Here is a 107,975-nt window from a genome sequence, read left to right as displayed (position 1 = left end):
GCGGCGCACGTCGAACGTCGTGCCCTCGGGCAGCTCCGCCGCGATGTCCTCGACGCGCGTGAGGCGGGCGAGCTGGCGCCGGGTCACCGAGAGCTGCTTGCGGACGTCGATCGCGGATGCCGTGGGCAGGTTGGAGAAGTCCTTGGGGCAGACGAGAAGGACGTGGTGGTGGATCTCCGGCGCCGGTTCGATCCGCGCGGCCACCTGTTCGAGAGCCAGCGCGTACACCGCGGACTGGCGGGCCGCCGCGCCCACCTTCGCCGCGTCCGCCGAGCCGTCGATCATCGGGAAGGACTTGATCTCCACGACCGTCCAGCCCCCGTCGGGGTGGACGACGACCGCGTCCGGCTCCAGGAAGGCGGGCGTCCCGGCCACGTCGAGGGCCAGCATGGGGTGGTCGAGGAGCGTCCAGCCGTCGGACGCCGTGGCCTCCCGCAGGGCGAGCGCCGTGCGCGCGGCGCGGCCCTCGGGGCCCGCCGCGGCCAGGTCGGGGACGGCGCTCCCGCCCGGCACGGGCTCGGGCCCGCCGCCCAGGAACCGGTGCGTCAGCCGGAGCAGCTCCGCGCCGCCGTCGGCCTTGACCCGCGCCTCGAAGGCATTGCCGCGCATGAACGCGAACTGGGACTGCCCGAAGCCGGAGGGCGCGCCGAGCGACTGGGCGAGGACCGTCTTGTCCACGCCCGCGCCGTCGAGCAGCGAGCGCCTGCTGCACCCGGGGTTGGCCGCCAGCGCGGCGAGTGCCCTGGCGTCCAGGGGCCGTGCGGGGACGTCGGGGCCGCGCAGCTCAGCGAGCCGCTGCCGGAGCGCCGTCCTCCGCCTCGGCGGGGCCGGCACTCGGCTCGGCGCCGAGGTCGACGCTCTGCTTGCGCTGTCGGGGAAGTCGCTCACCCACCGAAGTCTGGCACCCGGCACCGACAATCGAGGACTCGGTGGCGGACGGGACGCCGTCGGAGCGGATGAAGCGCGCCCGCAACGTGGCCATCACAGGGTCGCTGAGCCGCCGCACGGGCCGCACCAGGAGCAGTCCGACGCCCATCACGGCGGCGCCCGCGACCGCGTCGAGGAAGTAGTGGTTGGCGGTGCCCATCACGACGATCGTGGTGATCAGCGGGTAGGCCACGCCGGCGACCCGCGCCAGCGGTGTGCGGCCGTGCCGCCACAGCATCACGCCGCACCACAGCGCCCACCCCACGTGCAGGCTGGGCATCGCCGCGTACTGGTTGGTCATGCCGCCGAGCCCGCGCGGCGCGCTCGCCTCGCCGCCCCACCAGCCGTAGCCGCTGTACTGCGCCATGGTGTCGACGAAGCCGTGGCTCGCGTCCAGCAGCCGGGGCGGGCACGTCGGCAGGAGCGTGAAGCCGACGAGGCCGATCATCGTGGAGATCATCAGCCACGCGCGTGCGGCACGATAGTGGACCGCGCGGCTGCGGAAGAGCCAGACGAGGACGGCCGGCGTCACCAGGTAGTGCAGGGAGGCGTACCAGAAGTCGGCGGGGACGCCGATCCACGCCTGCGAGGTGAAGAGACGGTTCAGCGGGCTCTCGGCGTTCAGCCGCAGGAACTGCTCCGCCTCCAGGATGCCGATGCCGTGGTCGACGGCGGCGGCGACATCACCTCGGACGACCAGCCGTCCCGCCGAGTACGCGGCGTACACCAGCACGATCAGCGGCAGCTCCGTCCACCAGCGCAACCGCTGTCCGGACGGGCCGCCCGTGCCTGGCGCCTCGGTCTTCGGCAGCATCCGGTCGGTCCCCCATCATCTCTGTTCACTCGGCGCTCGCCGTTCGGGTCACCCGGCGTTGGGCGCCGCATCACCTTACGGGCTGCGCGGGGGACGCCGCGGCGTCCCCCGCTCGTCCAAGACGCAGAGATCGCCCGCCGGGTTGCCGACCCGGGCGTGGGTCCTGGCACGGGTGGGTGATGATGGAGAGAACGGGCGCCCACCTGTCCGTAAAAAGCTGTAAAAGTCCCTCGGAGTTCGCGCCCGAGGCCGCGTACGAGTTGGAGAGCCCCCATGGCACCGCGCATCCTGCTGGCCCGGCACGGACAGACGGAATGGTCGCTGTCCGGGAAGCACACCGGCAGGACGGACGTCCCGCTCCTCGACGAGGGCCGCCGGGGCGCGAAGCTCCTGGGCGAGCGGCTGCACCGGGCCCCCTACGACGGCCTGCCCGACGTCGAGGTGCGCACCAGCCCGCTGTCCCGGGCGCGGGAGACCTGCGAGATCGCCGGCTTCGGGGACCGCGCCCGCACCTGGGACGCGCTCATGGAGTTCGACTACGGCTCCTACGACGGCATGACCCCGGCCGACATCCAGGCCGTCCGCCCCGGCTGGTTCATCTGGCGCGACGGCGTCCCGAGGGGCGAGACGCTGGCCCAGGTCTCCGCGCGCGCGGACGAGGTGGTCGAGTGGGCCAGGAGCGCCGACCGCGACGTCCTGGTCTTCGCGCACGGCCACATCCTGCGGGTCATCGGCGCGCGCTGGCTCGGCGAGGACATCGCGTTCGCGTCCCGCATCCGCCTCAACCCCACGTCGCTCTCGGTCCTCGGCTGGGCCTACGGAGAGCCCGCCATCGAATCGTGGAACGAGACGGGCCACCTGGCGTAGCGGCGGACGGCACTCCGCGCGGAACGGACCTCCTACACGGCCCGCGGCAGCGCGGCGTGCCGTTCCAGGAAGCCGCCGACCCCCGAGGCCCTGCGGTGCGGCAGCAGCACCCGTGCCGTCGTGGCGAGCATCGACTGCACGCGCGAGGACTGCACCTCGTCGAGGAACGACAGCGCCCGCAGCCCCGCCGTCGCCGCCTCGTCCGGCCGCCCGGCGCGCGCCAGGTCGTCGGCCAGCTCGGCGGTGTACAGCGCGATGTTCCTGGTGAACTGCGGGGTCTCGGACGCCGCGGTGACCGCGGCGCGCCGCGCGTGCGTGGCGGCCCGCGACCAGTCGCCGAGAGCCGACCAGCACTGCGCTTCGAGGCCGTTCAGCTCGGCCTCGCCGTAGAAGCTCATCCACTCCGGGTCCTCGGGCGAGGCGCCGCGGTCGAAGAGGGCGTGCGCGCGGGTCAGCGAGTGCTCGCAGCCCGCGCGGTCGCCGAGCCCCGCCCAGCCCCCGGCCTCGCGCAGCGCGAGGAGCGACAGCAGCCGCGGGGAGCCGAGCCGCCGGGCGGCGCGGGTGGCCGCCTGGGCCGCCCTGACCGCCTCGCGGGGCCGTCCCGTGTCACGGGCGAGGAAGGCGGTGTTGCAGAAGGCGTGCGCCTCCAGGGCGGCGTCGTCGGCGACGCGGGCGGTCGCGAGGGCCTCGGAGTAGTACGAACGGGCGTCGTCGAAGCGGCCCGAGTCGTGCGCCAGCCATCCCACCGAGATGGCGAGCTCGCCCGCGCCCGCGTGCAGCCGGTCGGCCGTGGACTGCCGGGCGGCGCCCGCGTCGAGCAGGGCGTAGGCGGTCCGCAGCGGCGCGGCGGCCCTGCGGTACAGGCCGTCGGCGCCGTGCCGGTCGTCGAGCAGCCGGATGCGGCGCACGGCGTCCTCGACCGCGCTCGCCTCGGCGTCCCCCGCCCGGTGGCCGCGCCGGACGGAGGCCTCGGCCGATCCGCCGAGGACGAGCCCGGCGGAGCCGAGGGACGCGGCGGCCACGGCGGCCGTCGAGCCGGTCATGAATGCGCGACGTCGCACGTCGCTCTCCTCTGGAGTCTGGATCGCGTACGGATCGCAGGCGCTGGGGTCGGACCCGGACGGATGGGACTCGTACAAGTGGATCGGGGTGTGCGGGTGGTTCGTGAGGTTCGGTCGTGTGGTGCCGGTGGTGCTCGGGTGGCTCCTGGTGCGGGTCGGCGTGGGCTCGGGGGAGGAGCCGGCGGAGGGCGGCGGCGGGGGCGCGCCGGGGCCGGGGCGCGCGCCTCTGCCGCGCACCAGCGAGCGGGGCGCGAACCCCAGGTCGGTCAGGCTCCGGCCCGGGAACATGTGCAGGAACACGCGCTCGTAGGCGTAGTTGGGGCAGCGGATCTCACCGGCTTCCACCCGCCCGATGTAGCGCGCGTCGCAACTCACGCGCTCGCCGATCTCACGGGCGGCCCGTCGCACCGCCGCCGCGAACTCACCGGGCGAGCGCTGCCCGCGCAGCCGCCGGAAGACAAGGTTCGGACGCCGGGACTGAGTTGACGATGCCATCGGTGAGGTCGCCATGGCCGGACCCTCTCGTGCGGTCGTGCCGGACCGCGCACCTGCTCGCGCACAGCGGTCACACCCGCACGCGGGATCTCGCGGGGCGCCCCTGTTCCGGCGGAGCACGAACGTACCGGCTGTGCGGGCGCCGACACGCGGAGTTCGCCTACAAACCGGTCATCTCACCCACGATCTGCCATGAACTGCCATCCTTTGCGGCGGCGTGCCGCAGTGCCTGTTGACGCCGGCCGGCGTTGAACCATGTGGAGAGGGAGACCGCACAGCTCCCGCACTCGCGAGGAGGGTCCCCTTGTTGGAGATCGGCATGGAGAACAGCGACTCCCGTACGGAGAGCGGCGCGGCGCCGGCGTCACTGACGACGGCCCGGCACCGGCCCACGCACGACGGCAGCGCTCCGCCACCGGGCGGGGCCGTGTGCGACGACGCGTGCTGCGACCTGGTCACCGTCCCGGCGCGGCAAGGACTCGAAGCGGTGGACATCCTGCGCCGCGGGGCGGGCGACACCATCGGCCCCGTCCTGCACGACGGCGGCTGCGACACCCTCGGCTTCCTGGTCCCGCCCGGTACGGCCGACGGCTGGGACCTGCCCGGCAGTGCCTGCACGCAGACCTTCGGCCGCGGCACGGCCCCGGGCGCGGAGCCCGACCCCGGGCCCGCCGTCCCCGAGCCGCCGGTCGCGGGCACCGGCTGGCTCCTGCCGCCGGGCGAGGAGACCGACCCCGTCACGGACCCCGCCGTGCTGCGCGCCGCGCTCGGCCAGGCGGCCCGCACGATCGAGGCCGCCGACAACTGCCGCTGACACCGGCCCCCGGGCGGCCTCGCCCCCTCGCCGGGCCCGCGCGGCCCCGGGCGCCGATAATGGTCCGATGGCAAGGAACAGGCGGTCACGCGAAGAGTCCGACGCGGTCGTCGAGCAAGTGGACGGAGGGCTCGCCGAGCTGCTGCCGGACCGGGACAGGCCGCGCGCGTGGACGCTGCTCGTGGACGGCGCCCCGCAGTCCCACGTGGACCTCGACGACCCCGCGCACCTCGACTTCGAGTACCAGCGCAGGCTCGGCCACGTCGCGGACCTCGTCGCGCCCCCCGGCAAACCGATACAGGCCCTGCACCTGGGCGGTGGCGCCTTCACCCTCGCCCGCTACATAGCGGCGACCCGCCCCCGCTCCACCCAGCAGGTCGTCGAGCGCGACACCGCCCTCATCGCGCTCGTCCGCCGCGAGCTGCCGCTCGACCAGGGAGCCCGCATACGGGTGCGCGGCGCCGACGCCCGCGAAGGCCTCGCGAAGATCCCCGACGGCTGGGCGGACCTCGTCATCGCCGACGTCTTCAGCGGCGCCCGCACCCCCGCGCACCTCACCAGCACGGAATTCCTCACCGACGTGCGCAGGGTGCTGCGCCCCGGCGGGTTCTACGCCGCCAACCTCGCCGACGGGCCGCCCCTGACACATCTGCGCGGCCAGCTCGCCACCGCCGCCGCGCTCTTCTCCGAACTCGCGCTCGTCGCCGACCCCACCGTGCTGCGCGGCAAGCGGTTCGGCAACGCCGTGCTGCTCGCCGGGGACCAGGCGCTGCCCGTGGCGGAGCTGACCCGGCGCAGCGCGAGCGATCCGCACCCGGCCCGGGTCGAACACGGGCGCGCGCTACGGGACTTCAGCGGGGGAGCGGCCGCCGTGACGGACGCCCGCGCGGTCGCCTCGCCCGCGCCGCCACCCTCGGTCTTCCGCTGAGCCACGGCCGCCGTCAGGGCCCGACGGTCTCCACGCGCGGCGCGGAGTCGTGCCAGGTGCAGAACACCGAGACCGTGGCCGCGCCGTCAGTGAAGTCCACGCGGAGCCACTTCTGCTGCGTCCACGTCCGCACCGACCAGCCCGCCGCCGGGGTCGCCGAGACCAGCGTCGCGGACTCCTCGCCGAGGTCGAGGACGACCCGGCCGCCGTCGGTGCCGTAACTCCGCACGGAGCCCGTGCCACCGCCCGAGCCCTCGCCGGTACGGGTGGGGCGCGGCGCGGCGGCGGCCTTCGCGCGGGTCTTCGACGGAGCGGGCGGCCCTGCGGTCTTCTCCGCTCGCCCGGCCCCGTCCGGTCTCCCCGCCTCGTCCGGCTCGTCGACGGGACGGGGGTCGGCGCGGTGCGTCGAGGAGGACAGCGGCTCCGTCCCGCCGCCGTCCGCCAACGGCAGGGCGCGGGGCGGGTCGTAGACGGTCCCCGCGAGCACCGTGTGGACGCCCCACCAGGAGAGCGTGACCGCCGCGCCGGTGGCGAGCGACCACGCGACGGTGTGTACGAGTCCTCTGCGCATCGCGGGCCATACTGCACCACGTCACGGGCCCGCGTCCCGCGGGGCGGCCCGCTCCCGGGCCCGGGAGCGCGTGGCCGCCGGGAGAGGACCGCGTTCCTCCGTATGGCGTACGGTGCCGCCCATGTCCAGTGTGCTCGTCGTCGAGGACGACCAGTTCGTACGCTCCGCCCTGATCCGGCACCTGACCGAGGCGACGCACACCGTGCGCAGCGTCGGCACCGCCCTGGAGGCGCTGCGGGAAGTCGCCCACCACCGCTTCGACGTGGTGATCCTCGATCTCGGCCTGCCCGACCTCGACGGGGCGGAGGCGCTGAAGATGCTGCGCGGCATCACCGACGTGCCCGTGATCATCGCCACCGCCAGGGACGACGAGGCCGAGATCGTACGGCTCCTGAACGACGGCGCCGACGACTACCTCACCAAGCCGTTCTCCGTCGAACACCTGTCGGCGCGCATGACCGCCGTGCTGCGCCGCTCCCGCGCCACGGCGGGCGAGGCGCCCGCTGACAACGTTCTCCGGGTCGGCGGGCTCGCCATCGACCCGCTGCGCCGCCGGGCCGAACTGGACGGGGCGCGGCTCGACCTGACCCGGCGCGAGTTCGACCTGCTGGCCTTCCTCGCCGGGCGGCCCGGCGTCGTCGTACCGCGCAGGGAACTGCTCGCCGAGGTGTGGCAGCAGAGCTACGGCGACGACCAGACCATCGACGTCCACCTCTCCTGGCTGCGGCGGAAGCTGGGCGAGACGGCCGCCGCCCCGCGCTATCTGCACACCTTGCGCGGGGTCGGCGTGAAGCTGGAGCCGCCGCTGGCCGGGCCGCCGCGGTGAGGTGGGCGCTCGTCAAGGTGTGCCTGGCCGTCACCACGATGGTCGTGGTGGCCTTCGCGGTGCCGCTCGGCCTCGTCGTCGAGGAGATGGCCCGTGACCGTGCCCTGTCCAACGCCGAACGGCACGCGGCGGGCATGGCCCCCACGCTCTCCATCACCACCGACCGCGCGGAACTGAGCCGGGCCGTCGCCACGTCCGAGACGGGCGGCGACGGACGGATGGCCGTCCACGTGCCGGCCGTCGGCGACACCGGCGCCTTCGAGGTCGGCGACCCGAGGGCCGGGGCGCGCGCCGTCGAGGCCACCCGGAAGGACGGCCGAGCCAGGACCGCGGAGGTGCCCGGCGGCTTCGTGGTCCTCCAGCCGACCGCCCTCAGCTCCGGCACCGCGGTCGTGGAGATCTACGTGCCCGAGGCTGAGGTCAGCAATGGGGTGACCACGGCGTGGCTGGTGCTCGCGGGCGTCGGCGGCGCGCTCGTCATCGGTTCGGTGGCGGTCGCGGACCGGCTCGGCGTACGGATGGTCCAGCCCGCCAAGCGGCTCGTGGGCGCCGCGCGCGACCTCGGGGAGGGGGAGCTGGGGGCGCGGGTGCCCGAGGAGGGGCCCAAGGAACTGCGCCTCGCGGCGGTGGCCTTCAACTCCATGGCCGACCAGGTGGTGCGGCTCCTGGCCAACGAGCGGGAACTGGCGGCGGACCTCTCGCACCGGCTGCGCACGCCGCTCACCGTCCTGCGGCTGAACGCGGCCTCCCTCGGTGACGGGCCCGCGGCGGAGCAGACCCGCACGGCGGTCGAGACGCTGGAGCGCGAGGTCGACACGATCATCCGCACCGCGCGGGACGCGAAGCCGCAGACGGCGGTGGTCGGGGCCGGGGCGGGATGCGACGCCGCCGAGGTGATCAGGGACCGCATGGCGTTCTGGTCGGCGCTGGCGGAGGACGAGGGACGGGAGGCGCGGGTGGCCGGGGTGGAGCGGCCCGTGCGCATCCCGGTGCCCCGCGCCGAACTGGCCGCCGCGATGGACGCGTTGCTCGGCAACGTCTTCCGGCACACGGGCGAGGGCACGGGCTTCTCGGTGGACGTCCACAGCGCCGAGGACGCGGTGATCGTGCTGGTCTCCGACGCGGGGGAGGGCATCGCCGACCCCGAGGCCGCGCTGGCGCGGGGCGCCGGGTCGGGGGCGGACGGGTCCACGGGGCTCGGCCTCGACATCGTGCGGAGGCTCGCGGAGTCGACGGGCGGGGACGTGCGGGTGGGCCGCTCGGTGCTCGGCGGCGCGGAGGTCCGCCTCTGGCTGCAGAGGGGGTCTCCCCGGGGGGCGGGGAGCCGCCGGGGGCACCGGGGGGCGGTCCGGCGCCGGCTCTCCTCGCGGTGACGACTGCTCCCGGGGGCTGCCTTGCGCGGCCATGCGATGCCCCGCAAGAACCTTTCCCACCCACCCACCCACCCGCTCGCCCCGGCCACACCCTTCCGTGATTGGCTCGCCTGGTCACACTCTTCCGTGTTCGGCTCGGCCGGTCGCGCCCTTCCGTGATTGGCTCGCCTGGTCACACTCTTCCGTGTTCGGCTCGGCCGGTTACGCCCTCTCGTGATTGGCTCGCCTGGTCACACTCTTCCGTGTTCGGCTCGGCCGGTCGCGCCCTTCCGTGATTGGCTCGCCTGGTCACACTCTTCCGTGTTCGGCTCGGCCGGTCGCGCCCTTCCGTGATCGGCTCGCCTGGTCACGCCCTTTCCGTCCACCGGCTTCCCCAACTGCGTCTCTTCTCCCACCGGCTCACCCCAGCTGCATCCCTTCTCCCACCGGCTCATCCCGGGTACACCCTTCCCCCCGTCGGCTCATCCCGGCTACATGCGTTCCGCCTGCCGGCTCACCCGGGCGGTGTCCCTTCCCCTCCGTCGGTTCACACGGCTACCCCCTCCCACCCATCGGCCCGCCCGGCCACACCCCCCGCCCGCCCACTCGCCCGGCTGAGCTGCGCTCCCCACCCCCACCCATCCACGCGCAGCCGTGCAGAACGGGCGGGTGGGTGGGAGAGATCCGCGCGAAGCGCGGGACAGGCGAGGCGACGCGCCGTGCAGAGCGGGCGGGTGGGTGGGAGATGGCCGCGCGCAGCGCGGGACAGGGAACAGCCCCCCCCGCGCCGCAGCACGGGACAGGGAAAGCCCCCCGCGCCGCAGCGCGGGACAGGGAACAGCCCCCCCGCGCCGCAGCACGGGACAGGGAAAGCCCCCCGCGCCGCAGCACGGGACAGGGAAAGCCCCCCGCGCCGCAGCACGGGACAGGGAGAGCCCCCGCGCCGCAGCGCGGGACAGGGAAAGCTCCCCCGAGGCCCAAGGAGAGCGGCCCCCCGCAGGGTGGCTTAAGCCGTGCCGATGCGGCCCTTAAGCCACCCATAAAGATCAACCCCCGAGCCCCGTAGGCCCGTTATGTCGCGCCCCGCGAGGCTAGCGTGCGGATCACCCCCACCCCCGTACAACTAAGGCAGGCACGCCATGAGCAGCACGCGCCGGCGCACGCTGAGCACCCGGTCCAAGGTCGTCGGCGGGCTCGTCGCCGTCTCTCTCGTCGGCGGCGGCGCCTTCCTCCTCCCCGGCACGGCCCTCGCCACCAAGGCCCCCACCGAGAAGCCCGCCGAGAAGCCCGCGGGGAAGCCCACCGCCGAGGCCCCCGCCAGATTCGCCCCGTACGTGGACACCTCGCTCGCCCCCGCCTACGACCTCCTCGACACCGCCGAGAAGACCGGCGTCAAGGAGTTCACCCTCGCCTTCATCACCTCCGGCGGCGGCTGCGAGCCCCTGTGGGGCGGCGCCACCGGCCTCGGTGACGACAAGGTGGCCGCGCAGATCGAGGCCCTGCGTGCGAAGGGCGGCGACGTCCGCGTCTCCTTCGGCGGCGCGGCCGGCTCCGAGCTGGGCCTCACGTGCGACAGCGCCGACGCCCTCGCCGAGGCGTACGGCGAGGTCGTCGACGCGTACGAGCTGACCAAGGTCGACTTCGACGTCGAGGGCGCCGCCCTGCCGGACACCGCCGCCAACACCCGTCGCGCCCAGGCGATAGCCGCGCTGCAGAAGGCCCACCCCGGCCTGGACGTCTCGTTCACGCTGCCGGTCATGCCCGAGGGCCTCACCCGGCCCGGCGTCGGCCTCGTCACCGACGCGAAGAAGAACGGCGTCGACGTCTCCGCCGTGAACATCATGGCCATGGACTACGGGCCCGCCTACAGCGGTGACATGGGCGAGTACGCCATCCAGGCCGCCACCGCCACGCAGAAGCAGCTCAAGTCCGCCCTCGGCCTCTCGGACGAGGCCGCGTGGAAGGCCGTCGCGGTCACCCCGATGATCGGCGTCAACGACGTCGTCACCGAGGTCTTCCGGCCCGACGACGCCACCCGGCTCGTGGAGTTCGCCCGGTCGAAGGACATCGGCCGGCTGTCCATGTGGTCGTCGACCCGTGACAAGGCCTGTGCGGACGGCGAGTCGGACACCGTCCGCCCCACGTGCTCGTCCATCGCCCAGCAGCCGCTGGACTTCACCAAGGCTTTCGCGGCCTACCAATAGCCTCCGCCCCAGCAGCCACGACCACAACCACATCCACGACCACTGCCAGGGTCACAGCACATCCACGACCACTGCCACGCCCACCGCCACAGCCAGGTGCCCCGGCCGGAACTTCCCCCACGCGGCCGGGGCACCGCCCCCTTCCCCCTTCCCCCCGTCCCCCCTCGAAACGGCTCAGTCGAGCGCGAGCTCCGGCAGCGCGCCCGCGCGGGCGACCCTCGCGTACCACTGGGCGCTCGACTTCGGGATGCGGGCCTGCGTCTCGTAGTCGACGTAGACCGCGCCGAAGCGCTTGCTGTAGCCGTAGGACCACTCGAAGTTGTCCAGGAGCGACCAGAGGTAGTAGCCGCGGACGTCGGCCCCGTCCGTGATGGCCCGGCGGACCGCGGCCAGGTGGCCGTGCAGGTACGCGATGCGCTCGGGGTCGTGGACGCGGCCCTCCGGGTCGGGCTTGTCGTCGTAGGCCGCGCCGTTCTCGGTGATGTAGAGCGGCAGGCCCGGCGCCTCGCGGGTGTACCGCATGATCAGCTCGTGCAGCCCGGTCGGGTCGATGGTCCAGCCCATCGCGGTGCGCTCCCCGGGCGTCTGCTGGAAGACGACGTCCTCGGCGCCGGGCCACGGAGAGTGGTCGCTGGCGCCGTGCCCGTCGTTGCGCGCGGACCCCGCACCCGCCTCGGCGGCCGACACCAGGGACGGGGTGTAGTAGTTCAGGCCGAGCGCGTCCATCGGCTGGTGGATGACCGCCAGGTCGCCGTCCTGCACGCAGGACCAGTCGGTGATCCGTGCCGTGTCCGCGAACAGGTCCTCGGGGTAGGCGCCGTGCAGCATCGGCCCGTGGAAGACACCGTTGGCCAGGTTGTCGATGCGGCGCCGCGCGTCGAGGTCCCCCGGCGTCTCGGAGGCCGCCCTGACCACGGAGGAGTTGAGGCTCACCGCGACGCGGGCGCGGGCCGGCAGGGCGGCGCGCAGGGCCTGCGTGCCGAGGCCGTGCGCCAGGTTGAGGTGGTGGGCGGCGTGCAGGGTGGCCGCGGGCTCGGTGCGGCCGGGGGCGTGGACGCCGGAGCCGTAGCCGAGGAAGGCGCTGCACCACGGCTCGTTCAGCGTGATCCAGGATTCGACGCGGTCGCCGAGGGCCTCGCCGACGATCGTCGCGTACTCCGCGAACCGGTACGCGGTCTCCCGCACCGGCCAGCCCCCGGCGTCCTCGAGCTCCTGCGGCAGGTCCCAGTGGTAGAGGGTCACGGCGGGTTCGATGCCCTTGGCGAGCAGTTCGTCGACCAGGCGGCGGTAGAAGTCGAGGCCGCGCTGGACGGCGGGGCCGCGCCCGGTGGGCTGCACGCGTGACCAGGAGACGGAGAAGCGGTAGGCGCCGAGGCCCAGGTCGGCCATGAGCGCGACGTCGTCGCGGTAGCGGTGGTAATGGTCGACGGCGACGTCACCGGTGTCACCGCCGTCGGTGCGGCCCGGCGTGTGGCTGAAGGTGTCCCAGATGGACGGCGTACGGCCGTCCTCGCGCACGGCGCCCTCGATCTGGTACGCGGAGGTGGCGGAGCCCCAGAGGAAGCCGTTCGGAAAGGTAATGGGTTCAGGCATGGAAGCGCTCCCATGAAACGTAGGGGGAAGAGTGAGGAGAGAGGGAGGCAGAGGGCGGGGGAGGGAGCCTCCGGGAGCCCGGCGCGGGCTCCCGGAGGGTCAGCCCTTCACGGCGCCCTGCATGATCCCGCTCACGATCTGCTTGCCGAACAGGATGAACGCGAGCAGCAGCGGCAGCGTGCCCAGCAGGGCGCCCGCCATGATGACCGCCCGGTCGGGGATGTAGCCCGTGCCGAGGGAGTTGAGCGCCACCTGCACCGTCGGGTTCGACTGGTTGAGCGCGATGATCGGCCACAGGAAGTCGTTCCAGGCCATGACGAACGTCAGCAGTCCCAGCACGGCCATCGCGGGCCGCGCCGCGGGGAACACCACGTGCCAGATGATCCGCAGGCTGCTCGCCCCGTCCATCCGGGCCGCCTCGATCAGCTCGCCGGGCAGCGCCTGCAGCAGGTACTGCCGCATGAAGAACACCCCGAAGGCGCTCACGAACGTCGGCAGGATCACCGCCTGGAGCTGGTTGGTCCACTGCAGGTCCGCGACCCACAGGTACAGCGGCACGACGCTGAGCTGCGGCGGCACCATCATCGTGCCGATGGTCAGCAGGAGCAGCGCCCCGCTGAACCGGAACTTCAGCTTGGCGAAGGCGAAACCGGCGATCGTGGAGAACAGGACGGTGCCGATGGTGATGCTGCCCGCCACGATCGTGGTGTTCAGCATGGCGTCGCCCAGGCTCGCCTCGGTCCAGGCCCGCTCCAGGTTCTTGAAGAGGTTGCCGCCGAACCACAGGGGAGGCGGCGTCTGCGCGAGCCGCCCGCTGGTGCGCGAGGCCGCGATCGCCGTCCAGATCAGCGGCGCGAGCGAGACGGCCGTGAACACCGCCAGGATGAGATACGTCAGCGGGCCCGCGTGCATCGTCCGGCCGGCCTTCTGGCCGAGCGGGCGCACCGTGCTCCTGCCCTTCGGGGCCGGGGCGCGGTCGGTCGGCGGGGCCTCGGGGCGGTCCGCCTTCGGGTCCACCGTGCGGGCCTTCATCGGTCCTTCCTCATACGTCGGGCGATCAGCATGTTGACCGCGGCGATGATCAGCAGGATCGCGAGCATCAGCCAGGCGACCGCCGAGGCCCGCCCCAGGTGGCCGTTGATCCAGCCCTGGTCGTACAGATAGAGCCCCAGCGTCTGGAACTGGTGGTCGGCGCCGCCCTTGGACCCGGCCGTGCCGCCGAACAGGAGCGGCTCGCCGAACAGCTGGGTGGCCCCGATGGTGGAGACGACCACGGTGAACAGGATCGTCGGCCGCAGCATCGGGATCGTCACGTGCCGGAACTGCTGCCAGCGCGAGGCGCCGTCCAGCGAGGCCGACTCGTACAGGTCGTGCGGCACGGCCTGCATGGCCGCCAGGTAGATCAGCGCGTTGTAGCCGGTCCACCGCCAGATGACGATGGACGACACGGCGAACTGCGAACCCCAGGACGACTCGCGCCAGTTGACGGGGTCGAAGCCCACCGACCCGATCAGCCAGTTGACCATGCCGCCGTCCCACGCGAACAGCAGTGTGAAGACCAGCGAGGCGCTCGCCACCGACGTGGCGTACGGGGCGAGCATCGCCACGCGCCACAGCGTGGAGCCGCGCAGCTTGTAGTTGAGCAGGTGCGCGATGCCGAGCGCGACGGCGAGCTGGGGGACGGTGGAGATGACACCGATGGTGAAGGTGTTGCCGAGCGCGTTCCAGAAGTAGTCGCTCTGCAGCAGGTTGGTGTAGTTCTCCAGGCCCAGCCAGGTGCTGTCGTCGAGGTTGGTCAGCTCCAGGCGGTGCAGCGAGGCCCAGCCCGTGTAGAGCAGCGGGAAGAGGCCGAAGGCGCCGAAGAAGAGGAAGAACGGCGCGACGAAGACGTAGGGCGACGCCTTGATGTCCCAGCGGTACAGGCGACTGCGCCAGGGGGACGGCGTGCGGGAGGACGTGCTCCCGGTCGCGGCCGGGGCCGCGCCCCCCTTGTCGGGGGACGCGGTCTCGGCGTACTCAGCGGTCTCGGACATGGGGGTCACTGTCCCAGAACATCCTTGATCTCCTTCTGGGCCGCCTCCCAGCCCTCCTCGGGAGACTTGCCCTGCTGCTCCACCTGGAGCACACCGATGTCCGTGATGGACTGGCCGATCTGGGCGTCCTTGATGCCGTAGACGGCCGAGGGGGTGTTCTTCGCGATGCCGGCGAAGATCTCGGTGATCGGGGCGTCGCTGAAGTACGCCTTCGTGGCGGCCGACGGCTTCAGCGAGTCATACGCCGAAGGGGTCGAGGGGAAGCTGGCCTGCTTGGCGAAGACCTTCGCGAGCTGCTCGGGCTGGGTCAGCCAGACGGCGAGCTCGGTCGCCTCCTTCTTGTGCTTGCCCGCGCTCGGCACCCCGAGGAACGAGCCGCCCCAGTTGCCGTCCGTCGGGGCCTTGGCCATGTCCCACTGGCCCTTGCCCTCCGGGCCCGTCTTCTCCTGGATGTACCCGGCCATCCAGGCGGGGCAGGCCACGGTGGCGAACTTGGCGTTGGCGAAGCCCTGGTCCCACGTCGGGTCGAACTGCTTGAGCTTGGCGGACATGTCGCCCTGGGCGACCTTCATCGCAGCGTCCCAGGCGTCCTTGCGGCCCTGGCTGTCCTCGTAGATCTCCTTGCCGCTCTTGTCGTAGTACCGCTCCTTCGCACCGGCGAAGACGGCGTTGTAGACGCTGGAGGCGGAGTCCACGAACTTGGTGTCCTTGGGCGCCTTCTTCATGTACTTCTCGCCGAGCGCGACGTACTTGTCCCAGTCGCCGGCCCACTCCTTCGCGAGCTCCTCGCGGTCGGTGGGGAGCCCGGCCTTCTCGAAGAGGTCCTTGCGGTAGCAGAGCGCGGTCGGGCCGATGTCGACGCCGAGGCCGATCGTCTTGCCGTCCTCGGTCGTGGCCTGCTTCCACTTCCAGTCGAGGTACGTCGACTTCTCGACGCCCTCGGCCTTGCCCAGGTCCTCGAACTTGGCGCCCTGGGTCTTGACGACCTCGGTGATGTTGCTGACCTCGATGGCCGCCACGTCGTTGACGCCGGCGCCGGACTGGAGCTGGGTGAGCAGCTTCGGGTAATAGGCGTCGTTCCGCTCGATCACGTTCTCTTTGATCGTGATGTTCGGGTGCGACTTCTCGTACTCGTCGTAGAGCCCGGCCTGCTTCAGGCCCAGCACGCCGAACGTGCCCACGTTCAGCGTGATCTTGCCGTCGCTGCCCGCGGAACCGCCTTCGTCATCACTGGAACAAGCGGCCAGCAGGCTCGTGGCCAGCGCGGTCACGGCCGCGTAGGTCACCAGCCGCCGGGACCGGCGGAAATTGCTGCGCATTACGTCCTCCTGTTGCCTGACGTGCCGACCCCCCGGCCAACTGCTCTGCTGGGCCCGTTGGTTCACGCTGCGGCTCGGGCGGGGAACGTGCGGGTTGTGTACGTGTCAGGTAGTGTGGGAGCGCTCCCACAAGTGATGAGTTGAAGACTCGTGGCTCCGGACGGGGGTGTCAAGGGACCGGACGCAGAGATCTGCGTTCGGTTATCGGGCCGTTACCGGGAAGCGCGCGGTTCCGGCGCGGCGGCCCGGCGGAGGTCCGGCTGTTACATTCCTGGCCGGGGGAATGGTGACGGGAGGCGGACAATGGCAGCTCACCCAGCGCGCGGGCGCAGCGGCGGACGGCCCACCCTGGAAGAGGTCGCCGCGCGGGCCGGGGTCGGCCGGGGCACGGTCTCCCGCGTGATCAACGGCTCGCCGCGGGTCAGCGAGGCGACCCGTACCGCCGTGGAGGCCGCGGTGGCCGAGCTGGGGTACGTCCCGAACACCGCCGCCCGCGCCCTGGCCGCCAACCGCACGGACGCCATCGCCCTGGTCGTGCCCGAGCCCGAGACCCGCTTCTTCGCCGAGCCGTACTTCTCCGACGTCCTGCGCGGGGTCGGCGCCGAGCTCAGCGAGACCGAGATGCAGCTCCTGCTGATCTTCGCGGGCAGCGACCAGCGGCGCCAGCGCCTGGCCCAGTACCTGGCGGCCCACCGGGTCGACGGGGTGCTCCTGGTCTCCGTGCACGCCGACGACCCGCTGCCCGACCTGCTCTCCCAGCTGGAGATCCCCGCCGTGATCAGCGGCCGCAGGTCGGCCGACGAGCCGCTGCCCTCGGTCGACTCCGACAACTTCGCCGGGGCGTGCTCGGCCGTGGAGCACCTGCTCTCCCGCGGGCGCACGTCCATAGCCACGATCACCGGCCGCCTCGACGTGTACGGCGCCCAGCGCCGCCTCGACGGCTACCGCGCCGCGCTGCGGGACGCGGGCCGCCCGGTGGACGAGCGGATGATCGTGCCGGGCGACTTCACCGAGGAGGGCGGCCGGCGCGCCATGCGGGAGCTGCTCGAAACCCGCCCCGGCCTCGACGCGGTCTTCGCGGGCTCCGACGTGATGGCCGCGGGCGCCCGGCAGGCGCTGCGGGAGGCGGGCCGCCGCATACCCGACGACGTGGCACTTGTCGGCTTCGACGACTCGGCGATCGCCCGTCACATGGACCCGCCGCTGACCAGCGTGCGCCAGCCCATCGAGGAGATGGGCCGGGCCATGATCGACCTGCTGCTCGCCGAGATCGCGGACAGCCGTCCGTTCGCCGCCCGCCGCCTGGAGCGGCGTCAGCTCGTCCTCCCGACGCGGCTGGTGGAGCGGGCCTCTTCCTGATCGCTCCCGGACTCTCCCGGGGGCGCCGGACCCTCCCGGGGGCGTTCGCGCCCGCGAGGAAGCGCACAACGCGGAAAGGGCCCCGGTTCTCTCGAACCGGGGCCCTTTCCTTCAGGGTGAGTGACGGGACTTGAACCAGTTTTTTGACCCATCTGTGACCTGCGGTGATGCTGAAAACCGGGGCATATCGGTGCTGTTCGATGTCGCTCAGTGTCGATGGGCGGCCAGGAATGCGGCTCGGTGTGGCCACGGCCAAACGGCGAGAGGGCGAGCGAACCGGCCCTACCGCAGGTGAGTGCAGACCGCCCTTACCGACGTCCACAACGAACGGCGCCCCCGCCATAGGGCAGGGGCGCCGCTGACCTCTCCCCTCGCCTGGGGGGCTAAAGGGTCGAGGCCAGTCGTGCCGTCCGAACGCGCGCTGCCGGGGTCAGGGGCTCGGGTGTCCGACGGTGTCTCTCGTTAGATCGTAAGTAAATAACTGCTCTATGCAATGGAAAATCACTGCAATCACTCGAACGAGTGTTTGTATCAATCGGCTCTTGCGGTGCGGCGACTCAGATGATCCAAAAATGTACGGTCGACGATACAGACAGTCGATCATGATCGCGCGAGCGTTGAGCGGGTGCCGCCCGCTCCGCCCTCGCCCCGCGTCCTCGCCGCCCGCCGGGCTGTCGGCGAGCGCATCCGGGCCGCACGCCTCCACGCGAACTTCACGCAGGAGGTCCTCGGCGAACGGGCCGGCCTCGACCGTCAGGCGATCAACCGGATCGAGCAGGGGCACGCTTCGCCCCTGCTGGACACCCTCGTCCGTATCGCCGACGCCCTCGACGTCCCGCTCCGCGACCTGGTTTGACGGAGCGGGGCCCGCCATCGGCGAGCCCCGCTCAGGGAGTCATCCGGCGGGCGTGCCGCTCCCCGGACACATCTCTCGGCCACCGCCCTGTGGCTGGTGCGGAGGCATCGGCTCGCCCGGCTCGACGCCGGAGTAGGTGCCGCACTGCTGACAGACGCCCGCGCACTGCCCGGGATCGAAGCGGCCTGGCTGACGTTCACGTTCACACATGATCAGTTCTCCCTTGGGTGGTGGGATGGTGCTGACTGGTGTGGTGCACTCCGCCGCTCGGCCGGGGCCTGCGGGGAGGGTCAGAGCTTGCGGACGAAAGTCTTCTCGCCGTTGTGCCAGGTGATCGTCACGCCGTGCTGGCCGTCGCCGCCCTCCCGCGTCGACCACACGTCGAGCGTCGCGATCTCGGGAGACTCGGCCGCGCCGATCACACCCGCGAGCCATGCATCCGGTGCGGCCGTCACCGGCGCAGCCTCGAACGGGGCGGGGGAACCCTGCACGGCCGCGGTGGGCGGTTCGTGCTTGGCGCCCTCGGCGAGCTGCCCGATCAGCTGCCACCGAACCTCGCGACCCGCGACCGTCACAGCCAGGCCGTACGGGTGCTTGGTGTCTCCGGCCTCGTTCAGGGACTGGACGCGTTGCACGTCAGGGGTGTTTTTCAGCAGGTCGACGGCGTAGTCCTGGAATGCGGCGGGGTGCATTTGTGATCATTCCTCTCGTGGCGGCTCGGCCAGTTTATGGGCGGGGGCCGACAGGCCGCGGGCCTCCACCCGGGCTCGCCGCAGGGCCTCGCTCTCCTTCGGCCTTCGACGGCACGGACACGGACACTGCCGCGTGGCCGTAGGGGTCAGACGCCCCTCGTGGACCTCAAGCCAGGTGCTCCCATGGCAGAGATGCGGGGCCGTGACGATGCCCACCAGCCGCTGGGCCAGGCAGGGAGGGCACGGCACCTTCGCACGCGGAATGTCGACAGGACAGATCGGCGTATGCGCGACGCCGGGGTACGGGCCCAGTGAGTTGCTCAGCCACATGCGGTCTTCGTAGGTTTCACCTTCACGAACGGTGTGGCCGCACCTGCCGCATCGGGGTGGCGGTTCGTCGTCGCTCGACATGGAGGCTCCTTCTCTTCGCTGCGTGAGATGGGCGGCCCGCTCCCTGAGTGCCATCGGGCGGGCCGCCCGGTCCCGACCGCGCTCCTCCCCAGGGACACGGCCGGGGGCTTATCGAGGGGTGCGGCGCACGTAGGCCGGCATCCTCGGGCACTTCACGTGCACCGTGATCTGAGCGCCGCCCGCCGAGGGCGAGTGTCCGGCGATCTCCTTGCCGGGCCACTCCTTGGTGATCGGCTCATCGCAGTGCCAGCAGAACCTGACGCCCTCGCTCATCTCTGGACTCCTCGGCGCAGGTTCTCGATGGTGGGTTCGGGCGGCCGCAGCAGGGTCTGTATGGCCCGGAAGGCGTGCCGCAGCCGTGCGCCTTCCTCGCAGTCTGCGGTTGCGCAGGCAGTACAGCCGAGCAGGTGCGCGCGGAGCCGCGAGGCGAGTTGGCCGGAGGCCCCTTCCCCACTGAACATCAGGCACCACCCGCCTGCATGGCGTACCAGCCAGCGGCTACCAGCTGGCCTACCAGGGCCACCGGGCACAAGCGCCCCACGGCCTGCGGGGGTACCACCCAATGCGTGCCCGGCGGCTCCGTGCGATCGAGGCGTGGCACGCCGAGGTAGGTGCCGAGCCCCAGCCACGGCGCCTTGTCGTCGTGAGGCCAGTAGCGTGCGGCGTAGGGCTGCATGAGGGCGTAGTAGGTACCGCCCATGGTCCGGCCGTCGTAGATCACCGGACCAAGGAGGCGGCGGGCCAGGCCCTCGGCGGCCTCCGTGAGGAACTGGGTATCGAGAGCAGCGTGGACGAGAGGCTCGGGCATGCGCACGGCGTCGAAGCGGCGGCCGAGCGGGAGCAGAGCGACCCCGCTCGTCTTCCACTCGGCCCGCGCGTGGTCGGGCCCGTCCTGAGCACGTGCCAGCCACTCGGAGAGGGCTGTGGTCGCCTCGGTATGCATCGGTGTGCCCCTGCCGTCATCAGCGTCGATCAGGTCTGATGACGACGGTAGGGGCGGCGTGACCAGCCCGATGACCGGAATACGGTCACCCCGGTCAGGCGGACAGCAGGCCCACATTCACCGCCAGCTCGGCGGCGCGGCGCCGGCGCTGCGCCTGCTTGGACTCGACCTCCTCGAGGATGATTCCGCGGGCGTACCCGTTGTAGGCGATCGTCTCGGGCGCCGAGCGGTGAGCCTTCTCCAGCGTGGCGATCGCGACGTCAGGCTGTCCGTCGAGCTGGAATCCCCGCGCCTCCTCGATGCGGTGCCTCGCCCGCCGAGGCCTGGACTTGATGACGGTCTCGTCGGCCTTCGCCGCTTGGCGGACGGACTCGCCGCCCTGGTGCAGCTCGACGGCGATGGTGACGGCGTGAGCGCCCATGATGGCGCGGGAGAAGGACGTCACCGGGTGGTAGTAGTCCAGCGGCAGCTTCTTGGCCGTCTTGTCTGCCTCGTCCCAGTGCCGCCACGCGGCACCGGTCTCTCGCCTCCGGGCCGCGGTGTACCCGAGCTCGAACTGGAGGGCTCCGGCGATGGCGAGGACATCGTCCGAGGCGTCCGGCAGCAGCGGGTCGAGGAACCGGACCGCTTCCAGATTGACGGCGTCTGCCGCGTCGAAGTGCCGGGGCCCGCTGTCGCGGTGGGCCTGCGCCATGAGCCAGGCCGCGACGCCGATCGTGTGCGGGTCCTCGGACTCCTGGGCTGCGATCATGCCGCGCTCAGCGACGCGCCACAGCAGAGAGCTGTCGGGCTGATAGGCGATGAAGAACTGGCTCAGGCTGTACGTCTGGGCGAGGAGGCCTTGCGCCGTGCGGCGGTCGCTGCCGGTGTCGGCGTGCTTCACGAGCAGCTGCGCGTCCCGGATCAGGTCGGGCAGCAGCTTGCCGATGACCTCGCGGTGGTTCGGTGCCCGGTGGCGCGCCTTCCACGCGGCGTGCAGCCGGGCCTCCAGGTGCTCCACTGGCGGCGGCTCGGCGCTGGACGACAGAGGGAAGCTGTCGATCGCGGCCTTCACCGCGCCGAGGCGGGGGTGTCCGGGGCCGATGAAGAGGTCGACGTGCATGTCGGGGTGCCCTGTCAGCTCGGAGAGGTCGCGGACCCGGAGCGCCTCGGCGATGCGCATCACCATGCCGAGGCCGGGTGCCTTCATCTGACCGTTCTCGATCTTCCTCAGCGTGTGTGGGGAGACCCCGACTAGGTCGGCGAGCTGAGCGCGCGTCATGCCGCGTCGCTCGCGCAGAATTTGTGCCCGTTGGCCGAAGCGCAGCGGGTCGGCGTAAGGGTCCGGGGTAGCATCAGATGGCACGGTCTCGCCCCTCTCTGAACAGCTCGTCACTGTCAGGGTATGGGGCGGGACCATTTCTATGTGAGGGCTCTGGCCAGCAATCACCGTGCTGAGCACGACGAAAGGGCCCCCACCGCCCGAAGGCAGTGGGGGCCAGTTCATGCTCCGGTTCGCATGTGCTCGCGGACCTGGTCGTGTATGTCGCCGGGGTCGGGAGTGACGCCACCGTCTCGCATTCGGTGGATGAGCCGGTCGACAGTCCAGGAGTAGGCGAGCACCAGACTGCCCAGTCCGTCGATGCGCGCGTTCTGCCGTTCGATCTTGAGCTTCATCTCGTCTCTGATCTCGCGGAATGAAGCCAGATCAGCCGCCCGTTGGGCGGGCTCGGCTGCGGCCTGCGCCTGGGCGCGGGTTGCCTCGGCGGTGGTCCGGGCTGCTGCCCGTGTGGCCCGTGCGGCGAAGAGGCCGCTGCCGAGGAGTGCGGCGGCGCCGAGGATGGAGCCGATGATGCCTGCGGCGACGCCCCATGTGCCGGTCATCTACCACGCTCCCGTCGCGCAGGGTGGGGGACGGAGTGCTCCGGCAGGGTCGCCAGGAACAGGATCAGCGCGACGTGGCCGAGGCCGTACCAGGCGGCGATGGCGAGGCCGCGCGGGTACTCGCCGGTGAGGCCGCCCCACAGGTACGCCGAGCCCCACACGAACGGCGGGATCAGGGCGGCGAAGAAGCCCAGCCCGTCCCTCCCGATCCGGAGCCAGGCGCACGTGAACGTCACGAGTCCGCAGATGATCCAGACCGACGACCAGCAGCGGATGTCCGCGAAGCGGGTGAGCAGGCCGAGGCCGGCGGGGTTCGGGCCGGGCTGCAGGGCGTAGCCCAGGCCGAAGCAGATCTTCGCGGGGCCGAGGATGGCGAGCGCCGTGCCGCGGCGGCCCAGCCGCTTACGGAGCCGTCGGGCCGCCGGGCGCATCAGATGCTCGTCGGCCGGCGCGGGGTGTCCGGTGTGGCGACGGTCTCGGTGAGGCCGGGCCCGACGGGGCCGCCGCTGGTGACGATCGCGGTCAGCACGGCGGCCACCGCGGCGAGGCCGCCGACGGAGGCGACCTCACCCCAGTCCACGTCCAGGATGCCGATGCCGTCCCCGGCCATGAGGGCGAGGGAGGACTGCGCGGCGGTGCGCACCGCGCGCTCCGCAGTGGCCTTCCAGAAAGCGCCAGTGTTCATGGGCAGTACCTCTTTCAGACAGGCTGCGCGAGCGAGCGGCAGCCGATGATGGTGCCGGAGGCGTTGCGAACCTCGCGGTACGGGACGAGCAGGTCGCTGCGCCGGTCGGCGACGGCCAGGGCGACGACGAGGGAGACGATGTACTGATGCCCGTCGCGCTTGGGCGGCAGGTTCTGGGCGTGCCCGAACTCGACCATCTCGAAGGTGAAGCCCCCGCCCAACTCGATGGTGGCGAGCCGAGCGGGCGTGGCCTCGGGCTCGATGACCTCCAGCAGGTGCGGTTCGAGGTCGTCGATGCCGTCCTCCCGCTCGTGCGCGTACAGGCGGATCGGATGCGGGGTGAGGTTCAGGATCACCGTCGCCTCACTTCTTGGGGAGCTTCAGCTTCTGGCCGACGCGGAGCGCGTCGGACCGAAGGCCGTTCAGGGTCTTGATCTCCGCGTAGCGGGAGCCGTCGCCGAGCTTGGTCGCGGCGATCGACCAGAGGGTGTCGCCGCGGGCCACGGTGTACGTCTTGCTCGGAGCGAGGCGGGCGTGGATGCGGGCCCGCATCGATGCCATGGTGAAGCCGCGCGGATCGACCTTCCCCGGCTGCCACTCCAGGTGCCCGATCACCGAGCGCTCGGACCAGCCGTGATACCGGCAGATCGCCGCCGACACCTTCTCGATCGCGAGCAGCTGCTCCTCGGGCCACGGGTCCTTGCCGTCGCCGCGGTTCTCGCACTCGAAGCCGTAGAAGTGCCGGTTGCCGTCGGTGTTCGCCTCGTTGTCCGGCGGCAGCGTCGCCCGCTCGGCGATGACCGCGCGCAGCACGTCGTCATCGCCATTCCCGGCGTGGTTGGCGCGGCCGTACCCGACGAGGTGAACACGGCCGTCCTTGGTGATGACGCCGTGGCACAGCGGCCCGGGCAGGGTGCTGTAGCCCTTGCGGCAGATGCCGACCGTGTCGTGCCGGGCAGCATCGGTCACGGTGTGATGGACCATCACCCCGTGGACGGGCCCCCAGGGACCCTTGTGGTTTCGGTTGTGGTCCTCCCAGTCGCCGACCTCGACGACGGTCAGACCCTCGGCGCGGAGCAGGGCGGCGAATCTTGCTGCGCTCGGCGGTGTGGCCATGCAGGTCTCCAGACATGAAGAAACCCCGGGCCGGAGAGGCGCGGGGCGTGCGGGTGAGCGAGGGGTCAGGCGGCGTAGCCGTAGGCGAGAAGGCCCACGTTGCCGCCGAAAGCCGCGGCGGTGAACGCACCCGCGGTGACGGTCGGCGGGGTCGACATGCCGGTGTTGGTGTCGCCCCAACCCGGGGACGCGCCGGCGCCGGTGCTCATGGAGCCCTCGCCGACGAGGTTCGGCAGCGTCGTGGCTTTGATCATGATGCCGAGGTAGTGCAGACCCTCGTACGTCGTCGTGTACGACGAGGCACTGCCCGCCGTGGTCTGCGCGATGGCCAGCGTCTTGACCGTGTTCGCCGCCCACGCCGTGGTGGTCTGGTCTGCCGTGCGGGCGAGCGCCACCCGGGCCGAGTTGTGCAGGCTGAACCACCAGTTCGTCGGCGAGGCGGCCGCCGTGGCCCCGTTCATGAAGCTGATGTTCGAGACCACCGCGCCCTTGGGCAGCCAGATCGGCACCAGGTACAGCGTCCCGGAGACCATCGCCGTAGTCGTCGCCCCGCACCGCAGCCTCGACGTCGTCTCGTAGCGGCCCGCGGGCCGCATCGCGTCCTCCAGAGCACCGAACCCGGAGTCGAACGGGCTGCTCCTGGTGCTCGTCGTCGAGGCGTCCGCCACGGTGCCGCTGTTGCCGTGGCGGGTGACGTCAGTGACCGAGCTCGTAATGTTGATCCCGGCCAAGGTCGTGCCGCGCGTCCGCACGTTCCGGATCACCGGACGGGCGGTGTTGGTGGAGATCTGCACCCCGTACCCGGTCAGGTCGTAGACCTCGCAGTCGTCCAGGACGACGTCGGCCCCGTCCCACACGTGCAGCCCGTTCGCGGCCGCACCGGTGACGCGGCAGTTCGAGATCGTGACATCCGTGGCCGTCGCCGCGGGGGTCGACCGGGAATCGACGGTCACGCCGGCACCACCGCTCCCGTTGACGTCCAGGTCGTCCATCAGTCCCCGGCGGGTGCCCAAGGTGCTGATGGCGGTGGCGCCGGTGGTGTGAGCGATGACGCCGGCGAGCGCGTAGTCCTCGACCCGCTCCATCCGTACGGCCTGCTGCCCCACGCCGCGCACGGTGACGCGGCCGACTGCGACATCCTGCACGTAGCCGGTGTCCTCGCCGATCAGCTCGACCGCGGCCCCGTAGGCGCCGCCGCCGGTCATCGTCACGTCGTCGATGACGATCCCCGCGAGCGGCTGCGAGCCTGCGATGGTCGGGGAGCCGCCGCCGGCCGGGGTGCGGTGGGAGGACTTGCTGCTGTCGAGGGTGCGCACGTTGACGCCGCCGCCGCAGTTGCGCAGCTGCACGCCGGAGATGACGGCGGACTCCCACGTGTACGCGCCGATCGCGAACTGAGAGCAGGCCTCGGCGTACAGGTCGCGGATGCGGATGTCCCGGTGCGGCTTCCCCGGTGAGGCGCTGTGGGAGCCGATGGCGCGCGGCCAAGCGATGGTGCCTGCAGTGCCGGACGGGCCGGTCGCGCAGCCCTCGATGAGCAGGTCAGTGCACGGGGTGTCGTCATAAGGCCCGAACCCACCGAAGTAGGCGCTGCCCTTGGCGAGGTCGGGCTGGATGAATTCGCTGAAGGGGCGGTCGCCGGGGTCGAGGTAGCCGTGGCCGCGGACGTTGCGGATGACGCCGTGGCGGACGGCGTTCAGTTCGATGCCGTGGTAGCCGCAGACGTCCTTGATCAGGGTGTCGCGGATGACGATGTTCTCGGCGTGGCCGATGCTCATGCACATCGCCGACGTTGGGTAGGCGGTCGCCCGCGCGTCCCAGACGCCGCCCTCGATGATGATGTTGCCGTGCCCCGTGTAGCCGCCGAGGGCCTGGCCCGCGTCGCCGTTGAGGAGCATTGTGCCCGCGCCCGCGCGCCGGATCGTCGCGCCCTCCATGAGCGTCAGCCTGGTGTTGCCGTAGATGCGCAGGGGCAGGGTGGAGGCGTCCCAGGTGCCCGACGGCACGATGATCCAGCCGCCGCCCGCGTCCCGCGCGGCGTTCAAGGCGGCCTGGAGCGCGGCGCCGCCGGTGCCGAAGATGCGCGGGTTGTAGATGCGCATGCCGGTGAGGGAGACCTGCCCGGCCTGGAGCGTTCCGGGGGTCTCCAAGACGCCTGCGGCCGAGCGAGAGAGGAAGGTGTCCCGCGAACCGTCACCCGGGCCCCACTGCATCGATCCGTCGGCCGCCACCCGGAAGCGGTCGAAGCCGTCGCCGGTCTTGAAGCCGCCGAGGATGACGTCGCTGCTGTTCGGCATGCCCCACTGGGCCTTGCCCGTGAGGGTGCCACCCGCCTTGTCGAGCTTGCTCTCGATCTGGTCGAGCGCTCCCGATGCTGCCTCGCGGGCGCCCTGGTACCAGCGCACCGCCTGCCCGTCGGGCGCGTTGTACTCGTACTCGATTGCCGTCACGCCGTCGATCTTGAAGGGGCGGATGCGTCCGGGCGCCGAGCTGCCCGTCGCGTTCGTGCGGAGCTGGGCGATCGGTGTCGTCCCGTCCTCCTCCAGGAGCGCGGTGATCTGCTCGCCGGTCCCGGCCGCCCGCACGATGACCGGGTAGTCCGGCACTACGTTGCCCGCCGGGTCGGTGAGCACGTCGGCCGGGGTCCCGCCGTAGGTGTACAGCGCCATCTCCGTGCCGCTCCTTTCAGTCGAGCCAGTAGTCGCCGGAGATGTCCACCCACGCGGTGCCGTCGGTGCCCTGGTACCACCAGAGGATGTCTCCGGCGACGCCGTAGGCGCTGGTGACGCCGGTGTTGAGGATCTCCAGGCGGCCCGTGGCGTCGGTCGTGGCGCCGCCCATGGAGCAGGTGCCGTCGAAGGTCCGCAGCTCTGCCGGGGTCAGGCTGCTCGGGACGGAGCCGAGGTTCACGGCGTTCGCGTCGTAGATCAGCTGGCCGTCGGTGCGTTGGATGCGGCCCTTGAGCCACACGTGTTTGCCGCCGTCGGTCAGGCGCACGCCGAGGTCGACGATGCCCTCCTCGAACCCGGACTTCAGGCTGATGGTGGACTGCCACGGCTGGAGCGGCTCATACAGCGTCGCCCACCCGCTGGCGGTCTTGGCCCACGTGGTGCCGTCGGCGGCGATGACGAGCATGCCCGTCGGAGCGTCGGACATCGTCGAGTTGCGTTCGGCGAGGTTGGCGACGTGCTGCACGAGGTGCGGGTCGAGGGCCTCGGCGAGCGCTGCCAGGGCCGCGGCCCCGTCCGGGCCGTCGCCGCCTCCGGGGACGGGCAGATCTGCGTATCCGATGGTCGCCACGCGGGCGCCCCCTCTCAGGCCGAGAACGAAATGGTGATCTTGCCGCCGGTGAAGCTGGCGTACTCCGAGCGGCCCGAGGCGTAGATGGCCAGCCCCCGCGCGCTGCCGGACGCAAGCGCGGACCGCCAAGACGCGGGCAGCGACGCCGTGCCCTTCGCGCCCACCGACAGGCGCAGCAGCCCATCCTCCGGGCCCGAGCCCAGGTTGAGCTGGCCGGACGGCGGTGCCGTGTGGCTGTGGAGGTACAGGTTCATCGGGACCTTGCCGTTCACGCCGGAGCCACGCTTCCGCGTGAAGCTGACCTTCATCCCGGACACCGTGCGGCCCATGCACGCCGCGGCGATCGCCGTGCCGTAGAACCAGCCGCCGCGCCTGTTGCCGCGCCCCGTCCAGTCGCCTTGCGTCGGAGCCGAGGCGTACTCGTCCGGCCGGCCGCCGCGCCAACTTCCGCTGTCGGTCGGACTGATCACCTTCGACTTCGGGGCCCGGCCGGGGTCCACCGGCGAGGTGTCGGAGATCGAGCTGAGCTGCATGTAGAGCTGCGCCTTGCCGTCGGCGTCCTTGCGCACGTACAGCGTGTTCACCGTCTGCCAGCCAGACCCCGACGGCCCGCCCGTGCCCCACGTCGCGGCGGTGACGGCGTCCTCGTCCACGGCGATCTCCCGTGCGATGTCGCGCACCGAGGAGTCCGTGGCCGCGCCCGGGTCGTCGCCCACGGCGTACAGCACCAGCGGCTTCACCCCGGGACGGACGTGCACGAGGTCGCCGGCCTGGCGGCCGCGGTACGCCGTCGAGCACGCCACGTCCAACAAGAGCGCGCCCTGATACATGATGTTGACGCCGCCCTCGTCGGTGACGTCAACGACCCGGCACAGCACGGTCGTCGGCCGAGCCGGTGGCCCAGCCGCGAGGTCGATGCCGAGGTCTTCACGTACGCCCATCAGATCCTCCTCGCCGAGGTGCGCGTCTGGCAGGACATCGACGCGGCGCCGAGTGTGCGCGGGCAGGCATCGATCAAGTGCGTCTCCCACAGGCCGGGCTCGACCTCGACGCGCACGACGTCGCCGGGCTCGATCCCGGGGTGCGCGTACGCGGTGAACGTCAAGGTGCTCTGCACGCGCAGGCTGTCGGCGAGCTTGGCCCGCCCCGCGGTGTAGGCCTGCTCCTCGGAGGTGATGAGCGGAGAGGTGTACCGCTCGACCCGGGGCCGCACCCACACCAAGCCCTCGCGCTGCGGGGCGAGCGGATCACGGATCGGGTCCGGGCCCGCGTAGGTCAGGCTCATCGGGTCGTCGTCCCACACGTACACCGGGCCCACCGGCGCGGCCGCCGAGCCACCCTCTCCGGCCGCCTCCTCGCCAGAGACCACCCACACGTTCACCAGGCCCTCGCTGCTCTGCGCGGCCTCCGGTTCGATCAGGCCCTGGCCGTACGGCAGCGTCCACACCGCCGGGTCGGCGAGCGTTGGCACCGGGGCGAAGGTGAACACCCCGCGCGCGTCCGCGTAGACCTCGGCGCCGAGGGCGGGCGCGATGCCCGTGGACACCCCGGCCTGGTCAGCGCCGCCCGACAGGCCCTGCCACCGGTCCTCGTCGATGACGAACGAAGGGATCTTCGTGCCCGCCTTGACCCCGTCCCGCCAGGCCACGGCCGCCCACGGCACAGCCTCGGTGATCAGCGTCTGGGCGATCGCCTCGGCGGTGTCGGTCTCCACCGTGCGGGCCACCGGCAGCGCGGCGCCGCGCACGATGTCCTCCACGCCGAGCAGCTCGGCGCTCAGGCCGCGCCCCCGCAGAGTCCGCTTCGTGCTGTCGACCACGTACCGGCCCGCAGGCACCCGGTAGGGGTCGGCGCGGGAGGCCGTCAGCTCCTCGAAGAGCCGCACCTGTGTGGCGACCGTGTTGATCCCCGTCGCGCCGACCGGCGGGTCGAGAAGCTCCACCGTCGCCGACCACCGGCACTCGGCCGTCCTGTCGGGCTTCACGTCCGCCGCGCCCACCGCCAGCGGCACCCACGTGACCCCGCCGTCGTTGGACCACTCGCCGACCGGGCGGCGCCGCACCGCACCGGTCAGGGCCCGCAGCAGCGTGGGAGGCAGCGCCTGCATCACGCCCTGCCGTTCGTCGCCAGGGCCGCCCACGAGCTGTAGCTCGACGCCACCGCCGTCCACGACTCGAACGAGGCGGCGACCGTGTCCCACGACCAGCCCGGCAACCGCATCGGCTGACCCTCCGGGTCCGGCCGCTCGATCGGCGCGATCGTGAAGCCGACCGCGTACCCGCCTGTCGAGCCGAGCTTGCCGGTCGTGTCCTCTGTCCAGTCGCCCGGGACGAAGAAGCTGTCGGGCTGCTGATAGCCGGGCCGAGTCTGCGCCAGCAGCACGCCGGCGTCCATGAGTCGCCGCACCTGCTCGACCTGCTCGGGCGGCACGTCCACGACCACCTGCACCGTGGCCGCGGCGTGCGCGTCATAGCCGACCATCGCGAACGGGCTACCCGCCCGTGCCGCGACGTCCTGCCGGGCAGCCGACTCGCGCGCCCCCCACGTGGTGATGTGCACCCGCGCGGAGAGGCCCGGCTCGTCCAGACTCTTCAGCCACAGGTCCCGGACCGCGCCCACCGCCGGAGCCGGGACCTCCACCGCCAGGGAGGAGACGGGACCGAGGGTGCCGTCCGCGTACTCGGGCTGCGCCGAGTACATCACCGGCACCCCGAGCGGCGCTTCATGGTCGTACGCCGTCCCGACACCTTCCACCGCCCAGCCGGGCGCGGCACCGCGCACCGCGACCTGCACACCGTCCGGACCCGTCCGGACGATCCGCACGCGCCGTACGCTCGCGGCCGTGGACAGGGGGCTGCTGCCCGCCGTGTAGTCGACGGACAGCACTACCCCCGCCCATGGCTCGTCCACGATCGCCGCCAGCCAGCCATCCGGCGACGTGACGCGGTCCGGGACGGTGACCGGGGGTGCCCCCGGCAGCACGATCATCGGCACCCGAGTGCCCCCTTCCTGGTCAGCCCTTCACGCCCGCGCGGCCTCGGGCCCGTACCTGTGTGAGCGCCCCGTCGACCCGGTCGTCCACGTATGCGCGGAGCACCGTGCCGTCCTCGACGACGAGGTACAGCGGCCGCCCGTCGAGCCCGCTCGCACCGCCGGGCCGGGCCGCGGCACCGAGCGACGCGGACACCGGAACGACGGGCCGCGTCGGGACCGCCGCGGCGGCCAGGCGGTCGGCCTCGGCCTGCACGGCGGGCAGCATGTCGGCCACGCCCTCAACGACACCGGCGCCGACCGGCTGGCCGACCTCGTCCCGCGTGCGCCGCGATGGACTCTTGATCTTCAGCGACTTCTTGATCGCCTTGACCATGCCGCGTCCGAGCTTGTCCATCTCCGCCTGGAGCTGCTTCTCCTGCGCCTTCAACCCGGCGAGGATGCCCTTGCCCGCCTTCGACCCCGCGTCGTACAGGTAGTCGCCCATGCTGCGCCCGTAGGAGTCGCTGAGTTTCGCCCCCGACTTTGCCAGGCTGTTCAGCGCGGAGATCTGCCCTGCGCCGGCCGACGCCAGCACACCGGCGAGCCCGGACTCCGGGCCCATACCGATCAGTTGCCGGAGGTAGGTGTTGTTCAGCCCCTTCTTCTTCAGCGCCGAGATCGACTTCTGGAACCCAGACGCTGTGGTCTGCCGTGTCTTCAGACCGCTGATCACGTCCGCCACGGACGTCGACTCGCCGAGCTGAGAGATCGCGGTGTAGTCCGATGCCGCGGTCTTCTGCTCGCCGATGTAGGAGTTCGCCGCCTCCATCTTCTTGCGGACCGCGTCCCGCTTCGCCGCGAGCCCGGTCAGCTTCTTCGCTGTGGCGTCGGTGGACTTCGCCAGCCGCTTGCCCGCGCCACCAGCCGCCTTCAGGTCGGTGGACAGCGACTTCGCCGCCGATTTGATCTGCGACGCGCTCCCGGACAGGGCCTTCGTCCATGCCTTCAGGTCCCCGGGCAGCTCTCGCCTGGCCTTCGCACTGGATGTTCCCTTGGCGAAGCCGCGCGCGCACGCGCCCGCGGCCATCCGCATCGAGGTGCGGTGGTCGAAGACCTGGCTGTTCGCCGACCCGAAACGCACCAGCTCGGGCCCGCGCTCGCCTACCCACGCGATCTCGCCGCGCTTCGGCCGACCGCCCGAGGCGTAGCCGCCGGGCCGGTTGTAGGCGGCCGCGAGGGAGCCGTACCGGTCGAGCGCGTACCTCATGCTCGCGTAGATGTTGGCGAGCGGGTCGTAGATGCCGCGGCCCTTGAGCTTCCCGGCGTAGGCCAGGAACGTGCTCATGATCGTCTGCATGAGGCCGCGAGACGGGTCGCCGTTCTTGGCGTTGATGTCCCAGTTGTTGATCGCGCGCGGGTTGCCGCCGCTCTCCTGGTTCATCCTCCGCAATACGACGGGCAGCAGCGAAGCAGGCTGGCCCACCATCTTCAGGGCGGTCAGGACGACCTTGGACCAGCGCTTCACGCCGGACCCGCCGACATCCCCGCCGCCCCCACCGAGGCTGAACATGTCCTTCGCGGAGTCGACGAGCTTGTCCTTCAGCCCGGTCGCCATCTTCACCGGGAGCTTCGCGACACCCTTCGCGAACGGGTGCTGCGTCAAGCCCTTGAGCTTGCCCAGGATCGGCGCGGCGAGCTTGTCCCAGATCTTCTTGGGGTCGGTGAACAGGTCCGCGGTATCCACCGCGAAGTCCTTCACGGCCTTCGCCCCGGACTTGATCTTCCCTCCGGCCCACCCGGCGGCATCCCCGACCCAGCCGCCGTCCCAGAACCCGGGCAGGCGGCCGGTGCGGTTCATGTAGTCCAGCGCGCCCGGGTGCCGGCGCTCGATACGTCGGGTCGAGGACTGCCGTGTCACGAACTCCCCGGCATGCACCACGCCGGCCGGGGTGTACTTGCCGCCCGGGCCGGTGTGGCCGCCCGCCGCGAAGCCCTTGACCTCCGGCAGCTTGCTGAGGCTCACCAGACCGGCGACCTTGTTCCAGATCGACCGGATGCCCGAGTTGTAGATCGTGTTCACGATGAACCGCACGGGGCTCTTCGCAAGGTCACGGATCTTGCCGAACGCGATCCCGATCGCCCGCTTGGCCACCTCAAACGCCGTCGACATGCCGCGGGCAGCCCGCTTGACCGCATCGATCGGCGGCTTGATCCCCTTGGAGTACAGCCAGCTTGCCACCGCGCCGATCCCACGGAACGCCGGCGCCAGCGCGTTACGCCACAGCCAGGTTCCCGCAGCACCCAGATCCCGCAGCGCCGACCGGGCCCCGGACGTTGCGCCCGTGAGCGTCGAGCGCAGTGCCCGCCCGGCCGCCATCACGCCGCGGAACGCGGGCAGCAGCGCGGTCCGCCACAGCCACATACCGGCCGAGCCAAGCGCCCGCACCGCGACCATGACGCCGCGCATCGCGCCCTGCACGATCACCCGGAAGGTGGTGCTCTTCTTGTACAGCAGCACCAGGCCCACGCCGAGCGCGATCAAGGCCGTGATGATGAGCCCGATCGGGTTCGCGCGCATGGCCGCGTTCAGCAGCCACTGCCCGGCCGCCATCGCACGAGTTGCTACCGCACCGGCGACCATCGCCGTTCGCTGCGCCACCAGAGCAGCCGTCGCCCGCACCGTCGCCGCCAGCGACCGCGCCTGTGCGGCCACCCACGCGCTCGCCGTGCGAGCCGCGTTCACCGTCGCCGACGCCGCAGTAGCCGCGAAAGAACCGACCGCGCGGGCCCGGGCCGCAGCCCAGCCCATACCGGACCGGATCGCCGACGCCGTCCACGTTGCAGCCGTCCGCGTCGCCGTCGCCGCAGCGGAGGCCTGCGTGGCGATGAACGAACCGACCGCCCGCCCGCGCGCGGCCGCCCACGCGCCCGACGCGCGCACAGCACCGGCCGCCCACGCCGCGCCCGTGCGGATGGCCTGCGCGGCGGACTGCGCGCCGATCACCGTGTAGTAGCGCACCGCGAACGCCGCGAACCTGATGTTGGCTCCCGCAGCACGCGCCGCAGGGCCCGCCGCACGGATGCCGCCCACCATGGACATCACGCCGCCGGTCACCGCAGTAGCGATCTTGAACGCCGCGATCGCGCCGCCGACCGCGAGCAGCGCGGCGACAGTGGCCTGCATCCGCGCGGGGTCCGCTTGGAGCCAGCCCCACAACGCCTTGACGGGGGCCAGCATCGACGCCACCACCGGCGCCGCCGCCCGCATCGCAGGCATCACGTCCGTCATCACGACGTCCGCCAGGCCCATCAGCGCCTGCCGCTTGAACTGCTCGAACTGCGTCGCGGTGTTGTTACGCAGGTCATCGCCTGCGCGCTTCGCCGAGCCCGACAGGTTCCCCAGGCTCTTGCCCGCCTTGTCGACATCGAGCGCAAACAGAGAGGCGCCCAGATCCTCACCAGGCCCACCGAACAGCGTCGCCACGATCTGGGCGCGCTGCGCGCTCTTGGGCATCTCCCGCAGCGAGTCGAGGACGACGTCGAACGCCTTCTTCGCTCGCGGTCCGCCAGCCGCGATGTCCTCGGCTGTCGAGCTCGCGTTCAGCCCGAGCGCCTTGAAGGCGTCGGCGACACCATCGGAGCCGTCGGTGCCGCGAAGGAAGAACTCCTTCATCGCGTCACCGATCTTGTCGGTGTCCCAGGCGCCGGCGTCGAGCCCCTGGTTCATGATCCCCAAGGACGTCTTGGCGTCGAGGCCGAGCTGCTTCATGAACGGCGAGTACTCGTTGAACGTCTCCGCGAGGTCCTCCGCCTTGGGCCCGAGCTTCTGGAACCCGGCGGTCATCACGTCGAACGCCTGCTGCCCGTCCTTGACCAGGCCGTTCCGCATCATCGACCCTGCGGCCTTCGCCGCCATGGTGATGTCCTGGTCGAAGAGCGTGGCCAGGTCACTCGCCGCCGTGGCGATTTTGCGGATCTCGCCCGTGGACGCCTTGGAGTCGACCAGGCCCGCGCCCATGACGACCTTGACCGCCTCGGCACCCTCCTCGACCGACTCCGTCACCGCGTCCGCGTAGAGCTGCCCGGCGACCTTGCCTGCCTTCTTCGCCTCTCCGGCGGTCAGGTTGAGCTGCGCCTGCAGCTTGCTGGTGGCCTTCTCCGCCTCCAGCCCGGTCATCAGTCCGGCGGTGAGCGCGGCCCCGGCGGCGAGTCCGACCGCCGCGGCCTTCGTCTTGAGGGCGTCGGCCATGCCGCTCGCCGCGGCTTCCCCGCCGTCGGCGCCTGCCTGGCGGGAGGCGGTCACGACGGGCTCGGAGACCTGCCGCCCCAGCTCCCGGCTGAAACGGCTCATGTTAGGCAGGACGTCCACCCACACCGCACCGGCACGCGCCATGACCGCCGCCCCTCTTCAGTTGTCGATCTCAGATCCGGCCAGGCGCCACCTGGGAGACGATGTCCTCGTAGCCCTCGCGCGCCGCCCGCGCTTCCTTCGCCTGCGCCTTGGCCTTGGCCTCCGGCGACGGATCACCGGGCCGCGGCACCGGCTCCGGCCACGGCATGACGGGTGCCTTCTCGCCGCGGTGGGCGTTGTAGAGCGCGGTGAAGATCCGCTCCAGCGCGTCCACCATGTCGGCGTCCCGGTAGTCCGACAGCCGCCACACGCTGCCGCTGACCGCCCGGCCGAGCGCCCCGTCCGCAGGCAGTCCCTCCACCAGCACCCGCAGCTTCCGCAGGGTGATCTCGCCTCGGAAGTAGGCGGCCAGCGGCCCGTCACGGCCGAAGCCGGGGTAGCGGTGGAGGTCGGCCTCTACCGCTTCTGGGTGCCGCCCGAGGACGTCGAGGACCGTGTAGGGCGCCCGCCCTTGAGCGCGCCCTTCATGTCCTCCATCGCCGCCAGACGGATGAAGTTCACGTCACCGGGCCGACCGCCGGCCGCTGTGTACCGCTCGAACTGCTCGTCGCCGAGCATCGCGCGGGCCATCTCCTCGTCGTCCTCGGCGTCGTCCACCGCCTTGGTCCACTCCGAGGGAGCGAAGAGCGGGTGCGGCATCGAGTAGACCTCTCCGCCCGGCCCCTCGAACTCGACCTCTTCGCCGCCGACTGCCTCGGCGTACTGCGCCTTGACGGTCTCCAGGACGTACCGCTTCTTGTTGGGCTTGCTCATGATCGTGTTCCTGTTCTGGTGAGCCGTGGGTGAGCCGTGAGGCGCGGGACGGCAGGGCTCACCCAAGCCGCCGCCCCGCGCCCGTACCGAGGGATCACGCCCCGCCGGGCGTGGTGGTGGTGACAGCCACGGTCGGGCTGGTGCCACCGGTCAAACCGGCGCTGCTGGCGGTCATCTGCGCCACGTCCGCCCCTGCCAGCGCCCCCTGGAACGTGACCGTGACCGGGGTGTCCGGGTGCGGGCCGCCCGCGCACGCCACGTTGCCGGAGCCGATGTTCGACAGCGCAGCCAGCGCGGTACGCACGGCCGTGGCGGTCGCGTTGTACGCGATGCCCGCCGTGGTCTGCCCGGAGTACGTGAGCGTGTACGTTCCGCCCGTCGGCCCGCCCGTGATCGCGACGGACTGCACCTCGTTGGACAGCGGCTTCAGATCCCGCCAGCCGGGCCCGTCGATCCACGTCCGCACGTCCGTGCCGACGACCTCGTCGATGTACCCCTGGTACGTGACCTTGCGGGTGATCGCCTCGGTGCGGGTCCACTGCTCGTCATCGCGGTCCGTACGCAGCGCGGACGGCATGTGCTTGACGATGTAGATCGGCTGGCCGGTGACCTTGTTGAGGTCACGGGCGATGAAGACGAGCCGCCGGTACAGCGTGGGCGGGGAGGCCGGCCGGGACCACGACCAGGCCGCGGTGCCGATGGTCGGGAAGTGGTCGAGAGGCAGGTTCTCGTACAGGCACACCGCGGCCGCGTTGGTCTCCTGCGGCGTCCACTCCGCGGTCTGGGTGTCCGTCTCGACGTCCGAGCGGGTCGGGCTCGCAGACTGCCCGGACTCCACGTCCGACATGCCGAGGTCACCGGAGAAGGTCACGCCATCGGAGTCGGTGTAGCCCACCGGCAGGTAGCCCGTGGGGAGTTCCTGCAGGACGCCCTCGGTGTCGAAGGCCTCGGTCAGGGCGGGCGCGTCGGCGTCCGCCGCGAAGATGGCGTAGGTCAGGGCCTTGCGGATCAGCGACGTGCGAAGCGCCGCCATCTGATCGAAGTTCGCCGCGGGCATACCGCGCCTCCCTTTCATGACGAAGCCCCGCGCGCTCAGGCGGCGGGGCGGTGGATGGGTGCGCGGTCAGGCGCGGACCGGCGCGCGGCGGGTGAGCCGGTATGAGGCGACCGTCCGTCTGACGGCCGGGTTGTTGTAGGTCACGTGACCGGGCAGGAGGCTGGTCTCGACGTCGTCGATGGCCAGGCCCCCGGCGTGCTGACCGCGCATCGCGAGCACCGACTCGTGCACGGCGTCCGCCAGCTGCCACATGGCGGTGCGGGTCCCCGCGAAAGTCTGCACGTCGAGCACCGCCGTGCCGGAAACGCCGTCATCGCCGCCGCCGGGCACGACGGCGACGAGCAGCAGCGGCAGCCCCTGCTCCAGGGTGGACGGCAGCTCGTTGACCACCCGCACCCCCGGGTGCCGGGCCCGCAGCCACAGCGTCGCCGCGTACTCGATGTCGGGCACGGCTGATCACCCGCCGTCCTGGAGGATCGGGCCGACCTGCGCAGCTCGTCCCAGGATTCGCCTGCGCTCCTGGGCGTTGTCGCCCCACTCGACGCTCTCGCCGTCCTCGCGGTCGGCGATGACGCGGGCGGTCGGCCGGCCGCGGGGCCGGGTGTCCTCCTCCACGTAGATCGCCTCCGCGAACTCGTCGGACACCTCAGCGCGCGCCAGCGTCTTCGCGCGCGGCTCGATGGCGTCAGCCGTCTCTCGCAGGGCCCGCCGTACCTGCGCGGAGCGCATCACCTCGCCGATCCCGCGCGGGTCCGGCTCGAACCTGACCTGTCTGGCCATCAGCCCTTCACCTCCATCAGGATCGCCTCGGTGTGGTCGAGGACCCCGCCGAACGAGCGGTGCACCCCGGGGTCGCCGTCGACCTCGAAGGTGCGGCCCTCGAACTGCACGCGGTCGTGCGCGGTCAATCCGAGATCGGCTGGGCCAGCGAGCCGCCACCGGGTGATGGTCTGCGCCTTGCCCTCGATGACCTCGGTGGAAGACATGGGCTGGACGTTGCAGCCCGAGACGTCGACCGGAGTCGGGGTCCACGTCTCGTTGCCGCGGTCGTCCTCGCCCCGGACCATGCGGATCACGGTGACCGTGTCCCGGTACAGCGGGTTGCTGATCACGAGCCATCGCCCCGGTTCAGCCGGTACGCGGCCACGACCTCCGACCACTGCGAGGTCACGCCCACCGCCGCCGTGGCGGCGAACGTCACGCTGTCGCTGCCCGTCGACACCTGTGCGATCGCCGGGTCCACGCGGTAGATGACGCGGGCCTGGTCGACGACGACCTCGGCGATCTCCGCCGGGACGACCGCGAGACCGTGGTCGTACGTGACGTCGATCTCGGCGTCCGCCGGCCAGCACCCGGCGGTGCGCTTCAGCACCCCGGATCGGCGCAGCGCCTTGTAGTCGGTGACCGCGACGCCGTCCACCTCCACCAGCGTGACCGTGACGACCGGCGCGGCCCGCAGGTGCAGCACGTTCGTACCGTCCCCGTCGTGCTGCTCCACATCGCCCGTGACCCGCGTGACCGGGTGCCGGACGTGACCGCGGAAGCGGTTGCTCGCGGCGTGCAGCGCAGCCAAGAGCTGCGGATCGTCCACGCCGACCTTGAGGAACTTGTCCAGCTGCGCGGGCTCGGCCAGGAGCAGCGGCTCAGGCCCCGCCACCGTCGGCCGCCTTGCTCCTCGCGCTGGTGCGCGCCTTGTTCCGCGAGCCACTGCGGGCCTTCGCCTGCGGCTCGTCGTCGGGCAGCTGCACGTCGGACGCGGCCTGGCGCTCAGGCGCGAGGTCGGCGTCGGTCAGACCGAGCCGCTCGGCATCGGCAGCGTTGTACTTGACCACGCTCTCGACGCCGGACGCCGAGGTCACGCGGTACTTCTTCAGCGGGCCGCCCACGACGGCCACCTCCATTCGCTCATCGACCGGGACCACGCCAGAGGGCGGGCCGCACGCCGCGTGCTGCGCGCCGCACGGACACTGCCCTCTTGCGGTTTGTCGCGTGAACAACATCAGGGGGCCAGCAGCCCGGCCGCCCGGAGCTTCGCGAGCAGGTCGTTGTGCGCCGTGCGCAGCACGCCCAGGTCGGTGACGACCTTGTCGAACTCCGCCTTCGTCGGATTGGCGCCGGCCGCGACAGTGGTCGTCATCGCCGCGGCGTTCGCCGATGCTGCGGCCTGCTTGCCCTCGCGGACCGCGCCCGCGCTGGGGTTCAGGTACGCCATGGGACTACCTCCTCTCAGGCGGTGAGGTCGACCTCGACGAAGGCGTTCGGCTGCACGACGCCGAAGGCCGCCCTCATCTCCGCGAGGATCGCCACGAGGTTGCGGATGAAGAAGTCCAGGTGGGAGTCGGTCATCTGGATGGTGGCCTGCTCCCGGTCCCACAGGATGGACTTGCGGAAGTCCCCGACGTACGCCGTACCTGCGGGCACTGCTTCGGTCTCGATGATGGGAAGCCCCCACAGGGTTTGTGCGGTGCCGACCCCGCTCGGGCCGCCGAAGTAGTACCGCGCCTCGTTGTCCTGCTTGAGGTCGAGCGTCTCCAGGTCGGCCGGGTTGAGGAGGTAGGCGTTGGCGATGCTGCGCCCGACAGTCCTCACCTTGGTCTTGGCCTTGCGCAGGGTCGTGAACTCGTTGGTGTCCCAGGCCTGCGCCTGCACGCCGGACACGTTGCCGAGGCCCTCGAAGTTCTCGCCGGTGCCGTCACCGCCGATCATCTGGTCTTCGAGCTCCTCCTCCAGGCCGTACCGAAGGAAGGCGTCGATGAGGGTGCGGACCTGCGCGGCATCAGACAGTGCGCGCTTCGTGATCGGAATCCAGTGCGCGATGGTCTTCACCGGCGTCGTCACCTTCGCCGCGGCGAGTGCACTCTCCGGCTTGTAGCCGCCGCCCGCAGCGTTGACGAGCGCACCGGCACTGCCGGGCGCGGTTGGTGCTGCCGCGGTGGTGGCCTCGGCCACGGGTGCGGCGGCGTTCGTCACGGAGGTGACGCGCACGTACTCGACCGTGTCCGAGGTGGTCGTGCCGGACGTGACGACGTCGCGCAGCCGCAGGGGGCGCTGGAACGCGTCGAGTCCGACCTGAAGGCCGATCTGGTCGTTGGTGACCCACGCGCCTGCGGAGGTGTCGGAGCCGCCGGTGACCAGGCTCTTGAACCCGGCCATGCCGGACTGCACGCGCTGCTTCTGCCCGAAGGTGCCGTTCGGTGCCTGCTCGACGAGGGCCTTGTACTCCGGGGAGTCGACGAAGGCCTCGCCGATGGTCTTGCGGTCCGGCAGCTCGAACCCGGACGCGGTGCGCCGCTTGCCGTCGTTGTCGGTCTTGGCGTTCAGGGCGATGTCGTCGCCGAGGTCCGCGAGCGCCCTACGCAGCTCGTCGTTCCCCTTGCGCTTCTCGATCTCGGCCTTCGCCTCGGTGGCCTTGGCCATGTGCTCGCGAAGGGCCGTCGACTCCTCCTCAGTGAAGGGACGGCCGTCCTCATCCTCGGCCTTCTTGGCGATGGCACGCGCCTCAGTGAGGTGGTGCTTCATCTGCCCGGCGAGGTCTTCCATCGTCAGGATGGGCATGGGGTATCTCCTCAGTCCGTGAGCGAGGCCTCCAGCTCCAGGAGCTGGAGGTCGGTGCGCAGACGGGCAGAGGCGGCACCGGCCTTGGCGGCAGCGTCGTCTTCCGACGCGGCTTCGCGGGGGCCCGGCGTGGTCTCGTCCTCGGTACTGCTGGGGTTGTCGGTCGTGCTGCTCTCGCGCGCGGCGAGAGCCTTGGCGACGGCGGCCGCGACGCGAGCGTCGAGGTCGTCATCGGAAGCGGGCTGTCCCTTGGCGGGCGGGGCGTCCTCGGCGGCGGACGGCTCGTTGCCGCCGGCGGCCGGGGCGCCCGGGCGGCCGGGCTGCTCGCTGGTCTTGCGGTTCTTCTCCGGGTCGGCACTCTGGAGTACCTCGCCGATCGACTCGTAGGCGGACGTGAGCTTGTCGACGTTCTGCGCCGACAGGACTCGTCCCGCCTTGACCCCGCGTACGAGGCCGGAGGCCTTCGCCGCGAGGAGCTCGGTTTCCTGGTTCGCGCCCACCAGGCAGGGCCCAACCTCGTGCAGGCTGAGCTTCCTGAGTTCCCAGTAGCCGCCGTACTTGTGGTTGTCGTCGCGGACGTACGCCTCCTCGTCGACGTCGTACGCGAAGCTGAACTGCGTGACCCTGCGGCCCTTCAGCAGCCGCGACACCTGCGCGGCCGTGGGGTTCTCCTCCAGGTCGTCGATCTGCCCCGTGACCTCCAGACCGGCGAGCGTCTCCGTCGCCTTGACCACGTGGCCGATATGCGCGAACGGATCACCCCACGCATGGCTCCAGATGACGGGGATGCTGTCGCCCTTCGCCGCCCATGCCGCCAGCGTCTCCGTGAATGCACCCGCGCGGACCACATCGCCCACGCTGTCCTCGTTGTCGAACACGGACACCAGGGCCGTGAACTGCCCGACCGCCAGGCCATCGTCAGGGCCGGCCGCCTTCACGCGGGCGGCGAAGTCCTTCGTACGCATGATCACTCCTCGCCGTAGGCGTAGGTCAGGTCGCAATTGCAGTTCGCGTTGTCCTTGGCGTCGCCGTAGGAGTCGCCCGGCCAGCGCAGCCCGTTCGAGAAGGTCTCGCCGAGCGCGACGGTCTCGCCGTCCATCCGCTTGTGCTCTGGTCGCGGCTTCGAGCCGGTACGCCACGTCTTACGCACCAGGCCCGACGCGGACGCCGCATCGTGCCCGCCGAACGAGCGCAACTCCGTGGCGGCTGTGGCCGCCCGTACCGCGGCCGCCGTGGCCCAAGCCGAGGCCGCCGAGCCGAGCTGCTCACGCCAGTCCTCGCCACCGGCCGCCTGCACCTCGGCCACAGCGGTACGCCCCGCCTCCTCGTGCAGCTCGGCGTGCGCCTCAGCCGCCGCAAGGCACCAGGCCAGCATCACCTCCGGCGACCAGCCCTCAGCATCCGGGTTGTACTCGTCGAGGACCTCCCACGCCCCGACCTGCGCCAGCCGGTAGCCGTGCTCCGCGAGCAGAGCGGAGAGCTGAGCGAGACGGTCCTCGCTGCCCTGTGCCCATGCCTCCAGCAGGTCCGGCATGCCGTCAGCCTTCGCGCCGACGGCGGACAGCAGCCGGTCCGCCTGCCGCTCAGTGAACACCACGAGCGCGGCCGCCAGGGCGTCACGCTCCTCGTCCGCGTCGCCGAGCTCGTCGGGCCGAGCGCTCTTCCGCCCGGCCCGACGGCGCCGAGCCTTGGCGACGTCGCCCGGCTCCGGCGCGGTGTCCCGAGGCGAAGCGAGCCCGCCAGCCGTCACGTTCATCGGCGTGATCAGCTCGTCGCCGCCCTCGACCGCAGGCAGATTGTTCCTCGCCCGGATCTCGTTGCGCGTCATCCAGGGCCCGCCCGTCGCCGTGCTCGCCGCCGCAGCCTGCTCCTCGAAGGAGCCGCGCATCTTCGCCTGGATGTTGAACTCCGCATACACGCCGCTGTTGTCACCGGGCAGGTCGGGCAGGATCTGCGCCGCGATCTCCTGCTCCAACATCACCAGCCACGGCCCGAGCGTGTCCTGGTACAGATGCTGGTGCTGTTCCCTGATGTTGCTGAAGGTGGCGTGGTCGAGGATGCCGACCAGCGGCGGGGGGATGAAGAACGCCGCCGCGACCTCCTCCCGCGTCAGCTTCCGCGCCTCGACGTACTGCGCCTGCTGCGGATTGATCGACACCGGGTTGTACTGCATGCCGTCTTCGAGGATCGCCGTGCCGCCCTCGGCGCCGCCACCCTGCGCGAACGTCCGCCACATCTCCCTGAACCTGCGGCGCTCATCCGCGTTCCACTCGGCATCGGGAGGGCGCGTGATCACACCCGTCATCCGCGCGCCGCTCTTCCACATCGCCGCGCGCTGCTTCGCTGACTCCCGTTCCTCCAGCAGGAGATCCCGCAGCGCCTCCATCGGCGAGCAGCCGTGGGTGAGCGTCTCGGGCTGGTAGCCGTGGATGTGCACCACGTCCTCGACGGGGAAGTCCCGGCCGCCCGCAGTCTCGTAGTACTCCGGGGCGATCCAGTTCCCGCCGTACGGGCGGATCAGCGACGGCGGCACGGGCAGCAGCCGCAGCACCCCGTCCAACCGCAACTTGATCAGGTACGCGTTGTCGTAGGTCGCCACATCAGACACGAGCCTCTCGACGAGCCGGTACGACGTCAGCCGCGGCAGAGGAGCGCCGAGCAGCTGAGCCAGCGGATGATCCGCCAGCCGCTCCCTGTCGGTGTCCGAGATACGGCGGAAGACGTGGATGCCGAGCTGCGCGATGTTCCGGGCGAGGAACCCCACGACCGTGCGCACCTGGGGCTGAGTACGCCAGATCGTGGCGTACTCCCACGGCGCGGCCGGCGCGGGCAGCGCCGCGTACCCGGGCATCACTCCGGCGCCGGTCGTCGCGAGCTGCCCGGAGGAGACGACGAACGCCACCGTCAGCCACCCCCGCTCGCGAGCACCTGCGTGAACTCAACCTGCGACCGCTCGATGACGACCTCGCCGTCCACCCGCTGCGGCTCCCGCCCGGCCTCCAGCAACTCCGCGTCCCGCAGCACCAACAGCGGCCCCCGCTGCGCCCACAGCACCCCGCGGAACGCCCGCTCCTTCTGGTTGACCACGACCCGCTTACGGACCGCCGTACGCCGCCACGCGAACACCGCGACCTCCCAAGTCCGGCCGCGTCACACGACCATGATTTCTTCGTCGCCCGAGTAGGCCGACCGCTTCTTCCTCGGCCGCGCGAGCAGCTCCGACATCGCTGTGGCCAGTGCCGACACGCCATCGATCTTGTCGCCGCTCGACGCCTTGTCGGGCTTCACGTTGCCCGCGGGGTCCATCGCCACAGCCAAGTTGTCCACGCACCACCTGGTCACCGGATTGCCGCCGTGCCGCAGCATCGGTGCCTCCGCCGTGCCCGCCCTCACCAGCCGCTGCACGGCCTTCATCGCGGGGTTCATCGTCAAGTAGCCCTGCCGCACCTTGACCAGCGGCGCCCGCTCGGCCGTGAGCATCGTGGTGAGCTGAGAGGCATTCCACGGGTCGTACCCCAGGGACTTGACCTTGAAGGTGTCGCGGTCCTTCCGTACCTGCTCGACGATCCACTCGTAGTCCGCGACGTTGCCGGGAGTGAGCGTCAGCCAGCCCTCGCGCACCCAGACGGAGGCGTGTCCGGCAGTGCGCTTGTCCAGCGCCGCCAAGTTCTCCTCCGGAGTCCAGAACCGCCAGATGGCGTCGACCGCGCCGTCCCCGGCCCCGTCCCGGTCATCGGGGAAGAGCCAGCACAGCGCGCACAGGTCGCTCGTGCTGGCAAGGTCCAGACCGCCCCACGTCTCCCGCCCGACAAGCCGCTGCTCGTCGACCAGGCCGGCGTTCGTGTCCCAGTCCGGCAGCGTGATGAACCGCGTCTCCTGCTTCGTCCTCAGCCCGAGATGCAGCCGCTGGAACTTCGCCAGGTCGGCCGGAGACTGCTTCGCTTCATCCGACCGCGCCCGCATGTACGCCCTCGTGGGGGAGACGCCGTACCCCGGATTCGCCTTCGCCCACGTCGACTCGGCATGCGGGTCATCTTCCTTCTCCGCTGCCCAAACCACGCCGTAGACAGTCGGCGCCGTGAACACCCGCCGCGCGAGCTGCTCGACCCGGCCACGCTTCCGGTCGTAGATCGACTCCCGCTTCCCGGAGTCCGCCGTCGTGATGATGACCATGAGGGGCTGCGTCCGGGAACCGGTGCCGGTCTCGATCGTCTCGACCAACTCCGGGTCCTTGTGGACGTGCAGCTCGTCGATGATCGCCGCGTGCAGGTTCGCACCATGCTGGGCATCCGCCACCGACGAGACGACCTCGAAGTACGAGCCGCTCTTCGGGTGCAGGATCTTCCCGCGGAGCGGCTTGACGTGCCCCTTCAGAGCAGGCGCGCGCTCGGCGAGCTGCCGGATCGGTTGGAACACGAACCCGGCCTGCCGCGTGCTGGTGGCCGCCGCGACGACCTGCGCGCCCTGCTCGCCGTCGGCCGCCGTCATGTAGATCGCGATGCCGCCGGAGAGGGTGGACTTGCCGTTCTTGCGAGGCACGTCCACGTACAGCTCGCGAACCACACGGACGTACGCGTCAGCGTCCGCCTCCCAGTACACCCAGCCGAAGATGGGCGCCAGCACGTACGCGACCTGCCAGGGGTCCGGCACCAGCGGCCGGCCCGCCCACTGCCCCTGCGTGTGCCGCAGCTTCGAGAACGCGCTGATGACCTTGTCCACGCGCTCGGGATCGAACACCGCGCCGGGCGCCTCACCAGGCGAAGGTGTCTGGATCAGCGGCGGACAGTCCGGCAGCGGGATACCCCGCTCGGCCAGGTACCAGGCAATCTCAGGGCTGAGCTTCAGCCGCTCCAGCTCAGCGTCGTCGAGGAGGGCCCGGGGAGTCGGCTCAGGCGAACGGGTTCTCGTCCTCGTTGCCATCGTCGGCCCCTCTCGCCAGGGCCTGCTCCGTGCTCGGGGTCAGGCCGAAGTGTGCCGCCCAGGCGCGGACCTCCTTCCCCGCGTTCCGGGCGATCGCCACCGCGGGGTGTGCGAGCGTGCCCTGCGCCGCCTGGATCGTCAGACCCTCGCGCTGCACCGTCTCCGTCGCGTCCCGAAACGTCGCCCACGCCTCGCAGTACGCCGCCAGCGCCGAGCGGTCGCCTTCCTTCACCAGGTCCAGCCGGGCCAACTCCGGCAGCACCCGCGCCCACTCCGCGGCCGCCTCGTCACTCAGCCACTCCGGCGGCTCCGGTGGCAGCCGCTTGAAGGCCGGGCCAGCGTTCACCGGCCGGCCGCCACTGTCCTTGCCGTTGCCGCGCCCCTTGATCAACTTGAGGGCGGCGGGCTGAGCGGTCCTCCCCATGGCCGGGACCCCCTATCAGCGTTCTGAGATGGCGTGCGCCGAGTTGACCGCGCCGGGCCCTCTGTGATCTTGGCCAGCGATTTCGACTCCCCTACCCCCCAGAGGGGGGAGTGGCCCGTCGGAGGGGTCGCCGGAGGTGAAATTTCGCTGTTCAGACCCCGTTTTTTGGTCTCTGGAGAGCCCAAATTCGCGTCGTGCAGGTCGGATTTTGGTGCTCCCTGACGGCCGTGTGGGGGGTCTTCTGGGCCCCCAGGGGTGTCCGGAGGGGCGTCGTGGGCCGTGTGCGGCGGTCATGAGGGGTGTCCCGTGAGTCCTGCACGTCGTACGCGGGCTCGGTCGGCTCCTCGGAGTGCCTCGGCCCGGCTCTTGATCGTGTCGCACGAGGGGCAGAGGAGGCCGAGGTTGTCGAGGTCGGTGGGCGAGCCGCCTTCGCTGATGGGGATGACGTGGTCGAGGACGAACGGGTCGTCGTCGGGTCCTGTGTCGCCTTGGTCGGCTCCGCATCGGTAGCAGCATCCGTGATCGCGTGCGGTGACCTTGCGCTTGAGGGTGGCCCATCGTCCTGAGCTGATCCCGTATCTGGCTGCCTTGTCGTCTCGTCCTGCCCATGGTGTGCGCTGGTGTGCGTCGCATCGGCCCTTGGTCGTGGCGTACTCGTGGCACTCGGGGTCGGTGCATCGGGTGGGTGGGGCGGTGGGCATGGGGGCTACCCCTGGTAGGGGTACCGGTAGGGGGCTACGAGGGGGAGGGGGTCCCGGAGGGCGTGGGCTCGCTCGTGCATGTCGCGTACGACTTGGGTCATGGCGTCTCGGTCGAGGTGGGGGACGAGGCGCACGTGCGTGACGCCCGCGCATGGGGTGTCGTCGTCCTCCAGATCGGTTGCGAGGGTGGGCCCGTCGTCCTCTCGGTGGAGGTGGTGGGCGGCGTCGCGTACGAGGTCGTCGGTCAGGCCGATGGGGATGCCCTCGCTGTCGAGTTCCTTGCGGTAGGCGGCGAGGCGCTGGGCTGTGGTGAGTTCGGACATGGGTGAGCCTCCGATCCGGTCGGGTCAGCGGTACCAGCTGGCCGTGGCACCGTGGAGCCAGTGCCCTTCGGGCTGGTCGGCGGTGAGGGCGTCGAGACTGATGGCGACGGTGCAGATGTTCGGATGGTCTGGGTGGTGGACGACGACGAAGCCGTCAGCGAACTTGGCGCCCTCGTAGGTGCGTCCGTCGGCGAGCTTCAGGCGGAATGGCTTGGCTGCAGGCATGGGGGTGAGCCTCCTGGCATGCGAAAGCCCGGCCGCAGTACGTTGCAGCCGGGCTCGTCGTACGGATCAGCCCTTGCAGAAACCCGTCGCCTTGAGCGCTTCGTTGATCTTCGCGCCCTGCTCTTCCGTCGTCGTGACGTCCTTGTACGTGAAGCGCTGAGACGCGAGCCAGTCGAGGCGCTTCGCCTTGCCATTGATCGCCATGCACTGGTTGCGTGAGGCGTCGACGGCCTTGTCCTCGTAGCGGACGACGTCCGGGGCGGCGGCCTGGAGGGCCCGGATGAGCTTGGCCTGCTCGGCGGCGTCGGGCTTCGGTGGCAGGCCGGCTGATCGTGCGGCTTCGTCCTTCTGCTTCTGCGTCAGTTCGGGAGCAGTGGGGCTCGGCTTGGTCTGCGGTTCGCTGTCGGCTTTGTCGTCGCCGGATGAGCAGGCGGTGAGGGCGAGAGCTGCCGAGAGCAGTAGTGCGGCGGTGGTGCGGTGGTTCATGGTCCCCCCAGGGGTGTCTGTGCTGAGGGGGGCCATCATGCCGTGTCGTGTGGGTGGGGATATGCGGAAGCCCCGCGCTGTGGCGGGGCTGTTGTGTCCGGGCACGCCGGACGTGGGGCCCATTGTGGGGCGTGATCGTCGGGATCGCAACTACTCGTATTTCGAGATGCCATCGAGCATCTTGTTCTTGTCGAACTTCCCGTCCTTGTCCGTCCAGCCGAGGCCGTCGATGGCTTTGGCCATGAGCAGCGCCTTGTAGTCGTCTTCCGCGAGCGGCTCGCACGCCTCCGGTCGGCTCTGGCCCTTCTTGGACTTCTTCTCCACAGCGTCGGCTGCGTCCTTGGCCAGGCTTGCGTGCCCCGCACGGACCATGCCGGCGAGCGTGTCGTCGAGAGCGTCGGTCCGCTTCTCCGCCTCGCTGACGGTGGGCGTGTCCGCGGAGTCGCCGCCGGTCCGCTTTGTGAGCGCCGTGGCGCAGTCCCTGGCGTTCTCGTCTGCGGACTTTGAGCAGCTGACCGTGGCCGCGGCGAGCAGCAGGCAGGTGGTGAGCAGCGTGACGGTGGTGTGGCGCATGGTTCCCCCAGGGCGTGTGTGAGGTGCGGATCGTAGCGAGATGGGGCGTCGGCGCGGGCGGGAACCGGCGAAGCCCCGCCGTGACGGGGGTGCACGGCGGGGCCTCTCTTCAGAGTGTTACCGCTTCGGGGTCAGTGGTGGGTCTTGTGGTGGCGGATGGTCTCGGCGGGGTCGTAGACGATCGCCCCGCCGTGCCCGATGGCCTTGACACGCAACCCCTCTCCGGCCCCCTCCTCGCGTCTGTCGTCGTCGTTGTCGTCGGCGCGCTGACCTGCACCGACGACACCGGGAGAGGGGTCGAGAGGGGGCAGGGACGGGGCCTCGTCCCAGCGCAGCCCCGCCGACGCCGAACGCCCGGCCATGCGCACGTCCTTGACAGGCCACCCCAGCCCGGCGGCGGCGGCGCGCACCGCGTCGGTGGTCGTACCGAGGTGCTCGGCGAGAGGGCGTAGCTGGGCGTGCGGGGTGCCGACGTCTCGGACCGCGGCGACGAGCGCGACGGACGAGACAGGCGGCGGCCCGGCCGGGGGCTGCTCGGTGGTGCTCGTCGCGGAGGTCGGCGGCTGCTCGGCCTCCGGCTCGGGCTCCTCGGCGGCCGCGGCGGCGGCGGGCGCCTTCGGCTTCCAGTTGGGGTGCCCAGCCCGGTAGGCGGCGATGAGCCACAGCAGTGCGGCGGGCCACAGCATCCACGACCAGGCGCCGGACTCGATGCGCCGGTAGATGCCGCCCGCGACGCCCAAGACGATCTTGCGGAGCAGCATGTACGCGAGCACCAAGAGGGCTACCTTCAGCCACCGCGAGAGGCCGCTCGACGAGCTGAGCCAGCCCCGGATGCGCGCGTACAGGGCTCGCGCGCGGGCGACGAGGCGGCGGGAGAGGTGCACGGCCAGGCGCTGCGATCCGATGCAGATGCGTCCGGCGGCGGCGCGCAGCCACTGCACGGTGGTGGGGGCGCTCATGCCAGCGTCCCGACGTCTGCAGTCCTCACGACGTCGAAGAGTTGTCGGCCTGCGTCGTTGGCGCCGCCGATGACGGTTTGCGCGACGATCGCGGCGGTGCCGGTGCTGATGCACAGCATGACCCCGATGAACACGCCCTTCATCCACTTGCCCTTGGGCAGCTTGGGCACCTTCTTGCGCACGAGCCACAAGGAGATGGTCAAGGCGGTGACCAGGACGGCGCCGTAGCCGTCCAGCCGAGGCGCGGCGGCCTGCGCGAAGGCGGTGCCGTCCTGCCCGGTGAGGAAGCTCATGGCGAACCCGCCGCCGCCGTTGCCGCCCCAGCGGAGGATGCCGCCGAGCTGGCCGAGGAACCCTGCAGGGCAGCCGATCATGAGGATGCCGAAGACGATGCCGAACGCAAGCGGGATCAAGGCTTTGGGGTCGCGGGAGGGGCCGGTCGCTGCGGCCGGGGCGCCCTTCTTGCCGCCGCCCCCGCCCCCTCCGCCCCCGCCCTTCCACCACTGCCAGAGTTCGGCGCCGAGGAGGCCGAGCGCGAGGGCGAAACCCGCGGTCGTGATCGTGCCGGTGGTGAACTGGTTCATGGCGCGTGCACTCCGGTCATCCAGTAGACGGTGGTGGCGATGGGCAGGGTGAGGGCGGTGGCGAGGATGGCGGCCCACAGCAGGACGCGGGCCAGGGCGGCGCGCCATTTCGGGGCCCACAGGTCGGGGTGCGCGGCCTCGGCCTCAATGCGGCGGGCGTTGTCGAGGAACCCCAGGACGACGAGGGGGATGAGGGCCATGACCCAGGCGCCGGCGAGGCCCTGCTCGTCGCGGATGGAGTCCAGGACCCATGCCCACGGCCCGCAGATGATGAGGCCGATCAGGGCGCACGCGGCGTTGTAGGCGATGCGGATGCGCTGGTACCAGCGGGGTTCGGGCTCCGGCTCGACCGGGGTCCACGGCTCGACGGTGACGTGCACGTGGACGTCGACCGGCGCGGGCGGCGGGGGTGGAGGCGGTGCGGCAGGCCGCGGCGTGGGCCAAGGCGGGGGCGGGGGCCCGACCGGGGGGCGCGGAGGCGGTGCGGGAGGAGGGGGACCCGGGAGCGGCTGGCCCGCGGGGATGATCCGGGTCGGGGTGATCGGTCGTTTGCTGGTCATGAGAGGGCCTCGGCGAGCTGGTGGAGGGCGGCGAGGAGGAAGCAGGCCGCGGCGATGCCGACCGCTGCCGCGCGGACGATCGCGACGAGCCATGAGGGCTCGCGGCCGTCGAGGGTGGCGATGCCGATGCCTGCGGCGAGGCCGACGGTGGCGAGGCAGACGAGGGCGAGGATCAGCCCTCCGACGGCGGTCATGACGTGGTCCTCTCGGCAAGGGCGTCGCGTACCTGCTCGGCGCGTGGCTGGCCGACGCGGAGCCCGGCTTTCAGGGCGCGGATTGAGATGGGGCGGCCGTCGTGGGTACGCCTGTACTCGGCGTCGAGTACGCGGGCGCGAGCGAGGAGTTCCGCAGGTACGGCCGTGCTGCCGGGCGCGCGCGAGGCGCTCTCGTGCTCCCCTCGGGCCCGACGCTGGATGAACGCGAGGGGGTCCTCGCTCGGCTCGTGCACCGGCTCGTCGGGTACGCGGGCGTGTACCTGGGTGCGGGTGCGGTCGGCGGCGAGTACGGGTTCGGGTGCGCGTACCTCGGGGTGTACCTCGGGCATGTCCGCGAGGTCGAGGTCGAGCGTCCCGGCAGGTGAGGGCGCGGGTACGGCGTCGGGTACGGGCTCGGGTACGGGGCTCAGCTCGGGCCGATCGGGGGCGGACGGGTCGATGACCGGGCCCGCTCCCCACTGGCCCGCGCGCAGGGCGAGACCGGCCTGCGCCTCGGTGACGGGTACGCCGTACTCGGTGCACAGCGTGGCCAGCTCGGCGGGTCCGGCGGCCGGGTGCGCGCGGTGCACGCAGCGGATCGCCTCGATCGGGTCCATGCGCCGCAGCTGCTCGCCGGTCACGCCGAGCGGGGTACGCGGGTACGCCTCGGGTACGGGCGGCTGTACCCACGGGGAGACGACGGGTACGGTCCGCAGCTCTCCCGCGCTGCGCCGCCCGGCGAGCTGCTGCATCAGCGTGTGACGCTGCTCGCCGTTGGTCGCCGCGCCGGAGCGGGCGAGGGCGGCGGCGAGCCGGGCCCTGCCCCACGGGCCGAGCCAGCGGCGCGCGCCGAGACGTACGGCGCGCGCGGTCGCCCGGTCGCGGGTGATCTGCTCCGCGGTACGGTTCCGCGTGGCCATGCCCAGGCGGGATAGCAGCCGCTCGCGGAGCTCCCGGCCGATCATCGCGGGCAGCCCGGTGGACAGGGCCTCGGGGCGGACGACGCGGATCTCCAGTCCCATGGCGAGGTGCCAGAGCAGGCCGGCCATGACGGGGCCGATGACGGCGCGGACGGTGCCGCCGATGGGGCCGCTCTCGGCGTAGCAGGGGATGACGAGGACGCCGGTGATGACCCACATGAGGACGCCGGGCACGCCCGGTGTGCCCGCCTGATCGTCGGTGGTGGTGGCCTTCTTGTTGGCGCGGGCCATGACGGCGCAGGCGAGGAGGGCGAGCTCGGCGGCGGCGAACATCACCAGGCGCTCGGTGAGGGCCGTCATGTCGAGGTGGTGCTCGGCGAACCGCCAGCTCGCGTCGGCGGAGTACGTGGTGCAGACGAGGGCCCCGGCGGCGGCGACGAGTACGGCCGCGGGCGGGAAGCGCACCGCGCGGATGGCGAGTATGCCTCCCCACGTGGTGAGGGCGGTGGTGGCGAGTGTGGCCGTGGCCAGGATGGCGGCCGGCCAGGGGTTGGCGACCGCCCACGTGGTGAGCTGGTCCGGTGTCACGGTGGCGTCTCCGGTGGGGGTGTGAGGGCCGGGCCCCGCGGCCGGGGGTTGGGCGCGGGGCCCGGCGGTCGGGGCGGGTCAGCGGGCGGAGCGGTACCAGCCGCCTCGGCGGTCTTGGGCGCGGTCGCGGTCTTCCCACGCCTGGCCCTGGCGGTCGGCGCGGCGGGCGCCGCTGGTCTTGTGGCGGCGGAAGCGCCCGGCGTCGCCCGTGACGCTGGTCGCGGCGGTGGGGTAGTCGCGGGTGGGCTGCTCGCGGCGGCGGAAGAGGCCCATCAGACGGCCTCGTTCCCGTGCACGCGGTCCTCGTGGGACAGCTCCTCGCGGTGGGCCTGCGCGGCGGCGTAGTCCTCGGCGGCGCGGTTGAGGAGTTCAGTGGCGTCGGCCTGGGGGTCGGTGTCGACGGGCTCGCTCATGCGGTCACCGCCGGACGGGGCAGGGTGCGGGCGGCGTAGGCCGAGAGCAGGGCCGCCTCAGCGTCGCGGTCGACGCCGTTCGACCACCAGGCTTCCGGCTTCTGGCTTCGAACTGCGGCGCGGTGTTGCGTGATGCCGACGGCCTGCTCCAACGCCTCGACCCGGCGGCCGTGCGACTCGCGGGCGGGCTTGCCAGCGCGGGTGACGCAGCGGGCGCCTACAGGGACACGGCAGGCCGGGCAGATGACGGTGGCGACGAGGTCATCGAGGGTGCGGGGCTCGGCCGTGGGGCTGGGCTGCGGGGTGGACTGATCGGTACGCTCCATGGCGGACCTGCTCCTTCTCGCGTTGTGGGTGGGTCCGCCCCGGCCCACCGTGGAGCTGCAACTCCGGGCCGGGGCTTACTTGTTGCTCAGCGCGGGCTCTCACCCGGTGCTGTACGGTGACCATACACCAGTCGTGCGGTCACCATGCAGACGTCTGGTGAAGGCCCGCCGAATCAGGAAGGTGCGGGCGTGGCAGACGATGAGGAGGTGGAGCGAGTGCTCGACGCGCTTGACGCCGTAGAACGCATCGCCGACCCGGAAGCGCGGTCACGCGCGCAGGTCCAGATCACGGCAGCGACACGCGAGCGGGCCGCTCGGTGGACCGCGGAAAGGGCCGAGCTGGCGAACCAGATGAAGGCCGAGGGGGAGTCGGTCCGGGGGATCGCGAAGCGGCTGGGAGTGAAGCCGAGCACCGTTCAGGATCTGCTGCGCGGCTACAAGGGGTCGGGGAAGGACCGGCCGCGGGTCGAGCAGGAGGAGGCGTAGCGGTGGATGAGCTCGTGCAGTGGTACGGCGAGCAACTCGACGCGGACGAGCGGATCGCGGAGGCGGCGACGCCGGGCCCGTGGCGGGTCCGCGATGAGGGTGTGGTGGGTGATGACGGACAGCACTGGCCGGTCGCGTACACCGATTCGTACCGCGCCCGTGAGGACTGCCTCCACGTAGCCGCGCATGATCCGGCGCGGGTGCTGCGCGAGATCGACGTCAAGCGGCAGCTCGTGGCGCTGCATGCCGTGGACTACCGGGAGCGCCCGGATCGAGTACTCGGCGAGGTCGACGATCCCTTCTGCGCCGAGTGCGTAGGCGAGCGGTACCCGTGTACCACGCTGCGCCTGCTCGCGCTGCCCTACGCGGACCGGTCCGGGTGCCGCGAGGAATGGCGGCCGTAGCCGCGCGAATCCGGGCCCCTGCCTCGCGGGTCGAGGCGGGGGCTTCGTGCCGCCCGCTCTAAGATCCCGCCGTGGCTGACATCTCCGATGACCTGATCAAGCTGGAACGTTTCGCCGAAGAGGCGCGCGCACAGCTCGCCGGACTCGCCGACGAGGAGTACCGCGTGCAGTGGCGCAGGTGGGCCGACGCGGCCGAGGCGTTCCAGGCCGCCGTCACCGCGCACGCCGCGGCGACCGGGCAGGCGCGGCACGAGGTCGAGATGGCGGCGAAGAAGGCCGTCCGGCACGGTGACGAGGACCCCGTCGACTAGCCGTCGGCAGCGCGCCCACCGCTCGCTAGACTCGAACATGTGAACGACCGCGCTCCGCTTACCCGCCTCGACCTGCTGCGCTTCCTCGAACGCGTACAGCTCGGCGACCTGGAGCGCACCCGCACATGGATCGCCGACGAGGAACGGCGCCAGACCGAGCAACACCGCGGCGAGCAGGCCCGGCCGCCGGCCCCGGACTGGACGATCGAGCAGGGCCTCGACGGGCGGGCCGCGGTGTACGTCCATGCCGGCGGCTGCCACATGGCGGGCAAACGCTCCCGCGGCATACCCCGCGAGCAGGCGCGGCAGGCGCTGTACGAGCAGGTCGACGCGTGCCCGCACTGTCGGCCGGACAACGCGCTCGGCGTGCTGGAGTGACCAGCCCGGCGCACCATCGAGCTATGGCGAGCACACCTATAGTCGTTCACCCGCCGCTCGGCTCCGGCGGTCGGCGGGTCACTGCGGGCGGGAAGATCCTAGGCCTTGCCCACTCCGATCACGACGTGGTGGAGTTCCTGCGCCGGGCGGGACTGCCCGACGCGGAGGCGCTGCTCGACGATCCGTCTTGGCTCACGTGGCGGGGCGAGCGCGCGCACCAGTACGAGGCTGCATAGGGAGCTGTCATGGACGTTACGGGATCACGCTGGTGGCCATGTCCGAGGTGCAAGTCCGAGGACCCGGATCAGGTGACATGGGGGTTGGGCACACAGCGCACCACCGACGATGGACGACGGCAGGACGTCGTGCCTTTCGAGTGCGCAGCCTGCGGACAGTCCGGCACCGAGGTCGTCTCTACGCGGTAAGCGCTCGTCCTGCTGTCCGCGACGGCACGCAAGCGAAAGGCCCGCCGCGCCATGTAGGGAACGGCGGGCTGCGTGCTGCCCGGTCCGTCCGTCAGGCTGTGCGCCGCGCCACGAGACCGGCGACGAGTGCCTCACGGCTGAGACTGAAGATGTGACCGCAGGTGCTGAACGTCAGTGTGCGGCCTTCCGCCCAGTGCGTGATCTCGTAGGGCCGGGTTGCGCAAACCGGGCAGTGCGGCAGCGGCACGAGGTGCTGCTCGGAAGGGAACTGCCTCTGCTGTGCTTCGATGTCCGCGAAGAGGCGGGCGGCTCGCGCAGGGGGAAGAGGAATCATCGCGACGGTCCTTCTCTGTGGGAGCACACGTGTGCTCGGCGTACCGGCGCGGGTTGTTCAGCACGGTACTCCCACAAGAGGAGATCGTCTAGGCCGCGATCTCTTGGCTGTACGTCCAGACCTGCCCGCACCCAGTGCAGCGCGCTACCGGGGACGCGCCCGCCCCACCGTGCAAGGAGACCTGCCCGCCGCACGTCGGGCACGGGATCGCGAGGGCGGCCGTCCGCTCGCCGACGTCGAGGGCCTGCTCGACGTGCCAGGCCGCCGTGTGCGCGACGCCCGCGATGTGCTCGGCGTCGACCTCGCTGAGCGGCCGGAACGGGCCCGGTGCGCCCTGGACCCTGCCGAGGAGCCAGAGCGCGGTGTACGGGGCGTCGGGGCGGATGCCGGTCCACCGCCAGCGCCGCGGGTCCGCAGCATCATCCTGGGCGGCCTGCACGCGACGGGCATGGTCGTCCCAGGCGAGACGCTCGGCCCGGGTGCGGGCGTACGCGGCACGGCGCGGTGCCGGGGGCGCGATCGGGCGCCGCTGCACGCTCTCGGCGATTGCGTCGGCGCAATCCAGCAGGAGGGCGCGGACGATGCGCATGGTCTCGTGGATCGGCAGGCGGATCGGGATGGGCCGCTCGCCGAGCTGTGCGGGGTCCCGCTCCAAGATGCGCAGGGCGAGGGACCGGTGGCGTTCGGCTTCCAGGAGTTCGGCGTCGGCTTGGTCGAGGGCGCGGAGGTGGTCGCTCATGCGGCCGGCGGGGGGCCAGGTGGGGGTGCTGCGGGCTCCGAGGGCTTCGGTGAGGTCGGGCCAGTGGAGGATGACGGTGGAGAGGTTGGCGGTGGTGGTCATCGTGGGTGCTCCTGTGGTGCGTGGGGCGCGGTACGGTGATCGCACCTGGGGGCGTGCCCGCTGTCATGGCGGACGAGGGCGCGCCCCTTCGTTGTGCTCAGTGCTGCTCGGCGGGCTCGGTCGCTTCGGTCGCTGCCGGGCCGGGCACGTCGTCGACCTTGGCGCGGAGATCGCTGGCGATGGTCCTGTACAGCTTCTGGTCATCGACTCGGAGGGCGTTCTCGGCGAACTCTTCGAGCTGGGTGGCGACGCCGCGCACCCGGGCGATGGCGGCCTCGGCCCGGTCGGCGCGCGCGTACAGGGCGTCGAGGTCGTCGTCGGTGATCGTGTCGGCGGTGTGTCTCATGCGGCGCTGCTCCTCGGTGCGTTGCGGCAGGTGCCCTCGTGGTCGGTGCCGATGGATGTCCACCAGGTCTCGCAGCATGCGCTGGCGAGTGTGACGCGGACGATGCCTTCGACGGGGTCGTAGGGCGGTCGGACGGCGCGCTCGACTTGGACGGCCACAGCACGGAGCTGGTGGTCGATGTCGGTTTCGCGGATGGCGGCGGTGACGGCCATGACGGCTCCGGCCGTACACGAGATGGCGACCCAGGGCAGGCCGTGCCGGGCTTCTTGGACGGCGCTGTAGGCGAGGACGAGGGCGGCGGCGGTGTACATGGCGGTCATGGCGCGCGCGTAGGTGCTCACACATGCCCCTGCGGGTCGATCACGTCCGCGGCCCACGCCACGATGTCCGGCCTGGAGAGCGTCGACAGGCGCACCTCGTCCTTGCACGCGCGGAGCGTGCGGGCGAGGTGGCTGGCGTACGCATCGAGCGCCTCGACCATGGCCTCTTCGCTCACGTCCTCGTTACGCATGGCGAGCAGGACCTGGCGGGGGTTCGCGTCCAGTTCGCGTGCGCAGCATCGCCTGTCGCTCAGGTGGACATTGCGATCGGCGAAGGCGGAGACGATGGCGGGGTCGTCGAGGAAGTCCTCCAGGGACTCGTCTTCGGTGTCCCAGTCGCCGTCTTGCAGTTCGCGGATGAGGCCGCTGAGTACTGTCCGCTTCGTGTTGTCGTCGGCGTTGGCCTTCTGGAGCGCGGTGGCGACGGGGTCGAAGATGCGGCTTGCGCTGTTCCATCCCATGTCAGGTGTCCTTTCGGTGTGGGCTGAGTCGGGCTCGACGTGGCCGCAGGGGTGGGAGGTAGAGCCAGTGAGCGAGGGGGATGCCGGTGGTGGTGATGACGAGGAGGACGTAGGCGACGACGAGGATCACGACGGCCCTCCCTCGAAGAGGCCGAGCTGCCAGGCGCGGGCGACAGCATGCGCGGTGGTGCGGGCCCCGAGGAGCGCGTACAGGCTCTGCCGGTGGGTGGCGACGGTGTGGGCGGAGAGGCCCATCTCGGCGGCGGTTTCGTCGAGGGACAGACCGCGGGTGATCGCGTCGAGGGTGGCGGCCTGGCGCGGCGGCAGCACCCCGACGGGCCATCGGCGTTCGGGGCGGAGGCCGTCGAGGTAGCCGTGCTGGTAGGCGTAGTGGACGAGCTGCGGGGCGAGGTCGCCGGCGTGGATGCCGACGGAGCGGGCTGCCCGGCGTAGGCGCTGGGCGACGGTGCCGGGTGCGAGGTGGAGGTCGCGGCCGATGCGGGCGCGGTCGTGGCCGCGGGCGTATCCGGCGATGACCAGGATGTGGGCGCGGGTGAGGCAGAGCGTCGTCACAGGTAGCTCCCGGTGAGCGTGACGGTGCGGATGACCTTCCGGCGGGCGGCGAGGTTCTGGCCCCACAGGTCGGAGCCGAAGTAGTACCTGCGGTGGCGCGGGCGGCGGGGCCGGAGCGTGCAGTGGCAGGCAGTGGTCTCGGCGGTGGCGGGGATGAAGTGCCCGCGCGTGCAGCGGCGGGTCACGACTGACCGCCGGTCTGCTGCGCATCGTCGGCCAGGCGGCGCAGCTCGGCCTCAATGAGGCGGGCTCCTCGGACCGCACCGAGGAAGTCGGCGGAGTCGCGGGGCGTCCGGCGCAGGAAGCGCGCGGCTTCACGCCAGCCCTCGGCGGGTGTTCCGAACGGCTCCATGCCGCAGGCGTCACAGCTGCCGCACTGGTCCACGCAGACCAGCTCGGCTCCCTCGCGGTCTAGTTCGGCAAGCTCGGCAGCATCCGCGCTGGCCCGGTCGACGAGCGCGGGCAGGGCGGTCACGGCCTCCTGCAACTCGCTGATGTCCGCGCCGACGGTTTGCCCCCACGGGCCACGATCGGACTCGTCCAGCACGTCCTGGAATCCTCGGGCGTGGGCAGCGAGACGGTCGACGACCCGTCGGAGGCTGCGGAGGTCCCGGTCGGCGGGCGCAGACGGCGCGGCACGGTGCTCGGCCTCGAAGGAGAGCATCGAGTCGAGCAACTCGGCGACCGCGGGCGTCTCCTCGCTGGCGGTCAGATCAGCGGCGTGACTGTCCAGGGCGGACGCGGCTACCCAGGCACTGCGGCCGGGTGACTCACGCCAGCGGGCGGCGATGACGTCGGCGTGGTGGGCGAGGAGCGCGGCCAGCTGGTCGCGGGTGAGCGTGATGTGGTCGGCGGGCGGTGTGGTCATGGTGGTCTCCGGGGTGGTCGTGGTGGACTGGCCGGGGCCGGCCGCCGCAGGTTCGGGCCGCGGCGGCCGGCATCGGAGTCAGAGGTGCTTGGCGATCTCGCTGCCGACGCCTTCGACGAGGGCCCGGCGCATGTCGTCGGGCATGTCGGGCCGTACGGCGAAGTGCAGGCGGAACCAGGGGCCGTTATCGGTCTGGGCGCTGAGCTGTTCGGGCAGGGGTTCCAGGCCGTCGGCGCCGAGGTTGACGGCCCACTCGGACACGTCGGCCGCGCCCGTGATCAGGTCGTGGATCTTCTGCTGCGCTTCACCGAACGCGGTGTAGTCCTCGTCGTCTCCGGTCTCATCCGGAGTGACGAGGAGGTCCTTCCAGGTGCGGGCGCTGCCGTCCTCGGTCGTCTCGACAGAGGGCACCCAGGCGTCTCCCATCTGCTCGCCGACGCCCATGAAGTCGGGGTCCTCGGCAAGCGTGGCGTGCTGGCGGGCGGCTTCGGCGCGGAGGTCGGCGTCGGTGTACGGCGTCTCGGTCATGGTCATCTCCAGGTGGGGTGTGGTGTGCTGGGTGGTGCGCCCGCCCGTGGCTCCAACACGGGCGGGCGTCCTGCTGCTCACTGGCCGGCGGGCTCGTCGTCGAACGGCTCCAGCAAGGCGTAGGCCGCCTGCCGATCGCCATGCAGGTACTCGACGGCGTACTCGCCGATCCGGTCCCGGCGCAGCCAGCCGCGTTGGTCGGCGACCCAGCCCTTGTCGTCCCAGTGGCCGTCGCCGCAGGAGAGGTCACTGCTGCCGTTCAGGTCGGCGCGGTTCAGGCGGGAGGGCGGGAAGCCGTAGGCGAGGGCGGTCTGGCGGGACCACACGCCGGTGGGGCCGTCGGCGATGGTCGACCAGCCGACGTACTGGTCGCGGTCCTTCGCGGTCTTGACGATCAGGCAGCGCAGCCGCGGGTTGTGGCTGGCCTTCTCCTCGGCGAGCTCGTCGCGCAGGCGGCGGACCTCGACGACCAGCGTGGGCACGTCCTCGCGGGCGTGGGCGATGAACGCGGCGTTCGCTGCCATCTGCTCGGGGGCCCGCTGCTCGTCGTACTCCTCGTGGTCCGGGTCGTCCCAGTAGTTCTCGTCCTCAAGCTGCGCGATCTTCTGGCGGTACGAGTACGAGGCACGGCTGGTCATCTGGAGGTCGGCGGCCACGTCGGCGTAGGTGTCGCCGTCGTAGAAGCCCCACGGGCCCTTGGTGGCGGCGTTGGCGCGGGTTTCGATGTCGGTGAGCTGCTGCTCGGTGAGGTGGTCGGGCATGTGCTGCTCCTGGTGGTGTGGGGTCGGGCGGTGGTCAGTTGGCCATCGCGCGGCGCTCGTACGCGTCGCAGCCGCACTTGCAGGTGTGGGAGAGCCCGCAGGGGCAGGCGTCGCAGCAGTAGTGCTCCCGGCATTCGGTGCAGCGGGAGCCGTTGCAGTCCTCGCAGGTGTCCATGACGGGGCCTTTCGTGGTCAGGCGCAGATGACGCAGCGGTGGTCGGCGATCTCGGTGTCCTGGCAGAAGTCGGTGCAGCTGCGGCAGTACGGGGTGTCGCGGTACTGCGCGCGGCCGTCGAACCGGTGGTCGGCGGGGTCGAACGGAGTCCGGCACTTCCGGCAGGCCGGCCGCATCGCGTCGAGCAGCACGGCATCCGGCTTCCAAAAGCCGAGCGCGCCCGACTTCGCCACCGCTCGGTCGAGTGGCCTGATATCGGCCAGCTCCCAGTGCCACTGACCCGGGAGGCCCCACGGGGGGCAGCAGCCGTCGGCCGCCTCGTGGCAGTCGGCGAGCCGCGCCGTGGCGATGACCGCGCACAGGGCGAGGGACGTAGGCGGGGGCGGGGCGATGCTGCTCGGGAGGTAGGTGCGGGCGTCCCAGAAGTTCGAGCGCCCACCGAGCTCGTCAAGCCGGATCGCCGCGTCTCGGCTGTGGCGAACGATCGACACGGAGTCATCGACTCCGCGGCCGGCGTGGATGAGCAGGGTGCCGCGGTAGTTGGTGCGCCGGGTGCGGTTCTCGGTGGTCTTGAAGCCCTCAGCGATGGCGAAGGCCCACGGTTGTTTGATGGTGAGGCCGCGTGTCGGGGTGTCGGTCATGGGGTGATCTCCGTTGGTCTCGGGTTCTGTTGGGCTGGTCGCGCGGTGTTGATCGTTTGTGTGGTCGCGCGTGGCTGGCTCTAACCGGATGCGCGCGCTCAGGACAGGTCGGGGATGCAGAGCCATCCGGGGGCTTCGAGGTCGGGGATGTCGCTGTAGCCGAGGGCGTGTACGGCGTTGGCGAGTTGGAGGTTCCAGTTCGCGCGCTGCTCGGGGGTAGTGGTGCTGGCGCGGCCGTACTGGCCGAGGGGGATCTCGTCGGACTTGGTGACGAGGAAGAGACGGTCGTGGTCGTAGTCGCCGGCGGAGAGGTGGCCGACGTCGGGGCAGCGCTGCTTGTGCTTCTTCAGTTCCTTGTCGAGGCGCTCGCTCTCTGCCCAGGCGGCGGCTTGGTTGTCCACGGGGATGTGGATGCCGTAGGCGAAGTAGGCGGAGTGGTAGTAGCCCATGGGGTTCTCCTTTGCTCAGGCGGCGTCGTGTGGCATGTCGGGGTGGCTGCCGGTGGTGGGGTCGCAGCCGAGGTGTGTGTCGTATCCGCGGTTGGCCCAGTCGGTGTTCATGGGGCGGTCGCAGATGGTGCAGAGGGGTTTTGCTGGGGCTGCTGGTTCCGGCGTTCCCTCTCCGTTCCCCCTCTTCGAGGGGGGAACGGTCGGAACGGGGGGCGTTCCTGACGTTTCCGCGGGCGTTCCGGGAAACGTCTGACCTGGGGTTTCTTCGGTTCCGGGGAGCGTTCCGGGAAACGTTTCCGGGAAACGTGGGTCGGAACGGCCTGCGGAACGCTTTCCGGAAACGTCGATACCGGACTTATTGGACCGGGCTTTCCGGTGCCGGACGGCTTCCGCGATCTTGTCGTTGGAGCCGGGGACCTGGAGCTCGGCGAGCTTCTGGCGGACAGCCCGGTTGCCCGTGTCGTTCGGGACGCCTGCGCGGTCGAGGGCGGCGACGATGTGCTCCACCGTGCCGGGGACAGCGTGATCGGTGTGGGTCTCGGTGTCGTAGGTCATGAGGACGTGGCGGGTGCAGCCGGGCCGGTATCGGTCACCGTCGCGCTGCGACTGCCGCAGCAGGACGAAGTTGTCGGGGCCGATGCCGGTGCGGGTGTGGGTGCGCTTGAGGACGACGGTGCCGCCGCCCTGCGCGCGGAGCTCCCAGACATGGTCGACGTCTTGGGTCTTGGCGGAGGAGCCGCGGGCGCCGCGCTCGTGGTCCTTGCCCATGTGGTCCAGGCGGACGGAGGCGATGCCCTGCCGCTTGAGTGGGAGGAGGGTGTGGCGGTAGAGGGCGAGCCAGGTGTCGGAGTCGTTCTCGGGGCCGCTGATGAAGCGGGAGACGGTGTCGAGGCAGACGAGTTGGGCTTCACACTCGGCGACCATGGCGAGGAGGTCCGCGCCGCCGCCTGCGGTGTCGAGGGGGCGGATGGGCGGGAAGCTGGCGTAGGACATGAGGCCCATGCGTCCGGGGCCCGCGCCGTAGGAGAGGAATCGTTCCTGGATGTCCTGGTGGCCGTTCTCGGCGTCCACGTACAGGAGCGGGACGGGCGTCTGCGGGCGGTCGTCGAGGAACGGTTGGCCGGTGGCCATGCGCCACAGCCACTCCTGGACGAAGAGACTCTTGCCGGCCTTGCCGTCGCCGACGATGGTGATCTGCTGGCCGGGAGCCAGGAGGCGGCCGGGCAGGAGCTGCACCGCGCCGAAATCCGTGCCGAAGAACGGGTCCCAGTCCAGGAGCGCGCTGGCGAGGTGGCTGGGGCCGTGGCCGGTGCTGGCGCGGAGCTGTTCGCGTTGGTGGTGGTCGTCGGTGAGCTTGTCGAGTTCCTCGCCGGTGGCGCCGCGGGCGATCTCGATGCGGATGCGGGTGGCGTGTTCGTCGTGGCGGCGGACGCGGGCCTTGTCGGCGATGCGCTCGGCGAAGGCCTGCGCCATGGGGCCGGGGATGTAGTCGGTGCCGAGGCGGTCGATGAGGGTGCCGCCGTCGACTTCGCGGAGCCGTCCCTGCTTCTCGATCTCGGCGCGGACGATGACGGGGTGGAGCTGGTGGTTCTCGGCGACGAGGCCGCCGACGACGTCCCAGATGAGGCGGATGGAGGGCTGGTAGATGTCGTCGCGGTCGAGGACTTGGGCGCATTCGAGGTAGGCGGTGCGGTCGTGCATGATGACGCCGCCGACGAGGTTCTCGGCCTCGGCATCGTGGGGTGATGTCCGGGTGAGGGCGTCGTCGTCCGCCTGGTCGCGCGGCAGGGGGCGGACGTTGTTCACGTGGCTCCTCAGAACAAGGTGGTGGGGTCGGGGGGACAGATGTGGTCGGTGACGTGGTCGTGGGGGCAGTCGGGCGGGTGCCAGGCGTCGAGCCAGACGAGGCGGCGGATGCCGAGCTGGTTGGTGCGCAGGCACCAGATGAGGCGGTTGGGCTCGCGGACGGCGTTCTGCTGCTCGGGGGTGAGGGGCGTGAGGTCGGCGGTGACGGTGAGGGCCGCGCGGTTGCCGACGAGCTGGCGGAGGGTGGGGGCCCGGCACGCGGGGCAGCGCCTTGCGGGGGAAGGAGCGCTGTCCCGCGGCCGGGCGGCCATCACGCGTCGCTGCCGACGAGGAGCCCCGAGCCGTGCTTCAGGACGTCGCGGGCGTTCTGGACGTCGGGGTCGAGCTCGCCGTCGAGGGTGCCGCCCTTGGTGCGCAGCCGGTACAGGCCGCGCTGGAGTTCGCGGAGCCGCTCGTCGGCGAAGTCGTTGTCGGCGACCTCGATGGCGACGATGCGGACCTTGACGGATGGGAACTTGTCCTCGTCGGGGCCGGGCTCGACGCGCTCGACGTGGGCGAGCTCGACGACGGCCATCCACCGGCCCTTGCGCTGCGTGAACATGTCGGTGGTGTGCGGGGCGAGGGCGTCCTTGACGTCTTCGAGGACCTTGCTGTCGAACTTGATGTCGGTCATGCGGTGTGCGCTCCTTGCTGGGTTGTGGTGCGGGCCGAGCAGCGGGCTCGGTGGTCTGTGCGGACGTTGGCGACGAACTCGCGGACTCGGACGGAACCGGCTACGGGGCCCTCTGTGGTGCCGCATTCGTGGCACTCGTAGCGAGCGCGGGGCGGCCGGGTGTAGCGGATCTGTCCGGTCTCGCGGTCCTCGTAGCCCTGGCCGGTGTCGATGGTGAGAAGGCTGGCCACGCCGTTCATGCGGCCGCCTTGCGTCGCCGCTCCAGCTCCTCGTAGAGGCGGCGGCGCTGGGTTGGCTGGAGGCCGCCGCGGATGCCGTGGCGTCGTTCCTTGTGGGCGCTGCCTTCGATGCGCATGGCCTCGTCGAGGCAGGCCTTGCGGACGGGGCACTCGTGGCAGAGGCGGATGGCCTCGGCGAGCGCGCCGCGCTTGCTGGTGGGGGCCCACCACAGCTCGTCAGCTCGCTTGGTGTAGTCGGGGCGGGCGCAGATGCCCAGGAGCGCCCAGTTGTTGCCGGTGGACGTGTCGGGGGTGGCGCGCCGGTAGGGGGTGCGGCGGATCATCGGGCCACCGCCGGAAGGTTCTCCGGCCACGTCACGCCGTTCAGCGCCCGCCGGTGCGTGTCCGGCATGACCACGAGCGGGTAACCGAGCCAGTGCAGGCCCATCGCGGCGAGGATCGTCGCGTCGGCCTGGTCGTAGCGGCCGCGGCCCTCGCACGGCACGCCGTACCGCTCGATGACGGCGTCGCGGACCATGCCCTTGGCGATGGTCTTGCGTCGGCTGGCCGGGTGGTCCTTCGCGGGGTTGGCGACGCCGCAGGCGTAGATGATTCGGTGCTGCGGCGGGCAGATAGCGAAGGGGATGCGGCGGCGCCACAGGTCATGGCGGATGAGGCCGCGGAGGTAGGTCATCTCCTCGACGCCGGGTCGGTAGCCGACTGACATGGCGACGCCCTCGATGACGACGAGGCTGGTGTCGTCGGGGATGCAGGCGCGGATGGTGCGGCGGTGGAATTCGAGGCGGTCGTGTCCGGTCCGGCTGCCGGGGATGAGGGCGTCGGCAGTGGCGCCGTCGCTGATGCCGGTGGAGGTGAGGGAGAGGTCGAGGCCGTACACGGTGGGAATGTTGAGGGGCCGGGGCCCGGCCGCGGTGGTGGCGGCCGGCACCTCGGTGTCGAAAAGGGTCGGGGCAGTCACCGGGCACCGCCCCTGGCCCAACGAGCCGCCGCGAGCTTCCGGTCACGGTCACGGACATACAGGCGGTGCCCTTCCAGGCACTCGGCGCACGCCGACTCTCCGCGGTACTTGTGCTGTCGGTACCCTGCGAGCGTTCCGTGAGCGATGGGCTTGCGCCTGCTCGGCGTCGGGGTGCCTTTACTGCGCTTGGCCTCGGTGTTCGCCTTGCGGCACGCGTCGTCGATGGGCTCGCCGTTCCTGACGTGCCGGGTGTAGGCGGACTGGGTGCCGCAGGGGGCGATGGGCTGCCCGCGGTGGGGGTCCTTCAGCCCAATGTCGGTGATGAGCTGGTCGAGTTGGGCGTCGGTCAGGTCAGGCATCGGGGGTCTCCCTCCGAGAGGTGGTGAGGCCGAGGACGTCGAGGAGGTGCTCTCGGTCGGCGTCGTCCTGGGCGCGCTGGTCGACGAGCCGCGCGACGGCCTCGACCTGGGCGGGCGTGTTCCGTCCGGCACAGACGGCCGCGACGGCGTCGATGTCTACCTGGCCCTTCACTGCTCGCTCCCCGTGGTCGTGCGGCACGTCCAGCAGGTGCGGCTGCCGTCGGTGTGGATGGCGTGGAAGCGTGTGCGCCCCTCGGTGGGGCAGTGCGCCCAGTCGTTGGCCTCGACGTCGCCGTCCGCGAGCGCCGCGGCGAGGGCCTGCTCATCGAGGAGTTCGGCGTCGGCCAGCGGGGTGGCGGGCTGGTGGTGGTCGAGGCTGTGCAGAAGGCGGCGGACCGCGGCGAGGGGGCTCATACGACGCTCCTGTCGGTCAGGTCCTGGCGGCGCTTCTGCCAGCCCGCACCCGCCTCGACCTCCGGGGCCGTGAGGCCGAGGCAGTCGTCGAGGCGGTCTTGCAGACGCGCGATGTCGCGGGCCGCGGTAGCGAGCTCGGCGCGGTAGCGGACACACGCCTTCAGGAGCCGCTCGATGCGGTCAGCCTGAATTTCCATGTCCGCGTCGTGGCTGTGCTCGGTCGCGGTGAGCTGCTCGTTGCGCTCGGCGAGGATGGTGTTGCGGCCGGCGGTGCGGACGGCTGCGGCGAGGTGTGCGGCGGACGCGGTGCGGGCTTCGTCGCGTTCGTCGACGAGCTGGCGGACGTGGGCCTCCAGTTCGGTGATGCGCCGCTTTCGCTTGCCCCACATCAGGCGTCACCGCCCGTGCGCTGCGCCGGGATGAGCGGCCAGGAGCCGTCGATCACCTTGTTCGGGTCGCCGCCCTGCTCCGGCGTCGCCTTCTTCCGGAACCAGTCCTGCAAGCTCGCCTGCTGCCCTGCCCGCCATCGCTGCTGCGCCGCGAACAACTGCTCCGGCCCCAGATGGCCGAGCTCGCGAGCGAACCGGACGAACTGTTCCTCAGCGATCAGCAGCGCCGCGAGAGCATCCGCGTCCGCGGTGTGCCAGTCGTTGAGGGCGACGTTGTACCGCTCGGCCGTGGGCCCCAGCTTCCGGTTGCCCTGCCCGCGGACGTACTTGAAGAGCTCCTTGTCGATGACGTGCGGGTCGATGAGGGGCAACGGGCCGGGGCCGACGCGTTCGGCCATGGTCGGCAGGCCGTTGCGGAGGAGGTCGTAGTGCAGGATCGACCAGTCGAAACTGTGGTTGAACGCGATCACCGGCATGCCCTGGTTGATGGCGTGGGCCAGGTAGGAGGCGAGCTCCTCCAGCGCTTCCTTGGGCTCGCGGCCCTCGCCCTGCACCTTGGCGTCGTCGATACCGTGCACGGCGGTTGCTTCGGCGGGGATCGGGATGCCGGGGTTGATCAGCCACGTGAAGACGAGGTCCTCGGCTCCGGGGGCGCGGACGATGAAGGCGGCGGAGACGATCCGGTCTTCGAGCGGGTTCGGGCCCGTGGTCTCGGTGTCCCAGGCGGTCTTGCGGACGTCGGCGAAGGCGCTCACTGGCCACCGCCGGTGCGCTCGCCGTAGATGCGGCGGCCGAGCGCGTCAAGGGTCTCCTGCTCGCCAATCTCGTTCGTGACCTGGCTGTTGAGCATCCGCTGGTTGGCCAGCTCGTAGCTGATCTGCTGCAACCGGCCGGGCGACGTCTTCTTGTCGAGGATCTCGTCGCGGTACGACTCTGCGGATCGGGCCGGAGCATCGTTGCCGCGTTCGACTCGGTCGGCGTCCGGGTCCTGGTCGTGAGTCGGGGTGAGCCCGAAGCCGAGAAGCAGCGTGCGGAGCGCGACGGACTGCGCCTTCGTCGTCGACTTGTCAGCGGTGTCGAGGGCCTCCCCCATCGTCTGGAGGGTGAGCGTGTCACCCATCGGCCCCATGACCGTCCAGGTGACGAGGACGGAGCACTCCCGCATCTTGCCGCCGCTCTTGGTCGACTTCTCCCCGTAGGAGGCCTCGACCTTGGACGACATGACGTTGACGCCGTGCTTCAGCGTCACGGGCCCGAAGACGTTGACGACGGTGTCGACCCCGCGGAAGTTGAACTTCGTGCCGAACGAGTCGTACTTCTCGCCCTTGGCGATGGCGCGGATCTCGCGGCGGACGCGGAGCCACGCAACTCCGACGGGCACCTGCTCAGGGTCGTCGTCCCCGGGTTCGTAGTCGGCCATCGGGTCCGGCGCCGGGGTGAAGTCCTCGACGGGCGGCGCGTCCTCGGCCGGGCCCGAGGCGGGCTCGGTGCGGCCCGCGGCAGCGGCGGCCCGCTCAGCGATCGTGGTCATGCGTTGTGCTCCTCACGGACAGCGCGGGGAATGCTGATCTGGCGGTAGGTGCGGTCCTCGACGCAGTCCGCGTACGCGTCGGGCCAGCGCTCGGCGAGGCGGGCGGTGTCGGTCCACTGCTTCGAGCGCTCGTCCAGCGACACGTGGACCCGGTCGAGGACGGTGGCCTGCTCGGCGCTGCCGAGGCCGGCGAGGATGCGGGCCTTCGCCGCCTTCTTCCGCTTCTCGGCTGCCACGTAGTCGGTGTGGGCGTCGAGGTAGTCGGCCACCGCGTCCTGGGTGTCGATGTCGCGGGTGATGTCGACGGCCCCGGCCCGGTTGGGGTGGAGGCGGTCGTACAGGTCGAGGAGGACGTCGGGGTCCGCGTCCGCGGCGAGCACCGGCGGGCGCCGGTCGGTGATCTGCTGCCAGGCGAGTTCGCCAGCGGCGCGGAGGTCAGCGACGAGCTGGGCGTGGTCGGCGACGCGGATCACGTACTGCCGGTAGTCGTTGCCGCCGATCAGCACGGCGGCGTGGACGTGGTCGAAGCCACAGGTGTCGGCCTGCCACAGGGTCTGAACGAGGACGTCGTCCGCGACGCCGGCGCGGAAGGCGGAGGCCTTCATCTTGTCGCGGCACTTGATCTCGACCGCGCACTTCTCGCGGCCGTCGGCGAGGGGGCACTCCAGGACACGGCGGTCGAGGGTGCACATCTGCCAGGGGCGTTCGGTGTTCTGGACGAGGCCGACGCGGCGGACGACGCTGCGGTTGCGGCGGGCCCACTCGCGGGCGACGGTCTCCTCGAACGCGCGGCCCCAAAGGGCGGGTTCGGAGTCGTCGCTCTCCAGCGGCAGGCCGCCGGTCTTGTCGTGGTAGACGGACAGGGCGTTGCCGTACTTCGAGATGCCGAGGATCGCGGCGACGTCGCTGGAGCCGAGTCCACTGCGGCGTGCGGTGAGCCAGTCGGCGCGGTCGGCGTCGGCGGGGAGGATGAGGCGGCCGGTGGGTGTGACGCGGCGGCCGGCGGCCGGGGCCGAAGCCCCGACCGTCGTCGTGTTCGTCATGCGGCCTCGACCTCCGCGGTGGTGCTGGCCTGGGCGGTGGGCAGGCCGCGGACGGTGTTGGGCTTCCACACGTCGCCGTACGCGGCCTCCGCACGGGCGGCGATCTCACGGGCAGCGTCAGCCCCGGCACGGACCTCGCCGCGCTCGATCTGGCCGAGGACCCGCTCGGCGTCCGACGACGGGCGCACCTGCCGCCCACCCCGAGGCCGTGCCGGGACAAGGGGAGCCAGGTCCGCCCCGCGGTATCGGGCCTCGATACGTGCGCCGTCGTCAGTGAGGACGATGCGGGCGTCGTAGGCCCCGGCCGGCTGGTAGTGGCGGCCGGACGGATTCGTCTGTCCCGGTCGGCGGATCATGGAGGCGGTGGTCGACGCGGTGAAAGAGTTCCGGTACTCACCGACCGGCAGCCACTGGCCGGGCGCCTGCATGAGGCGCGCGGCGGCTTTGGCGTGGTCGACGCGGGTGTGGCGGCTCATGAGCGGCCGTCCTCTCCGATGGTCGTGGGCGTGTAGGTGCGGCGGCCGTCGGCGTCCACCGGCCGGAGGGCCCCACGGGCGGCGAGTGCTCGCAGGTCCTTCCTCGCGGTGTTGCGGTGGCAGCTCCAGCCGGTGGCGGCGAGGAGCTGCTCGGCGCGGCCGGTCGAGATCGGGCCGGGCTCGCCCTGTATGGCGATCAGGAGCCAGGCACGACGGGTCATCTGGTCAGGCACGGCGGCCGTCCTTCCGAGTCGCGAGGAGGTAGTAGCGGCCGTCGGCCGGGCCGTGCTCGACGAGGTGGCCTCGGCGGGCGAGCTCGGCGAGGTCGCGGCGGGCGGTCCCGCGCTGAGGGGCCTCGCCTTTGCGCCGTCGGGTCTCCTGCACCTGGCGGGTGGTCCACTTGCCGCCGTGGGTGCGGATCGCGTCGAGTAGCTGCTCCAGGCGCCGCTCGCGGGAGGAGTCCGGCGCGGGCCTGGGAGTGGCCGTCGCCGCCGGTGTGGCGGTGGCCTTCTCCTCATCCCGCTCGGCGTCGTACTGAGCGAGCAGGTCACGGGCGATCGCGTTCGGCTCGGCGCTGTCGACGTAGTACGCCCGGAGCGCCTGCTCAATGACGTGGCGAGCGGTCACGACGCACCACCCGTCTCCGCCAGCGCCGGAATCCCACGCTCAGCGCGGAACTCGGCGATCGCCGCGTAGCAGCACACCGGCTCGCCCTCGACGCTGTGCTCGTCCTGCCGGGTCGACTCGTCGGCCGCCTCGTCGGCGGTCAGCGCCTCGAACTCCGAGCGGCAGTGCGTGCACAGCGTGATGTCGTCGGCCGTGAACGCCGCGCTGTAGCCGGGGTAGTTCTCGGCGAGGAACTTCTGCACGGCGGGCCAGACCTCGGACCGCATGGCAGCGGTCTCGTCCGCGTAGTCCGCCTGAGTCCAGTGCGGGTTGACGGGCCCGGTGATGGTCAGGCGGCCGTTGATCTTCGCGGGCTTCTTCACGCCGCACCTGCCTCACGCTGGCCCGGCACCACGACCGCCGGCGGCGGAGCCACCGCGCGCAGCCGGTCCGCCAGCCGCAGCACCGCGGGACCGAGTAGCGGCAGCTCGTAGCCGAGCGCGTCCTTCAGCCGCTCGGCGAGGAGCTGCTCGGGCTCCCAGCCGTCGTGCCCGCGCGCGGCTCCCCGGTCGTCGGCCATCTGGAGAAGGAGGTCGAGGAGGTCGGGGTTGTCGGCGATCGTGATGAGGACGGCGTCGAGGTAGTGCTCGACGTCGAGCATGGCTCCGGCGGGGGTGCGGCGGATGTACAGCCGGTAGGGGCCGGTGATGGTGGGGCGGCGGAAGAGGCGGTGCCAGATCAGGCGGATGTGGTTCATCGCGCACCGCCCGTCTCGCCCGCGTCAGCGGCCTCGTCCTCGTACCCGGCGACGACCCACTGTGTGGCGGCCCGATCCCAGATGACGGACCACCCGGTGCGGTCGGTGAGCGTGCCGTCCAGGTCGATGCCGACAGACAGGCCGACCGACTCGGCCGCGTTGAGCGCGTCTGCGATGTCGACCCAGTACGACCGCTCGGTGCGGGGCGCGCACGCCTCGGAGGGCTCGTCCTCGTGGAGGGTCGGCGTCGGCGCGAGGAGCCGCGTCAGCTTGTCCGCCGACCGCTCCGTCTCCCCAGCCCGCAGCGCCTGCACCGCGTCGTCGAGCGCTTCGTTCGTCGAGTGCCGCTCCGCCTCCAGCTCGCCAATGCGCGCGGTCAGGGCATCCCGCTCGCCCCGCGCCGTACGGAGGTCGTGCTGCCAGGTCGCGTGATCGGCCTGCCGCTGCGCCTCCAGCGCGGCGACCCGAGCCCGCAGCCCCGCATTCACCCGCTGCATCCGAGCCCCGTACGCCCGCAGACCCCTCACATCCGCGCACACCGCACGCCGAGCGAGCATCCGCTCCTTGACCTGCACATCAGACGGACGCACCCAGCCATGCAGGCCCATGCCGGACAGGTACTGCTTACCGTGGTGCCGCTCGGCGTCACCGCAGTGCGCGCAGCCGTAGGGCTCCGCCACCCGCTCACGGATCTCGTCCCGCTCACGCTCGGCCCGATGCCGGTCCGCCACAGCCTCAGCGAACAGACCCTGGAGACGCGCCACGTCCTGCCGCAGCTTCTCCTCGAAGCTCTCCGGCGCGGGCGGGAACGGCGGCATCAGCGGGCCGACCGGTGCGGGCAGGGCGTCCGCCGACCCGACGATCCCGTGCTCCGCGAGCTCCGGCAGCGTCGCCATCACGAACCGCGGGCACTCGCACACGCCCTCCGGCGCGTACAACGCCCCACCGTCACGCGTCGTCGCACGCAGCGTCCAGCACGTACCGTCTGCGGTGTTCACCACCAGCGGGGCGCTCACGCCGACACCGCCTCAGCGGCACGCGCCGCCGGAAACCATTCCGCCGACGAAATTCGAACCATTACGTCGTCGACGGAGAACTCCGCGCTGAAGTGCCTGTAGAAGCCGTGCTCGTCCGGGGTGCTGTCCGACGTCTCCAGCGTGACTCCGAGCGCCTGCGCCCACTGGCGGCTCTCGGCCTCCGTGTGTGCCTGCAGCCCGACGAACGTCCGGTTCGTGGACGCTTCGAGGCGAACTGCGAGAAGCTGCGGCAGCGTGCCGCCGTGCTCGGTGACCAAGCGGGTGGCGACAGCGCGGAGACGGGCCGCGGCCTCGTCGGTCCTGGCCAGGGCCTGTTCGACCTTGGTCATTGAGTCGGTAGTCTCAGTGGCCATCGGGGCCTCTCTTTCTGCATTGGTGGGGCGCCGTAGTCGGGGGGTCGCTCAGGCCGGGAAGTCGGAGCGGCCCTTCGGCGCGAAGTCGGGTCAGCCAGTCCGTACGGCCGTGCCGCGCGAGGGCAGCGGGCGCAGGGCGGCCAGCGGGTGAGCGGTCGGCGCCGATGACGGCGCGGGGACGATGGCCAGAGGGCCCGTCGTCGGCTCGTAATGCGTCAGGGCGTCGATGCGGTCGAGGTCTGCATCGGAGAAGGTGACCTTCCGGCCCTTCTTGCTGTGCGGCAGGCTCTTGATATGGCGGCGCAGCCAGGTTTCCGGGACGCGAAGCTCGGCCGCAGCTTCCGGATAGGTGTATCGGCGGCTCACGCGGCGACCAGTTGCTTGGGCTCGACGTGAGGGGTGCGGGCCGAACGGCGGCGCGGGGCCCAGAGGCACAGAAGGTCGATGCCGATCGCCTCGCAGATGCCGCGGGCGATGCTCTCGGGCTGTGACTGAGTGACGCCGGTGAGCAGCGCGTTAATCGTGCTCGACGGGACGCCGACCACGGCGGCGAGTTCGCGACCGCTGATGCTTGCTCCGGTCGCTGTGCGTTCCATGAGAGCGCGGAGAACCTCGGGGCGGACGAGCTCGTATCGGGGTTCGGACGCCACTGGTTCACCTCCTTGGACGTTGTGGCCAAAAAGTTGGACAGCAAGAGCATGGCAGAACCTGGACGCCGTGTCCAGATATTTGGTCGTGACTGTGCGGTGGTTTTTTGGTCAAGGTGCTCGCGCGGGGTGGCGTCTAGCGCCCAAGAACCTGGACACTGTGGCTGTCGACCCAGTGGGAGTCATCTGCTGACCAGGGCATATGCCATAGTCGACACAGGAGACACGTGGACACCACGCCCCACAGCGCCCGCGCGGAGACGAGGAAGATGTCAGCGGAGGAGACGGTCGAACAGGCCGAGCGAGCCGACCTGTCGGATCTCGTCCGGGACCGGATGGCGGAGCTCGGCAAGGGCGTGCGCACCATCGCCGATGCCACCGTCGACCCGGAGAACCCGGACGCCGGCCCGCAGTACAAGCGCGGAACCCTCGACAACCTCATCAACAACCGGGGCGTGAAGCCTCCGACGGAGGCGCAGCTCCGCGGGCTTCAGGCGGCCCTGGATGTGCCGCTCGTAGCGCTTCAGCGCGCGGCGTCGGCGCAGTTCTTCGGGTACGTGTCGGAGCGGTGGGGCGGCGGCGCCAAGCACCGGTTGTTCATCGCACGGATCGAGGAGTTCAGCGAGCGAGAGCTCGACAAGCTCGACCAGATGGCAGACATCATGCTGCGTCGCGACGGCGATGAGGCGCAGAGGTAGTACCCAACCTCACCGGTGAATATCACTATCAGTTACCTCTTGAAGTCCTCTGGTCACAACCTGATCGGTATGGCACAGTCGGTGATCCGCCTGGGGGGCGTGTCGGATCGGATCGATTCATCCGCGCCCTCGACGCATGCCCGCGTCGAGGTGTGGATGTGCCATGCAAGGGGGCACGTCAGTGGCATACGACAGCGGCGTGGAGCTGCAGGCGGAAGTGAAACCCGCAGCGGAGTTCGACATGGAGTTCGTACCCGAACTCCCCAACGGCAGGGCCATCTTCCCTGCTGAACGAAATGGCAAATTCGGCTACCTCGTAGCCACGGGAGCCATGACGGAGCAGTGCCTCACCGAGCTCGTCAGGCACATCCGCTCGATCGTGCGGAGCGGCAGCTGGCAACAGAACTGGCGCGAGGAACCATCCGCCCAGCAGTGCCCAGCCGCGTCGGAGCACGCGAACGAATCCGTCTTCGACATGGAATGGCGTAACGACCTCCCCGACGGGGCGGCTGTGAGGCCAGACGAATCGCAGGGACGTTTCGTCTGGCTCGTTCGCAAGGGCGCCATGACGGAGCAGTGCTTCGAAGAGATGCGCGCCTACCTCATCCACGTCGTCGGCAGCGGCCGGTGGAGCCAGAACTGGGGCACACGGCCCCAGCCCTGCCACTGATCACGCAGAACGGACAGGCCGCAGCCCTTCGCGAGGCGCAACCACACGCATCGCGTTGGTGACTGCGGCGCTGATCTCGTCGTCCAGGTTGTTCAGCAGATGCCCGTACCGGTCGATCGTCGTCGTGATCGACTCATGCCCCAGCCGCGCCTGAATCGCCGCCGGGTTGATGTTGTCCGCGATCAGCCACGCCACGTGCGTATGCCGGAGATCGTGGATGCGCGGCCGCTTCCCGAGCCCCTTCTTGATCGCTTCGTTCAGCGCGCGCTCCCACTTGCGGTGGTAGAAGTTGCTGTGCCGCCACGCCTTGCCCTGCCCGCCCCGGAACACCCAGTCCTCCGGGCCCCGGCCGGCCACGTGGCGGCGCAGCATCGCCAGCTGGTCCTCGTTCAGCTTCACCAGGCGCCGCGCCTTCCGCGTCTTCGGCGGCCCGATCTCGAAGGTGTTGTCGTCCTGCCTCTTCCAGGCGCGCTGGACGTTGACCTTCCCGGTGGTCCAGTTGATGTCACGGGTCTGCAGGGCGGTCGCCTCGCCCCACCGCATGCCGGTGCCGACGAGGAAGTCGGCGAGGTCGGCCGCGTCGGGGTCGAAGGCCCGGAGCTCGATGCTGATGCGGGCGTACTCCTCGTGCTCCAGGAACACCATCTCCTCGTCGCTGCCCTCGTCCTGGCGGGGCAGGCCCGTCTTCTTGCACGGGTTCGTCTCGCGCAAGGGCGGCTCGGCCTCGACGGCGGCCTGGAAGACGCAGTAGAGCAGCCCATGCCGGTTCGCGACGCTCTTGGCGCTGGCCTTGGCCCGGAGGACGTTCTCGGGGTCGTCAGGGGCTGTGACGGCGTGCCGCTGGCGGCGCACCCACTCGTTCACGTCGGCCTGCGTGATGTTGCAGATCGTCGGCGGGTGCTCGACGCCGTCGGCCGCGGTATGCACGAGGCCGCCGAGGCGCCGCTCGATGCCGGCGGCGTCGGTGTGCTTGACCCCGAGGAAGTGCCGCTCGATGTCCCGCTTGTAATCGTGCTTGGTCCGGTCGTCCACCGTGTTGAGCGCGTCCACGTAGGCGTGGGCGTAGCTGCCGAAGGGGTGGTCGTCGGGGTGTGTCTCCGGCTCGACGAAGCCGCGGCCCTTGACCCAGCCGTGGGGCCACTGGTTGCCGTGTGCCTCGACCAGCTTCCGGAACTGGTCGGCGCTGTCCTCGTCACCGAACTTCTCGTCTTCCCAGGACCCCCCGCGCCCGCCTTGGAGCCAGCGGACTTGGTAGGTCGCGGAGCCGTCCTTCTTCTCGCGCTTCCTGATGCTCGCCATGGGAGGAGGGTAGGGCTGTCCGGCAGGGGTTGTGTGGCCACGGTTTGGCCACGATTCCGGGCATGAAGAAGGCCCGGCCTGCTTTCGCAGGTCGGGCCTTGATCATTCAGGGTGAGTGACGGGACTTGAACCCGCGGCCACCTGGACCACAACCAGGTGCTCTACCAACTGAGCTACACCCACCATGTCCGGTCTTCTGTCGCTCTTCCGACCGGCCGAGAAAAAGTGTACAGGGTCCGAAGGGGTGCTCGCGCACACGTTTCGCGGACCCCGTACACAGGGCTTGCGCGGAGGCTACTCCGCGGACAGGACGTGCTTCGCCGCGATCGACTTCGCCGTGTCCGAGTCCGGTCCCGGCTGCGGGACGAAGACCGCCTCGCGGTAGTAGCGGAGCTCGGCGATGGACTCGCGGATGTCGGCGAGCGCCCGGTGGTTGCCGTTCTTGTCCGGGCTGTTGAAGTACGCCCGGGGGTACCAGCGCCGGGCCAGCTCCTTGATGGAGGAGACGTCGACGATGCGGTAGTGGAGGTACTCCTCCAGGGTCCGCATGTCCCGCGCGAGGAAGCCGCGGTCGGTGCCGACCGAATTTCCGCACAGCGGAGCCTTCCGCGGCTCCTTGACGTGCTCACGTACGTACGTGAGGACCTGCTCCTCGGCGTCGGCCAGCGTGGTGCCGCCGGCCAGCTCGTCGAGGAGCCCCGAGGCGGTGTGCATGGTGCGCACCACCTCGGGCATGGTCTCCAGCGCCGCGTCCGGCGGGCGGATCACGATGTCCACCCCTTCGCCGAGCACGTTCAGTTCCGAGTCGGTGACCAGTGCGGCCACCTCGATAAGTGCGTCGTCCGTCAACGAGAGCCCGGTCATCTCGCAGTCGATCCACACCATGCGATCGTTCATGCGTCTTACCCTACGGCGCACTCCTCTGGCCGGGCAGTGGCGCACGACCGGCGGCGTAGACGTCCGCGTTCGGCTTGCCGGTCTCGGTGGGCACCGAGGCCGAGGGGCCGAGCGCGCTCGCGGCGGCCGTGCGCCGGGTCTGGGAGGGCACGGGGCCCGCCTCGACCAGCGTCGGCACGGCCTGGGCGGCCGCGGTCGCGGCGGCCTCCAGCGCCCGCTCGCCCTGCGGCCTGCGGGCCCGGTAGGCGGCCCGGTAGGCGGCGGGAGACGAGCCCAGCTGGCGCCGGAAGTGGCCCCGCAGCGCCACCGGCGAGCGGAAGCCGCAGCGGCCCGCGACCTCGTCGACGGAGTAGTCGGAGGTCTCCAGGAGCCGCTGGGCCTGGAGCACCCGCTGGGTGATCAGCCACTGCAGGGGAGCGCTCCCGGTGAGCGAGCGGAACCTGCGGTCGAAGGTGCGCCTGCTCATGTACGCGCGCGCGGCCAGCGTCTCCACGTCGAACTGCTCGTGGAGGTGCTCCAGGGCCCAGGCGACGACTTCGGCCAGCGGGTCGGCGCCGATCTCCTCGGGTAAAGACCTGTCGAGATAGCGCTCCTGACCGCCGGCCCTGCGCGGCGGCACCACGAGCCTGCGGGCGAGCGCGCCCGCCGCCTCGTTGCCGTGGTCCGTGCGCACGATGTGCAGACAGAGATCGATTCCGGCCGCGGTGCCGGCGCTCGTCAGGACGTCCCCGTCGTCGACGAACAGTTCGCGCGGGTCCACGTGCACGGACGGGTAGCGCTTGGCGAGCGTCGGCGCGTACATCCAGTGGGTGGTCGCCGGGCGGCCGTCGAGCAGCCCCGCGGCGGCGAGCACGAACGCGCCGGTGCAGAGCCCGACGATGCGGGCGCCCTCCTCGTGCGCGCGGCGCAGCGCGTCGAGTGCCTCCGGCGGTGGCGGCGACGTGATCGACCGCCAGGCCGGCACGACGACGGTGCCCGCCCGGCCGATCGCCTCCAGGCCGTGCGGCGCGGTGAGTTCGAGCCCGCCGGTGGTCCGCAGCGGTCCCTCCTCGCCGGCGCACACGAGCAGCCGGTAGCGGGGCACGCCTGCGTCCTGCCGGTCGATGCCGAATACGGAGAGCGGTATGGAACTCTCGAAGATGGGTCCACCGCTGAAGAGCAGCACCGCTACGATCTCCCGGCGGCGACGCCCGGACAGCTTCCGAGCCGTGGTCTCCGGCGCGGCAGTGGAGTCGTGACTCATGCTGCTAAACCCCCCTCGGTCGTCGCGGCTCCCTGTTCTTGACGTGCTTGCTTGGCCTGTCGCTGCTGCACGTTTCCCCTCGGTCCTCCACCAGTCCCCCGCCGTAATACAGTCAAGATCGAATCTACTGTGTCCCGTGCCGCCGGGGTGACCAGTTCAGCACCCGGCGGAATGTCGACATGGCAACTTGGCGTGAAGCATTCGATCACGAAGCGTTGCACTCGGGGGCCGCGCTGGGAAGTACGCCTTCGCTCCATGGCCGGTCCCCGTAGGGTGCGCAAGCGTTCGGAGGGCCTTTCAGCCCTGGTCAACCGGGGGTTGGAGGCCCCTTCCCGCAAGAAATGCTGAGCCCCCGGAAGTTGGCTGAAAAGCTACGGGATCGTGTGTGCGAATACGTCAGTCGACCGGGGGGTGGCCGATGCCGTGACGCATGCCCCGGTGCGCTCCTGAAGCCGTCCTGCCGTGCCGTCCGCGGTGTGCGGTGTTCTGTTCTGCAAGCAGTCGCGCGGCGCACCGCTCGGACTGCCTGAGCAGCACCCGGCAGACTCCGGTGACGGCCGCGAGACCGAGCGCGGCGCCGCCCGCCCCCGCCAGCGAGATCCCGTACCCCACGAGGACGACGGGAACCAGGACGCAGCTGAACGCGGCCCAGCGGACCACCTCGCTCGCCGACTCCTGATGCGGCGCGTCGCGTGGCCGCCGGGCGCGCGTTCCGCGCGCCGGGGCTTGCTCGGGTGAAGACGGCGCGCGGGAGGGGAGTGGGGACGCGGTCGATGATCCGGGCACGGCGTGCTCCCTGTGGCGGTGGCGGGACAGGGGTACAACGCGCGGCCGGGCGGGCGGTCACTGGCGAGCCATCCGGCGGACGCCGGACGGGTGGGCAAACCGCCTGTACGAGGCAGCAACCATTGCCATACGGGCGAGGCTCATGCATGCTCCGGTGAACGCCGGGGAGGCCCTGTGCACGGCCCGGCGGGGGTCCTGGCAGGCCCTTCGCAGGCTCTGGGCAGGAAAGGAGTGTCGCCGTACCCTTGGGGGTATGGGCTTGGGAAGATGATTCCCGGACTACCTTCCAGTCCTTGATCCTCACGCGCCAACCGAAAAGCCGACCCTCCCACAGAGGACTCCTTCGCCGAGACACCCATGGCCGGTCACGAATTCCCCGAACCCGCGGACCGCAAGCGGCAGGTCGCCGATCCCACAGCGACCCCCCAGGCGGCGGAAGAACCACGTCACTCCTGCGATCCCGCCTTCCGGCACGGTGTCGTCGTCGGCTTCGACGGCTCGACCTCCAGTGAGCGGGCCCTCGCCTACGCGATCGGGATGGCCCACCGCTCGGGCTCGGGTCTGATCATCGTCCACGTCGCCAACCGGCTGCCCACCACGGTGTGGGCGGGGTGCGAGCCCCCGGTCTTCGTGGACGTGCCCGACCACCGCACCGAAGTGCTCGGTCTCGAACTGGCCTGCGCGGACTACCTCGCCGAGGTGCCGTGGATCCTCGTCGAGCGCGGCGGCGACATCTGCCACGAGCTGGAAGAGGTCGGCCACGAGTACAGCGCGGACGCGATCGTCGTCGGCTCCACGCACGGTGTCGTCGGGCGCATCTTCGGCTCCGTCGCGGGCCGTCTCGCGCGGCGCGCGCAGCGGCCGGTCATCGTCATCCCGTAGCGGCGGGCCGCCGGCGGGGGACAGGCTGCTTCAGGGCAGATAAATCTACTTGCGCGTAGAGGTGCTGGGCGCGCCCGTGAAGGGTACATAAAGGTCGCCGGCACACCGCCCTGCCGGCCGGGGGTGACGGCTACCGGTCGATGCGGGCGCGGGTCGGGGTAATGGGCGACCCCGACCCTTGAGGAACGGCTCCCCGCGTGCTGGTGGCACGCGCGGGGAGCCGTTCATTCGTTCACGGGCCCGACTACTCCACGGTGACGGACTTCGCCAGGTTGCGCGGCTTGTCGATGTCCCGGCCGAGCGCCAACGCCGTGTGGTAGGCGAGGAGTTGCAGCGGGATGCCCATCAGGATCGGGTCCAGCTCGTTCTCGTTCTTCGGCACGACGATGGTCTCGTCGGCCTTCTCCTGCTCCTGGTGCGCGACCGCGAGGATCTTGCCGCTGCGGGCCTTGATCTCCTCCAGCGCGGCGCGGTTCTTCTCCAGGAGGTCGTCGTCGGGGACGATCGCGACGGTGGGCAGCGCGGGCTCGATGAGCGCGAGCGGGCCGTGCTTCAGCTCCGAGGCGGGGTAGGCCTCGGCGTGGATGTAGGAGACCTCCTTGAGCTTGAGGGAGGCCTCGCGGGCCACGGGGTAGCCGCGCACACGACCGATGAAGAGCATCGAGCGGGCGTCGGCGTAGCTCTTGGCGATCTTCTTGATCTCGTCCTCGCGCTTGAGGATCTCCGCGATCTGTCCCGGCAGCATGCGCAGGCCCTCGATGATCCGCTTGCCGTCGGCGGCCGAGAGGTCGCGGATGCGGCCCAGGTGCAGGGCGAGCAGGGCGAAGGCGACGGTCGTGTTGGTGAAGCACTTGGTGGAGACGACGCAGACCTCCGGGCCCGCGTGGACGTACACGCCCGCGTCCGCCTCGCGGGCGATGGCGGAGCCGACGACGTTGACCACGCCGAGGACGCGGGCGCCCTTGCGCTTCAGCTCCTGGACGGCGGCGAGGACGTCGTAGGTCTCGCCGGACTGCGAGACGGCGACGTAGAGGGTGTCGGGGTCCACGACCGCGTTGCGGTAGCGGAACTCGCTCGCCGGCTCCGCGTCGGCGGGGATGCGGGCCAGCTCCTCGATCATCTGGGCGCCGATCATGCCCGCGTGGTACGAGGTGCCGCAGCCGAGGATCTTGACGCGGCGCACCTTGCGGGCGTCGTGCGCGTCGAGGTTGAGGCCGCCGAGGTGCACGGTGGAGAAGCGGTCGTCGATGCGGCCGCGCAGCACGCGGTCGACCGCGTCGGGCTGCTCGAAGATCTCCTTGTGCATGTACGTGTCGTGGCCGCCCATGTCGTACGACTCGGCCTCCCACTCCACGGTGGTCGGCGAGGCGGTCGTGCGCGAGCCCTCGGTGGTGTACGTGCGGTAGTCGTCGGCCTTGATGGTGGCCATCTCGCCGTCGTCGAGGGTGACGACCTGGCGGGTGTGGGAGACGAGCGCGGCGACGTCGGAGGCGACGAACATCTCCTTCTCGCCGATGCCGAGGACGACCGGGGAGCCGTTGCGCGCGACGACGATGCGGTCGTTGAAGTCGGCGTGCAGGACGGCGATGCCGTACGTGCCCTCGATGTGGCGCAGCGCCTCGCGCACTTTCTCCTCGAGGGTGTCCGCCTGGGAGCGGGCGATGAGGTGGGTGAGGACCTCGGTGTCGGTCTCGGAGAGGAACTCGACGCCGTCGGCGGTCAGCTTGGCCCGCAGCTCGGAGGCGTTGTCGATGATGCCGTTGTGGACGACGGCGACCTTCTCGTCCTGGGACAGGTGAGGGTGGGCGTTCTCGTCGGAGGGGGCGCCGTGGGTGGCCCAGCGGGTGTGGGCGATGCCGGTCGTGCCCTTGAAGCGGGACGGGACCCGGGCCTCCAGGTCACGCACGCGGCCCTTGGCCTTCACCGTCTTCAGGCCGGAGGCCTTGGGGCCGGTGACGGCGATGCCCGCGGAGTCGTAGCCGCGGTACTCAAGGCGCTGCAGGCCTTCGAGGAGGAGCGGGGCGACGTCACGCTTGCCGATGTATCCGACGATTCCGCACATGGAGGGTGTCCTAGCCGTAGATGATGCGGCGCAACTGCCGGAGCGTGAGCTCGGGCGGCGCGACCGCGCGATATCCGAGATCCGCCGAGATCTGTTCGAAGATCGCCGCGTTCAGCAGGCCCTGACCCTGCAGCTCGCGGTGGCGGCGACGGACGAACTCTTCGGTCGTCTCGTCGAAGTAGGCGAGCACGTCCTGGATGACCCGCAGTGCTTCACCCCGCTGGAGCGGGGTGCTGCGGGTGAGGTGGTCCACCAGGTCGTCGTGCATTCGATGATCCTGGGGGATCTCCACCGCTTTCGCAAGAATCCTGCCCGGAATCGGGCACGCACGCGCCGGAATGGGCCGTTGGGTGGGCCGCCGGATGGACGAAGGCGGCTTGCGGACGGGCCAGGGGTGGCCCCCATCCGGCGCGGGACGGTCTGCTCGGCAGCCCTACATGCGGCGCAGGACGGCCTGCTTGGCCGTGGTGAACTCCTCGTCGGTCAAGATCCCTGACCGGTGCAGCTCGCCCAGCTCCCGCAGGCGCCGCAGCAGGGCGTCGTGGTCGTCGGCGGGCGGCGCGGGGGCGAGCGTCTTGGCGACGGCGGGCGGGGTGTCCTGGGCCGCGGCCGGGGGAGCGGGGGCCAGCGGGTGCGGGAGGCGGGCCTGGACCGCGGCGGCGACCAGGGCCATCAGCGGGTCCTTCTTGAAGCCCCAGAGCTCGATCGCGTTCGGGTCGTACTTCGGCGGGGCCTTGGTCGGGGCGTTGCGCACGGTGAAACGGAGGCAGCCGTTCTCCAGGCCGACCGCGGCCTGCCACTCCACCGCCACGATGTCGGGGAGCGCCAGGGACCTGGTGCCGACCGCGGCCTTCGCCTCCTCGGTCTTCCAGTTCCACTCCAGGCGCACGTGCTCCCCGTCGAAGCTCGCGGTGCCGTCGCCCGCCGAGACCGACAGCGGCACGGGCGGCCCCGGGAGGAGATAGGACTCGCAGGGTGCGGTCGGCACCTGTTCGAGCAGATGGGCGTTGCGCACCTCGTCGACCAGGTACTCCGCGACCCCGTGGCGGTTCGGCTCGACGGCGAGCTGGTACGGGTCCGAGGCGTCCGTCAGCTGGCCGCCCGTCGCCTGGAGCAGCGGGTCGGCGCCGTTCCGCAGGCACAGCCGCAGCCGTCCCGCCTTCTTGCCCTGCTCGAAGGCTATGCCCGCCAACGCCTCCAGCGGCACGGTCAGTTCACCGAGGGTCTTGCGCAGCAGCGAGACGCTCTTGTCGTGGCCGGGCACAAGGCGCAGCACCTCTCCGTCGAAGGTCCAGGTCCCGTCGCGCTGGATGATTTCCGCCATGCCGGGATTCTCGCATCGACCTCTTGGACAAATGGTCTAAACCCCTTGACCCCTGGTGGACCCGGGGCTACCAATGGGGACCGTTCGATTGCGATGCACCACAGTTGCGCCACCTTCACTGACACTTCGTCGAAGGGACCCGCTGGTGAGAACGCACAGATCGACTCGCATCCTCGGCTCGCTGCTGCTCGTGGCGGCCGCCGGGATCTCCTCCTTCGCCGCCGCCCCCGCCCCCGAGGCGACCCGGCCCTCCGTCACCCCGCTCGGTGAGGTGGTGCCCGCTCCCCTGAAGGCGGAGGCGGGCGGCGCCGGGTACCAGATCACCGCCAAGACGCGCATCCGCGTCGGCGACGGCAACCCCGACGAGCGCCGCGTCGGCGAGTACCTCGCCCGGGTGCTGCGGCCCTCCACCGGCTACAAGCTGCCCGTCACCAGCGGAGAGGGGAGCGACGGCATCCGGCTGCGCATCAGCGCCGAACCGGCGAACAAGGTCCTCGGCAACGAGGGGTACCGCGTCATCTCCGAGCGCGGCTCCCTCACCATCACCTCCTGGTCCGGCGCCGGCCTCTTCCACGGCGTCCAGACGGTCCGCCAGCAACTGCCCGCCGCTGTGGAGAAGAAGTCGAAGCAGCGCGGACCCTGGCGGATCGCGGGCGGCACCATCAAGGACATGCCGCGCTATGGCTACCGCTCCACGATGCTCGACGTCTCACGGCACTTCTTCACCGTCGACCAGGTCAAGCGCTACATCGACCAGGCGTCCCTGTACAAGATGAACAAGCTGCACCTGCACCTCAGCGACGACCAGGGCTGGCGCATCGCCATCGACTCCTGGCCGCGCCTCGCGACCCACGGCGGCTCCACCCAGGTCGGCGGCGGCGAGGGCGGCTACTACACGAAGGCCCAGTACAAGGAGATCGTGGCCTACGCCGCCTCGCGGTACATGGAGGTCGTGCCCGAGATCGACATGCCGGGGCACACCAACGCCGCGCTCGCCTCGTACGCCGAGCTGAACTGCGACGGCGTGGCCCCGCCGCTCTACACCGGCACCGCGGTCGGCTTCAGCTCGCTGTGCGTGAAGAAGGACGTCACGTACGACTTCGTGGACGACGTGATCCGTGAGCTGGCCGCCATGACGCCGGGCGAGTACCTGCACATCGGCGGCGACGAGGCGCACTCCACCAGCCACGAGGACTTCGTCGCGTTCATGGACAAGGTGCAGCCGGTGGTCGCCAAGTACGGCAAGAAGGTGATGGGCTGGCACCAGCTGGCCGGCGCCCGGCCCGCGAAGGGCGCCGTCGCCCAGTACTGGGGTTACGACAGGACGGGTGCCGCCGAGCGCGAGCAGGTCGTGAACGCCGCGAAGAACGGCACCAAGCTGGTCCTCTCGCCGGCCGACCGCTCCTACCTCGACCACAAGTACACCAAGGACACCCCGCTCGGCCTGTCCTGGGCCGGTCTCGTCGAGGTGCGGCGGTCCTACGACTGGGACCCGGGCGCCTACCTCCAGGGCGCGCCCGCGGACGCGGTCATGGGTGTCGAGGCGCCGCTGTGGACGGAGACCCTGTCGACCTCCGCGCACCTGGACCACATGGCGTTCCCGCGGCTTCCCGGGATCGCCGAGCTCGGCTGGTCGCCCGCGGCCACGCACGACTGGGACGCGTACAAGACGCGGCTCGCCGCGCAGGCGCCCCGCTGGGACGCCCTGGGCATCGGCTACTACGAGTCGCCGCAGGTGCCCTGGCCCGCCAAGTAGGCGCGCGTGACGGGCCGTTATGCCGCACGCGGGGCCGCGACGGCCAGAAGCGGGGCTCCCGAGGACCGTCTCGGGAGCCCCGCGGCCGTGGGGGGCTACTTCAGCTTCTTCGCCTTCTCGATCGCGTCCGCGAGGTCCTCGAGGATCGGCGCGCACTTGCCGTACGAGAAGATGGGCTCGGTGACGCGCGAGATGACCTGCCCGGCCTTGACCGCGGGCAGCTTCTTCCAGGTCGGCTTGGACTTGTCGAGGTCGGCCGGCTGGATCGCCGAGGTGCGGTTGTCCATCATGATGAGGTCCGCGTCGTACTTGTCGACGTTCTCCCAGCTCAGGTTCTCGAACCAGCCGCCGGACTCCTTCTTGGCCTTCTCGGGCGGCTCGATGAAGTTCACGCCGAGGGACTTGAAGTACTCCAGGTCGACGGAGAGGTTCGTCCCCGAGACGTAGAACAGCTCCGGGCTCGCGGAGCCGACGAGGACCTTGATGTCCTTGTGCGCCTTGGCCACCGTGCGCAGCCGCTCGGACGCCTTCTCGAAGCGCTTCTTCGCCTTGACGACCTTGTCCGACGTCACGTCCGCGCCCAGCGACTCGGCGAGGGCCTGGATGCGCTGGAGGGGGTGGGTCAGCTGGCGGTCGTAGACGCTGATGCCGACGCTGGGGGCCAGCTTGAGGATCTTGTCCTTGCTCTCCTCCGGGACGTACCAGAGGGTGCCCTGGTCGTCGAACATCGTGGAGATGAGCAGGTCGGGGGCGAGGCTCGCGTACTTCTCGACGCTGAAGCGGCCCCATTCGTTGCCGAGGACCGTCAGCTTGTCGACGTCCATGTCGCCGGCCTGGACGTCGGCCTTGCCGTCCTTGGTCTTCGTCGGGCCGAAGACGCCCTTGACCTCGATGCCGTAGTCGAACAGGGCCGCGGCGACGCCCGTGAACGCCACGATGCTCTTCGGCGTCGCGTCGCGCTTCGCCGTCGTGCCGCGGTCGTCCTTGAAGCTCCAGGGGCCGCTCTCGCCCACGCCGCCCCCGGTCTTGCCGCCGTCCTTCTTCTCGTCGCCGCAGGCCGCCAGGACGGCGGTGAGGCCGAGGGCGCCGCCGGCGGCGAGAATGCCGCGGCGGGACGGGGCGGGCAGTCGGGAGGGACGGGCCTTGGACATGGGTCTCTGCTTTCGTGACGGTGCGGTGGCGGAGCCACTGGCCGGAAGTGAAGCTTAGGCTAGCCTAAGCTCACTCGGTCCAGCGCCCCGCGTTTCGCGCGTCACATCGCACGCCCCCAGGCCTCCGCGTCACATCCCGCCGCCCCGCCCCGCCGGGCCCCGCCGGCGCCGCGCCGTCTCGCCCTGCCGGTGCTCAGCCGGCGAAACCCAGCTCCCTGGCGATCAGCATCCGCTGCACCTCGCTGGTGCCCTCGCCGATCTCCAGGATCTTGGAGTCCCGCCACATCCTGGCCACGGGGTACTCGTTCATGAAGCCGTAGCCGCCGTGGATCTGCGTGGCCTCGCGGGCGTTGTCCACCGCCACCGTCGAGGAGTACAGCTTGGCGATCGCGGCCTCCTTCTTGAACGGCTCCCCGGCCACCATGCGCGAAGCCGCGTCATACCACCCGACGCGGGCCATGTGCGCCCGCATCTCCATGTCCGCGAGCTTGAACTGGATCGCCTGGTTCGACCCGATCGGCTTGCCGAAGGCGTGCCGCTCATGGGCGTACTTCACGGACTCGTCCACGCAGCCCTGGGCGAGCCCGGTGGCGAGCGCGGAGATCGCGACGCGGCCCTCGTCGAGGATGCGCAGGAACTGCGCGTACCCCCGGCCCTCCTCGCCCAGCAGGTTCGCCGCGGGGACGCGGACGTCGGAGAAGGACAGCTCACGGGTGTCCGAGGCGTTCCACCCGACCTTGGAGTACGGCGCGGCGACCGTGAAGCCCGGTGTCCCCGACGGCACGATGATCGAGGAGATCAGCGGCCGGCCGTCCGGCTTGCGCCCCGTGACGGCGGTGACCGTGACCAGGCCCGTGATGTCCGTGCCGGAGTTGGTGATGAAGCACTTCGAGCCGTTGATCACCCAGTCGTCGCCGTCGCGCACGGCCGTGGTGCGGGTGCCGCCCGCGTCCGAGCCGCCGTCCGGCTCGGTGAGGCCGAAGGCGCCGAGGATCTCGCCGGAGCACAGGCGCGGCAGCCACTGGCGCTTCTGCTCCTCCGTGCCGAACAGGTGCAGCGGCATGGCGCCGAGCGAGACGCCCGCCTCCAGGGTGATCGCCACGGAGGAGTCGACGCGGGCCAGCTCCTCCAGGGCGATGCCGAGGGCGAAGTAGTCGCCGCCCATCCCGCCGTACTCCTCGGGGAAGGGCAGGCCGAACAGGCCCATGCGGCCCATCTCGCGGACGATCTCGTAGGGGAACTCGTGCCGTTCGTAGAAGTCGCCGATCTTGGGGGCGACGACGTCGTGGGCGAACGCCTCGACGGTGCGGCGGAGTTCTTCGAGCTCGGGGCTCAGGCGGTGGTCCATCGTTTACTCACTGCTCCTGGTGGGTCAGGGCGCGGACGGTGCGGGACGGGCTCGGTCGGCCCAGCCGGTCGGCCATCCAGGCGCTCGTGGCGCTGAGGCGGCCGAGGTCGACCCCGGTCTCGATGCCGAGTCCGTGCAGCATCCAGACGAGGTCCTCGGTGGCGAGGTTTCCGGTGGCGCTCTTCGCGTACGGGCAGCCGCCGAGGCCGCCGGCGGAGGCGTCCACCGTGGTCACGCCGTGCTGCAGGGCCGCCAGGGTGTTGGCGAGCGCCTGGCCGTACGTGTCGTGGAAGTGGACGCCGACACGGTCCACGGCCACCCCCGCCCCGGTCAGGGCGGTGAGCAGGGCGGTGACATGGCCCGGCGTGGCCACGCCGATGGTGTCGCCGAGGCTCAGCTCGTCGCAGCCCAGGTCGAGCAGGGCACGGCAGACCCGGACGACCCGGCCGACCTCGACCGGGCCCTCCCAGGGGTCGCCGAAGCACATCGAGAGATAGCCGCGGACGTGCATGTCCCGCTCCTTGGCGCGGGAGACCACCGGGGCGAACATCGCGAGGGCCTCGTCCACCGTGCGGTTGAGGTTGGCCTTGGCGAAGGACTCGGTGGCGCTGGCGAAGACGGCCACGCGGTCGGCGCCGAGGGCCATGGCGCGGTCGAGGCCGCGTTCGTTCGGCACGAGGACCGGCAGGCGAACGCCTTCGAGGTCGCCGAGGAGGGGGAACAACTGCTCCGCGTCGGCCAGTTGGGGCACCCACGTGGGGTGCACGAAGCTGGTCGCCTCGACGGTGGTCAGGCCCGCGGCGGCCAGGCGGTGGACGAACTCCGCCTTGACCTCCGTGGGGACGACCGCCTTCTCGTTCTGCAGGCCGTCGCGGGCGCCGACCTCGTGGACGCGGACCCGGGCCGGCAGCCCGGCGGCCGGGACGGTCATGGGCAGTCCGGTGTCGGTCACGGCGTCTCCTCGGCGGTGTCGGGCGTCTCGTCCGGGTCCACCACGGCCAGCACCTGGTCCATGGCGACCGTCGCCCCCGGGGTGACGTCCAGCTCGGTGACGGTGCCCGCGTGCGGGGCGGAGATGACGTGCTCCATCTTCATCGCCTCGACCACCAGAAGGCTCTGGCCCGCGCTCACCCGGTCACCGGCGGCCACCTTCACCACCGTGACGGTGCCCGGCATGGGGGCGGTGAGCGCGTCGGCCCCCGCGTGCGCGGCGCCGGTCAGGCTCGCCTCGACGGGATCGTGGTCCCGCACCTGCCAGGCGTCCCCGTCCCGGCCGAGCCAGTCGCCCGCGCGGTGGAACGTGTGCCGGGTGCCGTCCACGGTGACCGAGACGCGGTCGGCCGTGACGGCACGGACGCCGCTGCCGAGCCGGTGCTCCACGGGGTCCTGGCCGGCCACGTGCAGCCAGTGGGCGACGGGCTTCGGGGTGCCGCCGAGGCGCCAGCCGCTGGGCACCGAGAAGGGGTCCGTCCAGCCGTCCCCCGAGGGTGCGAGCGCCGCCTCGCGCACGGCGGCCGCCGCCTCGTACACCTCGGCGGGCACGTCCTGCGGGACCAGCGAGTCCGCCTCGCGCTCGACGAGGCCGGTGTCGAGGTCGCCCGCCACCACAGCGGGGTGGGCGAGGAGCCTGCGCAGGAAGCCCGCGTTGGTCGGGACGCCCAGGGTGACCGTCTCCGCGAGGGCGGCGCGCAGCTTGCGCAGGGCCGTGGCGCGGTCGGGGCCGTAGGCGATGACCTTGGAGAGCATCGGGTCGTAGAGGCTGCCGACCTCGGTGCCCTCGCTCAGGCCCGAGTCGGTGCGCACGCCCTCGCCCCGCGGTTCGCGCAGGGACAGCACCGTGCCGCCCGAGGGCAGGAAGCCGCGGGCCGGGTCCTCGGCGCAGAGGCGGGCCTCGACGGCGTGCCCGGCGAGGGTGATGTCGTCCTGCGTGAAGGGCAGTTCCTCGCCGGCCGCCACCCGCAGCTGCCACTCCACCAGGTCGAGCCCGGTGACCAGCTCGGTGACGGGGTGCTCCACCTGGAGGCGGGTGTTCATCTCCATGAAGTAGTACGAGGAGGGGTCCTTGCCCGGGACGATGAACTCCACCGTGCCCGCGCCCGCGTACCCGCAGGAGCGGGCGGCCTGGACCGCCGCCTCGCCCATCGCCGCGCGCGTGGCCTCGTCCAGGAGGACGCTGGGCGCCTCCTCGATGATCTTCTGGTGGCGGCGCTGGAGCGAGCACTCGCGCTCGCCGAGGTGGATCACGTTCCCCCGGCCGTCCGCGAGGACCTGGATCTCGATGTGCCGGGGGCGGTCGATCCACCGCTCCACGAGCAGCGTGTCGTCGCCGAAGGAGGCGCGGGCCTCGCGCCGGGCCGCCGCGATCTCCTCGGCGAGCAGGGTCTCGTCCCGCACCAGGCGCATGCCCTTGCCGCCGCCGCCCGCGCTCGGCTTGAGCAGCACGGGGGCGCCGATCTCGCGTGCCGCCCCGGCCAGCTCCGCGTCGGTCAGGCCGCTGCCGGACGAGCCGGGGACGACGGGCACGCCGGCGGCCTTCACCGTCTCCTTGGCGCGGATCTTGTCGCCCATCAGCTCGATGGCGGAGGCGGGCGGGCCGATGAAGGCGAGTCCCGCGTCGGCGCACGCCTGCGCGAACGCGGCGTTCTCCGCGAGGAAGCCATAGCCCGGGTGCACCGCCTGGGCGCCGGAAGCCGCCGCCGCGGCGAGGATGCGCTCGATCGAGAGATAGCTCTCGGTCGCCGGTGGCGGGCCGATGCGGACGGCCGTGTCGGCCTCGCGCACATGGCGGGCGTCCGCGTCCGCGTCGCTGAAGACGGCGACCGAGCGGACGCCGAGCGTGCGCAGGGTCCGGATGACGCGGACCGCGATCTCGCCGCGGTTGGCGACGAGGACCGTGTCGAACATGTTCCCTCTCCCCGGGGTGGTGCCTCGTGGGACCGCGCTGGTCCCCGGCCGGAAGTCGCTCATCGTCCGCCCCTCACATCCGGAAGACGCCGAAGCCGGGCTCGCCCAGCGGCGCTCCGGCGCACGCGGTCAGGGCGAGGCCGAGGACCTGCCGGGTCTCCAGGGGGTCGATCACGCCGTCGTCCCAGAGCCTGGCCGTGGCGTAGTACGCGTTGCCCTGCTCGTCGTACTGCGCGCGGATCGGGTCCTTGAAGGCCTCCTCGTCCTCGGCCGGCCACTGCTCGCCGCGGGCCTCCAGCTGGTCGCGCTTGACCGTGGCGAGGACGGACGCGGCCTGCTCGCCGCCCATCACGGAGATCTTGGCGTTCGGCCACATCCACAGGAAGCGGGGGCTGTAGGCCCGGCCGCACATGGAGTAGTTGCCCGCGCCGTACGAACCGCCGACCACGACCGTCAGCTTCGGCACGCGCGTGCACGCCACGGCCGTCACCATCTTCGCGCCGTGCTTGGCGATGCCGCCCGCTTCATAGTCCTTGCCGACCATGAAGCCCGAGATGTTCTGCAGGAAGACCAGGGGGATGCCGCGCTGGTCGCACAGCTCGATGAAGTGGGCGCCCTTCTGGGCGGATTCGGAGAACAGGATGCCGTTGTTCGCGACGATGCCGACCGGGTGGCCGTGGATGTGCGCGAAGCCCGTGACCAGCGTCGTGCCGTACTCCGCCTTGAACTCGGCGAAGCGGGACCCGTCGACGACGCGTGCGATGACCTCGCGGACGTCATAGGGCGTGCGGGAGTCCGTCGGCACCGCGCCGTACAGCCCGAGGGGGTCGACCTTGGGCTCCTCCACCGGCCGCACCGGCCAGGGCAGCTCGCCGCGCTCGGGGAGGGTGGAGACGATGGTGCGCACGATCCGCAGGGCGTGCGCGTCGTCCTCGGCGAGGTGGTCGGTCACGCCGGAGGTGCGCGAGTGGACCTCGCCGCCGCCCAGCTCCTCGGCCGTCACGACCTCGCCGGTGGCCGCCTTCACCAGCGGTGGTCCGCCGAGGAAGATCGTGCCCTGGTCGCGCACGATGACCGCCTCGTCGCTCATCGCCGGGACATACGCGCCGCCCGCCGTGCAGGAGCCGAGGACCGCGGCGATCTGCGGGATGCCGGCGCCCGACATCCGCGCCTGGTTGTAGAAGATGCGGCCGAAGTGCTCGCGGTCGGGGAAGACGTCGTCCTGCATGGGCAGGAACGCGCCGCCCGAGTCGACCAGATAGAGGCAGGGGAGGCGGTTCTCCAGGGCCACTTCCTGGGCGCGCAGGTGCTTCTTGACCGTCATGGGGTAATACGTGCCGCCCTTGACGGTGGCGTCGTTGGCGACGATCACGCATTCGCGGCCCGAGACCCGGCCGATCCCCGCGATGACGCCGGCCGCCGGGGCGTCCCCGCCGTACAGGCCCTCGGCCGCCAGCGGCGCCAGCTCCAGGAAGGGCGAGCCCGGGTCGAGGAGCGTGTCCACGCGGTCCCTCGGCAGCAGCTTGCCGCGCGCCACATGGCGGGCCCGCGCCCGCTCGCCGCCGCCGAGCCTGGCCGCAGCGAGCCTCGCCCGCAGTTCGTCGACGAGGGCGGTGTGCGCCGCCTCGTTCGCCCGCCATGCCTCCGACGCGGGATCAGCCGCACTCGTCAGCACTGGTGCCTGCCGCATCAGTCGAGCCCCCTTGCCCGGTTAATGAGCGTTAACGCCTTCGTCATAGGTTAACGAGCGCTAACCGGCCTGTCTAGAATCAATTCCATGGCCACGAGAACCGACGCCCCCACCCGTCGCGAGCAGATCCTCAAGGAGGCCGCCCGGCTCTTCGCCGAGCGCGGCTTCCACGGCGTCGGCGTCGACGAGATAGGCGCCGCCGTCGGCATCAGCGGTCCCGGCCTCTACCGGCACTTCGCGGGCAAGGACGCGATGCTCGCCGAGCTGCTGGTCGGCATCAGCGGGCAGCTCCTGACGGGCGGCAGGCGGTGCGTGAGCGACACGGACGGCTCCCCGGGGCGGGTCCTGGACGCCCTGATCGACGGGCACATCGACTTCGCCCTCGACGACCGCTCCCTGATCACGCTGCACGACCGCGAGCTGGACCGGCTGCGCGACAGCGACCGCAAGCTGGTCCGCCAGCTCCAGCGGCAGTACGTGGAGATCTGGGTCGATGTGGTGCGCAAGGTCTATCCGGACCTCGCGGAGAACACGGCCCGGGTCTCCGTGCACGCCGTCTTCGGGCTGCTGAACTCCACGCCGCACCTGAGCCGCCGCGACGCGCTGCCGAGCCGGGAGGCGATGGCGGGGCTGCTGCACCGCCTGGCGCGCGGCGCGTTCGAGGCCGCCGCCGAGTGACGTGCGTCTCTGGACGCTCTGGTGACCGCCGGGTAACCTGCCTCTGAGCAAGCGCTTAGTCGTTGTCGGCAGATGCAGGCAGAGGGAGCATTCCGTGCGCCGTACCGTTTTCAATGAGGACCACGAGGCGTTCCGGGAGACCCTGCGCGCCTTCATCGAGGCCGAGGTCGTCCCCGTGCACGACGAGTGGTTCGCCGCGGGTCAGGTGCCGCGCGAGTTCTACTACAAGCTCGCCGAGCTGGGCCTCTTCGGCATCAACGTCCCCGAGGAGTTCGGCGGCGCCGGCCTGGACACCCACAAGTTCGAGGCCATCCAGTACGAGGAGACCGCCCGCGCGGGCGTCACCTTCGGCGGCTCCGGCGTCCACGTGCTGCTCGCCCTGCCGTACATCAAGATGCTCGCCACCGACGAGCAGAAGAAGCGCTACCTGGAGAAGTTCGTCTCCGCCGAGGAGATGTGGGCCCTGGCGATGACCGAGCCGGGCACCGGCTCCGACCTCGCGGGCATGAAGACCACCGCCAAGCTCTCCGAGGACGGCACGCACTACGTCCTCAACGGCTCCAAGACCTTCATCACCGGCGGCGTCCACGCCGACCGCGTGATCGTCTGCGCCCGCACCTCCGCGCCCACGGCCGAGGACCGCCGCTTCGGCATCTCCCTCTTCGCCGTCGACACCAAGTCCGAGGGCTACTCCATCGGCCGCAAGCTCGACAAGCTCGGCCTGAAGACCTCCGACACCGCCGAGCTGGCGTTCGTCGATGTCAAGGTGCCCGTCGAGGACCTCCTGGGCGAGGAGAACAAGGGCTTCTCCTACCTCGGAAGCAACCTGCCCTCCGAGCGCTGGGGCATCGCCTACGGCGCCTACGCGCAGGCCAAGGCCGCCGTCGGATTCGCCAAGGAGTACGTCCAGGACCGCACGGTCTTCGGCAAGACGGTCGCCTCCTTCCAGAACACCAAGTTCGAGCTGGCCGCCTGCCAGGCCGAGGTGGACGCCGCCGAGGCCGTCGTCGACCGCGCCCTGGAGGCGCTCGACGCGGGCGAGCTGACCGCCGCGGAGGCGGCCTCCGCGAAGCTGTTCACCACCGAGGTCGCCCACCGCGTCATCGACAAGTGCCTCCAGCTGCACGGCGGCTACGGCTTCATGAACGAGTACCCCATCGCCCGCCTGTACGCGGACAACCGCGTCAACCGCATCTACGGCGGCACCAGCGAGGTCATGAAGATGATCATCGCCAAGAACATGGGCCTGTAGGGACCGCGGAACCCACTCCGAGAGACGCCCCTGTAGAACTACCTTCATGAACCAGGCACTTGAAGCCCTCCTCGATCTGCTCGACCTGGAGCAGATCGAGGAGGACATCTTCCGGGGCGTGAGCCGCTCGGCGCTCGTGCCCCGCGTCTTCGGCGGCCAGGTCGCCGCACAGGCCCTGGTGGCCGCGGGACGCACGGTCCGGGGCGACCTTCCCCAAGGTCTCGGCTCCGCTCGTGTGGGGGAGACCCCGAACGCCCACTCCCTGCACGCGTACTTCCTGCGCCCCGGGGACCCCGGCGCGCCCATCGTCTACACCGTCGACCGCATCCGCGACGGCCGCTCCTTCACCACGCGCCGCGTCGTCGCCGTCCAGCACGGGCAGCCGATCTTCCACCTCTCCGCGTCCTTCCAGACGTACGAGGACGGCCTGGAGCACCAGGCGGAGATGCCGGACGCGCCGGACCCGGAGACGCTGCCCACGGCCGCGGAGACGCTGCCGCGCCATCTGCCCGCACACGTCGCCGAACGGCTCGTCGAGGCCCGCGCCGCCGTCGACCTGCGCTACGCCGACGTGCCGCCCTGGGGCACCGTCGGACAGCCGCGCGAGCCGCGCTCCCAGGTGTGGTTCCGCGCCAACGGCAAGCTCGCGGACGACTCCCTGCTGCACGTCTGCCTCGCCACGTACGTCTCCGACATGACGCTGCTCGACTCCGTCCTGCTCGCGCACGGCCGGGGCGGCTGGGCGGTCGGCGACGTCGTCGGCGCGTCCCTGGACCACGCCATGTGGTTCCACCGCCCCTTCCGCGCCGACGAATGGCTCCTGTACGACCAGGAGTCGCCGACCGCCTCCGGCGGGCGCGGGCTCGGCCAGGCGCGGATCTGGACGCAGGACGGACGGCTCGCCGTGACGGTCATCCAGGAGGGCGTGGTTCGCGTTCCCCGGTGATCGGACATACCGTCCGATACATGAGTGATCAACCGGCGCGGGAGTCACAGGGCGGCGAGAGCACCACCACGGTCGTCGTCGCCGCCGTCGCCAACCTCGGGATCGCGCTGGCCAAGGCCGTCGCGGGCGTCATCAGCGGCTCCAGCGCCATGCTCTCCGAAGCGGCGCACTCCGTCGCCGACACCGTCACCGAGCTGATGCTGCTGGTCTCCCTGAAGGCGAGCGACAGACCCGCCGACGAGGAGCATCCGCTCGGCTACGGAGGCGCCCGCTACATCTGGGCGCTGCTCGCCTCCGTCGCCACGTTCGTGGGCGGCGGCGTCTTCGCGATCTACGACGGCGTCCACACCCTGACGCACCGCGAGGACCCGGGCGACCCGCTCATCTCGTACATCGTGCTCGCCGTCGCCTTCGTCCTCGAGGGCTACTCGCTGCGGACCGGCCTCAAACAGGCGCGCGGTGAGGCCGACCGGCTCGGTGTACGACTCAAGAGGTATCTGCGCCGCACCCCTGACACGGCGGTCAAGGCCGTCGTCATGGAGGACTCCGCGGCGCTCGCGGGCCTCCTGCTCGCCGCGGCCGGCCTGCTCGCCGGGCAGCTCACCGGGTCCGGCGTCTGGGACGGCGTCGCCTCGCTCTGCATCGGTGTCCTGCTCGTGTACGTGGCCCGGGTCCTCGGCCGCGCCAACTCCGACCTGCTCATCGGGCGGCCGCTGCCCCGGGAGATGCGGTCCGCGGTCCGCGCCGAACTCCTCGCCGACCCGCACGTCGTGGACGTCATCGAGCTGACCACGCTGCTCCAGGGCCCCGACGAGGCCCTGGTCGCCGCCAAGGTCGACTTCCGGGACATGTACTCGGCGGCGGACGTCGAGCGGGCCTGCGACGCCATGGCCCGCCGCGTCCGGGAGCGGTTCCCCGCGATCCGGCGGGTGTACTTGGACCCGACGCCGGGCCCGGCTCAGGAGCCGCCGGAGAGCCCCGCCGCGTCGAGCAGGTAGGCCGTCATCGGGTCGTAGTGCCGAGGACTCGTCACGTGGTCGTCCAGCGGGACCGTGACCTGCACCGTGCCCTCGGCCTCGCCGATGAAGAGCGCCGGGTCGTTGCAGTCCGCGTAGCCGACGGAGTCCAGGCCGCGCTGGCCCGCCCGGCCCGCCCAGCCGTGGTCGGCGACGACCAGGCCGGGCTGCGGGCGGCCCTCGCGCTCCAGGCCGTCCAGGATCGCGTTCATCGGCTCGGGGGAGTGCGTGTGCCACAGCGTCGCGCCGCGTTCGAGGACCGCGACGTCCGCGAACTGGAAGACCATGCCCTCGTCGGCCATGAGGCCCTCGGGGATCACCACGATCTCGCAGCCCGCCGCGCGCAGGGCGGCGGCCGTGGCGCGGTGCACGTCGAGCAGGCCGCCGGGGTGCCCGGTGGCGAACAGGACGCTCTCCTTGGCCTCGGCGGCCTTGCGAAGGCGGGCGGCCATGCGCTCCAGGGCGGCGACGGTCAGCTCCGGGTCGATGGTGTCCTGGCCGTGCCGGTGCTCCGGGTCGTCGACGACGCCGCAGCGCTCGGCCATCACCGCGAGGACGTCCTGCTCGTCGGTCCAGCGGTCGCCGAGTTCCAGACCGAGCCAGTAGTGGCGGTCGCCGTTCGCGAGCCTGCGGTAGTGGCTGAGGTTGTTGTCACGGGGGGTGGCGACGTCTCCCGCGATGCGGGTGCGGACGAGATGCTCTATGAGCGCGGCACGGCTGGGTATCGGCATGCCCCCCATTGTGCCGCCGGTCAGACGCCTCGCGGGGTGCGTCCCGAAGCCCGGACGCCGGGCGCGCGCCCCGCGGCGGGGCCGCGCGTGCCGCTCACAGGGCCCGGTTCAGCGCGAACCACAGCTCCATGCGTACGTCGGGGTCGTCCAGGTCCGCCTCCAGGAGGAGCGCGCAGCGGCTGATCCGTTGCCGGACCGTGTTCCTGTGCACCGCCAACGCCACCGCCGTGCGGTCCCAGTTGCCGTGCAGGGAGAGCCAGGTGCGCAGGGTCACGAGCAGGGCCTCGTGGCCGGTGAGCGGGGCGAGCAGCACGCGCGCGTGGGCGTCGGCCTCGGCGGGCGCGACCAGGGCGGCGACGCCGTTCGCGTGGTGGCGCACGAGGGGCCTGCGGGTGGCCTCCGCGCGGCGCAGGGCGCGGGCCGCCTGGGCGTCGGCGGCGTCGAGCCCGCCGGGCGGGGCCGCCGCGGAGACACCGAGCACCCAGCCGTCGGCGGGCGCGAACTCGCGGTCGGCGGAGACGGCGGGGACGAGGAGGCGCACCGCCCCGTCGGGGCCGCCCGGGTCGACGAGGGCGGTGCCGAGCGCCGCGGCGAGCGCGGACGCGGCGAGGGAGGTGGGCCGCGCGCCTCCGGCGTGCGTCACGCGCGCGTGCACCACGTGCCAGTGCTCGCCCCCGAGGAGCGGTGCGACGTCCCCGGCGGTCTCGCCGAGCAGCAGCCGTACCAGGGCCGCCGAGCGCGAGGCCTCCGACGCCCCCTGGTGCTCCCCGGTGAGCAGCGAGAGCAGGACGACCGCCGCCCCGGCGATCGTGTGGTCCCCGGGCTCGCGGCGCTCCGTGGCCGTGCCGAGGGCGAAACCGCGGCCGCCCCCGAGCGCGTAGGCGGCGAGGTGGACGCCCCCGGCCGTCTCGGCGGCGGACGCGGGGGCCGCCGGAGCGCCCCGCCGCACGACCCCGGTCAGCTCCCGCAGCGCCTCGTGCGCGGCCTCCGGCGCCTGCCCCGCCGCCTGGAGCTCGACGCCGTCGGGCCCGTACAGCACGGCGAGGCCGCCGAGCCCGGCCGCGAGCCGTCGCAGGACCGCGGGGACCGGGTCGGGGCGCGCCGCCGCCGTGGCGAGACCCTGCTGCGCCTGGGTGACCCGGCGCAGCTCGGCATGTCCGGCCTCGGCCATCAGGCTCCACACGGCGCGCGCGACACCGCTGAACGTGGTGCGCGGCGGCACCTCCACGAGCGGCAGCCCGAGGCGCTCGCAGGCCTCCGCCAGGGCGTGCGGCACGGTGTCGTGGACCGGCGCGACGCCGAAGCCGAGGGCCGCGCCGCCCGCGGCGACGATGCGGGACACATAGCCGTCGAAGGAGCCGTCGGGGGCCGCCGGGTCGGTGATGTGGACGCCCGCCGTCAGGAGCAGCTCGCCCCCGAGCAGGTACGGGTAGGGGTCCGTCATCTCCGAGGTGTGCACCCACTGCACGGCCGTGGCCGCCGCCCGCGCGTCCGGGCCGGCGATCTGCCGCAGCCCCAGGTCGTCGCGGGCCAGCAGGGCGGCGAGGGGGACCGGCGGGGTCGGGGGAGCGGCGGGGCCCGGCGGGGCGGCGTGCGCCGAGGGATCGGCCATGGTGGACGTTCCATCCGTATCGATCGTGGAAAGTGGAGGAAACGTACACTTCAGCGTTGCTTTCCGGCCACTTAAGGTCGTGCCGACCGCAGGCCGCGGGTACGGGCGGATGTCCCCGCGGCCGGTCATCACCCCCATCTGCACGACACGCCACCGAGGTGCGCGAAGGAGGCCCCCCTATGGCCGTCGACTACACAGTGATCGTCGTCTATCTCGCCGGGATGCTGGCCATGGGCTGGTGGGGCATGCGCCGCGCCAAGTCCAAGTCCGAGTTCCTGGTCGCGGGCCGGCGCCTCGGGCCGTGGATGTACTCCGGCACGATGGCCGCCATCGTCCTCGGCGGCGCCTCCACCATCGGCGGCGTGGGCCTCGGCTACCAGTACGGCCTCTCCGGCGCCTGGATGGTCTTCACCATCGGCCTGGGGCTGCTCGCGCTGAGCGTGTTCTTCTCGGCCCGCATCGCGCGCCTGAAGGTGTACACCGTCTCCGAGATGCTCGACCTGCGCTACGGAGGGCGCGCGGGCGTCATCTCCGGAGTGGTCATGTGGGCGTACACGCTGATGCTCGCGGTCACCTCGACCATCGCGTACGCCACGATCTTCGACGTCCTGTTCGACCTGAACCGCACCCTGGCGATCGTCCTCGGCGGCTCGATCGTCGTCGCGTACTCCACGCTCGGCGGCATGTGGTCCATCACGCTCACCGACATGGTGCAGTTCGTGGTGAAGACCATCGGCGTGCTCCTCCTGCTGCTGCCCATCGCCGTCGTCAAGGCGGGCGGCTTCGGCGAGATGAAGGCGAAGCTGCCGACCGAGTACTTCGACCCGCTGGGCGTCGGCGGCGAGACGATCTTCACGTACGTGCTGATCTACACCTTCGGGATGCTCATCGGGCAGGACATCTGGCAGCGCGTCTTCACCGCCCGCAGCGACAGGGTCGCCCGCTACGGAGGCACCGTCGCCGGCACGTACTGCCTGGTCTACGCCATCGCGGGCGCCGTCATCGGCACGGCCGCCAAGGTGATGTACCCCAAGCTGCCGAGCGCCGACGCCGCGTTCGCGACCATCGTCAAGGACGAACTCCCCGTCGGTGTGCGCGGCCTCGTCCTCGCCGCCGCGCTCGCCGCCGTGATGTCGACGTCGTCCGGCGCCCTGATCGCCTGCGCGACCGTCGCCAACAACGACATCTGGTCGCGGCTGCGGGGCGTCGTGAAGGCCGGCTCCGGCGAGGAGGCGCACGACGAGGTGAAGGGCAACCGCGCCTTCATCCTCGCCATGGGCGTCGCCGTGATCCTCATCGCCATCGCGCTCAACGACGTCGTCGAGGCCCTGACCGTCGCCTACAACCTGCTCGTCGGCGGCCTGCTCGTGCCGATCCTCGGCGGGCTGCTGTGGCGGCGCGGCACGGCGGCGGGCGCCCTCGCGGCCGTGGTCGCCGGCGGCCTGTCCGTCATCGGCCTCATGTGGGGCTACGGCATCCTCGCCAACGAGCCCGTCTACTACGGGCTGTTGATCTCCCTCGCCGTGTACGTCGCCGTCTCCCTCGCCACCAGGCCCACCGACGCCGCGGTCCTCGCCGCCTGGCGCGAACGCCTGGCCGGCCGGGGCGCGGAGCCGGAGGCGGACGTTCCGGTGACCGTCTAGAGGGCCCTGATCCTCGCGCGGCCCGATGCCCGACCCGGCGCCGGCCCGATGCCGGACCCGATTGTCAGTGGGCCGCGCGACACTTGAAACGCAGTACTCGCACCAGCAGGAGGAAACCGACCATGAGCAGCGCCGAGACCCCGACGACCCCCCGCGGACCCGTCGACTCGTCCCGCATCCCCCGGTACGCGGGTCCGGCGACGTACGCGCGGCTGCCCCGCCTCGACGAGGTCGGCGGCAAGACGGACGTCGCGGTGGTCGGCGTGCCCTTCGACACCGGCGTCTCCTACCGCCCGGGAGCCCGCTTCGGCGGCAACGCGATCCGCGAGGCCTCCCGCCTCCTGCGTCCCTACAACCCCGCGCAGGACGCCTCGCCCTTCGCGCTCGCCCAGGTCGCCGACGCGGGTGACATAGCCGCCAACCCGTTCAACATCAACGAAGCGGTGGAGACGATCGAGGCCGCCGCCGACGACCTGCTCGGTTCCGGCGCCCGCATGATGACCCTCGGCGGCGACCACACCATCGCCCTGCCGCTGCTCCGCTCGGTCGCCAAGAAGCACGGTCCGGTCGCCCTGCTGCACTTCGACGCCCACCTGGACACCTGGGACACCTACTTCGGCGCGGAGTACACGCACGGCACGCCGTTCCGCAGGGCCGTCGAGGAGGGCATCCTCGACACCGAGGCGCTCTCCCACGTCGGCACCCGCGGCCCGCTGTACGGCAAGCAGGACCTCACCGACGACGAGAAGATGGGCTTCGGCATCGTCACCTCGGCGGACATCTACCGCCGCGGCGCCGACGAGGTCGCCGACCAGCTCCGCCAGCGCATCGGCGACCGCCCGCTGTACATCTCGATCGACATCGACTGCCTCGACCCGGCCCACGCCCCCGGCACCGGCACCCCCGAGGCCGGCGGCATGACCTCCCGCGAGCTCCTGGAGATCCTGCGCGGCCTGGCCTCCTGCAACCTCGTCTCCGCCGACGTCGTGGAGGTCGCCCCGGCCTACGACCACGCGGAGATCACCGCGGTCGCCGCCTCCCACACGGCGTACGAACTGACGACGATCATGTCCCGCCAGATCGCCGAGGCCCGCGTGCCCCGTCAGGCGGTGAGCGAGCGGTGAGCCACGACCACGACGCAGTCCTCCGGCCCACGGCCGCCCAGACCGAGGCCGCGCTGAACCCGCCCCCGGGGCGCAACGGCGGCGACCTCGTCGTGGAGACCCTGTCCGGGCTCGGCGCGACCACCGTCTTCGGACTGCCGGGCCAGCACGCGCTCGGCATGTTCGACGCCCTGCGCCGCTCCTCGCTGTCGTACGTGGGGCTGCGCGTCGAGAACAACACGGGGTTCGCGGCGGACGCGTACGGCAGGATCACCGGTGAGGTGGCCCCGCTGCTGCTCTCCACCGGGCCCGGCGCGCTCATGTCGCTGGCCGCGCTCCAGGAGGCGGCGGCGGGCTCCTCGCCCGTGCTGGCGATCGGCAGCCAGGTCCCGGTGGCGGGGCTCGGCGGCGGACGCCACGGGTACCTCCACGAGCTGCGCGACCAGCAGGCGTCCTTCCGGGACGTCGTGAAGTCCGTCCACACGGTCCGGACGCCCTCGCAGATCCCCTCCGCGATCGCGGCGGCCTGGGAGTCGGCGCTGACGGCACCGCACGGCCCGGTCTGGGTGGAGATCCCGCAGGACGTGCTGCTCGCCCCGACGTCGCTGCCGGTGGTCACCGCCATGGACGCCACGCCCGACGAGGTCGTGCCGCGCCCCGAGCTGACCGCCGTCGCCGCCGACCTGCTGTCCCGGGCCGAGCGCCCGGCGATCATCGCGGGCGGCGGCGTCGTGCGCGCGGACGCCTCCGGCAAGCTCCTCGCCCTGGCGGAGCTGGTGGACGCCCCCGTGATCACGACGTTCGGCGGCAAGGGCGCCTTCCCCTGGGAGCATCCGCTGTCCCTCCAGTCCTGGCTGGAGGACCGCCACATGACGGACTTCCTGGAGGACGCGGACGTCCTGCTGGTGGTCGGCTCCGGGCTCGGCGAACTGTCGTCGAACTACCACACGTTCACGCCGCGCGGCCGGGTCGTCCAGATCGAGGCCGACGCGGGCAAGCTGGAGTCCAACCACCCGGCGCTCGGCATCCACGCGGACGCGCGGCTCGCGCTCTCCGCGCTCCTGGAGACGATCGAGGCGCCGAGGGAGGACCCCCGGGCGCCCGAGCGGGTCACGACGGTCCTGGCGAAGGTCCGCGAGCGGATCGCGGCACAGGACCTCACGCTGGAGCAGGAGGTCCTGGCCTCCGTCCGGGCGGCCCTGCCCGACGCGTCGCCCTCCTTCTGGGACATGACGATCCTCGCCTACTGGGCCTGGTCCGCCTTCGACGCGCGGCGCCCGAACACCATGCACTCGGCGCAGGGCGCGGGCGGCCTGGGCTACGGCTTCCCCGCCGCCCTCGGCGCGGCGATCGCCGACCCCTCCCACCCGGTCCTGGCGGTCTCGGGCGACGGCGGCGCGATGTACTCGATAGCCGAGCTGGCCACGGCCAGGCAGTACGACCTGCCGGTGACCTGGCTGATCGTCGACGACGGGGGCTACGGCATCCTGCGGGAGTACATGTCGGACGCGTTCGGCGAGGCGACGGCGACGGAACTGACGCGGCCCGACTTCGTCGCCCTCGCGGAGTCCTTCGGGGTCCCGGGCGTACGGTCATCGCCGGAGACGCTGCGGGCCGACCTGGCGAAGGCCTTGGCCGAGCCGGGCCCGTCGGTGGTGGTGCTCCCGGCGGTCCTGCGGATGTTCGAGCCGACGCATCTCTGAGGGGCGGGCTGCGGAAGAGTTCCGGTGACACCCCGGTTTTTACGGCGTGTCACCGGAGCTTTCTTGCCACGTCCGGGCGCGGCTCACGGGGCCAGGCGTCCGGCCTTCAGCGCCGTGACGAATGCCGACCAGTCCGGGGACGGGAAGAGCAGGGCCGGGCCGTTGGGGGTTTTGGAGTCGCGGACGGGGACGCCTGTCGGGTGGCCGTCCTGGACCTCGACGCAGCTGCCGGCTTGGTCGTTGCTGTAGGAGGACTTCCGCCAGCCGGTCAGCGCTGCCGCGTTCGGGATGGTTCGCTCAGTCATGGTCTAGGTATCCCTTTGCTGTTGCCCGGAGAAGAGTCAATGTCTCGCTACGGGGGAGCGCGTTGGCCAATGCGAAATCGTAGCGGTGTTGCAGTTCCTGGACTACGGACGGGCTGTCGTGAATCCTCCCCATGTATAGGCCCTCCCCGTACGCCATAGGCGGTTGGTCCTCGAACCACATCAGCGTGAGCATGTTGTTCAAGAGAGGGTGGAGCCCCAACGTGAACGGCACCACGTGCACCTGGATGCGACGGCTTTCGGCGAGGCATACGAGATGGTCGATCTGCTCCGCCATCACGCGGGGGCCACCAACGACCCGGTGCAGCACCGCCTCATCAAGCAGCACCCACACTACGGGCGTCACCGGGTCCGCGAGGATCTTCGCGCGCTCCAGGCGTGTGACAAGGCGCCTGTCACATTCCTCTTCACTCACAGGAGGGAACGACGTGCCCAGAACCGCACGCGCGTACCCCTCCGTCTGGAGGATGCCGGGGACGAACGACAGGGCGAACTCCCTGATCATCGTCGCCTGTTGTTCGAGTTGCAGCGCCGACTGGAAGTACTCCGCCACCGCCGTATCGTCATCCGGCAGAAAGCTGCTCAGTACGTTCCCCGTGTTCAGCGCCTTGTCCAGGCGTCGCGCGTCCTCCTTGGAGGGGAGCCGGCGGCCCGCCTCGATGTGCGCGATGTGCGAACGCGTCATGACGGTCGCCGTGGCCAGCTCCTGCTGCGTCAGGCCCGCCGCCTCACGTTGGGCCCGCAACCAGTCCCCATAGATGTTGCTCATCGTCAACTCCCGTGTGACAGATGCCTTGGCACATCCGACCCTCTGGCGAGCCTAGACCGGCCTGTCGCACTGTGTGAGCGCATCGCTACGCAGCGGTGTCTGTGCGTAGCTCCCCGCCACAACCGGAGTTGACGCCATGCCGCACCCCCTGCGCCGCCGTCCCATCGAGCCGCTGCCGCGGCTGCCGTGGCCCGCCGCCGGGCGGCACCGGCTGTCCGAGGGAGCGCGCCGCCCCGTGCCCCGCAGGCCGTTCCCGCACGTCACCACCCGCGGTGTCGAGGTGGTCGCGTGATCCACCACAGCCACGACACGGGGGCGGCCACCCGGCCCCGGCTTCTTCCCTGGTCCACCTCCGACGGCCGCCCCTGTTACCTCGTCGGTGACGGAACCGGTCACGTCTCCCGCGTCGCCGACCGCGTCGAATCCGTCCAGCTCGGCATGGCCGACCAGATCCTCGCGCACGCCGGTGACCTGGCTGGTGACCCGACGGCCACCGCGCCGCAGCTCCGCTACCTGGCCGCTCGCCTCGCCGAGTCGCTGCGGGATGTGAGTCGTATCGCACGCAGCCGAGGGGACCGTCTCCCCGGGGCCCGGAACGGCGGCGATTTCGGGGAGGAGCGCGAGGCGTAGCCGGTGGAGGCCGTTTTCTGGCAGGGGCGCCTTTCGGATAGCGTCCACGGACCCCCAAGGGAACGGGAACCATCCATGACTCACCCGGCATCCGGGATAGCCGGGCGCGCCCGCGTGCTCTCGATGTCCAGGCGCGCCCGCGTGCTCTCCGCGAGCCTCGCCGCGGCCGTCCTCGTGCCGTTCGGTGCGGTCACGGCCGCCGCCCCCGCCGCGGCCGTCGCCGCACCGAAGGTGACCTGCACCTCCGCCCGGGCCGGGCTCGCCCCCGAGCTGAGGAAACACATCACCGCCGCGCTCAAGAACCGCAAGGGCACCGTGGCGGTCGGGTTCCACGACCGGACCACGCACACCGCCTGCTCCCTGCGCGGGCACAGCTCGTTCGACTCGGCCAGCGTCGTCAAGGTGACCGTCCTCGCCGCGCTCCTGTGGGACGCCCAGAAGTCCGGGCGGGCACTGTCGGCCCGGGAGAAGAGCCTCGCCACCGCCATGATCACCAAGTCCGACAACGCGGCCACCAGCACCCTGTGGCGGCAGCTCGGCGGTGCGGCCGGGGTGAAGGGTTTCCTGCGGGCCGCCGGGATGAGCGGCACCGTGCCCGGCGCCGGCGGCTCCTGGGGGCTCACCCGTATCAACGCCACGGACGAGCAGCGGCTCCTCGCCCTGGTCACCGGCGAGAACACCGTGCTGACCGGCCCCTCCCGCTCGTACGTTCTGGAACTGATGGGCGAGGTCGTCCCCGCGCAGCGCTGGGGCACCCCCGCAGGCGCGCCGTCCGGCGTCTCGAAGCACGTCAAGAACGGCTGGCTCAAGCGGTCGACGCACGGCTGGCGCGTGCACAGCATCGGCGCGTTCCACGGCGGCGGCCACGACTACACGCTGTCCGTGCTCACCCACGGCAACACGACCATGGACTACGGCGTCGCCACGATCCAGGGCGTGGCCCGAGTCATCCACAAGGACCTGGCGTCCGCAGCACGGCGGCACGTCCCCGCGAGCCACGGAAGCTGACCGAAAGCCCGCGCCTTTCCGCCCCCACTTCGTTGCGGCGGGATGAAATCCGCCGCCCGCCGCGTTGGGCCTCTCGGCAGGTCAGGTCTACGGGAGGCAGCACGTGACGGAGGAACGGGGCGGCGTGGGCGGTCCGGGGGCGAAGAGCTGGGCCAGGAGGCTCACCGGGTACGCGTGGCGGTACCCGAAGGACGTCGTGCTCGCGCTCGGCTCCTCGCTCGCCGGCATGGCCGTGATGGCCCTCGTACCGCTGATCACCAAGGTGATCATCGACGACGTCATCGGGCAGGACGGCCAGGGCGGCGGCAGGTCCATGGGACCGTGGGCGGGGGCGCTCATCGGTGCCGCCGTCCTCGTCTACATAGCCACCTACATCCGCCGCTACTACGGCGGACGGCTCGCCCTCGACGTCCAGCACGACCTGCGCACCGAGATGTACGGGACGATCACGAAGCTCGACGGGCGGCGGCAGGACGAGCTGTCCACCGGGCAGGTCGTCGGCCGCGCCACCAGCGACCTCCAGCTCATCCAGGGCCTGCTCTTCATGCTGCCGATGACCATCGGCAACATCCTGCTCTTCGTGATCTCCCTCGTGATCATGGCGTGGCTCTCCCTGCCGCTCACCCTCGTCGCCCTCGCCGTCGCCCCCGCCCTCTGGTTCATCGCCCGCCGCTCCCGCTCCCGCCTGCACCCCGCCACCTGGTACGCGCAGGCCCAGGCCGCCGCCGTCGCCGGAGTGGTCGACGGCTCCGTCAGCGGCGTACGCGTGGTGAAGGGTTTCGGGCAGGAGGAGCAGGAGACCGGAAAGCTGCGGGAGGTCGGGCGCAAGCTCTTCGCGGGACGGCTGCGGACCATCAAGCTGAACTCGCGCTACACCCCCGCCCTCCAGGCCGTGCCCATGCTCGGGCAGGTCGCCATGCTGGCCCTCGGCGGCTGGCTCGCCGTGCGCGGGGAGATCACGCTCGGCACGTTCGTCGCCTTCTCCACCTACCTCGCGCAGCTCGTCGGACCCGTGCGGATGCTCGCCATGGTCCTCACCGTCGGCCAGCAGGCCCGCGCGGGCGTCGAGCGCGTCCTCGAACTGATCGACACCGAGCCGAGCATGAGCGACGGCGCCAAGGAGCTGCCCGCCGACGCGCCCGCCACCGTGGAGTTCGACGAGGTCGGCTTCGCCTACGAGGACGACAGGCCCGTCCTCGACGGGCTGTCCTTCGAGATCGCCCCCGGCGAGACCCTCGCCGTCGTCGGCTCCTCCGGCAGCGGCAAATCGACCGTCTCGCTGCTGCTGCCGCGCTTCTACGACGTGACGCACGGCGCCGTCCTCATCGGCGGCCACGACGTGCGCGAGCTGACCCTGGACTCCCTGCGCGCCGCCATCGGGCTCGTGCCCGAGGACTCCTTCCTCTTCTCCGACACCGTCGGCGCCAACATCGCCTACGGCCACCCCGGGGCCACCCGCGAGCAGATCGAGGCCGCGGCGCGGGCCGCCCAGGCCGACGGGTTCATCTCCGAGCTGCCCGAGGGCTACGACACCAAGGTCGGCGAGCAGGGGCTCACGCTCTCCGGCGGCCAGCGCCAGCGCATCGCGCTCGCCCGCGCCATCCTCACCGACCCCCGCCTCCTCGTCCTGGACGACGCCACCTCCGCCGTCGACGCCCGCGTCGAACACGAGATCCACGAGGCCCTGCGCGGCGTCATGGCCGGGCGCACCACCCTCCTCATAGCCCACCGCCGCTCCACCCTGAACCTCGCCGACCGCATCGCCGTCCTCGACGGCGGACGCCTCGCCGACATCGGCACCCACGAGGAGCTGGAGGAGCGCTCGCCCCTCTACCGGCGCCTGCTCACCGACCCCGACGAGCTGGGCGGCGTCTCGCCCGGCCACGCGCTCCCCGTCGACGTGCCCGAGGACACCTCCCTACGCGCCGAGCTGGACGCCGAGTTCGACGCCGAGCGCGGCATCACCCCCGCCCTGTGGACCGGCGACCGGGAGCCCAAGGACACCGCGCTGTCCGGGATGCCGTCCACGCCCGAGCTGCTCGCCCAGGTCGACGCGCTGCCCCCGGCCGACGACAAGCCCGGCATCGACGAGGCGCGGGCCGTCACCCCCGAGGAGTCCTACGGGCTGCGCAGGCTGCTCGCCGGGTTCGGCCTCCCCCTGCTGTTCAGCCTGCTGCTCGTCGCCGTCGACGCGGGCATGGGGCTGCTGCTGCCCGTCCTGATCCGGCACGGCATCGACGAGGGCGTCAACCAGCTCGCGCTGGGCGCCGTCTGGGCCGCCTCCGGCCTGGCGCTGGCCGCCGTCGCCGTGCAGTGGACGGCGCAGACCGGCGAGATGCGGATGACGGGGCGCACCGGCGAGCGGGTCCTGTACTCGCTGCGGCTGAAGATCTTCGCGCAGCTCCAGCGCCTCGGGCTCGACTACTACGAGCGGGAGCTGACCGGGCGCATCATGACCCGGATGACCACGGACGTGGACGCGCTGTCCACGTTCCTGCAGACCGGGCTCGTCACCGCGTTCGTCTCCGTCGTCACCTTCTTCGGCATCATGGTCGCCCTGCTCGTCATCGACGTGGAGCTCGCCCTCGTCGTCTTCGCGACGCTGCCGCTGCTCGTCGTCGGCACGTACTTCTTCCGCAAGTCCAGCGTGAAGGCGTACGAACTGGCGCGCGAGCGGGTCTCCGTCGTCAACGCCGACCTCCAGGAGTCCGTGGCGGGGCTGCGCATCGTGCAGGCCTTCCGGCGCGAGCGCTCCGGCGCCGAGCGGTTCGCGGAGAACAGCGACAGCTACCGCCAGGCCCGCATCCGGGGCCAGTGGCTGATCTCGGTGTACTTCCCGTTCGTGCAGTTCCTGTCGTCCGTCGCCGTCGTCGCCGTCCTGGTCGTGGGCGCGGGCCGGGTGGAGGCGGGCACGCTGACGACCGGCGCGCTCGTCGCCTACCTGCTCTACATCGACCTGTTCTTCGCGCCCGTGCAGCAGCTCTCCCAGGTCTTCGACGGGTACCAGCAGGCCACCGTCTCGCTCGGCCGCATCCAGGAGCTGCTCCAGGAGCCGACCTCGACCCGGGCCGCCGACGAACCCGCGGAGGTGAGCGCCCTGCGCGGCGACATCGCCTTCGAGGACGTGCGCTTCGCCTACACCGGCGAGGAGGAGGCCCTGAGCGACGTGAACCTGCGGATACCCGCCGGCCAGACCGTCGCGTTCGTCGGCGAGACCGGCGCGGGCAAGTCCACGCTGGTCAAGCTGGTCGCCCGGTTCTACGACCCGACGGGCGGTCGGGTCACGGTCGACGGCGCCGACCTGCGCTCCCTCGACCTCACCTCGTACCGCCACCGCCTCGGCGTCGTCCCGCAGGAGGCCTACCTCTTCGCGGGCACGGTCCGCGACGCCATCGCCTACGGGCGTCCCGACGCCACCGACGCCCAGGTCGAGGCCGCCGCCCGCGCGGTCGGCGCGCACGAGATGATCGCCACCCTGGACGGCGGCTACCTCCACGAGGTCACCGAGCGCGGACGCAACCTCTCCGCCGGGCAGCGGCAGCTCATCGCGCTCGCCCGCGCCGAGCTCGTCGACCCCGACATCCTGCTCCTCGACGAGGCGACCGCCGCGCTCGACCTCGCCACGGAGGCGCAGGTCAACCAGGCCACCGACCGCATCGCCGGCAAGCGCACCACCCTGGTCGTCGCCCACCGCCTCACCACGGCCGCCCGCGCGGACCGCGTCGTCGTGATGGACCACGGACGCGTCGCGGAGGACGGCACGCACGAGGAACTGCTCGCGCTCGACGGGCGGTACGCGCGGCTGTGGCGCACGTTCGTGGGGGAGCCGGTGGAGGCGGCCTGAGCGGGCCGGGGGGCGGGCCGAGAAAAGCCGGGGGAAGCCGCAACCGCGGGACGGTGGGCTGCGTCCGTACATCAGTACGTTGATGCCGCAGTGGCGGGAGGGAACACCGTGAGCAGTGGTCGCGGCCGGGGTCACATACGCCGGCGGCTGACGCTCGGCGCAGCCGGGCTCGCCGCCTCGCTCCTGCTGGCCCTCGTGGGTCCCGGCGCGGGGCCGGCGCACGCCGTCTCCGGCGTCTGCGCGGGGCACAAGGTGCGGGTCCTGCCCTTCAGCAAGGGCCGGGTCGAGGTCTTCAAGACCCGCGGCTACGTCTGTGTCGTACTGATCGCCAAGCGTCCCGGCGTCCGCAAGAGCATGTCCGTGAGCGTGCAGGCGCGCGGCAGCCGTGCCGTGCGGGACAAGGGGCGCTTCACCCACCGCGCTGGCCCGGTGACGGTCCACGCG

The 107,975-nt window shown here is 71.5% G+C and carries 129 protein-coding genes, 1 tRNA gene and 1 pseudogene (2 of these 131 running past the window's edge); 29 read left to right on the top strand and 102 right to left on the bottom strand.

Going from position 1 to position 107,975, the window contains the following annotated elements:
• Both DCW30_RS06055 and DCW30_RS06050 read right to left on the bottom strand, forming a co-directional pair.
• Positions 1–834, bottom strand: the 5' portion of a protein-coding gene (locus DCW30_RS06055) for a hypothetical protein (RefSeq protein WP_076686050.1). 297 nt of this gene lie to the left of the window's left edge; 834 of the gene's 1,131 nt are visible here — the first part of the coding sequence; its start codon is at positions 832–834; its stop codon lies beyond the left edge, outside the window.
• Positions 785–1,738, bottom strand: coding sequence for a phosphatase PAP2 family protein (locus DCW30_RS06050; RefSeq protein ID WP_076689287.1), 954 nt, complete (start codon positions 1,736–1,738; stop codon positions 785–787). Before DCW30_RS06050 ends, DCW30_RS06055 begins: the two co-directional genes overlap by 50 nt.
• A 276-nt stretch (positions 1,739–2,014) precedes the next feature.
• On the opposite strand from DCW30_RS06050, the gene DCW30_RS06045 reads away from it, so the two are divergent.
• The gene (locus DCW30_RS06045; protein WP_076686051.1) at positions 2,015–2,608 is read left to right on the top strand and encodes a histidine phosphatase family protein; all 594 of its coding nucleotides are present in this window, start codon (positions 2,015–2,017) and stop codon (positions 2,606–2,608) included.
• A gap of 32 nt (positions 2,609–2,640) precedes the next feature.
• Here the strand turns inward: DCW30_RS06045 and DCW30_RS06040 are convergent, their stop codons facing one another.
• On the bottom strand, positions 2,641–4,179 hold the full coding sequence (locus tag DCW30_RS06040; protein WP_076686053.1) for an NsdA family TPR-like regulatory protein: 1,539 nt from the start codon (positions 4,177–4,179) through the stop codon (positions 2,641–2,643).
• Positions 4,180–4,483: 304 nt separating this feature from the next.
• Here DCW30_RS06040 and DCW30_RS06035 point away from each other — a divergent pair, with 304 nt between their 5' ends.
• Both DCW30_RS06035 and DCW30_RS06030 read left to right on the top strand, forming a co-directional pair.
• Positions 4,484–4,978, top strand: a complete 495-nt coding sequence (locus tag DCW30_RS06035; RefSeq protein WP_062779174.1) for a hypothetical protein — start codon at positions 4,484–4,486, stop codon at positions 4,976–4,978.
• Between the two features lie 67 nt (positions 4,979–5,045).
• Positions 5,046–5,906, top strand: a complete 861-nt coding sequence (locus tag DCW30_RS06030; RefSeq protein WP_076686055.1) for a spermidine synthase — start codon at positions 5,046–5,048, stop codon at positions 5,904–5,906.
• A 13-nt stretch (positions 5,907–5,919) separates the two neighbouring features.
• Here DCW30_RS06030 and DCW30_RS06025 read toward each other — a convergent pair whose 3' ends face one another.
• A complete protein-coding gene (locus DCW30_RS06025) occupies positions 5,920–6,477 on the bottom strand; it encodes a hypothetical protein (protein WP_076686058.1) in 558 nt (185 codons plus the stop codon).
• Between the two features lie 121 nt (positions 6,478–6,598).
• Here DCW30_RS06025 and DCW30_RS06020 point away from each other — a divergent pair, with 121 nt between their 5' ends.
• The 3 genes and pseudogenes from DCW30_RS06020 to DCW30_RS06010 all read left to right on the top strand — a co-directional run.
• Positions 6,599–7,303 (top strand): response regulator transcription factor, encoded by a 705-nt coding sequence (locus DCW30_RS06020; RefSeq protein WP_062779051.1) that lies wholly within the window; start codon positions 6,599–6,601, stop codon positions 7,301–7,303.
• Positions 7,300–8,676 carry a sensor histidine kinase gene (locus tag DCW30_RS06015; protein ID WP_076686060.1) on the top strand — a complete coding sequence of 459 codons (1,377 nt, stop codon included), beginning with the start codon at positions 7,300–7,302 and terminating at the stop codon, positions 8,674–8,676. Before DCW30_RS06020 ends, DCW30_RS06015 begins: the two co-directional genes overlap by 4 nt.
• 1,232 nt (positions 8,677–9,908) lie before the next feature.
• Positions 9,909–10,859, top strand: a pseudogene (locus DCW30_RS06010) (chitinase); the annotation flags it as partial.
• Positions 10,860–11,033: 174 nt separating this feature from the next.
• Here DCW30_RS06010 and DCW30_RS06005 read toward each other — a convergent pair.
• From DCW30_RS06005 to DCW30_RS05990, 4 genes are all read right to left on the bottom strand, one after another.
• The gene (locus DCW30_RS06005) at positions 11,034–12,452 is read right to left on the bottom strand and encodes a GH1 family beta-glucosidase (RefSeq protein ID WP_076686063.1); all 1,419 of its coding nucleotides are present in this window, start codon (positions 12,450–12,452) and stop codon (positions 11,034–11,036) included.
• 99 nt (positions 12,453–12,551) lie between these two features.
• Positions 12,552–13,364: a carbohydrate ABC transporter permease gene (locus DCW30_RS06000; RefSeq protein ID WP_062778300.1), complete on the bottom strand. Its 813-nt coding sequence runs from the start codon at positions 13,362–13,364 to the stop codon at positions 12,552–12,554.
• 116 nt (positions 13,365–13,480) lie between these two features.
• Positions 13,481–14,485, bottom strand: coding sequence for a carbohydrate ABC transporter permease (locus DCW30_RS05995; protein ID WP_062778150.1), 1,005 nt, complete (start codon positions 14,483–14,485; stop codon positions 13,481–13,483).
• Positions 14,486–14,490: 5 nt separating this feature from the next.
• Entirely contained in the window at positions 14,491–15,804 is a 1,314-nt protein-coding gene (locus DCW30_RS05990; protein WP_076686065.1) for an ABC transporter substrate-binding protein, read from the bottom strand.
• Positions 15,805–16,107: 303 nt separating this feature from the next.
• Here DCW30_RS05990 and DCW30_RS05985 point away from each other — a divergent pair, with 303 nt between their 5' ends.
• Entirely contained in the window at positions 16,108–17,163 is a 1,056-nt protein-coding gene (locus tag DCW30_RS05985; RefSeq protein WP_062778155.1) for a LacI family DNA-binding transcriptional regulator, read from the top strand.
• A gap of 625 nt (positions 17,164–17,788) precedes the next feature.
• Positions 17,789–18,019: a helix-turn-helix domain-containing protein gene (locus DCW30_RS05980; RefSeq protein ID WP_076686068.1), complete on the top strand. Its 231-nt coding sequence runs from the start codon at positions 17,789–17,791 to the stop codon at positions 18,017–18,019.
• A gap of 290 nt (positions 18,020–18,309) precedes the next feature.
• Here DCW30_RS05980 and DCW30_RS05975 read toward each other — a convergent pair whose 3' ends face one another.
• From DCW30_RS05975 to DCW30_RS05770, 43 genes are all read right to left on the bottom strand, one after another.
• On the bottom strand, positions 18,310–18,711 hold the full coding sequence (locus DCW30_RS05975) for a hypothetical protein (protein WP_076686071.1): 402 nt from the start codon (positions 18,709–18,711) through the stop codon (positions 18,310–18,312).
• 519 nt (positions 18,712–19,230) lie between these two features.
• On the bottom strand, positions 19,231–19,395 hold the full coding sequence (locus DCW30_RS36595; RefSeq protein WP_162933583.1) for a hypothetical protein: 165 nt from the start codon (positions 19,393–19,395) through the stop codon (positions 19,231–19,233).
• 187 nt (positions 19,396–19,582) lie between these two features.
• Positions 19,583–20,065, bottom strand: coding sequence for a hypothetical protein (locus tag DCW30_RS05970; protein ID WP_079250122.1), 483 nt, complete (start codon positions 20,063–20,065; stop codon positions 19,583–19,585).
• 94 nt (positions 20,066–20,159) lie between these two features.
• Complete coding sequence (locus DCW30_RS05965; protein ID WP_076686073.1) at positions 20,160–21,410, bottom strand: helix-turn-helix transcriptional regulator; 1,251 nt, start codon at positions 21,408–21,410, stop codon at positions 20,160–20,162.
• Positions 21,411–21,547: 137 nt separating this feature from the next.
• The gene (locus DCW30_RS05960; RefSeq protein WP_076686075.1) at positions 21,548–21,928 is read right to left on the bottom strand and encodes a hypothetical protein; all 381 of its coding nucleotides are present in this window, start codon (positions 21,926–21,928) and stop codon (positions 21,548–21,550) included.
• A complete protein-coding gene (locus DCW30_RS05955; protein ID WP_076686078.1) occupies positions 21,925–22,359 on the bottom strand; it encodes a hypothetical protein in 435 nt (144 codons plus the stop codon). Before DCW30_RS05955 ends, DCW30_RS05960 begins: the two co-directional genes overlap by 4 nt.
• Positions 22,359–22,613, bottom strand: a complete 255-nt coding sequence (locus tag DCW30_RS05950) for a holin (protein WP_076686080.1) — start codon at positions 22,611–22,613, stop codon at positions 22,359–22,361. The genes DCW30_RS05955 and DCW30_RS05950 overlap by 1 nt, the downstream gene beginning before the upstream one ends.
• A 14-nt stretch (positions 22,614–22,627) precedes the next feature.
• Positions 22,628–22,969 carry a hypothetical protein gene (locus tag DCW30_RS05945; RefSeq protein ID WP_076686082.1) on the bottom strand — a complete coding sequence of 114 codons (342 nt, stop codon included), beginning with the start codon at positions 22,967–22,969 and terminating at the stop codon, positions 22,628–22,630.
• Between the two features lie 7 nt (positions 22,970–22,976).
• Positions 22,977–23,729: an N-acetylmuramoyl-L-alanine amidase gene (locus DCW30_RS05940; protein WP_076686085.1), complete on the bottom strand. Its 753-nt coding sequence runs from the start codon at positions 23,727–23,729 to the stop codon at positions 22,977–22,979.
• 65 nt (positions 23,730–23,794) lie between these two features.
• The gene (locus tag DCW30_RS05935; protein ID WP_076686087.1) at positions 23,795–26,398 is read right to left on the bottom strand and encodes a right-handed parallel beta-helix repeat-containing protein; all 2,604 of its coding nucleotides are present in this window, start codon (positions 26,396–26,398) and stop codon (positions 23,795–23,797) included.
• A 16-nt stretch (positions 26,399–26,414) separates the two neighbouring features.
• Entirely contained in the window at positions 26,415–27,029 is a 615-nt protein-coding gene (locus tag DCW30_RS05930; RefSeq protein WP_076686089.1) for a hypothetical protein, read from the bottom strand.
• A 14-nt stretch (positions 27,030–27,043) separates the two neighbouring features.
• On the bottom strand, positions 27,044–27,970 hold the full coding sequence (locus tag DCW30_RS05925) for a hypothetical protein (protein ID WP_076686091.1): 927 nt from the start codon (positions 27,968–27,970) through the stop codon (positions 27,044–27,046).
• Positions 27,970–29,136, bottom strand: a complete 1,167-nt coding sequence (locus DCW30_RS05920) for a phage tail protein (RefSeq protein ID WP_076689291.1) — start codon at positions 29,134–29,136, stop codon at positions 27,970–27,972. Before DCW30_RS05920 ends, DCW30_RS05925 begins: the two co-directional genes overlap by 1 nt.
• A complete protein-coding gene (locus DCW30_RS05915) occupies positions 29,136–30,017 on the bottom strand; it encodes a hypothetical protein (protein ID WP_237283570.1) in 882 nt (293 codons plus the stop codon). Before DCW30_RS05915 ends, DCW30_RS05920 begins: the two co-directional genes overlap by 1 nt.
• 25 nt (positions 30,018–30,042) lie before the next feature.
• Entirely contained in the window at positions 30,043–34,395 is a 4,353-nt protein-coding gene (locus DCW30_RS05910) for a phage tail tape measure protein (protein ID WP_079250125.1), read from the bottom strand.
• A gap of 28 nt (positions 34,396–34,423) precedes the next feature.
• Positions 34,424–34,714 (bottom strand): hypothetical protein, encoded by a 291-nt coding sequence (locus DCW30_RS05905; protein ID WP_237283432.1) that lies wholly within the window; start codon positions 34,712–34,714, stop codon positions 34,424–34,426.
• A 95-nt stretch (positions 34,715–34,809) separates the two neighbouring features.
• Entirely contained in the window at positions 34,810–35,166 is a 357-nt protein-coding gene (locus DCW30_RS05900) for a hypothetical protein (RefSeq protein ID WP_076686096.1), read from the bottom strand.
• A gap of 94 nt (positions 35,167–35,260) precedes the next feature.
• Entirely contained in the window at positions 35,261–36,223 is a 963-nt protein-coding gene (locus tag DCW30_RS05895; protein ID WP_237283433.1) for a hypothetical protein, read from the bottom strand.
• Positions 36,224–36,289: 66 nt separating this feature from the next.
• Positions 36,290–36,673 (bottom strand): hypothetical protein, encoded by a 384-nt coding sequence (locus DCW30_RS05890; protein WP_076686098.1) that lies wholly within the window; start codon positions 36,671–36,673, stop codon positions 36,290–36,292.
• 6 nt (positions 36,674–36,679) lie between these two features.
• Positions 36,680–37,003 (bottom strand): hypothetical protein, encoded by a 324-nt coding sequence (locus DCW30_RS05885; RefSeq protein WP_076686101.1) that lies wholly within the window; start codon positions 37,001–37,003, stop codon positions 36,680–36,682.
• A complete protein-coding gene (locus DCW30_RS05880) occupies positions 37,003–37,335 on the bottom strand; it encodes a phage head completion protein (protein WP_079250126.1) in 333 nt (110 codons plus the stop codon). The genes DCW30_RS05885 and DCW30_RS05880 overlap by 1 nt, the downstream gene beginning before the upstream one ends.
• Positions 37,332–37,880: a mobile element protein gene (locus DCW30_RS05875; protein ID WP_076686104.1), complete on the bottom strand. Its 549-nt coding sequence runs from the start codon at positions 37,878–37,880 to the stop codon at positions 37,332–37,334. Before DCW30_RS05875 ends, DCW30_RS05880 begins: the two co-directional genes overlap by 4 nt.
• Positions 37,867–38,124, bottom strand: a complete 258-nt coding sequence (locus DCW30_RS05870) for a hypothetical protein (RefSeq protein WP_076686106.1) — start codon at positions 38,122–38,124, stop codon at positions 37,867–37,869. Before DCW30_RS05870 ends, DCW30_RS05875 begins: the two co-directional genes overlap by 14 nt.
• 98 nt (positions 38,125–38,222) lie before the next feature.
• Positions 38,223–38,435, bottom strand: a complete 213-nt coding sequence (locus tag DCW30_RS05865) for a hypothetical protein (protein ID WP_076686108.1) — start codon at positions 38,433–38,435, stop codon at positions 38,223–38,225.
• Between the two features lie 14 nt (positions 38,436–38,449).
• On the bottom strand, positions 38,450–39,778 hold the full coding sequence (locus DCW30_RS05860) for a phage major capsid protein (RefSeq protein ID WP_076686110.1): 1,329 nt from the start codon (positions 39,776–39,778) through the stop codon (positions 38,450–38,452).
• Between the two features lie 11 nt (positions 39,779–39,789).
• The gene (locus DCW30_RS05855) at positions 39,790–40,743 is read right to left on the bottom strand and encodes an HK97 family phage prohead protease (protein WP_076686111.1); all 954 of its coding nucleotides are present in this window, start codon (positions 40,741–40,743) and stop codon (positions 39,790–39,792) included.
• A 2-nt stretch (positions 40,744–40,745) separates the two neighbouring features.
• A complete protein-coding gene (locus tag DCW30_RS05850; protein WP_076686114.1) occupies positions 40,746–42,680 on the bottom strand; it encodes a phage portal protein in 1,935 nt (644 codons plus the stop codon).
• Positions 42,681–42,682: 2 nt separating this feature from the next.
• On the bottom strand, positions 42,683–42,904 hold the full coding sequence (locus tag DCW30_RS05845) for a hypothetical protein (protein ID WP_076686115.1): 222 nt from the start codon (positions 42,902–42,904) through the stop codon (positions 42,683–42,685).
• A 24-nt stretch (positions 42,905–42,928) separates the two neighbouring features.
• Entirely contained in the window at positions 42,929–44,698 is a 1,770-nt protein-coding gene (locus tag DCW30_RS05840) for a terminase large subunit (protein ID WP_076686118.1), read from the bottom strand.
• Positions 44,667–45,122, bottom strand: coding sequence for a phage terminase small subunit P27 family (locus DCW30_RS05835; protein ID WP_076686121.1), 456 nt, complete (start codon positions 45,120–45,122; stop codon positions 44,667–44,669). The genes DCW30_RS05840 and DCW30_RS05835 overlap by 32 nt, the downstream gene beginning before the upstream one ends.
• A 290-nt stretch (positions 45,123–45,412) precedes the next feature.
• Positions 45,413–45,823, bottom strand: a complete 411-nt coding sequence (locus DCW30_RS05830) for an HNH endonuclease (RefSeq protein ID WP_076686123.1) — start codon at positions 45,821–45,823, stop codon at positions 45,413–45,415.
• Positions 45,824–45,828: 5 nt separating this feature from the next.
• Complete coding sequence (locus DCW30_RS05825) at positions 45,829–46,146, bottom strand: hypothetical protein (RefSeq protein ID WP_076686125.1); 318 nt, start codon at positions 46,144–46,146, stop codon at positions 45,829–45,831.
• 24 nt (positions 46,147–46,170) lie between these two features.
• A complete protein-coding gene (locus DCW30_RS05820; protein ID WP_076686126.1) occupies positions 46,171–46,371 on the bottom strand; it encodes a hypothetical protein in 201 nt (66 codons plus the stop codon).
• 66 nt (positions 46,372–46,437) lie between these two features.
• The gene (locus DCW30_RS05815; RefSeq protein ID WP_076686129.1) at positions 46,438–46,857 is read right to left on the bottom strand and encodes a hypothetical protein; all 420 of its coding nucleotides are present in this window, start codon (positions 46,855–46,857) and stop codon (positions 46,438–46,440) included.
• 150 nt (positions 46,858–47,007) lie between these two features.
• Entirely contained in the window at positions 47,008–47,430 is a 423-nt protein-coding gene (locus DCW30_RS05810) for a hypothetical protein (protein WP_076686130.1), read from the bottom strand.
• 131 nt (positions 47,431–47,561) lie between these two features.
• Positions 47,562–48,389: a hypothetical protein gene (locus DCW30_RS05805; RefSeq protein ID WP_076686133.1), complete on the bottom strand. Its 828-nt coding sequence runs from the start codon at positions 48,387–48,389 to the stop codon at positions 47,562–47,564.
• A complete protein-coding gene (locus DCW30_RS05800; protein ID WP_076686135.1) occupies positions 48,386–48,973 on the bottom strand; it encodes a hypothetical protein in 588 nt (195 codons plus the stop codon). The genes DCW30_RS05805 and DCW30_RS05800 overlap by 4 nt, the downstream gene beginning before the upstream one ends.
• Positions 48,970–49,353, bottom strand: coding sequence for a hypothetical protein (locus tag DCW30_RS05795; RefSeq protein ID WP_076686137.1), 384 nt, complete (start codon positions 49,351–49,353; stop codon positions 48,970–48,972). The genes DCW30_RS05800 and DCW30_RS05795 overlap by 4 nt, the downstream gene beginning before the upstream one ends.
• 176 nt (positions 49,354–49,529) lie before the next feature.
• Complete coding sequence (locus DCW30_RS05785; RefSeq protein ID WP_079250128.1) at positions 49,530–49,727, bottom strand: hypothetical protein; 198 nt, start codon at positions 49,725–49,727, stop codon at positions 49,530–49,532.
• A complete protein-coding gene (locus DCW30_RS05780; protein ID WP_076686142.1) occupies positions 49,724–51,235 on the bottom strand; it encodes a hypothetical protein in 1,512 nt (503 codons plus the stop codon). The genes DCW30_RS05785 and DCW30_RS05780 overlap by 4 nt, the downstream gene beginning before the upstream one ends.
• A gap of 78 nt (positions 51,236–51,313) precedes the next feature.
• The gene (locus DCW30_RS05775) at positions 51,314–51,508 is read right to left on the bottom strand and encodes a hypothetical protein (protein ID WP_076686145.1); all 195 of its coding nucleotides are present in this window, start codon (positions 51,506–51,508) and stop codon (positions 51,314–51,316) included.
• Positions 51,508–51,648, bottom strand: a complete 141-nt coding sequence (locus DCW30_RS36590) for a hypothetical protein (RefSeq protein ID WP_162933584.1) — start codon at positions 51,646–51,648, stop codon at positions 51,508–51,510. The genes DCW30_RS05775 and DCW30_RS36590 overlap by 1 nt, the downstream gene beginning before the upstream one ends.
• Positions 51,645–51,974, bottom strand: a complete 330-nt coding sequence (locus DCW30_RS05770) for a zinc finger domain-containing protein (protein ID WP_076686146.1) — start codon at positions 51,972–51,974, stop codon at positions 51,645–51,647. Before DCW30_RS05770 ends, DCW30_RS36590 begins: the two co-directional genes overlap by 4 nt.
• A 189-nt stretch (positions 51,975–52,163) precedes the next feature.
• Here DCW30_RS05770 and DCW30_RS05765 point away from each other — a divergent pair, with 189 nt between their 5' ends.
• The 5 genes from DCW30_RS05765 to DCW30_RS05745 all read left to right on the top strand — a co-directional run bounded on the left by DCW30_RS05765 (position 52,164) and on the right by DCW30_RS05745 (position 53,789).
• Complete coding sequence (locus tag DCW30_RS05765; protein ID WP_079250129.1) at positions 52,164–52,460, top strand: helix-turn-helix domain-containing protein; 297 nt, start codon at positions 52,164–52,166, stop codon at positions 52,458–52,460.
• 2 nt (positions 52,461–52,462) lie between these two features.
• On the top strand, positions 52,463–52,864 hold the full coding sequence (locus tag DCW30_RS05760) for a DUF6221 family protein (protein ID WP_076686148.1): 402 nt from the start codon (positions 52,463–52,465) through the stop codon (positions 52,862–52,864).
• 71 nt (positions 52,865–52,935) lie between these two features.
• On the top strand, positions 52,936–53,175 hold the full coding sequence (locus DCW30_RS05755) for a hypothetical protein (RefSeq protein WP_237283434.1): 240 nt from the start codon (positions 52,936–52,938) through the stop codon (positions 53,173–53,175).
• Positions 53,176–53,214: 39 nt separating this feature from the next.
• Entirely contained in the window at positions 53,215–53,553 is a 339-nt protein-coding gene (locus DCW30_RS05750) for a DUF6233 domain-containing protein (RefSeq protein WP_076686149.1), read from the top strand.
• Positions 53,554–53,576: 23 nt separating this feature from the next.
• The gene (locus DCW30_RS05745) at positions 53,577–53,789 is read left to right on the top strand and encodes a hypothetical protein (protein WP_076686150.1); all 213 of its coding nucleotides are present in this window, start codon (positions 53,577–53,579) and stop codon (positions 53,787–53,789) included.
• 611 nt (positions 53,790–54,400) lie between these two features.
• Here the strand turns inward: DCW30_RS05745 and DCW30_RS05740 are convergent.
• The 34 genes from DCW30_RS05740 to DCW30_RS05585 form a co-directional block, all read right to left on the bottom strand.
• Positions 54,401–55,153 (bottom strand): hypothetical protein, encoded by a 753-nt coding sequence (locus DCW30_RS05740; RefSeq protein WP_076686154.1) that lies wholly within the window; start codon positions 55,151–55,153, stop codon positions 54,401–54,403.
• A 97-nt stretch (positions 55,154–55,250) separates the two neighbouring features.
• Positions 55,251–55,499 carry a hypothetical protein gene (locus DCW30_RS05735; RefSeq protein ID WP_076686156.1) on the bottom strand — a complete coding sequence of 83 codons (249 nt, stop codon included), beginning with the start codon at positions 55,497–55,499 and terminating at the stop codon, positions 55,251–55,253.
• Entirely contained in the window at positions 55,496–55,840 is a 345-nt protein-coding gene (locus DCW30_RS05730; protein ID WP_076686158.1) for a hypothetical protein, read from the bottom strand. The genes DCW30_RS05735 and DCW30_RS05730 overlap by 4 nt, the downstream gene beginning before the upstream one ends.
• Positions 55,837–56,280 (bottom strand): hypothetical protein, encoded by a 444-nt coding sequence (locus DCW30_RS05725; RefSeq protein ID WP_076686160.1) that lies wholly within the window; start codon positions 56,278–56,280, stop codon positions 55,837–55,839. The genes DCW30_RS05730 and DCW30_RS05725 overlap by 4 nt, the downstream gene beginning before the upstream one ends.
• A 126-nt stretch (positions 56,281–56,406) precedes the next feature.
• Positions 56,407–56,853 carry a helix-turn-helix transcriptional regulator gene (locus DCW30_RS05720; RefSeq protein ID WP_076686162.1) on the bottom strand — a complete coding sequence of 149 codons (447 nt, stop codon included), beginning with the start codon at positions 56,851–56,853 and terminating at the stop codon, positions 56,407–56,409.
• Positions 56,850–57,038 (bottom strand): hypothetical protein, encoded by a 189-nt coding sequence (locus tag DCW30_RS36585; protein WP_076686164.1) that lies wholly within the window; start codon positions 57,036–57,038, stop codon positions 56,850–56,852. The genes DCW30_RS05720 and DCW30_RS36585 overlap by 4 nt, the downstream gene beginning before the upstream one ends.
• On the bottom strand, positions 57,035–57,721 hold the full coding sequence (locus tag DCW30_RS05715) for a hypothetical protein (protein WP_076686167.1): 687 nt from the start codon (positions 57,719–57,721) through the stop codon (positions 57,035–57,037). Before DCW30_RS05715 ends, DCW30_RS36585 begins: the two co-directional genes overlap by 4 nt.
• Positions 57,722–57,799: 78 nt before the next feature.
• Positions 57,800–58,249 carry a hypothetical protein gene (locus DCW30_RS05710; protein WP_076686169.1) on the bottom strand — a complete coding sequence of 150 codons (450 nt, stop codon included), beginning with the start codon at positions 58,247–58,249 and terminating at the stop codon, positions 57,800–57,802.
• A gap of 77 nt (positions 58,250–58,326) precedes the next feature.
• Entirely contained in the window at positions 58,327–59,010 is a 684-nt protein-coding gene (locus DCW30_RS05705) for a hypothetical protein (RefSeq protein WP_076686170.1), read from the bottom strand.
• 34 nt (positions 59,011–59,044) lie between these two features.
• Positions 59,045–59,185: a hypothetical protein gene (locus DCW30_RS36580; protein ID WP_162933585.1), complete on the bottom strand. Its 141-nt coding sequence runs from the start codon at positions 59,183–59,185 to the stop codon at positions 59,045–59,047.
• A 17-nt stretch (positions 59,186–59,202) separates the two neighbouring features.
• Positions 59,203–59,826 carry an ASCH domain-containing protein gene (locus DCW30_RS05700; RefSeq protein WP_076686173.1) on the bottom strand — a complete coding sequence of 208 codons (624 nt, stop codon included), beginning with the start codon at positions 59,824–59,826 and terminating at the stop codon, positions 59,203–59,205.
• Positions 59,827–59,924: 98 nt separating this feature from the next.
• Positions 59,925–60,275: a hypothetical protein gene (locus tag DCW30_RS05695; protein ID WP_076686174.1), complete on the bottom strand. Its 351-nt coding sequence runs from the start codon at positions 60,273–60,275 to the stop codon at positions 59,925–59,927.
• A gap of 15 nt (positions 60,276–60,290) precedes the next feature.
• The gene (locus DCW30_RS05690) at positions 60,291–62,081 is read right to left on the bottom strand and encodes an AAA family ATPase (protein WP_076686176.1); all 1,791 of its coding nucleotides are present in this window, start codon (positions 62,079–62,081) and stop codon (positions 60,291–60,293) included.
• Positions 62,082–62,089: 8 nt separating this feature from the next.
• Complete coding sequence (locus tag DCW30_RS05685) at positions 62,090–62,392, bottom strand: hypothetical protein (protein ID WP_076686178.1); 303 nt, start codon at positions 62,390–62,392, stop codon at positions 62,090–62,092.
• Positions 62,392–62,754 carry a hypothetical protein gene (locus DCW30_RS05680; RefSeq protein WP_076686180.1) on the bottom strand — a complete coding sequence of 121 codons (363 nt, stop codon included), beginning with the start codon at positions 62,752–62,754 and terminating at the stop codon, positions 62,392–62,394. Before DCW30_RS05680 ends, DCW30_RS05685 begins: the two co-directional genes overlap by 1 nt.
• Entirely contained in the window at positions 62,751–62,993 is a 243-nt protein-coding gene (locus tag DCW30_RS05675) for a hypothetical protein (protein ID WP_076686183.1), read from the bottom strand. Before DCW30_RS05675 ends, DCW30_RS05680 begins: the two co-directional genes overlap by 4 nt.
• Positions 62,990–63,316: a WhiB family transcriptional regulator gene (locus tag DCW30_RS05670; RefSeq protein WP_079250130.1), complete on the bottom strand. Its 327-nt coding sequence runs from the start codon at positions 63,314–63,316 to the stop codon at positions 62,990–62,992. Before DCW30_RS05670 ends, DCW30_RS05675 begins: the two co-directional genes overlap by 4 nt.
• The gene (locus tag DCW30_RS05665; RefSeq protein WP_076686185.1) at positions 63,313–63,951 is read right to left on the bottom strand and encodes a hypothetical protein; all 639 of its coding nucleotides are present in this window, start codon (positions 63,949–63,951) and stop codon (positions 63,313–63,315) included. Before DCW30_RS05665 ends, DCW30_RS05670 begins: the two co-directional genes overlap by 4 nt.
• Entirely contained in the window at positions 63,948–64,310 is a 363-nt protein-coding gene (locus DCW30_RS05660; RefSeq protein WP_076686186.1) for a hypothetical protein, read from the bottom strand. Before DCW30_RS05660 ends, DCW30_RS05665 begins: the two co-directional genes overlap by 4 nt.
• Positions 64,303–64,482 (bottom strand): hypothetical protein, encoded by a 180-nt coding sequence (locus DCW30_RS05655; protein WP_076686189.1) that lies wholly within the window; start codon positions 64,480–64,482, stop codon positions 64,303–64,305. The genes DCW30_RS05660 and DCW30_RS05655 overlap by 8 nt, the downstream gene beginning before the upstream one ends.
• Positions 64,479–64,724, bottom strand: a complete 246-nt coding sequence (locus tag DCW30_RS05650) for a hypothetical protein (RefSeq protein WP_076686192.1) — start codon at positions 64,722–64,724, stop codon at positions 64,479–64,481. The genes DCW30_RS05655 and DCW30_RS05650 overlap by 4 nt, the downstream gene beginning before the upstream one ends.
• Positions 64,721–65,113: a hypothetical protein gene (locus tag DCW30_RS05645; protein WP_076686195.1), complete on the bottom strand. Its 393-nt coding sequence runs from the start codon at positions 65,111–65,113 to the stop codon at positions 64,721–64,723. Before DCW30_RS05645 ends, DCW30_RS05650 begins: the two co-directional genes overlap by 4 nt.
• Positions 65,113–65,868 carry an exonuclease domain-containing protein gene (locus DCW30_RS05640; RefSeq protein ID WP_076686196.1) on the bottom strand — a complete coding sequence of 252 codons (756 nt, stop codon included), beginning with the start codon at positions 65,866–65,868 and terminating at the stop codon, positions 65,113–65,115. The genes DCW30_RS05645 and DCW30_RS05640 overlap by 1 nt, the downstream gene beginning before the upstream one ends.
• Positions 65,865–66,644 carry an ERF family protein gene (locus DCW30_RS05635; RefSeq protein WP_076686198.1) on the bottom strand — a complete coding sequence of 260 codons (780 nt, stop codon included), beginning with the start codon at positions 66,642–66,644 and terminating at the stop codon, positions 65,865–65,867. Before DCW30_RS05635 ends, DCW30_RS05640 begins: the two co-directional genes overlap by 4 nt.
• The gene (locus DCW30_RS05630) at positions 66,641–67,687 is read right to left on the bottom strand and encodes a YqaJ viral recombinase family nuclease (protein WP_076686200.1); all 1,047 of its coding nucleotides are present in this window, start codon (positions 67,685–67,687) and stop codon (positions 66,641–66,643) included. Before DCW30_RS05630 ends, DCW30_RS05635 begins: the two co-directional genes overlap by 4 nt.
• Positions 67,684–68,163, bottom strand: a complete 480-nt coding sequence (locus DCW30_RS05625) for a hypothetical protein (protein WP_076686203.1) — start codon at positions 68,161–68,163, stop codon at positions 67,684–67,686. Before DCW30_RS05625 ends, DCW30_RS05630 begins: the two co-directional genes overlap by 4 nt.
• Entirely contained in the window at positions 68,160–68,396 is a 237-nt protein-coding gene (locus DCW30_RS05620; RefSeq protein WP_076686205.1) for a hypothetical protein, read from the bottom strand. The genes DCW30_RS05625 and DCW30_RS05620 overlap by 4 nt, the downstream gene beginning before the upstream one ends.
• Positions 68,389–68,790 carry a hypothetical protein gene (locus DCW30_RS05615; RefSeq protein WP_076686207.1) on the bottom strand — a complete coding sequence of 134 codons (402 nt, stop codon included), beginning with the start codon at positions 68,788–68,790 and terminating at the stop codon, positions 68,389–68,391. The genes DCW30_RS05620 and DCW30_RS05615 overlap by 8 nt, the downstream gene beginning before the upstream one ends.
• Positions 68,787–69,152, bottom strand: coding sequence for a hypothetical protein (locus DCW30_RS05610; RefSeq protein ID WP_076686209.1), 366 nt, complete (start codon positions 69,150–69,152; stop codon positions 68,787–68,789). The genes DCW30_RS05615 and DCW30_RS05610 overlap by 4 nt, the downstream gene beginning before the upstream one ends.
• Positions 69,149–69,526, bottom strand: coding sequence for a hypothetical protein (locus DCW30_RS05605; RefSeq protein ID WP_076686210.1), 378 nt, complete (start codon positions 69,524–69,526; stop codon positions 69,149–69,151). The genes DCW30_RS05610 and DCW30_RS05605 overlap by 4 nt, the downstream gene beginning before the upstream one ends.
• Positions 69,523–70,542 carry a hypothetical protein gene (locus tag DCW30_RS05600; RefSeq protein WP_076686213.1) on the bottom strand — a complete coding sequence of 340 codons (1,020 nt, stop codon included), beginning with the start codon at positions 70,540–70,542 and terminating at the stop codon, positions 69,523–69,525. The genes DCW30_RS05605 and DCW30_RS05600 overlap by 4 nt, the downstream gene beginning before the upstream one ends.
• A complete protein-coding gene (locus tag DCW30_RS05595) occupies positions 70,539–70,892 on the bottom strand; it encodes a hypothetical protein (RefSeq protein WP_129299883.1) in 354 nt (117 codons plus the stop codon). Before DCW30_RS05595 ends, DCW30_RS05600 begins: the two co-directional genes overlap by 4 nt.
• A 114-nt stretch (positions 70,893–71,006) precedes the next feature.
• Entirely contained in the window at positions 71,007–71,282 is a 276-nt protein-coding gene (locus DCW30_RS05590; RefSeq protein WP_076686217.1) for a helix-turn-helix domain-containing protein, read from the bottom strand.
• On the bottom strand, positions 71,279–71,512 hold the full coding sequence (locus tag DCW30_RS05585; RefSeq protein WP_123985621.1) for a hypothetical protein: 234 nt from the start codon (positions 71,510–71,512) through the stop codon (positions 71,279–71,281). The genes DCW30_RS05590 and DCW30_RS05585 overlap by 4 nt, the downstream gene beginning before the upstream one ends.
• A 278-nt stretch (positions 71,513–71,790) precedes the next feature.
• Here DCW30_RS05585 and DCW30_RS05580 point away from each other — a divergent pair, with 278 nt between their 5' ends.
• Positions 71,791–72,261, top strand: coding sequence for a hypothetical protein (locus tag DCW30_RS05580; RefSeq protein ID WP_079250131.1), 471 nt, complete (start codon positions 71,791–71,793; stop codon positions 72,259–72,261).
• Positions 72,262–72,442: 181 nt separating this feature from the next.
• Entirely contained in the window at positions 72,443–72,931 is a 489-nt protein-coding gene (locus DCW30_RS36995) for a hypothetical protein (RefSeq protein ID WP_205576613.1), read from the top strand.
• Here the strand turns inward: DCW30_RS36995 and DCW30_RS05565 are convergent, their stop codons facing one another.
• The 5 genes from DCW30_RS05565 to DCW30_RS05545 all read right to left on the bottom strand — a co-directional run bounded on the left by DCW30_RS05565 (position 72,932) and on the right by DCW30_RS05545 (position 77,030).
• Positions 72,932–74,230 carry a tyrosine-type recombinase/integrase gene (locus tag DCW30_RS05565; RefSeq protein ID WP_076686221.1) on the bottom strand — a complete coding sequence of 433 codons (1,299 nt, stop codon included), beginning with the start codon at positions 74,228–74,230 and terminating at the stop codon, positions 72,932–72,934.
• 110 nt (positions 74,231–74,340) lie between these two features.
• A tRNA-His gene (locus DCW30_RS05560) sits at positions 74,341–74,413 on the bottom strand.
• A gap of 111 nt (positions 74,414–74,524) precedes the next feature.
• Entirely contained in the window at positions 74,525–75,127 is a 603-nt protein-coding gene (gene orn, locus DCW30_RS05555; protein WP_076686224.1) for an oligoribonuclease, read from the bottom strand.
• 10 nt (positions 75,128–75,137) lie between these two features.
• Complete coding sequence (locus DCW30_RS05550) at positions 75,138–76,370, bottom strand: helix-turn-helix domain-containing protein (protein ID WP_076686225.1); 1,233 nt, start codon at positions 76,368–76,370, stop codon at positions 75,138–75,140.
• Between the two features lie 396 nt (positions 76,371–76,766).
• The gene (locus DCW30_RS05545; RefSeq protein ID WP_205576614.1) at positions 76,767–77,030 is read right to left on the bottom strand and encodes a hypothetical protein; all 264 of its coding nucleotides are present in this window, start codon (positions 77,028–77,030) and stop codon (positions 76,767–76,769) included.
• Between the two features lie 483 nt (positions 77,031–77,513).
• Here DCW30_RS05545 and DCW30_RS05540 point away from each other — a divergent pair, with 483 nt between their 5' ends.
• Entirely contained in the window at positions 77,514–78,038 is a 525-nt protein-coding gene (locus tag DCW30_RS05540; protein WP_062778166.1) for a universal stress protein, read from the top strand.
• 244 nt (positions 78,039–78,282) lie between these two features.
• Here DCW30_RS05540 and glmS read toward each other — a convergent pair whose 3' ends face one another.
• From glmS to DCW30_RS05525, 3 genes are all read right to left on the bottom strand, one after another.
• Positions 78,283–80,100, bottom strand: a complete 1,818-nt coding sequence (gene glmS / locus DCW30_RS05535) for a glutamine--fructose-6-phosphate transaminase (isomerizing) (RefSeq protein ID WP_076686229.1) — start codon at positions 80,098–80,100, stop codon at positions 78,283–78,285.
• A 10-nt stretch (positions 80,101–80,110) separates the two neighbouring features.
• Complete coding sequence (locus DCW30_RS05530) at positions 80,111–80,368, bottom strand: hypothetical protein (RefSeq protein WP_062778170.1); 258 nt, start codon at positions 80,366–80,368, stop codon at positions 80,111–80,113.
• A gap of 165 nt (positions 80,369–80,533) precedes the next feature.
• Complete coding sequence (locus DCW30_RS05525; protein ID WP_076686232.1) at positions 80,534–81,424, bottom strand: DUF4429 domain-containing protein; 891 nt, start codon at positions 81,422–81,424, stop codon at positions 80,534–80,536.
• Positions 81,425–81,569: 145 nt separating this feature from the next.
• Between DCW30_RS05525 and DCW30_RS05520 the strand changes: the two genes are divergently transcribed.
• On the top strand, positions 81,570–83,180 hold the full coding sequence (locus DCW30_RS05520; protein ID WP_373569113.1) for a beta-N-acetylhexosaminidase: 1,611 nt from the start codon (positions 81,570–81,572) through the stop codon (positions 83,178–83,180).
• Positions 83,181–83,275: 95 nt separating this feature from the next.
• On the opposite strand, the gene DCW30_RS05515 is transcribed toward DCW30_RS05520, so the two are convergent.
• The 5 genes from DCW30_RS05515 to DCW30_RS05495 form a co-directional block, all read right to left on the bottom strand.
• On the bottom strand, positions 83,276–84,331 hold the full coding sequence (locus DCW30_RS05515; protein ID WP_076686234.1) for an ABC transporter substrate-binding protein: 1,056 nt from the start codon (positions 84,329–84,331) through the stop codon (positions 83,276–83,278).
• Positions 84,332–84,524: 193 nt separating this feature from the next.
• Complete coding sequence (locus tag DCW30_RS05510) at positions 84,525–85,679, bottom strand: acyl-CoA dehydrogenase family protein (protein ID WP_062778178.1); 1,155 nt, start codon at positions 85,677–85,679, stop codon at positions 84,525–84,527.
• 7 nt (positions 85,680–85,686) lie between these two features.
• Positions 85,687–86,610, bottom strand: coding sequence for a hydroxymethylglutaryl-CoA lyase (locus tag DCW30_RS05505; protein WP_076689305.1), 924 nt, complete (start codon positions 86,608–86,610; stop codon positions 85,687–85,689).
• Positions 86,611–86,627: 17 nt separating this feature from the next.
• Positions 86,628–88,583, bottom strand: coding sequence for an acetyl/propionyl/methylcrotonyl-CoA carboxylase subunit alpha (locus tag DCW30_RS05500; protein WP_076686235.1), 1,956 nt, complete (start codon positions 88,581–88,583; stop codon positions 86,628–86,630).
• 73 nt (positions 88,584–88,656) lie between these two features.
• Positions 88,657–90,273: a carboxyl transferase domain-containing protein gene (locus DCW30_RS05495; RefSeq protein WP_076686237.1), complete on the bottom strand. Its 1,617-nt coding sequence runs from the start codon at positions 90,271–90,273 to the stop codon at positions 88,657–88,659.
• Between the two features lie 87 nt (positions 90,274–90,360).
• On the opposite strand from DCW30_RS05495, the gene DCW30_RS05490 reads away from it, so the two are divergent.
• The 4 genes from DCW30_RS05490 (at position 90,361) to DCW30_RS05475 (ending at position 94,147) form a co-directional block, all read left to right on the top strand.
• Entirely contained in the window at positions 90,361–90,951 is a 591-nt protein-coding gene (locus tag DCW30_RS05490) for an SACE_7040 family transcriptional regulator (RefSeq protein ID WP_076686238.1), read from the top strand.
• A gap of 94 nt (positions 90,952–91,045) precedes the next feature.
• Positions 91,046–92,203 carry an acyl-CoA dehydrogenase family protein gene (locus tag DCW30_RS05485; RefSeq protein WP_076686240.1) on the top strand — a complete coding sequence of 386 codons (1,158 nt, stop codon included), beginning with the start codon at positions 91,046–91,048 and terminating at the stop codon, positions 92,201–92,203.
• Positions 92,204–92,249: 46 nt separating this feature from the next.
• On the top strand, positions 92,250–93,149 hold the full coding sequence (locus DCW30_RS05480; RefSeq protein ID WP_076686242.1) for an acyl-CoA thioesterase: 900 nt from the start codon (positions 92,250–92,252) through the stop codon (positions 93,147–93,149).
• A gap of 20 nt (positions 93,150–93,169) precedes the next feature.
• Complete coding sequence (locus DCW30_RS05475; RefSeq protein ID WP_076689307.1) at positions 93,170–94,147, top strand: cation diffusion facilitator family transporter; 978 nt, start codon at positions 93,170–93,172, stop codon at positions 94,145–94,147.
• Here the strand turns inward: DCW30_RS05475 and DCW30_RS05470 are convergent.
• Together DCW30_RS05470 and DCW30_RS05465 are read right to left on the bottom strand one after the other, a co-directional pair.
• Entirely contained in the window at positions 94,108–94,896 is a 789-nt protein-coding gene (locus DCW30_RS05470; RefSeq protein ID WP_076689309.1) for a phosphatase, read from the bottom strand. The two genes, DCW30_RS05475 and DCW30_RS05470, sit on opposite strands and share 40 nt — an antisense overlap.
• A gap of 94 nt (positions 94,897–94,990) precedes the next feature.
• A complete protein-coding gene (locus DCW30_RS05465; RefSeq protein ID WP_076686244.1) occupies positions 94,991–96,508 on the bottom strand; it encodes a PucR family transcriptional regulator in 1,518 nt (505 codons plus the stop codon).
• A 179-nt stretch (positions 96,509–96,687) separates the two neighbouring features.
• On the opposite strand from DCW30_RS05465, the gene DCW30_RS05460 reads away from it, so the two are divergent.
• From DCW30_RS05460 to DCW30_RS05450, 3 genes are all read left to right on the top strand, one after another.
• Positions 96,688–98,151 carry a sodium:solute symporter family protein gene (locus DCW30_RS05460; RefSeq protein WP_076686246.1) on the top strand — a complete coding sequence of 488 codons (1,464 nt, stop codon included), beginning with the start codon at positions 96,688–96,690 and terminating at the stop codon, positions 98,149–98,151.
• A gap of 122 nt (positions 98,152–98,273) precedes the next feature.
• Positions 98,274–99,275: an agmatinase gene (gene speB, locus DCW30_RS05455; RefSeq protein WP_062778196.1), complete on the top strand. Its 1,002-nt coding sequence runs from the start codon at positions 98,274–98,276 to the stop codon at positions 99,273–99,275.
• The gene (locus tag DCW30_RS05450) at positions 99,272–100,957 is read left to right on the top strand and encodes a thiamine pyrophosphate-binding protein (protein ID WP_076686248.1); all 1,686 of its coding nucleotides are present in this window, start codon (positions 99,272–99,274) and stop codon (positions 100,955–100,957) included. Before speB ends, DCW30_RS05450 begins: the two co-directional genes overlap by 4 nt.
• Positions 100,958–101,040: 83 nt before the next feature.
• On the opposite strand, the gene DCW30_RS05445 is transcribed toward DCW30_RS05450, so the two are convergent.
• Both DCW30_RS05445 and DCW30_RS05440 read right to left on the bottom strand, forming a co-directional pair.
• Positions 101,041–101,262, bottom strand: coding sequence for a DUF397 domain-containing protein (locus DCW30_RS05445; RefSeq protein ID WP_076686251.1), 222 nt, complete (start codon positions 101,260–101,262; stop codon positions 101,041–101,043).
• The gene (locus tag DCW30_RS05440; RefSeq protein WP_076686253.1) at positions 101,255–102,049 is read right to left on the bottom strand and encodes a helix-turn-helix domain-containing protein; all 795 of its coding nucleotides are present in this window, start codon (positions 102,047–102,049) and stop codon (positions 101,255–101,257) included. The genes DCW30_RS05445 and DCW30_RS05440 overlap by 8 nt, the downstream gene beginning before the upstream one ends.
• A gap of 136 nt (positions 102,050–102,185) precedes the next feature.
• Between DCW30_RS05440 and DCW30_RS36575 the strand changes: the two genes are divergently transcribed.
• The 5 genes from DCW30_RS36575 to DCW30_RS05420 form a co-directional block, all read left to right on the top strand.
• Positions 102,186–102,341, top strand: a complete 156-nt coding sequence (locus DCW30_RS36575; protein WP_162933586.1) for a hypothetical protein — start codon at positions 102,186–102,188, stop codon at positions 102,339–102,341.
• A complete protein-coding gene (locus DCW30_RS05435; RefSeq protein WP_076686255.1) occupies positions 102,338–102,679 on the top strand; it encodes a hypothetical protein in 342 nt (113 codons plus the stop codon). The genes DCW30_RS36575 and DCW30_RS05435 overlap by 4 nt, the downstream gene beginning before the upstream one ends.
• Positions 102,680–102,802: 123 nt before the next feature.
• Positions 102,803–103,687, top strand: coding sequence for a serine hydrolase (locus DCW30_RS05430; protein WP_076689310.1), 885 nt, complete (start codon positions 102,803–102,805; stop codon positions 103,685–103,687).
• Between the two features lie 103 nt (positions 103,688–103,790).
• On the top strand, positions 103,791–107,531 hold the full coding sequence (locus DCW30_RS05425) for an ABC transporter ATP-binding protein (RefSeq protein WP_079250134.1): 3,741 nt from the start codon (positions 103,791–103,793) through the stop codon (positions 107,529–107,531).
• Positions 107,532–107,639: 108 nt separating this feature from the next.
• Positions 107,640–107,975, top strand: the 5' portion of a protein-coding gene (locus DCW30_RS05420; RefSeq protein ID WP_062778209.1) for a hypothetical protein. The gene runs 72 nt beyond the window's last position; 336 of the gene's 408 nt are visible here — the first part of the coding sequence; it begins with the start codon at positions 107,640–107,642; its stop codon lies beyond the right edge, outside the window.

Source organism: Streptomyces alfalfae (genome assembly GCF_004127445.1).
Taxonomy (GTDB): Bacteria; Actinomycetota; Actinomycetes; order Streptomycetales; family Streptomycetaceae; genus Streptomyces; species Streptomyces alfalfae.
This window is presented reverse-complemented; position numbering and strand designations above follow the sequence as displayed.

Excerpts from the sequence above, each read along its gene's own strand:
- DCW30_RS36595 (WP_162933583.1), bottom strand. The coding sequence starts at position 19,395 with ATGAGCGAGGGCGTCAGGTTCTGCTGGCACTGCGATGAGCCGATCACC.
- DCW30_RS05480 (WP_076686242.1), top strand. The coding sequence starts at position 92,250 with ATGAACCAGGCACTTGAAGCCCTCCTCGATCTGCTCGACCTGGAGCAG.
- DCW30_RS06005 (WP_076686063.1), bottom strand. The coding sequence starts at position 12,452 with ATGCCTGAACCCATTACCTTTCCGAACGGCTTCCTCTGGGGCTCCGCC.
- DCW30_RS05430 (WP_076689310.1), top strand. The coding sequence starts at position 102,803 with ATGTCCAGGCGCGCCCGCGTGCTCTCCGCGAGCCTCGCCGCGGCCGTC.
- DCW30_RS05715 (WP_076686167.1), bottom strand. The coding sequence starts at position 57,721 with ATGACCACACCGCCCGCCGACCACATCACGCTCACCCGCGACCAGCTG.
- DCW30_RS05775 (WP_076686145.1), bottom strand. The coding sequence starts at position 51,508 with ATGGGCCTCTTCCGCCGCCGCGAGCAGCCCACCCGCGACTACCCCACC.
- DCW30_RS05725 (WP_076686160.1), bottom strand. The coding sequence starts at position 56,280 with ATGGGATGGAACAGCGCAAGCCGCATCTTCGACCCCGTCGCCACCGCG.
- DCW30_RS05705 (WP_076686170.1), bottom strand. The coding sequence starts at position 59,010 with ATGCCCGACCACCTCACCGAGCAGCAGCTCACCGACATCGAAACCCGC.
- DCW30_RS05695 (WP_076686174.1), bottom strand. The coding sequence starts at position 60,275 with ATGGGCTACTACCACTCCGCCTACTTCGCCTACGGCATCCACATCCCC.
- DCW30_RS05510 (WP_062778178.1), bottom strand. The coding sequence starts at position 85,679 with ATGGACCACCGCCTGAGCCCCGAGCTCGAAGAACTCCGCCGCACCGTC.
- speB (WP_062778196.1), top strand. The coding sequence starts at position 98,274 with ATGAGCAGCGCCGAGACCCCGACGACCCCCCGCGGACCCGTCGACTCG.
- DCW30_RS05950 (WP_076686080.1), bottom strand. The coding sequence starts at position 22,613 with ATGAACACTGGCGCTTTCTGGAAGGCCACTGCGGAGCGCGCGGTGCGC.
- DCW30_RS05855 (WP_076686111.1), bottom strand. The coding sequence starts at position 40,743 with ATGCGTACGAAGGACTTCGCCGCCCGCGTGAAGGCGGCCGGCCCTGAC.
- DCW30_RS05475 (WP_076689307.1), top strand. The coding sequence starts at position 93,170 with ATGAGTGATCAACCGGCGCGGGAGTCACAGGGCGGCGAGAGCACCACC.
- DCW30_RS05785 (WP_079250128.1), bottom strand. The coding sequence starts at position 49,727 with ATGACCGCCGTCGGAGGGCTGATCCTCGCCCTCGTCTGCCTCGCCACC.
- DCW30_RS05670 (WP_079250130.1), bottom strand. The coding sequence starts at position 63,316 with ATGATCCGCCGCACCCCCTACCGGCGCGCCACCCCCGACACGTCCACC.
- DCW30_RS05505 (WP_076689305.1), bottom strand. The coding sequence starts at position 86,610 with ATGACCGTCCCGGCCGCCGGGCTGCCGGCCCGGGTCCGCGTCCACGAG.
- DCW30_RS05970 (WP_079250122.1), bottom strand. The coding sequence starts at position 20,065 with ATGCATACCGAGGCGACCACAGCCCTCTCCGAGTGGCTGGCACGTGCT.
- DCW30_RS05810 (WP_076686130.1), bottom strand. The coding sequence starts at position 47,430 with ATGCGCCACACCACCGTCACGCTGCTCACCACCTGCCTGCTGCTCGCC.
- DCW30_RS05595 (WP_129299883.1), bottom strand. The coding sequence starts at position 70,892 with ATGACCAAGGTCGAACAGGCCCTGGCCAGGACCGACGAGGCCGCGGCC.
- DCW30_RS05815 (WP_076686129.1), bottom strand. The coding sequence starts at position 46,857 with ATGAACCACCGCACCACCGCCGCACTACTGCTCTCGGCAGCTCTCGCC.
- DCW30_RS05625 (WP_076686203.1), bottom strand. The coding sequence starts at position 68,163 with ATGAGCCGCCACACCCGCGTCGACCACGCCAAAGCCGCCGCGCGCCTC.
- DCW30_RS05915 (WP_237283570.1), bottom strand. The coding sequence starts at position 30,017 with ATGATCGTGCTGCCGGGGGCACCCCCGGTCACCGTCCCGGACCGCGTC.
- DCW30_RS05495 (WP_076686237.1), bottom strand. The coding sequence starts at position 90,273 with ATGCGGCAGGCACCAGTGCTGACGAGTGCGGCTGATCCCGCGTCGGAG.
- DCW30_RS05440 (WP_076686253.1), bottom strand. The coding sequence starts at position 102,049 with ATGAGCAACATCTATGGGGACTGGTTGCGGGCCCAACGTGAGGCGGCG.
- DCW30_RS05955 (WP_076686078.1), bottom strand. The coding sequence starts at position 22,359 with ATGCGCCCGGCGGCCCGACGGCTCCGTAAGCGGCTGGGCCGCCGCGGC.
- DCW30_RS05935 (WP_076686087.1), bottom strand. The coding sequence starts at position 26,398 with ATGGCGCTGTACACCTACGGCGGGACCCCGGCCGACGTGCTCACCGAC.
- orn (WP_076686224.1), bottom strand. The coding sequence starts at position 75,127 with ATGAACGATCGCATGGTGTGGATCGACTGCGAGATGACCGGGCTCTCG.
- DCW30_RS06035 (WP_062779174.1), top strand. The coding sequence starts at position 4,484 with ATGGAGAACAGCGACTCCCGTACGGAGAGCGGCGCGGCGCCGGCGTCA.
- DCW30_RS06025 (WP_076686058.1), bottom strand. The coding sequence starts at position 6,477 with ATGCGCAGAGGACTCGTACACACCGTCGCGTGGTCGCTCGCCACCGGC.
- DCW30_RS05920 (WP_076689291.1), bottom strand. The coding sequence starts at position 29,136 with ATGCAGGCGCTGCCTCCCACGCTGCTGCGGGCCCTGACCGGTGCGGTG.
- DCW30_RS05635 (WP_076686198.1), bottom strand. The coding sequence starts at position 66,644 with ATGACCACGATCGCTGAGCGGGCCGCCGCTGCCGCGGGCCGCACCGAG.
- DCW30_RS05745 (WP_076686150.1), top strand. The coding sequence starts at position 53,577 with ATGGCGAGCACACCTATAGTCGTTCACCCGCCGCTCGGCTCCGGCGGT.
- DCW30_RS05700 (WP_076686173.1), bottom strand. The coding sequence starts at position 59,826 with ATGACCGACACCCCGACACGCGGCCTCACCATCAAACAACCGTGGGCC.
- DCW30_RS05605 (WP_076686210.1), bottom strand. The coding sequence starts at position 69,526 with ATGAACCACATCCGCCTGATCTGGCACCGCCTCTTCCGCCGCCCCACC.
- DCW30_RS05645 (WP_076686195.1), bottom strand. The coding sequence starts at position 65,113 with ATGTGGGGCAAGCGAAAGCGGCGCATCACCGAACTGGAGGCCCACGTC.
- DCW30_RS05680 (WP_076686180.1), bottom strand. The coding sequence starts at position 62,754 with ATGACCGACATCAAGTTCGACAGCAAGGTCCTCGAAGACGTCAAGGAC.
- DCW30_RS05735 (WP_076686156.1), bottom strand. The coding sequence starts at position 55,499 with ATGAGACACACCGCCGACACGATCACCGACGACGACCTCGACGCCCTG.
- DCW30_RS05470 (WP_076689309.1), bottom strand. The coding sequence starts at position 94,896 with ATGCCGATACCCAGCCGTGCCGCGCTCATAGAGCATCTCGTCCGCACC.
- DCW30_RS05650 (WP_076686192.1), bottom strand. The coding sequence starts at position 64,724 with ATGAGCCCCCTCGCCGCGGTCCGCCGCCTTCTGCACAGCCTCGACCAC.
- DCW30_RS05800 (WP_076686135.1), bottom strand. The coding sequence starts at position 48,973 with ATGAACCAGTTCACCACCGGCACGATCACGACCGCGGGTTTCGCCCTC.
- DCW30_RS05740 (WP_076686154.1), bottom strand. The coding sequence starts at position 55,153 with ATGACCACCACCGCCAACCTCTCCACCGTCATCCTCCACTGGCCCGAC.
- DCW30_RS05940 (WP_076686085.1), bottom strand. The coding sequence starts at position 23,729 with ATGGCCACACCGCCGAGCGCAGCAAGATTCGCCGCCCTGCTCCGCGCC.
- DCW30_RS05685 (WP_076686178.1), bottom strand. The coding sequence starts at position 62,392 with ATGGCCGCCCGGCCGCGGGACAGCGCTCCTTCCCCCGCAAGGCGCTGC.
- DCW30_RS05540 (WP_062778166.1), top strand. The coding sequence starts at position 77,514 with ATGGCCGGTCACGAATTCCCCGAACCCGCGGACCGCAAGCGGCAGGTC.
- DCW30_RS06030 (WP_076686055.1), top strand. The coding sequence starts at position 5,046 with ATGGCAAGGAACAGGCGGTCACGCGAAGAGTCCGACGCGGTCGTCGAG.
- DCW30_RS05660 (WP_076686186.1), bottom strand. The coding sequence starts at position 64,310 with ATGCCTGACCTGACCGACGCCCAACTCGACCAGCTCATCACCGACATT.
- DCW30_RS06020 (WP_062779051.1), top strand. The coding sequence starts at position 6,599 with ATGTCCAGTGTGCTCGTCGTCGAGGACGACCAGTTCGTACGCTCCGCC.
- DCW30_RS05860 (WP_076686110.1), bottom strand. The coding sequence starts at position 39,778 with ATGCCCATCCTGACGATGGAAGACCTCGCCGGGCAGATGAAGCACCAC.
- DCW30_RS36590 (WP_162933584.1), bottom strand. The coding sequence starts at position 51,648 with ATGAGCGAGCCCGTCGACACCGACCCCCAGGCCGACGCCACTGAACTC.
- DCW30_RS05805 (WP_076686133.1), bottom strand. The coding sequence starts at position 48,389 with ATGAGCGCCCCCACCACCGTGCAGTGGCTGCGCGCCGCCGCCGGACGC.
- DCW30_RS05710 (WP_076686169.1), bottom strand. The coding sequence starts at position 58,249 with ATGACCGAGACGCCGTACACCGACGCCGACCTCCGCGCCGAAGCCGCC.
- DCW30_RS05995 (WP_062778150.1), bottom strand. The coding sequence starts at position 14,485 with ATGTCCGAGACCGCTGAGTACGCCGAGACCGCGTCCCCCGACAAGGGG.
- DCW30_RS05960 (WP_076686075.1), bottom strand. The coding sequence starts at position 21,928 with ATGACCGGCACATGGGGCGTCGCCGCAGGCATCATCGGCTCCATCCTC.
- DCW30_RS05975 (WP_076686071.1), bottom strand. The coding sequence starts at position 18,711 with ATGCACCCCGCCGCATTCCAGGACTACGCCGTCGACCTGCTGAAAAAC.
- glmS (WP_076686229.1), bottom strand. The coding sequence starts at position 80,100 with ATGTGCGGAATCGTCGGATACATCGGCAAGCGTGACGTCGCCCCGCTC.
- DCW30_RS05985 (WP_062778155.1), top strand. The coding sequence starts at position 16,108 with ATGGCAGCTCACCCAGCGCGCGGGCGCAGCGGCGGACGGCCCACCCTG.
- DCW30_RS05990 (WP_076686065.1), bottom strand. The coding sequence starts at position 15,804 with ATGCGCAGCAATTTCCGCCGGTCCCGGCGGCTGGTGACCTACGCGGCC.
- DCW30_RS36575 (WP_162933586.1), top strand. The coding sequence starts at position 102,186 with ATGCCGCACCCCCTGCGCCGCCGTCCCATCGAGCCGCTGCCGCGGCTG.
- DCW30_RS05900 (WP_076686096.1), bottom strand. The coding sequence starts at position 35,166 with ATGAGCAAGCCCAACAAGAAGCGGTACGTCCTGGAGACCGTCAAGGCG.
- DCW30_RS05910 (WP_079250125.1), bottom strand. The coding sequence starts at position 34,395 with ATGGCGCGTGCCGGTGCGGTGTGGGTGGACGTCCTGCCTAACATGAGC.
- DCW30_RS05830 (WP_076686123.1), bottom strand. The coding sequence starts at position 45,823 with ATGCCCACCGCCCCACCCACCCGATGCACCGACCCCGAGTGCCACGAG.
- DCW30_RS05675 (WP_076686183.1), bottom strand. The coding sequence starts at position 62,993 with ATGAACGGCGTGGCCAGCCTTCTCACCATCGACACCGGCCAGGGCTAC.
- DCW30_RS36580 (WP_162933585.1), bottom strand. The coding sequence starts at position 59,185 with ATGGACACCTGCGAGGACTGCAACGGCTCCCGCTGCACCGAATGCCGG.
- DCW30_RS06040 (WP_076686053.1), bottom strand. The coding sequence starts at position 4,179 with ATGGCGACCTCACCGATGGCATCGTCAACTCAGTCCCGGCGTCCGAAC.
- DCW30_RS05460 (WP_076686246.1), top strand. The coding sequence starts at position 96,688 with ATGGCCGTCGACTACACAGTGATCGTCGTCTATCTCGCCGGGATGCTG.
- DCW30_RS06000 (WP_062778300.1), bottom strand. The coding sequence starts at position 13,364 with ATGCACGCGGGCCCGCTGACGTATCTCATCCTGGCGGTGTTCACGGCC.
- DCW30_RS05465 (WP_076686244.1), bottom strand. The coding sequence starts at position 96,508 with ATGGCCGATCCCTCGGCGCACGCCGCCCCGCCGGGCCCCGCCGCTCCC.
- DCW30_RS05530 (WP_062778170.1), bottom strand. The coding sequence starts at position 80,368 with ATGCACGACGACCTGGTGGACCACCTCACCCGCAGCACCCCGCTCCAG.
- DCW30_RS05525 (WP_076686232.1), bottom strand. The coding sequence starts at position 81,424 with ATGGCGGAAATCATCCAGCGCGACGGGACCTGGACCTTCGACGGAGAG.
- DCW30_RS05585 (WP_123985621.1), bottom strand. The coding sequence starts at position 71,512 with ATGGAACGCACAGCGACCGGAGCAAGCATCAGCGGTCGCGAACTCGCC.
- DCW30_RS05895 (WP_237283433.1), bottom strand. The coding sequence starts at position 36,223 with ATGCCCGCGGCGAACTTCGATCAGATGGCGGCGCTTCGCACGTCGCTG.
- DCW30_RS05770 (WP_076686146.1), bottom strand. The coding sequence starts at position 51,974 with ATGGAGCGTACCGATCAGTCCACCCCGCAGCCCAGCCCCACGGCCGAG.
- DCW30_RS05885 (WP_076686101.1), bottom strand. The coding sequence starts at position 37,003 with ATGGCCAGACAGGTCAGGTTCGAGCCGGACCCGCGCGGGATCGGCGAG.
- DCW30_RS05565 (WP_076686221.1), bottom strand. The coding sequence starts at position 74,230 with ATGGCGAGCATCAGGAAGCGCGAGAAGAAGGACGGCTCCGCGACCTAC.
- DCW30_RS05925 (WP_076686091.1), bottom strand. The coding sequence starts at position 27,970 with ATGGGCGTACGTGAAGACCTCGGCATCGACCTCGCGGCTGGGCCACCG.
- DCW30_RS05500 (WP_076686235.1), bottom strand. The coding sequence starts at position 88,583 with ATGTTCGACACGGTCCTCGTCGCCAACCGCGGCGAGATCGCGGTCCGC.
- DCW30_RS05835 (WP_076686121.1), bottom strand. The coding sequence starts at position 45,122 with ATGGGGAGGACCGCTCAGCCCGCCGCCCTCAAGTTGATCAAGGGGCGC.
- DCW30_RS05490 (WP_076686238.1), top strand. The coding sequence starts at position 90,361 with ATGGCCACGAGAACCGACGCCCCCACCCGTCGCGAGCAGATCCTCAAG.
- DCW30_RS05820 (WP_076686126.1), bottom strand. The coding sequence starts at position 46,371 with ATGCCTGCAGCCAAGCCATTCCGCCTGAAGCTCGCCGACGGACGCACC.
- DCW30_RS05825 (WP_076686125.1), bottom strand. The coding sequence starts at position 46,146 with ATGTCCGAACTCACCACAGCCCAGCGCCTCGCCGCCTACCGCAAGGAA.
- DCW30_RS05550 (WP_076686225.1), bottom strand. The coding sequence starts at position 76,370 with ATGAGTCACGACTCCACTGCCGCGCCGGAGACCACGGCTCGGAAGCTG.
- DCW30_RS06045 (WP_076686051.1), top strand. The coding sequence starts at position 2,015 with ATGGCACCGCGCATCCTGCTGGCCCGGCACGGACAGACGGAATGGTCG.
- DCW30_RS05445 (WP_076686251.1), bottom strand. The coding sequence starts at position 101,262 with ATGACTGAGCGAACCATCCCGAACGCGGCAGCGCTGACCGGCTGGCGG.
- DCW30_RS05865 (WP_076686108.1), bottom strand. The coding sequence starts at position 38,435 with ATGGCGTACCTGAACCCCAGCGCGGGCGCGGTCCGCGAGGGCAAGCAG.
- DCW30_RS05870 (WP_076686106.1), bottom strand. The coding sequence starts at position 38,124 with ATGGAGGTGGCCGTCGTGGGCGGCCCGCTGAAGAAGTACCGCGTGACC.
- DCW30_RS05840 (WP_076686118.1), bottom strand. The coding sequence starts at position 44,698 with ATGGCAACGAGGACGAGAACCCGTTCGCCTGAGCCGACTCCCCGGGCC.
- DCW30_RS05515 (WP_076686234.1), bottom strand. The coding sequence starts at position 84,331 with ATGTCCAAGGCCCGTCCCTCCCGACTGCCCGCCCCGTCCCGCCGCGGC.
- DCW30_RS05630 (WP_076686200.1), bottom strand. The coding sequence starts at position 67,687 with ATGACGAACACGACGACGGTCGGGGCTTCGGCCCCGGCCGCCGGCCGC.